The 91,026-nt window shown below is 70.4% G+C and carries 84 protein-coding genes and 4 tRNA genes; 52 read left to right on the top strand and 36 right to left on the bottom strand.

Annotation, left to right across the window (positions count from 1 at the left end; translation table 11 throughout):
• Positions 1-259 precede the first annotated feature (259 nt).
• Positions 260-817, bottom strand: a complete 558-nt coding sequence (locus tag ACWDN5_RS10700) for a GNAT family N-acetyltransferase (protein ID WP_449675984.1) — start codon at positions 815-817, stop codon at positions 260-262.
• Positions 818-847: 30 nt separating this feature from the next.
• On the bottom strand, positions 848-1,678 hold the full coding sequence (locus tag ACWDN5_RS10695; RefSeq protein WP_206790910.1) for an inositol monophosphatase family protein: 831 nt from the start codon (positions 1,676-1,678) through the stop codon (positions 848-850).
• Between the two features lie 177 nt (positions 1,679-1,855).
• On the opposite strand from ACWDN5_RS10695, the gene ACWDN5_RS10690 reads away from it, so the two are divergent.
• The 18 genes from ACWDN5_RS10690 to nuoN all read left to right on the top strand — a co-directional run bounded on the left by ACWDN5_RS10690 (position 1,856) and on the right by nuoN (position 22,284).
• Entirely contained in the window at positions 1,856-2,926 is a 1,071-nt protein-coding gene (locus tag ACWDN5_RS10690; RefSeq protein WP_449675983.1) for a glycosyltransferase family 4 protein, read from the top strand.
• Position 2,927: 1 nt separating this feature from the next.
• On the top strand, positions 2,928-4,031 hold the full coding sequence (locus ACWDN5_RS10685) for a glycosyltransferase (protein ID WP_449675981.1): 1,104 nt from the start codon (positions 2,928-2,930) through the stop codon (positions 4,029-4,031).
• 23 nt (positions 4,032-4,054) lie between these two features.
• A complete protein-coding gene (locus tag ACWDN5_RS10680; protein WP_310967878.1) occupies positions 4,055-4,744 on the top strand; it encodes a class I SAM-dependent methyltransferase in 690 nt (229 codons plus the stop codon).
• A gap of 10 nt (positions 4,745-4,754) precedes the next feature.
• Positions 4,755-6,041, top strand: coding sequence for a geranylgeranyl reductase family protein (locus tag ACWDN5_RS10675; protein WP_449675979.1), 1,287 nt, complete (start codon positions 4,755-4,757; stop codon positions 6,039-6,041).
• 467 nt (positions 6,042-6,508) lie between these two features.
• Positions 6,509-6,928 carry an NADH-quinone oxidoreductase subunit A gene (locus tag ACWDN5_RS10670; protein WP_206790918.1) on the top strand — a complete coding sequence of 140 codons (420 nt, stop codon included), beginning with the start codon at positions 6,509-6,511 and terminating at the stop codon, positions 6,926-6,928.
• Positions 6,929-6,932: 4 nt separating this feature from the next.
• Positions 6,933-7,481: a NuoB/complex I 20 kDa subunit family protein gene (locus ACWDN5_RS10665; protein WP_043783847.1), complete on the top strand. Its 549-nt coding sequence runs from the start codon at positions 6,933-6,935 to the stop codon at positions 7,479-7,481.
• Between the two features lie 4 nt (positions 7,482-7,485).
• Positions 7,486-8,235, top strand: coding sequence for an NADH-quinone oxidoreductase subunit C (locus tag ACWDN5_RS10660; RefSeq protein ID WP_310967876.1), 750 nt, complete (start codon positions 7,486-7,488; stop codon positions 8,233-8,235).
• Positions 8,232-9,611 (top strand): NADH-quinone oxidoreductase subunit D, encoded by a 1,380-nt coding sequence (locus ACWDN5_RS10655; RefSeq protein WP_310967875.1) that lies wholly within the window; start codon positions 8,232-8,234, stop codon positions 9,609-9,611. The genes ACWDN5_RS10660 and ACWDN5_RS10655 overlap by 4 nt, the downstream gene beginning before the upstream one ends.
• Positions 9,608-10,465, top strand: a complete 858-nt coding sequence (gene nuoE, locus ACWDN5_RS10650) for an NADH-quinone oxidoreductase subunit NuoE (protein WP_449675978.1) — start codon at positions 9,608-9,610, stop codon at positions 10,463-10,465. Before ACWDN5_RS10655 ends, nuoE begins: the two co-directional genes overlap by 4 nt.
• Positions 10,465-11,760, top strand: a complete 1,296-nt coding sequence (gene nuoF, locus ACWDN5_RS10645; RefSeq protein WP_310967873.1) for an NADH-quinone oxidoreductase subunit NuoF — start codon at positions 10,465-10,467, stop codon at positions 11,758-11,760. The genes nuoE and nuoF overlap by 1 nt, the downstream gene beginning before the upstream one ends.
• Positions 11,757-14,228, top strand: coding sequence for an NADH-quinone oxidoreductase subunit G (locus ACWDN5_RS10640; RefSeq protein ID WP_449675976.1), 2,472 nt, complete (start codon positions 11,757-11,759; stop codon positions 14,226-14,228). Before nuoF ends, ACWDN5_RS10640 begins: the two co-directional genes overlap by 4 nt.
• Positions 14,225-15,574, top strand: coding sequence for an NADH-quinone oxidoreductase subunit NuoH (gene nuoH / locus ACWDN5_RS10635; protein WP_310967871.1), 1,350 nt, complete (start codon positions 14,225-14,227; stop codon positions 15,572-15,574). The genes ACWDN5_RS10640 and nuoH overlap by 4 nt, the downstream gene beginning before the upstream one ends.
• Positions 15,561-16,085 (top strand): NADH-quinone oxidoreductase subunit NuoI, encoded by a 525-nt coding sequence (gene nuoI, locus ACWDN5_RS10630; protein ID WP_003081846.1) that lies wholly within the window; start codon positions 15,561-15,563, stop codon positions 16,083-16,085. The genes nuoH and nuoI overlap by 14 nt, the downstream gene beginning before the upstream one ends.
• On the top strand, positions 16,082-16,951 hold the full coding sequence (locus ACWDN5_RS10625; protein ID WP_310967870.1) for an NADH-quinone oxidoreductase subunit J: 870 nt from the start codon (positions 16,082-16,084) through the stop codon (positions 16,949-16,951). The genes nuoI and ACWDN5_RS10625 overlap by 4 nt, the downstream gene beginning before the upstream one ends.
• On the top strand, positions 16,948-17,247 hold the full coding sequence (gene nuoK, locus ACWDN5_RS10620; RefSeq protein ID WP_003081840.1) for an NADH-quinone oxidoreductase subunit NuoK: 300 nt from the start codon (positions 16,948-16,950) through the stop codon (positions 17,245-17,247). Before ACWDN5_RS10625 ends, nuoK begins: the two co-directional genes overlap by 4 nt.
• A gap of 11 nt (positions 17,248-17,258) precedes the next feature.
• Positions 17,259-19,163 carry an NADH-quinone oxidoreductase subunit L gene (gene nuoL / locus ACWDN5_RS10615; protein ID WP_310967869.1) on the top strand — a complete coding sequence of 635 codons (1,905 nt, stop codon included), beginning with the start codon at positions 17,259-17,261 and terminating at the stop codon, positions 19,161-19,163.
• Positions 19,163-20,713 (top strand): NADH-quinone oxidoreductase subunit M, encoded by a 1,551-nt coding sequence (locus ACWDN5_RS10610; RefSeq protein ID WP_449675973.1) that lies wholly within the window; start codon positions 19,163-19,165, stop codon positions 20,711-20,713. The genes nuoL and ACWDN5_RS10610 overlap by 1 nt, the downstream gene beginning before the upstream one ends.
• 2 nt (positions 20,714-20,715) lie before the next feature.
• The gene (gene nuoN / locus ACWDN5_RS10605; protein WP_310967867.1) at positions 20,716-22,284 is read left to right on the top strand and encodes an NADH-quinone oxidoreductase subunit NuoN; all 1,569 of its coding nucleotides are present in this window, start codon (positions 20,716-20,718) and stop codon (positions 22,282-22,284) included.
• Positions 22,285-22,313: 29 nt separating this feature from the next.
• On the opposite strand, the gene ACWDN5_RS10600 is transcribed toward nuoN, so the two are convergent.
• From ACWDN5_RS10600 to ACWDN5_RS10580, 5 genes are all read right to left on the bottom strand, one after another.
• Positions 22,314-22,985: an ESX secretion-associated protein EspG gene (locus ACWDN5_RS10600; protein WP_449675971.1), complete on the bottom strand. Its 672-nt coding sequence runs from the start codon at positions 22,983-22,985 to the stop codon at positions 22,314-22,316.
• Positions 22,982-24,256 (bottom strand): PPE domain-containing protein, encoded by a 1,275-nt coding sequence (locus ACWDN5_RS10595; RefSeq protein WP_449675970.1) that lies wholly within the window; start codon positions 24,254-24,256, stop codon positions 22,982-22,984. The genes ACWDN5_RS10600 and ACWDN5_RS10595 overlap by 4 nt, the downstream gene beginning before the upstream one ends.
• Positions 24,256-24,864, bottom strand: a complete 609-nt coding sequence (locus ACWDN5_RS10590; protein ID WP_449675985.1) for a DUF3558 domain-containing protein — start codon at positions 24,862-24,864, stop codon at positions 24,256-24,258. The genes ACWDN5_RS10595 and ACWDN5_RS10590 overlap by 1 nt, the downstream gene beginning before the upstream one ends.
• Positions 24,865-24,881: 17 nt before the next feature.
• Positions 24,882-25,295: a hypothetical protein gene (locus ACWDN5_RS10585; protein ID WP_449675969.1), complete on the bottom strand. Its 414-nt coding sequence runs from the start codon at positions 25,293-25,295 to the stop codon at positions 24,882-24,884.
• Between the two features lie 169 nt (positions 25,296-25,464).
• The gene (locus ACWDN5_RS10580) at positions 25,465-26,079 is read right to left on the bottom strand and encodes a hypothetical protein (RefSeq protein WP_449675968.1); all 615 of its coding nucleotides are present in this window, start codon (positions 26,077-26,079) and stop codon (positions 25,465-25,467) included.
• Positions 26,080-26,324: 245 nt separating this feature from the next.
• Here ACWDN5_RS10580 and ACWDN5_RS10575 point away from each other — a divergent pair, with 245 nt between their 5' ends.
• Positions 26,325-27,377: a polyprenyl synthetase family protein gene (locus tag ACWDN5_RS10575; RefSeq protein WP_310968487.1), complete on the top strand. Its 1,053-nt coding sequence runs from the start codon at positions 26,325-26,327 to the stop codon at positions 27,375-27,377.
• A 23-nt stretch (positions 27,378-27,400) separates the two neighbouring features.
• Positions 27,401-28,627, top strand: coding sequence for a sunset domain-containing protein (locus ACWDN5_RS10570; protein ID WP_449675967.1), 1,227 nt, complete (start codon positions 27,401-27,403; stop codon positions 28,625-28,627).
• Here ACWDN5_RS10570 and ACWDN5_RS10565 read toward each other — a convergent pair.
• The 4 genes from ACWDN5_RS10565 to ACWDN5_RS10550 all read right to left on the bottom strand — a co-directional run bounded on the left by ACWDN5_RS10565 (position 28,620) and on the right by ACWDN5_RS10550 (position 33,055).
• Entirely contained in the window at positions 28,620-28,970 is a 351-nt protein-coding gene (locus ACWDN5_RS10565) for a VOC family protein (protein ID WP_449675965.1), read from the bottom strand. The two genes, ACWDN5_RS10570 and ACWDN5_RS10565, sit on opposite strands and share 8 nt — an antisense overlap.
• 95 nt (positions 28,971-29,065) lie before the next feature.
• A complete protein-coding gene (locus ACWDN5_RS10560; RefSeq protein ID WP_310967859.1) occupies positions 29,066-30,130 on the bottom strand; it encodes a 2-oxoacid:ferredoxin oxidoreductase subunit beta in 1,065 nt (354 codons plus the stop codon).
• Complete coding sequence (locus ACWDN5_RS10555) at positions 30,127-32,052, bottom strand: 2-oxoacid:acceptor oxidoreductase subunit alpha (RefSeq protein ID WP_449675964.1); 1,926 nt, start codon at positions 32,050-32,052, stop codon at positions 30,127-30,129. The genes ACWDN5_RS10560 and ACWDN5_RS10555 overlap by 4 nt, the downstream gene beginning before the upstream one ends.
• Positions 32,053-32,290: 238 nt before the next feature.
• Positions 32,291-33,055 carry an enoyl-CoA hydratase gene (locus ACWDN5_RS10550; RefSeq protein WP_449675962.1) on the bottom strand — a complete coding sequence of 255 codons (765 nt, stop codon included), beginning with the start codon at positions 33,053-33,055 and terminating at the stop codon, positions 32,291-32,293.
• 22 nt (positions 33,056-33,077) lie between these two features.
• Between ACWDN5_RS10550 and ACWDN5_RS10545 the strand changes: the two genes are divergently transcribed.
• Positions 33,078-33,446 carry a hypothetical protein gene (locus tag ACWDN5_RS10545; protein ID WP_449675960.1) on the top strand — a complete coding sequence of 123 codons (369 nt, stop codon included), beginning with the start codon at positions 33,078-33,080 and terminating at the stop codon, positions 33,444-33,446.
• Positions 33,447-33,517: 71 nt separating this feature from the next.
• Here the strand turns inward: ACWDN5_RS10545 and ACWDN5_RS10540 are convergent, their stop codons facing one another.
• On the bottom strand, positions 33,518-33,964 hold the full coding sequence (locus ACWDN5_RS10540; protein ID WP_033261465.1) for an Lrp/AsnC family transcriptional regulator: 447 nt from the start codon (positions 33,962-33,964) through the stop codon (positions 33,518-33,520).
• Between the two features lie 74 nt (positions 33,965-34,038).
• Between ACWDN5_RS10540 and ddaH the strand changes: the two genes are divergently transcribed.
• The 14 genes from ddaH (at position 34,039) to ACWDN5_RS10470 (ending at position 53,699) form a co-directional block, all read left to right on the top strand.
• Positions 34,039-34,875 carry a dimethylargininase gene (gene ddaH, locus ACWDN5_RS10535; RefSeq protein ID WP_449675959.1) on the top strand — a complete coding sequence of 279 codons (837 nt, stop codon included), beginning with the start codon at positions 34,039-34,041 and terminating at the stop codon, positions 34,873-34,875.
• An 81-nt stretch (positions 34,876-34,956) separates the two neighbouring features.
• Entirely contained in the window at positions 34,957-35,616 is a 660-nt protein-coding gene (locus tag ACWDN5_RS10530; protein ID WP_449675958.1) for a polysaccharide deacetylase family protein, read from the top strand.
• Positions 35,617-36,238: 622 nt separating this feature from the next.
• On the top strand, positions 36,239-36,964 hold the full coding sequence (locus ACWDN5_RS10525; RefSeq protein ID WP_449675957.1) for a glycoside hydrolase family 75 protein: 726 nt from the start codon (positions 36,239-36,241) through the stop codon (positions 36,962-36,964).
• 197 nt (positions 36,965-37,161) lie between these two features.
• The gene (locus ACWDN5_RS10520) at positions 37,162-38,472 is read left to right on the top strand and encodes a nucleotide sugar dehydrogenase (protein ID WP_449675956.1); all 1,311 of its coding nucleotides are present in this window, start codon (positions 37,162-37,164) and stop codon (positions 38,470-38,472) included.
• Complete coding sequence (locus tag ACWDN5_RS10515) at positions 38,462-39,643, top strand: glycosyltransferase family 4 protein (RefSeq protein WP_449675955.1); 1,182 nt, start codon at positions 38,462-38,464, stop codon at positions 39,641-39,643. The genes ACWDN5_RS10520 and ACWDN5_RS10515 overlap by 11 nt, the downstream gene beginning before the upstream one ends.
• Before the next feature lie 110 nt (positions 39,644-39,753).
• Positions 39,754-41,112 carry a GumC domain-containing protein gene (locus tag ACWDN5_RS10510; protein WP_310967851.1) on the top strand — a complete coding sequence of 453 codons (1,359 nt, stop codon included), beginning with the start codon at positions 39,754-39,756 and terminating at the stop codon, positions 41,110-41,112.
• The gene (locus ACWDN5_RS10505; protein WP_449675953.1) at positions 41,109-42,932 is read left to right on the top strand and encodes a Wzz/FepE/Etk N-terminal domain-containing protein; all 1,824 of its coding nucleotides are present in this window, start codon (positions 41,109-41,111) and stop codon (positions 42,930-42,932) included. Before ACWDN5_RS10510 ends, ACWDN5_RS10505 begins: the two co-directional genes overlap by 4 nt.
• 40 nt (positions 42,933-42,972) lie before the next feature.
• The gene (asnB, locus tag ACWDN5_RS10500) at positions 42,973-44,883 is read left to right on the top strand and encodes an asparagine synthase (glutamine-hydrolyzing) (RefSeq protein WP_449675952.1); all 1,911 of its coding nucleotides are present in this window, start codon (positions 42,973-42,975) and stop codon (positions 44,881-44,883) included.
• Positions 44,880-47,057 carry a bi-domain-containing oxidoreductase gene (locus tag ACWDN5_RS10495; RefSeq protein WP_310967848.1) on the top strand — a complete coding sequence of 726 codons (2,178 nt, stop codon included), beginning with the start codon at positions 44,880-44,882 and terminating at the stop codon, positions 47,055-47,057. The genes asnB and ACWDN5_RS10495 overlap by 4 nt, the downstream gene beginning before the upstream one ends.
• Positions 47,058-47,085: 28 nt before the next feature.
• On the top strand, positions 47,086-49,083 hold the full coding sequence (locus tag ACWDN5_RS10490; protein WP_449675950.1) for an alginate lyase family protein: 1,998 nt from the start codon (positions 47,086-47,088) through the stop codon (positions 49,081-49,083).
• 9 nt (positions 49,084-49,092) lie between these two features.
• Positions 49,093-50,619, top strand: coding sequence for a right-handed parallel beta-helix repeat-containing protein (locus ACWDN5_RS10485; RefSeq protein WP_449675948.1), 1,527 nt, complete (start codon positions 49,093-49,095; stop codon positions 50,617-50,619).
• Position 50,620: 1 nt separating this feature from the next.
• Positions 50,621-51,889 (top strand): O-antigen ligase domain-containing protein, encoded by a 1,269-nt coding sequence (locus tag ACWDN5_RS10480; protein WP_310967845.1) that lies wholly within the window; start codon positions 50,621-50,623, stop codon positions 51,887-51,889.
• Positions 51,886-53,055 carry a glycosyltransferase family 4 protein gene (locus ACWDN5_RS10475; protein WP_449675946.1) on the top strand — a complete coding sequence of 390 codons (1,170 nt, stop codon included), beginning with the start codon at positions 51,886-51,888 and terminating at the stop codon, positions 53,053-53,055. Before ACWDN5_RS10480 ends, ACWDN5_RS10475 begins: the two co-directional genes overlap by 4 nt.
• Complete coding sequence (locus ACWDN5_RS10470) at positions 53,052-53,699, top strand: phosphatase PAP2 family protein (RefSeq protein WP_310967843.1); 648 nt, start codon at positions 53,052-53,054, stop codon at positions 53,697-53,699. The genes ACWDN5_RS10475 and ACWDN5_RS10470 overlap by 4 nt, the downstream gene beginning before the upstream one ends.
• Before the next feature lie 317 nt (positions 53,700-54,016).
• Here ACWDN5_RS10470 and ACWDN5_RS10465 read toward each other — a convergent pair whose 3' ends face one another.
• The 11 genes from ACWDN5_RS10465 to ACWDN5_RS10415 form a co-directional block, all read right to left on the bottom strand.
• Positions 54,017-55,498, bottom strand: coding sequence for a right-handed parallel beta-helix repeat-containing protein (locus ACWDN5_RS10465; protein ID WP_449675944.1), 1,482 nt, complete (start codon positions 55,496-55,498; stop codon positions 54,017-54,019).
• A 93-nt stretch (positions 55,499-55,591) separates the two neighbouring features.
• On the bottom strand, positions 55,592-56,908 hold the full coding sequence (locus ACWDN5_RS10460; RefSeq protein WP_310967841.1) for a glutamate-1-semialdehyde 2,1-aminomutase: 1,317 nt from the start codon (positions 56,906-56,908) through the stop codon (positions 55,592-55,594).
• 8 nt (positions 56,909-56,916) lie between these two features.
• Positions 56,917-57,465, bottom strand: coding sequence for a dTDP-4-dehydrorhamnose 3,5-epimerase (gene rfbC, locus ACWDN5_RS10455; RefSeq protein WP_310967840.1), 549 nt, complete (start codon positions 57,463-57,465; stop codon positions 56,917-56,919).
• Positions 57,462-58,646 carry a polysaccharide pyruvyl transferase family protein gene (locus ACWDN5_RS10450; protein ID WP_449675943.1) on the bottom strand — a complete coding sequence of 395 codons (1,185 nt, stop codon included), beginning with the start codon at positions 58,644-58,646 and terminating at the stop codon, positions 57,462-57,464. The genes rfbC and ACWDN5_RS10450 overlap by 4 nt, the downstream gene beginning before the upstream one ends.
• On the bottom strand, positions 58,643-59,587 hold the full coding sequence (locus ACWDN5_RS10445) for a glycosyltransferase family 2 protein (protein ID WP_310967838.1): 945 nt from the start codon (positions 59,585-59,587) through the stop codon (positions 58,643-58,645). The genes ACWDN5_RS10450 and ACWDN5_RS10445 overlap by 4 nt, the downstream gene beginning before the upstream one ends.
• A gap of 7 nt (positions 59,588-59,594) precedes the next feature.
• Positions 59,595-60,920, bottom strand: coding sequence for an MATE family efflux transporter (locus ACWDN5_RS10440; protein WP_310967837.1), 1,326 nt, complete (start codon positions 60,918-60,920; stop codon positions 59,595-59,597).
• Between the two features lie 5 nt (positions 60,921-60,925).
• Complete coding sequence (locus ACWDN5_RS10435) at positions 60,926-62,206, bottom strand: DUF4910 domain-containing protein (protein ID WP_449675941.1); 1,281 nt, start codon at positions 62,204-62,206, stop codon at positions 60,926-60,928.
• Positions 62,206-63,225 carry an NAD-dependent epimerase/dehydratase family protein gene (locus ACWDN5_RS10430; RefSeq protein WP_310967835.1) on the bottom strand — a complete coding sequence of 340 codons (1,020 nt, stop codon included), beginning with the start codon at positions 63,223-63,225 and terminating at the stop codon, positions 62,206-62,208. Before ACWDN5_RS10430 ends, ACWDN5_RS10435 begins: the two co-directional genes overlap by 1 nt.
• A gap of 5 nt (positions 63,226-63,230) precedes the next feature.
• Complete coding sequence (locus ACWDN5_RS10425; RefSeq protein ID WP_449675939.1) at positions 63,231-63,878, bottom strand: PIG-L deacetylase family protein; 648 nt, start codon at positions 63,876-63,878, stop codon at positions 63,231-63,233.
• The gene (locus ACWDN5_RS10420) at positions 63,875-64,666 is read right to left on the bottom strand and encodes a sugar phosphate nucleotidyltransferase (RefSeq protein ID WP_310967833.1); all 792 of its coding nucleotides are present in this window, start codon (positions 64,664-64,666) and stop codon (positions 63,875-63,877) included. The genes ACWDN5_RS10425 and ACWDN5_RS10420 overlap by 4 nt, the downstream gene beginning before the upstream one ends.
• Before the next feature lies 1 nt (position 64,667).
• Complete coding sequence (locus ACWDN5_RS10415) at positions 64,668-65,900, bottom strand: class I SAM-dependent methyltransferase (protein ID WP_310967832.1); 1,233 nt, start codon at positions 65,898-65,900, stop codon at positions 64,668-64,670.
• A gap of 198 nt (positions 65,901-66,098) precedes the next feature.
• Between ACWDN5_RS10415 and ACWDN5_RS10410 the strand changes: the two genes are divergently transcribed.
• Entirely contained in the window at positions 66,099-66,467 is a 369-nt protein-coding gene (locus ACWDN5_RS10410; protein WP_449675938.1) for a YrdB family protein, read from the top strand.
• 40 nt (positions 66,468-66,507) lie between these two features.
• Here ACWDN5_RS10410 and ACWDN5_RS10405 read toward each other — a convergent pair whose 3' ends face one another.
• Both ACWDN5_RS10405 and ACWDN5_RS10400 read right to left on the bottom strand, forming a co-directional pair.
• Positions 66,508-67,383 carry an LLM class F420-dependent oxidoreductase gene (locus tag ACWDN5_RS10405; protein ID WP_310967830.1) on the bottom strand — a complete coding sequence of 292 codons (876 nt, stop codon included), beginning with the start codon at positions 67,381-67,383 and terminating at the stop codon, positions 66,508-66,510.
• Positions 67,384-67,423: 40 nt separating this feature from the next.
• A complete protein-coding gene (locus ACWDN5_RS10400; protein WP_310967829.1) occupies positions 67,424-68,392 on the bottom strand; it encodes a YncE family protein in 969 nt (322 codons plus the stop codon).
• A gap of 134 nt (positions 68,393-68,526) precedes the next feature.
• On the opposite strand from ACWDN5_RS10400, the gene htpX reads away from it, so the two are divergent.
• Positions 68,527-69,378 (top strand): zinc metalloprotease HtpX, encoded by an 852-nt coding sequence (htpX, locus tag ACWDN5_RS10395; protein ID WP_449675936.1) that lies wholly within the window; start codon positions 68,527-68,529, stop codon positions 69,376-69,378.
• 23 nt (positions 69,379-69,401) lie between these two features.
• Here the strand turns inward: htpX and rfbA are convergent, their stop codons facing one another.
• Both rfbA and ACWDN5_RS10385 read right to left on the bottom strand, forming a co-directional pair.
• Positions 69,402-70,283, bottom strand: coding sequence for a glucose-1-phosphate thymidylyltransferase RfbA (gene rfbA / locus ACWDN5_RS10390; protein ID WP_310967827.1), 882 nt, complete (start codon positions 70,281-70,283; stop codon positions 69,402-69,404).
• Between the two features lie 51 nt (positions 70,284-70,334).
• Positions 70,335-71,471: a sialidase family protein gene (locus tag ACWDN5_RS10385; RefSeq protein ID WP_449675934.1), complete on the bottom strand. Its 1,137-nt coding sequence runs from the start codon at positions 71,469-71,471 to the stop codon at positions 70,335-70,337.
• Positions 71,472-71,578: 107 nt separating this feature from the next.
• Between ACWDN5_RS10385 and ACWDN5_RS10380 the strand changes: the two genes are divergently transcribed.
• On the top strand, positions 71,579-72,241 hold the full coding sequence (locus tag ACWDN5_RS10380) for a hypothetical protein (protein ID WP_449675933.1): 663 nt from the start codon (positions 71,579-71,581) through the stop codon (positions 72,239-72,241).
• A 34-nt stretch (positions 72,242-72,275) separates the two neighbouring features.
• Here ACWDN5_RS10380 and ACWDN5_RS10375 read toward each other — a convergent pair whose 3' ends face one another.
• A complete protein-coding gene (locus tag ACWDN5_RS10375; RefSeq protein WP_043783765.1) occupies positions 72,276-72,767 on the bottom strand; it encodes a YajQ family cyclic di-GMP-binding protein in 492 nt (163 codons plus the stop codon).
• Positions 72,768-72,896: 129 nt separating this feature from the next.
• Between ACWDN5_RS10375 and ACWDN5_RS10370 the strand changes: the two genes are divergently transcribed.
• A tRNA-Tyr gene (locus ACWDN5_RS10370) sits at positions 72,897-72,978 on the top strand.
• Positions 72,979-73,439: 461 nt separating this feature from the next.
• Here the strand turns inward: ACWDN5_RS10370 and lon are convergent.
• The 3 genes from lon to ACWDN5_RS10355 form a co-directional block, all read right to left on the bottom strand.
• Positions 73,440-75,842 carry an endopeptidase La gene (gene lon / locus ACWDN5_RS10365; protein WP_449675931.1) on the bottom strand — a complete coding sequence of 801 codons (2,403 nt, stop codon included), beginning with the start codon at positions 75,840-75,842 and terminating at the stop codon, positions 73,440-73,442.
• Between the two features lie 100 nt (positions 75,843-75,942).
• Positions 75,943-76,797 carry an SAM-dependent methyltransferase gene (locus tag ACWDN5_RS10360; RefSeq protein ID WP_449675930.1) on the bottom strand — a complete coding sequence of 285 codons (855 nt, stop codon included), beginning with the start codon at positions 76,795-76,797 and terminating at the stop codon, positions 75,943-75,945.
• A gap of 85 nt (positions 76,798-76,882) precedes the next feature.
• The gene (locus ACWDN5_RS10355; protein ID WP_449675928.1) at positions 76,883-77,821 is read right to left on the bottom strand and encodes a GNAT family N-acetyltransferase; all 939 of its coding nucleotides are present in this window, start codon (positions 77,819-77,821) and stop codon (positions 76,883-76,885) included.
• Between the two features lie 299 nt (positions 77,822-78,120).
• Between ACWDN5_RS10355 and ACWDN5_RS10350 the strand changes: the two genes are divergently transcribed.
• From ACWDN5_RS10350 to ACWDN5_RS10325, 6 genes are all read left to right on the top strand, one after another.
• On the top strand, positions 78,121-80,760 hold the full coding sequence (locus ACWDN5_RS10350) for a putative bifunctional diguanylate cyclase/phosphodiesterase (RefSeq protein ID WP_310967820.1): 2,640 nt from the start codon (positions 78,121-78,123) through the stop codon (positions 80,758-80,760).
• An 80-nt stretch (positions 80,761-80,840) separates the two neighbouring features.
• Positions 80,841-80,913 (top strand) — tRNA-Thr (locus tag ACWDN5_RS10345).
• A gap of 50 nt (positions 80,914-80,963) precedes the next feature.
• Positions 80,964-81,036 (top strand) — tRNA-Met (locus ACWDN5_RS10340).
• A gap of 49 nt (positions 81,037-81,085) precedes the next feature.
• Complete coding sequence (rpmG, locus tag ACWDN5_RS10335) at positions 81,086-81,250, top strand: 50S ribosomal protein L33 (protein WP_005152047.1); 165 nt, start codon at positions 81,086-81,088, stop codon at positions 81,248-81,250.
• A 76-nt stretch (positions 81,251-81,326) separates the two neighbouring features.
• Positions 81,327-81,776, top strand: coding sequence for a MaoC family dehydratase N-terminal domain-containing protein (locus ACWDN5_RS10330; protein ID WP_310967819.1), 450 nt, complete (start codon positions 81,327-81,329; stop codon positions 81,774-81,776).
• Positions 81,773-82,231: a MaoC family dehydratase gene (locus tag ACWDN5_RS10325; protein ID WP_449675926.1), complete on the top strand. Its 459-nt coding sequence runs from the start codon at positions 81,773-81,775 to the stop codon at positions 82,229-82,231. Before ACWDN5_RS10330 ends, ACWDN5_RS10325 begins: the two co-directional genes overlap by 4 nt.
• Here ACWDN5_RS10325 and ACWDN5_RS10320 read toward each other — a convergent pair.
• From ACWDN5_RS10320 to ACWDN5_RS10305, 4 genes are read right to left on the bottom strand one after another with little or no spacing between them, the layout of a single operon-like run.
• Positions 82,228-83,133, bottom strand: coding sequence for an SGNH/GDSL hydrolase family protein (locus tag ACWDN5_RS10320; RefSeq protein WP_449675925.1), 906 nt, complete (start codon positions 83,131-83,133; stop codon positions 82,228-82,230). The two genes, ACWDN5_RS10325 and ACWDN5_RS10320, sit on opposite strands and share 4 nt — an antisense overlap.
• A gap of 35 nt (positions 83,134-83,168) precedes the next feature.
• Positions 83,169-84,128 (bottom strand): hypothetical protein, encoded by a 960-nt coding sequence (locus ACWDN5_RS10315; RefSeq protein WP_449675924.1) that lies wholly within the window; start codon positions 84,126-84,128, stop codon positions 83,169-83,171.
• On the bottom strand, positions 84,125-84,475 hold the full coding sequence (locus tag ACWDN5_RS10310; RefSeq protein WP_449675922.1) for a GntR family transcriptional regulator: 351 nt from the start codon (positions 84,473-84,475) through the stop codon (positions 84,125-84,127). The genes ACWDN5_RS10315 and ACWDN5_RS10310 overlap by 4 nt, the downstream gene beginning before the upstream one ends.
• A 60-nt stretch (positions 84,476-84,535) precedes the next feature.
• Entirely contained in the window at positions 84,536-85,456 is a 921-nt protein-coding gene (locus ACWDN5_RS10305; protein WP_449675921.1) for a TIGR03619 family F420-dependent LLM class oxidoreductase, read from the bottom strand.
• Between the two features lie 206 nt (positions 85,457-85,662).
• Here ACWDN5_RS10305 and ACWDN5_RS10300 point away from each other — a divergent pair.
• The 6 genes from ACWDN5_RS10300 (at position 85,663) to ACWDN5_RS10275 (ending at position 89,257) form a co-directional block, all read left to right on the top strand.
• Positions 85,663-85,735, top strand: a tRNA-Trp gene (locus ACWDN5_RS10300).
• Between the two features lie 26 nt (positions 85,736-85,761).
• On the top strand, positions 85,762-86,202 hold the full coding sequence (gene secE / locus ACWDN5_RS10295) for a preprotein translocase subunit SecE (protein ID WP_310967812.1): 441 nt from the start codon (positions 85,762-85,764) through the stop codon (positions 86,200-86,202).
• A gap of 73 nt (positions 86,203-86,275) precedes the next feature.
• The gene (nusG, locus tag ACWDN5_RS10290; RefSeq protein WP_310967810.1) at positions 86,276-87,100 is read left to right on the top strand and encodes a transcription termination/antitermination protein NusG; all 825 of its coding nucleotides are present in this window, start codon (positions 86,276-86,278) and stop codon (positions 87,098-87,100) included.
• A 75-nt stretch (positions 87,101-87,175) separates the two neighbouring features.
• A complete protein-coding gene (gene rplK / locus ACWDN5_RS10285) occupies positions 87,176-87,613 on the top strand; it encodes a 50S ribosomal protein L11 (RefSeq protein ID WP_043781763.1) in 438 nt (145 codons plus the stop codon).
• A gap of 80 nt (positions 87,614-87,693) precedes the next feature.
• Positions 87,694-88,413, top strand: a complete 720-nt coding sequence (gene rplA, locus ACWDN5_RS10280; RefSeq protein ID WP_086842353.1) for a 50S ribosomal protein L1 — start codon at positions 87,694-87,696, stop codon at positions 88,411-88,413.
• 70 nt (positions 88,414-88,483) lie between these two features.
• Positions 88,484-89,257, top strand: a complete 774-nt coding sequence (locus tag ACWDN5_RS10275; protein ID WP_449675920.1) for an alpha/beta fold hydrolase — start codon at positions 88,484-88,486, stop codon at positions 89,255-89,257.
• Here ACWDN5_RS10275 and ACWDN5_RS10270 read toward each other — a convergent pair.
• Positions 89,254-90,189, bottom strand: a complete 936-nt coding sequence (locus ACWDN5_RS10270; protein ID WP_449675918.1) for a hypothetical protein — start codon at positions 90,187-90,189, stop codon at positions 89,254-89,256. The two genes, ACWDN5_RS10275 and ACWDN5_RS10270, sit on opposite strands and share 4 nt — an antisense overlap.
• A 278-nt stretch (positions 90,190-90,467) precedes the next feature.
• Here ACWDN5_RS10270 and rplJ point away from each other — a divergent pair.
• Positions 90,468-91,026, top strand: a 559-nt coding sequence (rplJ, locus tag ACWDN5_RS10265; protein WP_449675917.1) for a 50S ribosomal protein L10, incomplete at its 3' end; no start/stop codon positions are given.

Genomic DNA, 91,026 nt, shown 5'->3' with positions numbered 1-91,026 from the left:
CGACTACCGCCAACGATGGACCGGACAACGTCCCCACGCCAGCAGCAAAGCCGCACTACGCGCACTCAAACGCCACCTCACCAACACCATCTACCCAGCCCTGCTCAACGACCACCACCGACTACAAACCACAACTTGACATAGAAGCTTCATTCGGGACGTCCGAGGTCTCGAATGAGTCATTCGCGACACTCGAAGAGCGCTGGCAGCCGCACCGGGGGCGCGCCGGAGCGTCGGTGCGCCTTGGGTGAAAGCCCGCTCAGCCTGCCGTCTTCAGCCAGGTGCTTCGGGTGATCTCGTACTCCACCTCGCCCTGCTCCGCCCCCTCTACCGGGTCCTCGTACTCCCCGGCCGAGATGAATGCCCGCTTGAACGTCATCCCCGCCGAGGCCATCGTTGCCCGGGATGGCTTGTTCACCGCCATCGTCTGGGCGAAGATCCGGTCGAGCCCCAGGTCCTCGAAGCCGTACCGGAGCACCTCCAGCGACCCCTCGCGGGCATATCCCTTCCGCCACTGGCGGCGCAGCAAGCGGTACCCCAGCTCCGCCTCGCCTTCGGCGTAGGGCTGGTCCGGGCCGTTCGGCGGCCGCAGGAGCCACCAGCCGACGAAGTCCGAAGCCGCGAAGCCCATCCAAAATCCGAACCCGGGCGCCACCGCCATCCGGCGGGCGTGAGCCGCCGAAACCTCCGAGCGGGTCGAGGCGCGGCCGGTCAGGTACCTCATCACCTCCGGATCCGAGTCCAGCTCGTACTCCAGCTCGAGGTGCTCGTCGGCCAGCGGCACGAGCGAGAGACGCGCGGTGCGGAGAAGAGGCATGCTCCGATCCTCACCCCGGCCGCAACCCGATTAGCCCGCCGTCTCCTGCCACCAGCCGAGGACCTCGTCCGCCACTCCGGGGGCCGCCACGAGCAGGCCGTCCGTGGGGAGGGCCGTGTCCTCGCCGTGCTTGTCCAGGACCACCGCGCCCGCCTCGATCGCCATCGCCACCGAGCCCGCCACGTCCCACTCGTGGTAGCTGTGCAGCACCGCCGCCGCCGCGTGGCCCAACGCCACCTGGGCGATCGACAACGCCGCCGAGCCCAGCACGCGCACCCCCGCATGGGCCGCCGCCGCTCGCTCGATGAAGCCGCCCATCCCCGGCCACGGGCCCGTCCGGGCCAGCTCGGTGCAGACCAGGGCTCCCGCCGTCACGCAGCGGTCCGCCAGCTGGATCGGCTTGCCGTTCGCGCGGGCTCCCCGGCCGCGCGCCGCGGCGTAGATCTGGGCCCGGTACGGGTCCGCCACCACGCCCACCACCGGCCCGGCCGCGTCCACCAGGGCCAGGCTGTACGCGCACCACGGCACGCCGGCCACGTAGTTCGCCGTTCCGTCCACCGAGTCGACCACCCAGCGGTACTCCGCGACGTCCGCGCCGTGGTCCGCGCCGAACTCGTGGCCGACCACCGGGATGCCCGGGAACTCCGCCGTCAGGACGCGCCGGGTGTGGCGCTCCAGGATCCGGTCGGTGTCGGTGACCCAGTCGAACGGCGAGTCCAGCGTGGAAGGGTGGGCGCCGCGGCCGGCGGTCGCGGTGATCACGTCGGTGGCGTCGTTGGCCAGCCGCCCGGCCACTTCGAGCGCCCTCGACAGCAGGCCGGGCTCGACGGGCCGCGGCGGCCGTGAGGACAAGAGGGTCATGCCTGCTTAGTCTGGGCCACCCTGGTTTCCGGCACGCGACCTTGAGATGACATGTCGTAGCCGATCTGTTCCGGCAGCGTTGGCCGCCGTGTCACGCGGTCGCCAGGATCGGGTGCGATCGTCCAAGACGTGCGAGTCGCCATAGTCACCGAAAGTTTCCTGCCCCAGGTGAACGGCGTGACCAACTCCGTCCTGCGGGTCGTCGAGCACCTGCGCGAACGCGCCCACGACGTGCTGATCATCGCCCCCGGCCCGGGCCCGGACTCCTACCGCGGCGCCCCGGTGATCCGGATCCCCGCGCTCGACGTCCCCGGCGTGAGCTCCCTGCCGATCGGCCTGCCGACGCGCACCGTGCTCAACGCGCTGGCCGCGTTCGGCCCGGACGTCGTGCACCTGGCGTCGCCGTTCGTCGTCGGCGCACGCGGGCTGGCCGCCGCGAGACGGCTGCGCGTCCCGTCGATCGCCGTCTACCAGACCGACATCGCCGGGTTCGCCGCCGCGTACGGCTTCGGCATCGCCGCCCGCGCCGCGTGGCGGTGGGTGCGGCGGCTGCACTCGCGGGCCGACCGGACCCTCGCGCCGTCCAGCGACTCCGTCGAGCAGCTGCGGCTCCACGGCGTCCCGCGCGTGCACCGCTGGGCGCGCGGCGTCGACATCGAGCGCTTCTCCCCGGACCACGCCGACGCCGCGCTGCGGGCCGAGCTGGCGCCGAACGGCGAGCTGCTCGTCGGGTTCGTCGGCCGGCTGGCGCCCGAGAAGGAGGTCGACCGGCTGGCCGCGCTGGCCGGTGTGCCGGGCATCCGGGTGGTCGTCGTCGGCGACGGGCCCGAACTGCCCGCGCTCAAAGAGCAGCTGCCGGGTGCGGCCTTCCTCGGCGCGAAGTACGGCGACGACCTCTCGAAGGCGTACGCGAGCCTCGACGTCTTCGTCCACACCGGACCGCACGAGACGTTCTGCCAGGCGGTGCAGGAGGCGATGGCCTCCGGGCTGCCCGTCCTCGCCCCGGACGCCGGCGGTCCGAAGGACCTCGTCCTGCCCGGCCGCACCGGCTACCTGCTGCCCGCGGACCGCGAGCAGTTCGGCCCGGCGCTCGTCGAGAAGGTCGACGCCCTCCGCGACGCCGCGTTGCGCGCGAGGCTCGGCGAGAAGGCGCGCAAGGTGGTGCTGGGCCGGACCTGGCCCGCGGTCTGCCACGAGCTGGTCGGGCACTACGAAGCCGTGCGCGGCCGGGCCGCCCGCGCGGCCTGACATGCACATCGTCCAGCTCGCGAACTTCTACGGGCCGCGCTCGGGCGGGCTGCGCACCGCGCTGCACCACCTCGGCGCCGGCTACGTCGCGAGCGGGCACGAGGTGACGCTCGTGGTGCCCGGGCGCCGGTACGCCGACGAGGTCCTGCCGACCGGTGTCCGCCGGTTTTCCCTGCCCGCGCCGCGGATCCCGGGCACCGGCGGCTACCGCGCCGTCGACCCGCACCGGGTCCGCGCGGTCCTGCGCAGACTCGAACCGGACCGCCTGGAGGTGTCCGACCGGCTGACGCTGCGGGGGATGGGCGGCTGGGCGAGCCGCCACGGCGTGCCCAGCACGGTCATCTCCCATGAACGCCTCGACCGCCTGCTGGAGCAGTTCCTGCTGCCCGCGCCGATGGCCCGCCGGGTCGCCGACGCCGCCAACCGGCGGATGGCGGCCGGCTACGACACGGTGGTCTGCACGACGGCGTTCGCGCGCGCGGAGTTCGACCGGATCGCCGCGCCGAACGTCCGCCGCGTCCCGCTCGGCGTCGACCTCACGACGTTCCGGCCTGCCCGGCGCGACGACGGCTGGCGCACCGACCTCGCCGCCGGCGCGGACGCCCTGTTAGTCCACTGTGGACGGCTGTCGCCGGAGAAGCACGTGGAGCGCAGTGTCGACACGGTCGCGGCGCTGACCGAGGCCGGGGCGAAGGTGCGGCTGGTGGTGGCGGGTGACGGGCCGCGGCGGCGGGCCCTGGAACGCCGGGCGCGCGGCCTGCCGGTGACGTTCCTGGGGTTCCTGCCGGGCCGCGGCGACGTCGCCCGGCTGCTGGCCAGCGCGGACGTCTCCCTCGCGCCCGGCCCCCACGAGACGTTCGGCCTCGCCGCGCTGGAGGCACTGGCGTCCGGGACGCCGGTGGTGGTGTCGGCGTCGTCGGCGCTGCGGGAGATCGTGCGGCCCGGGTGCGGCGCGGCGGTGGACGACCACGCGCCCGCGTTCGCGAAAGCGGTGACCGGGCTCCTGGACAGCCCGGAGGACATGCGCAGGGCCGCGGCCCGGGCGAGGGCGGAGGAGTTCACCTGGCCCGCGGCGGTGGCCGGGATGCTGGCGACGTTCCGCTGAAGTACCCGGACTAATCTCGACCCATGTCACGCGCAAGCCTGGACAAGGACCCGCACGAAGTCGCCGCGATGTTCGACGGCGTCGCGTCCGGGTACGACCGGGCGAACTCGTTCATGACCTTCGGCTTCGACCGGCGCTGGCGGACCACCACCGCCCGCGTCCTCGACGCCCGCCGCGGCGAGAGGGTCCTGGACCTCGCCGCCGGCACCGGGGTGTCGACCGTCGAGTACGCCCGCGGGGGCGCGTGGTGCCTGGCCGCGGACTTCTCCTTCGGCATGCTCCGCGCCGGCCTGCACCGCAAGGTCCCGATGGTCGCCGCGGACGCGCTGAACCTGCCGTTCGCCGACGAGAGCTTCGACGCCGTCACGATCTCCCTCGCGCTGCGCAACTTCGTCGACCCGAAGGCCGCGCTCACCGAGATCGCCCGGGTGGTCAAGCCGGGCGGCCGGCTGGTGATCTGCGAGGTCTCGACCCCGCCGTTCGCCCCGATCCGGTTCATCCACCGCCGGTTCGTCCTCAAGCTCCTGACCTGGGTCGGCAGCAGGACGTCGTCCAACCCCGAGGCGTACAAGTACCTGGCCGAATCCATGCTCACCTGGCCCGACCAGCGGACCCTCGGCGAGATCATCGCGAGCGCCGGCTGGACCGACGTCGAGTGGTTGAACCTCACATTCGGGGTCGTGGCGATCCACCGCGCCCGAAAGCCTGCCTAAACTCGCGTTCATGACGCGACGCACCGCAGACCAGGACGCCGAAGTCATCGTCGTCGGCGCCGGACCCGCCGGTTCCACCGTGGCCACCTACCTGGCCCGCGCAGGCGTCGACGTCCTGCTGCTCGAGAAGACCGAGTTCCCCCGCGAGAAGGTCTGCGGCGACGGCCTGACCCCGCGCGGCGTCAAGCAGCTGATCGACCTTGGAATAGATACAGCCACCGACGCGGGCTGGGTGCACAGCCGCGGCCTGCGGATCCTCACCGGCGACCTGACGCTGGAACTCGACTGGCCCGACCTGACGAGCTACCCGCCGTACGGCGTGTCCCGCACCCGTCACGACTTCGACGACCTCCTCGCGAAGCTCGCCGTGAAGGCGGGCGCGCGCCTGTACGAGCGCACCAGCGTCACCAGCGCGATCACGAACGCGAGCGGGCGCGTGGTCGGCGTCGAGGCGAAGGTCGGCCCGGAGAAGACGCCGGTGAAGTACTACGCGCCGCTGGTGCTGGCCTGCGACGGCGTGTCCGCGCGGCTCGCGCTGAGCGTCGGCATCCAGAAGAACGAGAAGCGCCCGATGGGCGTCGCCGTGCGCCAGTACTACAAGAGCCCGCGGCACGACGACCCGTTCATCGAGGGCCACCTCGAACTGTGGGACAAGTCCGACCCGCGGAACCCGAAGCTGCTGCCGGGCTACGGCTGGGCGTTCCCGCTCGGCGACGGCACGGTCAACGTCGGCCTCGGCATGCTTTCGACCTCGGCGTCGTTCCGGAACACCGACTACCGCGCGCTGCTGCGGCAATGGCTCGACGGGACGCCTGAGGAGTGGGGCTACCGCGAGGAGAACGCGATCGGCAAGGTCGGCGGCGCCGGGCTGCCGATGGGCTTCAACCGCACCCCGCACTACCGCGACGGCCTGCTGCTGCTCGGCGACGCCGGCGGCATGGTCAGCCCGTTCAACGGCGAAGGCATCTCGGCCGCGATGGAGTCGGCGCAGATCGCCGCGGAGGTCGTCGTGCAGGCGCTTGCGCGGCGCGAAGGGCCTTCGCGGGAGCGGGCTCTGGAGGCGTACCCGCGGGCGGTCGGTGAGCTGATGGGCGGCTACTACGCGCTGGGCAACGTGTTCGCGAAGATCATCGGCAAGCCGAAGATCATGCACGCGTGCACCAAGTACGGCCTGCGCATCAACAAGCTGCTGCCGCTGGTCTACAAGGGCCTTTCGGGCTGCTACGACGCCAAGGGCGGCGACGGCGTCGACCGCCTGATCGCGGCGCTGGCGAAGGTGACCCCGAGCCCGCGCTGACCGGATTTCCGAGGGCCCGGCACGGCTCCCGTGCCGGGCTTTCTCGCGCGCGGACACACGAGTGGCCTAACAAGTTGGCCGTGCGGTCAGTGGGATAGATCACAGGTCAGCGCCCGTTTTGTCCGCCCGGATCGCGATCTTGAAACCCCTTCGCGCAGGTCGCGCGCGCGGTGTTGCCGACCCGTGACAACGATGGCGAGGGAACTTAGGCGACCCTTATAACACGGGGTACTAGGGACAAGAGTGTGAGTCGCGTCCTAGACTCCCCCCATGCTTTGTGAATCCCTTCACATCCGCGACGAGTGGCTTGTGAACTATTTCACAAGCTGCTCACGGTCCAGCCACGGGCCGTAAGGAGACCCTGACCCTCGGCGGTGTGACCCAGGTCCCTTAGGGTGCCGACGAGGCCCAGCGGTTCCCCACCACAAGCACAACCGCAGCGGCGCGGAAAGGATGGCGAAGACCCCGTGCTGACGTTGCTGACCCGGACCGACACGGTGCAGCTGGCCCAAGAGGCCCCGAGCCTGAAGCCCTACCTGCCCCTGGTCCTGTTGTTCGTGCTGGCCTTGGCGTTCGCCGTGCTGTCGGTCCTGCTCGGGCCGCTCGTCGGACCCAGCCGGTACAACAAGGCCAAGCTCTCCGCCTACGAGTGCGGCATCGAGCCGTCCCCGCAGCCGCTCGTCGGCGCCGGGCGGATGCCGGTCGCGTACTACATCACCGCGATGCTGTTCATCCTGTTCGACATCGAGATGGTCTTCCTCTACCCGTTCGCCGTGCAGGCGGACGCGCTGGGCACGTTCGGCCTGGTGGAGATCCTGCTGTTCATCGCGACGGTCGGCTTCGCGTACGCCTACGTGTGGCGGCGCGGCGGCCTGGATTGGAACTAGACCCATGGGCCTGGAAGAAAAACTCCCCAACGGCGTCCTGCTGGCCAGCCTGGAAGGCCTCGTCAACTGGGCGCGCAAGAACTCGCTGTGGCCCGCCACCTTCGGCCTCGCCTGCTGCGCGATCGAGATGATGACGGTCGGCGGTTCCCGCTACGACATCGCCCGCTTCGGCATGGAGCGCTTCAGCGCGACGCCGCGCCAGGCCGACCTGATGATCGTCGCCGGGCGCGTCACGCAGAAGATGGCCCCGGTCCTGCGCCAGATCTACGACCAGATGGCCGAGCCGCGCTGGGTGCTCGCCATGGGCGTCTGCGCCTCCTCCGGCGGCATGTTCAACAACTACGCCGTGGTCCAGGGCGTCGACCACATCGTGCCGGTCGACATGTACCTGCCCGGCTGCCCGCCGCGGCCGGAGATGCTGCTGGACGCGATCCTCAAGCTGCACGCCAAGATCCAGGACGAGCCGATCAACGCCCGCCGCGCCGCCATCCGCGCCGCGAGCGGGGAGCGCACCGAGCTCGTCGCGTCCTCGATCAAGTACGCGAAGAAGTAGAGCGATGACTGAGAACCCCCAACCCGGCGAAGAGCAGTCCAGCGCCGAGCGAGCCGAAACCGGCCTGACGGCGAAGGGCCCGGGCGCGGCCGAGCCGGTCGTCACCGGGCGCGAACGCCAGGGCATGTTCGGCGTCCACGGCACCGGCGACACCTCCGGCTACGGCGGCGTCCGGCTCCCGGCGTACAGCCCGGCGCCGGCCGAGCGGCCGTACGGCGGCTGGTTCGACCAGTTCGCCGACGAGTTCTACGCCGCGCTGGCCGAACGCAAGATCCCCGCCGAGGCGATCCTGCAGACGACGGTCGACCGCGGCGAGATCACCTTCTACGTCGCCCGCGAGCACCTGCCCGCGATCGCGAAGACCCTGCGCGACGACGGCGGCCTCCGCTTCGAGCTGCTGTCCTCGGTGTCCGGGGTGGACTACGGCGTCGACGTCCCGCAGCGGCTGCACGCGGTCTACCACTTCACGTCGCTGACCTACCGGCGCCGCATCCGCCTCGAGGTCACCCTCGACGTCGAGGACGCGCACGTGCCGTCGCTGGTCGAGACCTACCCGACCGCCGACTGGCAGGAGCGGGAGACCTGGGACATGTTCGGGATCGTCTTCGACGGCCACCCGGCGCTGACCCGGATCCTGATGCCGGACGACTGGGACGGCCACCCCCAGCGCAAGGACTACCCGCTCGGCGGGATCCCGGTCGAATACAAGGGCGCGGAGATCCCGCCGCCGGACCAGCGGAGGTCGTACTCGTGAGCACCGAGAACCTTTCCGACGTCACCACGGGCACGTCGACCACCGCCGAAGGCAGCGACAGCACCGACGACGTCAGCTACGCCGATTCCCGCGACACCACCGAAGGCCGCGTCTACACGGTCTCGGGCGGCGACTGGGACGACGTCATCGCCGACGCCCAGCACGACGAGCGCATGGTCATCAACATGGGCCCGCAGCACCCGTCGACGCACGGCGTGCTCCGGCTCGTGCTGGAGATGGAGGGCGAGACCGTCACGCAGCTGCGGTCGGTCATCGGCTACCTGCACACCGGCATCGAGAAGAACTGCGAGTACCGGACCTGGACCCAGGGCGTCACCTTCGTGACGCGCATGGACTACCTGGCCCCGCTTTCGACGGAGATGGCGTACTGCCTCGGCGTCGAGAAGCTGCTGCAGATCGAAGCCCCGCGCCGCGCGCAGCTGCTACGCGTGATGCTGCTGGAGATCAACCGGATCGGCTCGCACCTGGTCTACATCGCCACCGGCGGCATGGAGCTCGGCGCCACCACCGCGATGACGCTCGGCTTCCGCGAGCGCGAAGAGGTGCTGCACCTGCTGGAGCACCTGACCGGCCTGCGGATGAACCACGCGTTCATCCGCCCCGGCGGCCTCGCGCAGGACATGCCGGCCGACTACGTCGAGGTCGTCAAGGCGTTCATCAAGACGATGAAGGAACGCCTCCCGCTGTACGACAAGCTCTTCACCGGCCAGCCGATCTGGCGCAACCGGCTCAAGGGCGTCGGCTACCTGCCGGTGGACGCGTGCCTCGCGCTCGGCGTCACCGGTCCGGTGCTGCGGTCCGCGGGCCTGCCCTGGGACCTGCGCAAGACCGAGCCGTACTCCTGCTACGACGAGTTCGACTTCGACGTGCCCGTGGACAACGGCGCCGACTGCTGGTCGCGCTACCTGATCCGCGTCCACGAGATGCACGAGAGCCTCAAGATCATCGAGCAGTGCCTCGAGAAGCTCGAGCCGGGCCCGGTCATGGTCGAGGACAAGAAGATCGCCTGGCCCGCGCAGCTGTCCATCGGCAGCGACGGCATGGGCAACTCGCTCGAGCACGTCAAGAAGATCATGGGCCAGTCGATGGAGTCCCTGATCCACCACTTCAAGCTGGTCACCGAGGGCTTCAAGGTCCCGGCCGGGCAGGTCTACGCGGCGGTCGAGTCACCTCGCGGCGAGCTGGGCGCGCACCTGGTCTCCGACGGCGGCACCCGGCCGCTGCGGGTCCACGTGCGCGAACCGAGCTTCGTGAACCTGCAGTCGATGCCCGCCATGGCCGAGGGCGGCCTGGTCGCCGACGTGATCGCCGCCATCGCCTCGATCGACCCCGTCATGGGGGGAGTGGACCGATGACCACAGCAGTTCCCGAGCCGGGCCCCAGCTACTCCGCGACGACCCACGCCGCGGCCGGGCCCGACACCGACGTCGTCGCCATCGCGCCGGACCCGGAAGTGGCTGCCGGCATCATCACCGAGACGCCCCTCGAGGACATCTTCGACGCGGACATCCACGCGAAGGCGCAGGAGCTCATCGCGCGCTACCCGATGTCCCGCTCGGCGCTCCTGCCGATGCTGCACCTCGTGCAGTCGGTGCAGGGGTACGTCAGCCAGGAGGGCATCGCGTTCTGCGCGCGGCAGCTCGACCTGTCCGACGCCGAGGTCAGCGCGGTCGCGACGTTCTACACGATGTACAAGCGCAAGCCGTGCGGCGAGCACCTCGTGAGCGTCTGCACCAACACGCTGTGCGCGGCCATGGGTGGCGACGCGATCTACAAGAAGCTCCAGACGCACCTCGGGTCCGAAGAGGAACCGCTGGGGCACAACGAGACCGCGGGCACGCCGAACGAGCCGGGCTCGATCACCCTCGAGCACGCCGAGTGCCTCGCGGCCTGCGACCTCGCGCCGGTCATCCAGGTCAACTACGAGTACTTCGACAACCAGACCGAGGACAAGGCCGTCGCGCTGGTCGACGCGCTGCAGGCGGGCAAGAAGCCGGCCCCGACGCGCGGCGCGCCGCTGACGAACTTCAAGGGCGCCGAGCTGCAGCTCGCCGGGTTCTTCCCGGAGGACGAAGCGGCCTACCGCCGGGACGTCGACGGCCCGTCGCAGGCCGTCGAGACGCTGCGGGGCGCGAAGCTCGCGCAGGACCGCGGCTGGGTCGCCCCGGTGGCTTCCGATGTGCCGTTGCCAGAAGTGGAGAAGAAGTAATGGCCGATCCCATTACCCCCGTCCTCACGAAGCGCTGGCTGTCGCCGAACTCCTGGCAGATCGGGACGTACGAGGCACTCGAGGGCTACACCGCCGTCCGCAAGGCCCTGGCCGGGACGCCGGAGCAGCTCGTCCAGCTGGTCAAGGACTCCGGCCTGCGCGGCCGCGGCGGCGCGGGCTTCCCGGCCGGCATCAAGTGGTCGTTCATGCCGCCGAACTTCGACAAGCCGCACTACCTGGTGATCAACGCCGACGAGGGCGAACCCGGGACCTGCAAGGACATCCCGCTGATGATGGCGGACCCGCACTCGCTCATCGAGGGCTGCATCATCGCCTCGTACGCGATGCGGTCCAACCACTGCTTCATCTACGTCCGCGGCGAGGCGCTGCACTGCATCCGCCGCCTCAACGCGGCCGTGCGCGAAGCCGAAGCGGCGGGCTACCTGGGCGAGAACATCCTCGGCTCGGGCTTCGACCTCAAGATCACCGTCCACGCGGGCGCGGGCGCGTACATCTGCGGCGAAGAGACGGCGCTGCTCGACTCGCTGGAAGGCCGTCGTGGCCAGCCGCGGCTCAAGCCGCCGTTCCCGGCCGCCGCGGGCCTCTACGCCGCGCCGACCACGGTCAACAACGTCGAGACCATCGCGAGCGCGCCGTTCATCGTCAACGGCGGGTCGAGCTGGTTCCGCGAGATGGGCCGCGAGAAGTCGCCCGGCCCGAAGATCTACTCGATCTCCGGCCACGTCGAGAAGCCCGGCCAGTACGAGTGCCCGCTCGGCACCACGCTGCGCGAGCTCCTCGAAATGGCGGGCGGCATGAAGGACGGCATCCCGCTCAAGTTCTGGACCCCGGGCGGCTCGTCCACCCCGATGTTCACCGCCGAGCACCTCGACGTTCCCCTGGACTTCGAAGGCGCGGCGGAAGCCGGGTCGATGCTGGGCACCACCGCCGTCCAGGTCTTCAACGAGACCGTGTCGGTGCCGTGGGCCGTGATGAAGTGGACCCAGTTCTACGAGCACGAGTCCTGCGGCAAGTGCACGCCGTGCCGCGAAGGCACGTACTGGCTGGCGCAGATCCTCGAGCGGATGGTCGAGGGCCACGGCACCGAGGAGGACATCGACACCCTCCTCGACGTCTGCGACAACATCCTCGGCCGGTCGTTCTGCGCCCTCGGCGACGGCGCGGTGTCGCCGATCCAGAGCGGCATCAAGTACTTCCGCGAGGAATTCCTCGCGCTGTGCGAAGCGAACCGGCACGAACAGACCAAGCCCGAACTCGTGGGAGCGCAGGCATGACGATCGCGCCCGACAAGCCCGAAACCACCGAAACGCCGGTCCCCGAGGGCCACGTCAAGCTGGTCATCGACGGCGAAGAGGTCATCGCCCCCAAGGGCGAGCTGATCATCCGCACGGCCGAACGCCTCGGCACGGTCATCCCGCGGTTCTGCGACCACCCCCTCCTCGACCCGGCCGGCGCCTGCCGCCAGTGCCTGGTCGAGGTCGAGATGGGCGGCCGCCCGATGCCGAAGCCGCAGGCGTCCTGCACGATGACCGTCGCCGACGGCATGGTCGTCAAGACGCAACTGACCTCGCCGGTCGCGGACAAGGCCCAGCAGGGCGTGATGGAGCTGCTGCTCATCAACCACCCCCTGGACTGCCCGATCTGCGACAAGGGCGGCGAGTGCCCGCTGCAGAACCAGGCGCTGGCCCACGGCCGCACGGACTCCCGGTTCGTCGACACCAAGCGGACGTTCCCGAAGCCGCTGCCGATCTCGACGCAGGTGCTGCTGGACCGCGAACGCTGCGTGCTCTGCCAGCGCTGCACCCGGTTCTCCCGCGAGATCGCCGGCGACCCGTTCATCGAGCTCCTCGAACGCGGCGCCCACCAGCAGATCGGCACCGCGGAGACGGCGGACGTCCTGGACCTGGCGTCGCGGACGACCAGCGGCCAGCCGTTCCAGTCCTACTTCTCCGGCAACGTCATCCAGATCTGCCCGGTCGGGGCCCTGACGAGCGCGGCCTACCGGTTCCGCTCCCGCCCGTTCGACCTGGTGTCCGCGCCGAGCGTCTGCGAGCACTGCTCGTCCGGCTGCGCCGAGCGCACCGACTTCCGCCGCGGCAAGGTCCAGCGCAAGCTGGCCGGCGACGACCCGGAAGTCAACGAAGAGTGGATCTGCGACAAGGGCCGGTTCGCCTTCCGCTACACCGGCGCCGAGGACCGCATCCGGCGCCCGCTGGTCCGCAACCGCGAAACCGGTGAGCTGGAAGAGGCGTCCTGGACCGACGCGCTGCGCGCCGCCGCGGAGGGTCTCACCGCGGCCCGGTCGAACGGTGGGGTCGGCGTCCTGCCGGGTGGCCGGCTGACCGTCGAGGACGCCTACGCGTACTCGAAGTTCGCCCGCGTCGCCCTGCAGACCAACGACGTCGACTTCCGCGCCCGCCCGCACTCGGCTGAGGAGCTCGCGTTCCTCACCTCGCACGTCGTGGGCGTGACGCCGGAATCGGGCGTCACCTTCGGCGAGATCGAGCGGGCCCGCACGGTCCTGTGCGTCGCCTTCGAGCCCGAGGACGAAGCCCCGATCGTGTTCCTGCGGCTGCGCAAGGCGGCCCGCAAGAACCGCACCCGGGTCGTCCACTTGGGACAGTGGACGACGTCGTCGGTGCGCAAGACGTTCGGTGAGCTGCTCGCCTGCGTCCCGGGCCAGGAGGCCGCGGCCGTCGAAGGCATCGCCAAGCACGCGCCGGACCTCGACGAGGCTCTGCGCGGCGAAGGCGCGGTCGTCCTGGTCGGTGAGCGCGCGGCCGCGATCCCCGGCCTCTTCGCCGCCCTGCACGACCTGGTCGAGCGCACCGGTGTCCGGCTCGCGTGGATCCCGCGCCGCGCCGGCGACCGGGGTGCCCTGGAGACCGGCTGCGTGCCGTCGCTGCTGCCCGGCGGCCGCCGGGTCGGCGACGACGCCGCCCGCGTCGCCGTCGAAAACGCCTGGGGCGTCCCGCTCCCGGCCACCCCGGGCCGCGACGCGACCGACATCCTGCTGGCCGCTTCGGCCGGCGAGCTCGGCGGCCTGGTCGTCGGCGGGGTCGACCCGTACGACCTGCCGGACCCGGACCTCGCGCTGCGCGCGCTGGACACCGCCGGGTTCGTGGTCAGCCTCGAACTGCGGCACAGCGCGGTGACCGAGCGCGCGGACGTCGTGCTCCCGGTGGCGGCGTCGGACGAGAAGTCCGGCAGCTACCTGAACTGGGAGGGCCGCACCCGCCCGTTCGACACGACGATCGAAGGCACCGGCGCCCTGCCGGACTGCCGGGTGCTCGACACGCTCGCCGTCGAGATGGACGCGGACCTGTTCACGCAGACGCCGGCCGCGGCGCGCGGTGACTTCGAGAAGCTCGGCCCGGCTTCGGCGCTGCGCTGGAGCCACGTCGCCGCCGAGGTCGCGCCGCCCGCCACGCCGGGGGCCGGCCAGGCGGTCCTCTCGACCTGGCGCCAGCTGATCGACAACGGTTCCCTGCAGGACGGCGAGCCGCACCTCAAGGGCACCCAGCGCACGCCGGTCGCGCGGCTGTCCGCGAAGACCGCCGAAGGGCTGGGCGTCACCGTGCGCGTCAGCACCGAACGCGGTGCGATCACGCTGCCGGTGGAGATCGCCGACCTGCCCGACGGTGTCGTGTGGCTGCCGGGCAACTCGGACGGCTCGGCCGTGTTCAAGACGCTCGGTGCCGGGCACGGCGCCGTCGTGAACCTCGCTGGAGGTGGGCAATGACCCCGCTGCTGACCGAAGCCGCTGTGGGCAGCGTGCCCGACGCGGCTACCCGGGCGGCGCTGCTGGCCGACGACCCGTTGTGGCTGATCCTGCTCAAGTGCGTGGTCATCCTGCTGATCGGGCCGATCATGACGATCTTCCTGATCGTCTGGGAGCGCAAGGCGGTCGGCCGGATGCAGAACCGGCCCGGCCCCAACCGGGTCGGCCCGGGCGGCTACCTGCAGTCCCTGGCGGACGCGATCAAGCTGCCGTTCAAGGAACAGATCATCCCGGACACCGCCGACCGCAAGGTGTACTTCCTCGCGCCGGTCATGTGCGTGGTGCCGTCGCTGATCGCGCTGTCGGCCATCCCGTTCGGGCCGGTCGTGTCGATCTTCGGCGAGCGGACCGTGCTGCAGCTGCTCGACCTGCCGGTCAGCGCGCTGGTGATCCTGGCCTGCTCCTCGATCGGCGTCTACGGCATCGTGCTCGCCGGCTGGTCGTCCGGCTCGCCGTACCCGCTGCTCGGCGGCATGCGCTCCGCGGCGCAGGTGATCTCCTACGAGATCGCGATGGGGCTCTCGATCGTCGCGGTGATCCTGCAGGCCGGGTCGCTGAACCTGGCCGACATCGTCGGCGCGCAGCACAAGGTGTGGTTCCTCTACCTGGTCCCGAGCTTCGTGATCTACCTGATCTCGATGGTCGGTGAGACCAACCGCGCCCCGTTCGACCTCCCCGAGGCCGAGTCGGAGCTGGTCGGCGGCTTCCACACCGAGTACAGCTCGATGAAGTTCGCGATGTTCTTCCTCGCCGAGTACGTCAACATGGTGATCGTCTCGGCGTTCGCGACGACGCTGTTCCTCGGCGGCTGGATGGCCCCGTGGCCGCTGTCGCTGATCGGGAACAACGTCCTCAACACCGGCTGGTGGCCGGTGCTGTGGTTCTTCGCGAAGATGTTCGTCCTGCTCTTCGGGTTCATCTGGCTGCGCGGCACGCTGCCCCGCCTGCGCTACGACCAGTTCATGCGCCTGGGCTGGAAGGTCCTGGTCCCGCTGAACCTGGTCTGGATCGTCATGGTGACGTTCGCGAAGGTCATCGCCTGGAACACCGCGACCATCATCATCGCCGCGGTCGCGATCTTCATCGTCGTCGCGCTGTTCTTCTACGTCCGGGCCGCGAGCCGGGAAGAGGAGAGCGAGAGCATCCCGGTCACCGGCGGTGGCTTCCCGGTCCCGCCGCTGGACCTCAAGGTGCCGCAGACCACCCCGCGTCAGAAGGCTTTGGCCAAGGCCGAGGCGAAGGCGGCCCGCCGCAAGCCGGCGGCCGTCGGTACCGCAAAGGAAGGGGCACAAGATGGGGTTTCTTGATCCCGTCAAGGGCTTCGGCGTCACCTTCGGGATGATGTTCAAGAAGGTCGCCACCGAGGAGTACCCGGAGGCCGGCGCGCCCGCCGCCCCGCGTTACCACGGCCGGCACCAGCTGAACCGCCACCCGGACGGCCTCGAGAAGTGCGTCGGCTGCGAGCTGTGCGCGTGGGCGTGCCCGGCGGACGCGATCTTCGTCGAGGGCGGTGACAACACCGAGGAAGCCCGGTACTCGCCGGGCGAGCGGTACGGCGCGGACTACCAGATCAACTACCTGCGCTGCATCGGCTGCGGCCTCTGCATCGAGGCGTGCCCGACCCGGTCGCTGACGATGATCAACTTCTACGAGCTGGCCGACGACGACCGCCAGCGGCTGATCTACACGAAGGAAGACCTGCTCGCCCCGCTGCTGCCCGGCATGGAGCAGCCGCCGCACCCGATGCGGCTCGGCGAGAACGAGCAGGACTACTACGTGAACGGCCCCGAGCTGGCACGCGGGGAGGGCGTCAAGTGATCTCCGCAGTTCTGGCCGCCGCGCCGGACGCCTCCGCGGGTGTCTCGACCGGGGAAGCCATCGCGTTCTGGATCCTCGGCCCGCTGTCGCTGCTCGGCGCGCTCGGCATGATCTTCTCCCGCAACGCCGTCCACTCGGCGCTGTGGCTGGTGCTGACCATGCTGAGCCTGGGCGCGCTGTACATGATCCAGTCGGCGCCGTTCCTGGGCTTCACCCAGATCATCGTCTACACCGGCGCGATCATGATGCTGTTCCTCTTCGTGCTGATGCTGGTCGGCCGGGAGAGCTCGGACTCGGTCGTCGAAGTCCTGCGCGGGCAGCGGCTGGCCGCGACGGTGCTCGGCATCGGGCTGGCCGCGCTGCTGGCCACCGGCATCTACCGGGCGCTGGCGAACGTCACCCCGGCCGTCCCGCTCGACTCCGCCACCCCCGCGGGCGGCGGGCCGAAGGGCCTCGGCCGGCTGATCTTCACCGACTACCTGTTCCCGTTCGAGCTGACGTCGGCGCTGCTCATCACCGCCGCGATCGGCGCGATGGTGCTGGCCTTCACCGACCGGCACGCCAAGGGCGGGAAGCTCACGCAGAAGGAACTGGTGCTCCTGCGGTTCCGCGGCGAGCACGACCGGCCGTCGCCGCTGCCCGGCCCGGGTGTCTTCGCCACCGCCAACTCGGTGGCCACCCCGGCGCTGCTGCCGGACGGCACGGTCGCCCCGGAGTCGCTGTCGGCGATCATCGAGTCCACTTCGGCGATCGAGCTGGCGAAGGAACGCAAGCTCGTCGCGGACGAGGGCCCGCACCCGGACGCCCGCGCCCTGGTCGGTACGGAACCCTCTGCCGGGGGAGCTTCGGAAGGGGAGAAGGAATGACCCCCACGTACTACCTGCTGCTGTCGGCGCTGCTGTTCGCGCTCGGCGCGGTCGGCGTGCTGGTGCGGCGCAACGCGATCGTCGTGTTCATGTGCATCGAGCTGATGCTCAACGCGGTGAACCTGTCGCTGGTCACCTTCGCCCGGATCAACGGCGGGCTCGACGGCCAGATCATGGCGTTCTTCGTCATGGTCGTCGCGGCCGCCGAGGTCGTGGTCGGCCTGGCGATCATCATGGCCATCTTCCGCACCCGGCGCTCGGCCTCGGTCGACGACACCAACCTGCTGAAGTACTAGGAGACCCCCGAGTGACCGCATCATCGTGGCTGCTGGTGGCCCTTCCCGGTCTCGGCGCCTTGATCCTCCTGCTGGCGGGGAAGCGCGCGAAGGCCTGGGGGCATCTGCTCGGCTGTGCCACCGTCACGCTGGCTTTCGTCTACGGCGTCATCCTGTTCTTCAGCGCCGACACGGGCACGACGACCGACACCAAGGTCTACTCGTGGATCCCGGTCGGGGCGCTGCAGATCGACTTCGGGCTGCGGATCGACGCGCTGTCGCTGACGTTCGTGCTGCTCATCACCGGCGTCGGCATGCTGATCCACTACTACTCGATCGGCTACATGGCCGACGACGAGGGCCGGTACCGCTTCTTCGCGTACCTCAACCTCTTCGTCGCCTCGATGCTGGTCCTGGTGCTGGGCAACAGCTTCGTGACGCTCTACCTGGGCTGGGAGGGCGTGGGTCTCGCGTCCTACCTGCTCATCGGCTGGTACCAGGGCCGCCCGTCCGCCGCCACCGCGGCGAAGAAGGCGTTCCTGATGAACCGCGTCGGGGACGTCGGGCTCGCGCTGGCGATCTTCATCATGTTCAAGTACGCGGGCTCGACCGGCTACGCCGAGGTCTTCAAGGCGGTCGGCGACGGCAAGTTCTCGACGGGCGCGATCACCGCGATGGCGATCCTGCTCCTGCTGGGCGCCTGCGGTAAGTCCGGCCAGTTCCCGCTCCAGGCGTGGCTCCCGGACGCGATGGAGGGCCCGACCCCCGTGTCGGCCCTGATCCACGCGGCGACGATGGTGACCGCGGGTGTCTACCTGGTGGCCCGCTCCAACCCGATCTTCAACGCGACCCCGGACGGCCGCTTGGTCGTCACCCTGGTCGGCGCGGTGACCCTGCTCCTGGGGTGCGTCATCGGCTGCGCCTACGACGACATCAAGAAGGTCTTGGCGTACTCGACGGTCAGCCAGATCGGCTACATGATGCTGGCCGTCGGCCTCGGCCCGGGCGTGTACGCACTGGGCATCATGCACCTGGTCGCGCACGGTTTCTTCAAGGCCGGGCTGTTCCTCGGGGCCGGTTCGGTCATGCACGCGATGAACGACGAAGTCGATATGCGCAAGTTCGGCGGCCTCTGGCGCAAGATGCCGATCACCTTCGTCACCTTCGGCCTCGGCTACCTCGCGCTGATCGGCTTCCCGCTCCTGTCGGGCTTCTACACGAAGGACGCCATCATCGAGGCGGCCTTCGGCCAGGAGGCCTGGCGGGGCTGGGTGTTCGGTCTCGCCACGCTCATCGGCGCCGGCCTCACCGCGTTCTACATGACCCGGCTGATGATGATGACCTTCTTCGGCAAGGCTCGGTGGGAGAACCTCAAGTCCGCCGACGGGCACGACTTCCACCCGCACGAGGCGAAGCCGATCATGTGGATCCCGATGGCGATCCTGGCGGTCGGCTCGGTCGGCGCCGGTGCCTTCTTCGCGATCGGCAACCGGTTCGCGACCTGGCTCACCCCCACCGTCGGCGAGTTGGCGGAGCACCACGAACACGGTGCCCTTCCGGCGGCCCTGATCCCGTGGCTCACCGTCGCGCTGTCCGCGGTCGGCGCCCTGATCGCCTGGCTGATCTTCCGTCGTGACGTCCCGGTCGAGCAGCCCCAGCGGGTCTCGTTCGTCACCCGGGCCGCGCGCAAGGACCTGTACGGCAACACGCTCAACGAGACGCTGGTGGCCCGCCCGGGCACCTGGCTCTCGCGGGCGCTGGTGTTCGTCGACAACCGCGGCGTCGACGGCGCGGTCAACGGCCTGGCCGCCGGTCTCGGCGGCGGGTCCGGCCGGCTCAGGCGGCTCCAGACCGGGTTCGTCCGGTCCTACGCGCTGTCGATGCTGGGCGGCACGTTCCTGCTTCTGGCGGCTCTCCTGCTGGTGAGGTTCTCCTGATGACCTGGTTGCTCATCCTCATCCTGGTGCCGCTCGCCGGCTCCCTGGTGCTGGCGTTCCTCAAGGGGAACGACCGCGCCGCGGTGCTGACGGCGTTCGGGTTCTCACTGCTCGAGCTGGTGCTGATCATCCCGTTCTGGCTCAGCTACTCGCCTTCGGGCGCGCGGCTGCAGATGACGTCCAGCTTCGACTGGATCCCCAGCTTCGGCGTGCACATCGCGTTCGGCACCGACGGCATCTCGCTGATCATGATCGCGGTGATCGCGCTGCTGGTGCCGATCGTCGTCGGCGGGCTCGGCACGCTGGACAAGCTCCCGGAGGGGCGCAGCGCGGGCGGGTTCCTGTCGCTGATCCTGCTGCAGGAGGCGCTCACGATCGGCGTGTTCGCCGCGACCGACGTCTTCCTGTTCTACGTGCTGTTCGAGATCATGCTGATCCCGATGTACTTCCTCATCGGCGGCTACGGCGGCGCGAACCGGCAGTACGCGGCGGTGAAGTTCTTCCTGTACTCGTTCCTCGGCGGCCTGATCATGCTGGCGTCGGCGATCGGGGCGTACTCGCTGGCCTCGGACAAGCTCGGCAAGGGCACGTTCGACTGGGCCACGCTGGTGACGGTGGTGCGCGACGCGCCGCTGTCCACGCAGATCTGGCTGTTCCTCGGGTTCTTCCTGGCCTTCGCGATCAAGGCGCCGCTGGTGCCGTTCCACACCTGGCTGCCGGACGCGGCGGGGGAGGCGCCGATCGGCGTCGCCGTCCTGCTGGTCGGCGTGCTGGACAAGGTCGGCACGTTCGGGTTCCTGCGCTACTGCCTGCCGATGTTCCCGGAGGCGAGCAAGACCCTGGCGCCGCTGGTGCTGGTGCTCTCGGTGGTCGGTGTCCTCTACGGCTCGATCCTCGCCGCGGGGCAGCGGGACATGAAGCGGTTCATCGCCTACGTCTCCATCGCGCACTTCGGCTTCATCTCGCTGGGCATCTTCGCGTTCAACGAGCAGGCGATGGTCGGCTCGGCGACGTACATGCTCAACCACAGCCTGGCGACCGGCATGCTGATCGTGGTGATCGGCCTGGTCATCGCGCGCGGCGGGTCGTCGCGCATCTCCGACTACGGCGGCATGGCCAAGGTGACCCCGTTGCTGGCCGGGCTGTTCCTGCTCGCCGGTCTGTCCACGTTGTCCCTGCCGGGCACCAACTCGTTCGTCTCGGAGTTCCTGGTGCTCATCGGGTCCTTCGTGGACCAGCCGGTGTACACGATCCTCGCCACGGTCGGCATGGTCCTGGCCGCGGCGTACGTCCTGTGGCTCTACCAGCGGGTCTTCCAGGGCCCGGTCCGCGGTGACGCCCTGGTGGGCGTCGGCGGGGGCCCGGGCACGGCGATCGCGCCGGAGCTGGGCGCGAAGAAGGCCATCACGGACCTGAACGGCCGGGAGATCGCGATCCTCGCGCCGCTGGTCGTGCTGATCATCGTTCTCGGCTTCTACCCGAAGCCGGTGCTCGACACAGTCACCCCGACGGTGCAGCAGACGCTGTCCGCGGTCCAGGGAGGCAAGTAAAAGTGCTCGACATCCTCCTGACCCAGGCGCCGACGCCGATCACGACGCCGTCGATCGACTACCCGGCGGTGCTGCCGGTGCTGATCGTCCTCGGCGCGGCGTGCGTCAGCGTGCTGGTCGAGGCGTTCGCGGCGAAGCGCTCGCGGTTCGGCATCCAGGTGGGCCTGAGCCTGGCGTCGATCGTCGCGGCCGGCGTCAGCCTGATCATCTACGCGACGGGCAGCGCCCCGGCGGGCGGCGTCACGACGTTCAGCGGCGCGATCTCGATCGACCGGCCGGCGCTGTTCCTCTGGGGCACGCTGCTGGCGCTGGCGGTCGGCGCGGTGCTGCTGATCTCGGACCGCGTGGTCGAGCCGGGCGGCGCACTGGTCGCCCAGGCCGGCATCCGCCCGGGCACGGTCCAGGACCGCGCCCAGACGGCGACGGTGATGCAGACCGAGGTGTTCCCGCTGACGCTGTTCGCCCTCGGCGGCATGATGGCGTTCACGGCGGCGAACGACCTGCTGACGATGTTCATCGCGCTGGAGGTGCTGTCGCTCCCGCTGTACCTGATGTGCGGCCTCGCGCGGCGCCGCCGGTTGCTCTCGCAGGAAGCGGCGGTGAAGTACTTCCTTCTGGGCGCGTTCTCGTCGGCGTTCTTCCTGTACGGCCTGGCGCTGCTGTACGGCTACGCGAACTCGGTGAAGCTGGGCGACATCGCGGCCGCGGCGGCGGGTTCGGACCGGTCGGACACGCTGCTGTTCGCGGGCCTGGGTCTGCTGGTGGTGGGCCTGCTGTTCAAGGGCTCGGTCGGCCCGTTCCACACGTGGACCCCGGACGTGTACCAGGGAGCCCCGACGCCGGTGACGGCGTTCATGGCGGCGTGCACGAAGGTGGCGGCGTTCGGCGGCATCCTGCGGGTGCTGTCGGTGGCGTTCTCGTCGACGTCGTGGGAGTGGCGCGGCGTCCTGTGGGGCGTGGCGATCATTTCGATGGTGATCGGTGCGGTGCTGGGCCTGACCCAGACGGACGTCAAGCGCATGGTGGCGTACTCGTCGATCGCCCACGCGGGCTTCCTGCTGGTCGGGGCGATCGCGATGACGCGCGATGGGCTCTCGAGCACGCTGTTCTACCTGCTGGCGTACGGCTTCACGACGCTGGCGGCGTTCGGCGTGATCAGCCTGGTCCGCGATTCGTCGGGCGAGGCAACGCACCTGTCGGCGTGGGCCGGGCTGGCGAAGCGCTCGCCGTTGCTGGCCGGCGTGTTCACGTTCCTGTTGCTGGCGCTGGCGGGTATCCCGTTGACGTCCGGTTTCATCGGCAAGTTCGTCGTGTTCTCGGCGGCGTTGTCGGACGGAATGGCCCCGCTGGTGGTGGTGGCCCTGGTGTTCAGCGCGGTGGCGGCGTTCTTCTACCTGCGAGTGATCGTCCTGATGTACTTCTCCGAGCCGGCGGCGGACGGCCCCTCGGTCTCGGTCCCGGGCTTCGGCACGGGGACGGCGATCTTCCTGGGCACGGCGGTGACGCTGGTGCTGGGCCTGGTCCCGGCGTTCGCCCTGGGCTGGGCGGGTTCCGGCGGTTTCGCTTTCTGAGTTCTGCTTTTCCTGGGCCGCCGCTCTCGTTATTCGAGGGCGGCGGCCTTCAGCATTTGGCTGAGATTTTCTTGTTCCCCGGGTGCGACGTTGATGTAGCCGTTTTCGAGGGCAATCCCGACGCGTCCGGCTTTCAGGTCGAGATAGCTGACGGTCCGGTCAGCGGCGTGGAGTTGCCCGACGCCGAAGTGGGGCTGCTGAAAGAGGGCGTCGAGCTCCTGCGCGGCCCGGCTGCGCTCTTCGTCGAAGATGTCGCTGTCCGGTGGCGTCCGGAAGTCGTCTTGGGGGAGCGAGAAGGGCTTGAGATCGGCGGGCCGGCAGTGCGGCAGGCGCGCGACGAGGGCGTCGGCGGGGTGGACGTCGACCTCGGTGAGTTCGACCTGATCGCCGCGGCAGACCACGCAGACGGCGGTTTCGTCATCGGCCGTGGCCAGGATGCTGGTTTGCCCGGTGGCGTCCCGGGTGTAGGCGAAGTACTCCTGGGCGGGTTGGCCGATGAGGTGCAGGAGGTCTTCGAATTCGGGCGTGAAGCCGTCGCCTTGGGTGACGCCGTATGGGCTGAGTTCGTCGAAGGCTTCGCTGGTGATTTGTTGCTTGAGGGAGGGCGGAATGTAGCGGAGGCCGCTCGCGAAAACGGGGTGCGGATCACCGCAGCCGACGCCGCGCAGGGCGGTGAGCAAGGTGCCGAGCGAGAAGATCATCGTTTCTTGTGCTCACCGATGACGGGCGGCATGGGCTTTTCGGTGAAGCCGCCGAAGGTCTCGTCGGGATCGGGGTTCTGGAGGTAGCGGGCTTTCTTCTTTTCGCGGTCTTCTTCTTTGCCGGCACGCCCGGCGAGCGGAGTGCCCATGGGGAGGCCGTTGGCACCCCGCGGGCCGGCGGAGCCACGGAGGGGGTTGGCGCCGGGGAGCCGTTCTTCGGGGAGGCGGGCGTCGGTGCTGCTGCCGGGGGCGCGGGGGCCGGGCTGGTTGGCTTTGCTTCCGGCGCCTGGTCCCGTTCCAGTGCTGGTGCCCGGCATCCCGGGGCTCGGCTGATACCCACCGCCGCTGTACGGCCCGCTTCCTGGCCCGAACCCGCCGGGCCAGTTCGTCCCGGTCAGGTTGCTGACGGGCTGCCCGGTAGGCCCGAACTCATACCCACCCTGAGCGGCGGGCAGGACGGGCTTGGGGACGTAGCTGTTGGCGTGGGTGGCGTCGCTGGGCGTGTTCCCGCTGTGCTTGGTTCCGCTGATCGTGGTTCCGGTGTTCGTGTTCCCGGCCTGAACCTGGTTCGGCCTGGGCTGTCGATCCTGCTGAGTTTGCCGTTGGTTTCCGTCGGTCACCCGGTTCTGCCCGGGCCGAACGGTCTGCCGATCCTGACTCGGAACCTGCGTATCCCGGGGGTTTCGAGCCCACTCTCCGGTATCAGTAGGACCGGTTTTGTTTCCGGAGGTCCGCATGGAGATGGAAGCCCCGGAGTCGGCAAGCTGCGCGTATTGGGCGGGCATCTGCCCACCATTGGAGGTGCTGGCGGAGTGATAGGCACTGAAGGCATCGATGTTGGCTTGGCTGTCAGCCTGCCACCGCGCAATTTTGGCGTGGTAGGAACCCCAGCCGTGGTCCGAAATGGCACGAACAACATCCTCAGCCCCTAGTTCAGGCGGCTGAGAAGAAACAGGCTTGACGGAATACTTGGCGGTCCCGAAGGCATCCATCTGAGCCCCAACAGCACTTTGGGCATTCTGAAGATGAACAGCATCATCAGCGGCGGCTTGAACAAGAGGAAGAGTCGCATCCGCAGCGGCTTCCCCAGCGTTCCCACTCCAACCGGACATGGTCTTTGCCCGGAGAGCACTGATCCGCTGGGCCCGTTCAACCATCCGAGTGGTCAACTGCCGGGCACCATCCTGAGCATCGGCCAGCGAGCCGACACCCTCGCCCCCGGTGATCTGCTCATAAATCTGCGCTGCCGTCAGCGGTCCTTCGGTCGCCATCAGTTCCCCCCGCGGAGATTGCCCAGTACCTGTGCAGCGATGTCATGAGCCGCCGCGCAAGGATCCTTCTTACCGATGTTATTTTCGGATTGTGCGACGTGGATGTCGACGGCCTGGGTGTCGCTCACGCCGAGCGCGACCGCGCACCGGCCACGGGATGCTCGCTCGTCGCTCACGCCATAGGCAACGATCGGGAAGCCATCGAGCGATTCCATCGGCTGGAAGAATTTATACTGTTTGTCCTTGGCTTCGTAGACGCTCGTCAGCCCGAGCTGGTCGGCGTTCATGAAGATTACTCCGATCCCTGCCTGGGAAACGTCGGCTGCGTCCCATGAGCAAGTCGGCCCAGCGGGTGCCTGCAGGTCTGGCTTGCCTGACACGCCAGAGCCGAGAAGCTCGGCTACTTGAGAGTCGGTCAGTGCGCCGCACGGCTGCCGTTTGAAGTGCGTCACGTCGACTGGATGCAGGACTTTGGGAACTCCAGGTCCCGGCAGTGCACTGTGGCTTTCAGGTGAGGAGTTCGTTCCCGGGGCAGCGCTGGAAGCCGATGGAATTCCCGGGTTGGTGGTCGAACACGCCGCCGCTGCGAGCAGCAATGCGCTGAACATGAGAACGGCGCGGCGCATCAGAGACTGCCTCCGGTCTGCTTGATCTCCGTGGTGTGGTCGTCCTCGGCGCGCGCGTACTTACCCAAGGCGGTCTGGAACTTGGCAGCCATGTTGCGGCAATACTCTTCCCGAGCCGCCAGCGTCGACAGCAGTGCCTCCCCGGATTGATGAATCTTCTCCGCGTTGCCGCCACTCGCATACTCGAGGCCTGGACCTTTGACGCGAGTGAGGGTGGTCGCCTGCTCTTGGTCGTGCTTGAACTCGTCGGCCAGGTCGTTCCACTCCCGCATCAACTCGCGAAGCGTCTCCTCGTCATAAGCGAACCCCGCCCCACCAGAAGCACCACCCGCCGGCCCATAAGACCCAGCGCGCGGCACCCCATTCGGCCCCGGCAGCTCCCAATCCCCACTCGGGTCGTAGACCTCAGGCACAGCACACCGTCGTCATCAGCTCTCCCCTAGCTTGCAGTGTGCTCCACCCCGAGCACCCTGCGTATCCGACGCACCGCACCCTACCAGGGTTCCCGCGACCCAAAAGCCAAGGTCACGAGGGCCGCGGCGGTCCTCTCGGCGCTCTCCCAAGCCGCGGCCCTCGTGACGTCTACGGGGTTGGCGCGCAGCTCGTGCGCCCCAGCGTCACCACTCCGCTCAGGCCCGATGGCGGGAGGAAATCGATCCGCAGCATCGTCAAGCCGACGCTTCCGTCGCCCGAGAGTTCCTGGATGTTGAACACCGCGTTCGCCAGGACCGTTCCGTCCGATTTCCGGAGCGGGGACACGTATCCCGCCGGCACCGGGCTCGGCGGGTTCGCGATCCCCGACAGCCCGCCGTACGTCCAGTTCGCGTTCGTCTGCGTCTGCGTCCCCACGCACGTCACCGTGTAGCTCGACAGCTTCACCCGGGGCCCGCCCGCGGCCACCAGCGCCGACAGCTCGAAGTTCTTGCCCGTAGCGGTGGAGGTCGTCGAGTCCCCGGAGGGCGACGTCGTGCACGAGGACGTTCCGCCGCCGAAGGTGATGCCCGGCTTCGAGACCCGCTGGGCCGTTGCGCTCGTCGGGCCGCCGATCGAACAGGGTGCCTGGGGCGCGATCACGACCGATGCGAACGCAGCCGCGCCGATGTCCGCCACGCCTGGCTGCGGGACCGCCGCGAACGCCGAAGCGCTGGAAGCCGCCAGGCCGGTCACCACCAAGGCCGTGACGATCGTGCTGCGCATCCGCTGTCCTCCTCGCCGCCGGAGAGGGGCCTGGGCGGCCGCTCTTCCAGGACTGAATATCCGCCCGCCGGAGACCCGCGTTGCGCCTGGGAACGGCGATCACCCTTTCGAGGATCACCAACCACCCGGGCGGTGTCATGTTCATCACCGTTTCCGCAGGACAGCGGGTAAACGACCGCGCGGCGGAGCCACTACGCTCAAGGGGCAACCGACCGGTGCACGAGTAGAGCGGAGCCGACGTGTCTGTGCCTTCCCCAGCCCCCGGGGCGGGATCCCTCCCCGCTGCGCCGGGCGGCGCCCTCGACGACCTGCGGGCGTCGGTCGGGCTGCAGATCGCCGACGAAACCCTGCTGCGGTCGATCGCCGGCGGGCTGACCGAGGTCGAGAAGCTGCTGCGCGAGGTCGTCCGCAGTGACGTCCAGGCCGTCAACGACGCCGCGTTGCACCTGGTCGAGGCCGGGGGCAAACGCTTCCGTCCGCTGTTCACGCTGCTCGCCGCGCAGTTCGGCCCCAAGCAGGACGACCACGTGGTGATCGCCGCCGCCGCGGTGGAGCTGGTGCACCTGGCCACGCTCTACCACGACGACGTCATGGACGAGGCCACCATGCGGCGCGGCGCCGAGAGCGTCAACGCCCGCTGGGACAACACCATCGCCATCCTCACCGGCGATTTCCTCTTCGCGCACGCCTCGCGCCTGGTCGCCGACCTCGGCACGGACGCCGCGCGGATCATCGCCGAGACCTTCGGCGAGCTGGTCACCGGCCAGATGCGGGAGACCGTCGGCCCCGGCCCGGGTGACGACGCCGTCGCGCACTACCTCACCGTCATCGCGCAGAAGACCGGCTCGCTGATCGCCACCTCCGGCCGGTTCGGCGGCATGATGTCCGGCGCCGCCGAGGGGCACATCGAGGCGCTGCGCCGGTTCGGCGACATCATCGGCACCGCCTTCCAGATCTCCGACGACATCATCGACATCGCGTCGCCGTCCGACGAGCTCGGCAAGGCGCAGGGCACCGACCTGCGCGAAGGCGTCCGGACGTTGCCGATGCTGTACGCGCTGGCCGACCCGGAGACCGACCCGCGGCTGGTCGAGCTGCTGTCCGGCCCGATCGCCGACGACGCGCTCGTGCAGGAGGCGCTGGAGCTCCTCCGGGTCAGTAGCGGACTCGATCGAGCACGCGTCACCCTTTCCGACTACGCTCAGCGCGCGCGAGCCGAGCTCACCGCGCTGCCCGCGTCACCCGCCCGGGACGCGTGCGAGTCGGTCGCCGACTACCTGGTCGCGCGTACGCGCTGAGCACTTAACAGGGGCAGGAAAAGATGTCCATATTCGGACAGGTCTGGCTGTGGAGCCTCGCCGCGTTCTTCGTCGGGGTCCTCCTCACCTGGCTGGTGCTGGTGCTGCCGCTCCGCAAGAGCGTCCGCCGGCTGGAGAGCTCGCTGGCGCAGGCCCACGCCGACGCCGCGCGCACCCCCGCGAACGCCGCGACGGTCGGCAGCGGCACCGACGCCTTCCGGCGGCGCGAACCGGAGCCGTCCCGCCAGGAGACCTCCTACCCCGGCACGCTGGTCGCCGCGCCGCCGATCCACCGCGACGACGTCCACGACGACATCGACGAGGACTTCGCCGAGCTGGACGCGCAGGTGCCGTCCCGGATCCCGCCGGAGCCGGAGCCCGTCCGCGCGCCCGAGCCGGAGCTCGAGGAGGACGACCCGTACCGAAGCGCGGCCACCCAGTTCCTGACGTCGGACGAGGAGCCGGAGCAGGCCTCCGCGACCCAGTACCTGGCCCCGGTCGGCGATTCGTTCGACGACGAGCCGGAGCCCGAGTCGCCGGCGTTGTCGCGGCTCGAGCAGCTCGACACCGACTCCGCGGGCTCGCTGTTCCAGCCCCCGGCCGGCGAGGCGGCGGACACGCCGGACTGGTTCGACGACGAGGCCCCGTCCCAGCGGTCGGCGTTCGAAGAACCGGTGGAGCGCACCCGCTTCATCACCGAACACCCCGGCTCGGTGCGCCAGGACGAGCCGGAAGACGCCGAGCCGCCGCAGTACGCGTTCGGCGGTGACATCGCCGAAAGCGAGCTGGACGTGCCGCCGGAGACCCCTGCCGAAGCGACGCAGGTGCTGCCGAAGCGACAGCCGCGGGAGGCGGTGCGCGGGGGGTTCGACGCGCCGCAGCCGATCCAGCCGTCGATGCGCACGGTCGAGCGCCGCGAACCGGACCTGTCCGGTGCACACAGCGGCTCGCTGTTCGAGCCGTCGGTCCAGCCGAACCAGGCGGCGGCCGCCGCGAGTGTCGCGGCCCCGGAGCCGCCCCCGGCCCGGCAGGCCGCGGGCGACTCGGTCCCGCCGGGCCCGTTCGGCCCCGGTTCGGCGATGCCGCGCCCGGGTGGCGGTGCCCCCAGCGACAGCTTCGCCGTGAAGGCCAGCGTCACGGCTTTGCGGTACTGCACCGAGGAATCGGCGCAGTTCCCGAAGATGGTCGCCGAGGTTTGGTTCCGGACGGCCGAAGACGCCGAGCGCGTCGGGTTCCGCCCGCTCAGCTGACGCCCGGCGCGGCCTGGAACAGCACGAGCGCCGCGCCGCCGGGATCGGTGACCACCACCAGGGAGCCGAACGGCAGGTCGGTGCGCTCGCGCACCAGGGTTCCGCCCAGCGCCAGTGCTTTCGCCGCGGCAGCGTCCACATCGGACACCGGCGCGTAGGGCAGCCACTGCGGTGCCCGGTCGTCGCCGGGCGCCAGCTCGGTGAGGCCGCCCCAGGGCGCGCCGCCGGTCTTCAGCAGCGTGTCGTCGGCCTCCCAGCCCAGCAACTCGGCGAAGAACCGCTTGCTGCCCGCCGCGTCGGCGGTGCGGACGTCGAAGAACGCGAAAGGTGAGTTGGGTCGCATGACCTAGAACTTAGGACACGTGTCCCAACCGGGGCAACCCCGAATACGACGAAGGCCGCCATGCACCGGGCATGGCGGCCTCCGGGAAGCAGTGGTTACGCGACCGTCCAGGTGTCCTTGCCGCGCAGCAGCCCCTGCAGGTCCGGCTTGCGGGCCGCGCGGGCCTCCTCGACCTGGGCACGGGCGCCGTCGTCGTACGTCGGGCGCTCGACCTGGCGGAGGATGCCCGTCGGGACGTGGTTGAGGTTCTGGTCGCCCAGGCGCGACAGCGCGAACGCGTACGACGTGTCCGCGATCGACGGGTCGTGCACGACGAGGTTGTCCTCGCCGATGTCCGCGACCTTGGCGACGTCCAGGCCGCCCCAGTCGCCGCGCTTGACGCCGAACTCCTGGTTCGGGCCGAACCGGATCGGCTCGCCGGCGCGCAGCGGGATCAGGCGGGTGGCGGCCTCGTCGGCGTCCTTGAGGACGTCGAACGCGCCGTCGTTGAAGATCGGGCAGTTCTGGTAGATCTCGACCAGCGCCGAGCCGCGGTGCTGCGCCGCCGCCTGGAGGACCTCGGTCAGGCCCTTGCGGTCGGAGTCCAGCGCGCGGCCCACGAACGACGCCTCCGCGCCGATCGCCAGCGAGAGCGGGTTGAACGGCGTGTCCACCGAACCCATCGGCGTCGACTTCGTGACCATGCCCTGCCCGGACGTCGGGGAGTACTGGCCCTTGGTCAGCCCGTAGATCCGGTTGTTGAACAGCAGGATCTTGATGTTCACGTTGCGCCGCAACGCGTGGATCAGGTGGTTGCCGCCGATGGACAGCGCGTCGCCGTCACCGGTGACGACCCACACCGACAGGTCCGGGCGGGTGGTCGCCAGGCCGGTCGCGATCGACGGCGCGCGCCCGTGGATCGAGTGCATGCCGTAGGTGTTGAGGTAGTACGGGAACCGCGACGAGCACCCGATGCCCGAGATGAAGACGATGTTCTCGCGCTTGAGGCCCAGCGTCGGCAGGAACGATTGGACGGCGTTGAGGACGACGTAGTCGCCGCAGCCCGGGCACCAGCGGACTTCCTGGTCGGACTTGTAGTCCTTGGCCTTCTGCGGCTCGTCGGTGGTGGGCACGAGGTCCAGGCCACCGATGGTGGGAAGCCCGATGTCGATTGCGGTCATTTCGCCGCCTCCGTAGTAACGCCGGTGATGATCTCCGAGAACAGGTTCTGCAGCTCTTCGGCCTTGAACGGCAGCCCGGCGACCTTGGTGTGCCAGTGGACGTCGACCAGGTACTTCGCCCGCAGCAGCAGCGCGAGCTGGCCCAGGTTCATCTCCGGCACCACGACCTTGTCGTAGCTGCGCAGGATGTCGCCGAGGTTGGCGGGCAGCGGGTTGAGGTGACGCAGGTGCGCCTGCGCGATCGGCAGGCCGAGCTTGCGCACGCGCCGGCAGGCCGCGCCGATCGGGCCGAACGAGCTGCCCCAGCCGAGCGCGAGCACGCGGGCCTTGCCGCCGCTGGGGTCGTCGACGACGAGGTCGGGGACGTCGATGCCGTCCACCTTCGCCTGCCGCAGCCGGACCATCTTGTCGTGGTTGTCGGGGTCGTAGGAGATGTGGCCGGTCTTGTCGGCCTTCTCCAGCCCGCCGATGCGGTGCTGCAGCCCCGGGGTGCCCGGGACCGCCCAGGCGCGGGCGAGGGTCTCGGGGTCGCGGACGTACGGCCAGAACTCGCCGGAGTCGTTGTCCGCGTTGGGTTCGCTGGCGAACTCGACCCGCAGGTCGGGCAGCTCGTCGACGTCCGGGATCAGCCACGGCTCGGAGCCGTTCGCGATCGCGCCGTCCGAGAGCAGCAGCACCGGCGTGCGGTACTTCAGCGCGATCCGGGTCGCCTCGACCGCCGCGTCGAAGCAGTCCGCAGGCGACAGCGGGGCGATGATCGGGACCGGCGACTCCCCGTTGCGGCCGTACATCGCCTGCAGCAGGTCGGCCTGCTCGGTCTTGGTCGGCAGGCCGGTGGACGGGCCGCCGCGCTGGACGTCGATGACGACCAGCGGCAGCTCCACCATCACGCCGAGGCCGACGGCTTCGGACTTCAGCGCGACACCGGGCCCGGACGTCGAGGTGACGCCGAGCGCGCCGCCGTAGGACGCGCCGAGCGCGGCGCCGATGCCGGCGATCTCGTCCTCGGCCTGGAAGGTGATGATGCCGAAGTTCTTGTGCTTGGACAGCTCGTGGAGGATGTCCGAGGCCGGCGTGATCGGGTACGTGCCAAGCAAGATCTGCAGGCCCGAGCGCTGCCCGGCGGCCACGATCCCGTAGGCGAGCGCGGTGTTGCCGGTGATCTGCCGGTAGGTGCCCTGGGTCAGCTTCGCCGGGGCGACCTGGAAGGTCGTCGCGAACGACTCGGTGGTCTCGCCGTAGTTCCAGCCCGCGCGGAAGGCGAGGATGTTCGCCTCGGCGATGTCCGGCTTCTTCGCGAACTTCTCGCGCAGGAACCGCTCGGTGCCCTCGGTCGGCCGGTGGTACATCCACGACAGCAGGCCGAGCGCGAACATGTTCTTGCAGCGCTCGGCGTCCTTCTTGCCGAGGCCGGTTTCGGCGAGCGCGCCCTGGGTCAGGGTCGACATGGCGACCCGGTGCACCTGGTAGGGCGTGAGCGTGTCGTCGTCCAGCGGGTCCGTCGCGTAGCCGACCTTGGTCAGGTTGCGCTTGATGAACTCGTCGGTGTTGAGGATGATCGTGCCGCCGTGCGGGACGTCGCCGAGGTTCGCCTTGAGCGCGGCCGGGTTCATCGCCACCAGCACGTCCGGCCGGTCGCCGGGGGTGAGGATGTCGTAGTCGGCGAAGTGCACCTGGAAGCTGGAGACGCCGGGGATGGTGCCCTGTGGCGCGCGGATCTCGGCGGGGAAGTTCGGCATCGTCGACAGGTCGTTGCCGAACGCGGCGGCTTCGGAGGTGAAGCGGTCGCCGGTCAGCTGCATGCCGTCACCGGAGTCGCCCGCGAACCGGATGACCACCCGGTCCAGCTTGCTGACCTCGGTCGGCCTGGTTGCGGCGAGCGAGCCGTGACCAGCGCCGTTGCCGTTCGCACTCGTGCTCATGGGTCAGGGATTCCCTCTCTCCCGACGGTACGGCTTCCGTTCGCCTGCCGGTGCCGCGGCTGCGTTCACCAGGTCTACTCCCGAGGTTAGCTCGCCCTCAACACCGATGTTGGTAGTGTCCCGGGTGTTGGACGACCTCTTCGGTGCTCTTCAATGTCCCCTTCGCAGGTCCGCCAGATACCTGTAACTCATGGTAACGGGTAGTCGCCGCGACGCGTTGTGATGCGCGTCTCCCGCGTCACGGCCGGGACCGGATCCGTTCCCGCATCAGGGAAAGCCGTTCGGCGAACTCCGGTGACGCCAGGGAGGCGAGCTGCGGCCGGATCTCGACGTCGACGGCGGCGCTGTGCTCGGCCAGGCCCGCGGTGGCGCGCAGGCTGCGCTTGGTGGCGAGCAGCGCTTCGCGCGGCGCGGCGACGGCGGGGTGAGCGAGCTCACGCGCGGCGGTCAGCAGTTCGTCATGGCCCCCGTCGACGACGCGCAGAGCCAGCCCGGCCCGCACGGCGGCTTCGGCGTCGAGCGGCTGCCCGAACAGGGTCATGGCGGCGGCCTGCTGGGGGCCGGCGATCCGCTGCGTCATCCAGGTCATCCCGCCCCCGGGGTGCAGCCCGAGTTCGAGGAACCGGGCGACGAACTTCGCCCGCGGCCCGGCCAGCCGGACATCGGCGGCGAGCGCGAGGTTCAGCCCGGCCCCGACGGCGGCACCCCCGACGGCGGCAATGGTCGGCAGGGTGCACTGCGCGACGGCGAGGAAGCCCGCGTAGATGGCCCGCAGGCCGGTTTCGTCGGCTTCGGCCAAGGCGGACAGATCGGCGCCGGCGCAGAAGGCGGGCGGAGTACCGGTGACGACGACGGCGTGCACGGCCTCATCCCGTTCGGCGGCGGCCACGGCGTCGGCGAGCTGCCCGGAGAGGTCGAGCGTCAGCGCGTTCCGGCTCCCGGGAGCGTCGACGGTGAGGAGGGCGACGCCGCCGGCGTGCTCGCTGACGATGCTGTCGGTCATCGGATCAGGGTATTGGTGGTGTGTGGCGGAACTGCTGGTGGTGCTGGTCGGCAACCTGCTGACGATGATCGACATGTCGGAGCTGTTCGGCGGACGGCGCCGCCGCTCCCGCGCCGCGGCCTCCGCGCGCGGCGAGCGGGTGGAGTACCCGTGTGTGCTGCGGTCCGAAGAGGTGACCGACGGCCGCGAACGGCGGGGCTGGATCGCGGTGGGCGAGGGGACGGCGACGTGGCGGACGCCGGGCGCGGAGCCGGTGCCGTTCGAGCCGGGCGAGCTGACGATGCAGGCGGTGGACCGCCAGGCGGTGACGTTCCAGTCACCGGGCGGCCGGACGGAGCTGCGCCTGCACCCGGACGAGGCACCACCGGTGCTGCGCGCGCTGGGCGGCTGAGCGCTTTCGGCCCTGCCCGGGTCGCGGCCGGGATAAGTCACCCTTCCGGTCTGAACCGGGGGCCGGAGGCCTCACTGCTCCGGAGTGGGCGGCCGCTCCAGCAGCCGCGAGAGCACCACCGTCGACACCGTCCGGTCCACGATCTCCAGCCCCCGCAGCCGCTCGAGCGCCGTCTCCAGGTGGTGGATGTCCGCCGCCCTCAGGTGGACGATCGCGTCCGCCGCGCCCGACACCGTGTACGCCGCCACCACCTCCGGCAACGGCTCCAAGCGGGCGCGGATGCGGGCCGGCGTGATGTTGCCCTGGCAGGTGACCTCGACGAACGCCTCCGTTCCCCAGCCCAGCGCCTCCGGGTCGACCACCGCCGTGAAGCCGCGCAGGATGCCCGTTTCGAGGAGCCGGTCCACCCGCCTCTTCACCGCCGGCGCCGACAGGCCGACCACCTTGCCGATCTCCGCGTAGCTTGATCGCGCGTTCGCCACGAGACACGAAACGATTCGCTGGTCGATGGTGTTCACACGCAACATCTAGCACAGATACGCGCAGCGAACAGCGATTGATTGCGAGTTTAGGCGCGCCTTACCCTGCAACCATGCAGGCGATGCGCGTACCGACCACCCGTCGATACCTGATGTGTCCCCCGCGTCACTTCGCGGTGGACTACGTGATCAACCCCTGGATGGACCCGACCCAGCCGGTCAGCGCGGACGTCGCCGTCGCGCAGTGGACCGAGCTGCGCGACACCTATCGCCGCCTCGGCCACACCGTCGAGGAGATCGAGCCCCAGCCCGGCCTGCCCGACATGGTCTTCGCCGCCAACTCCGGCACCGTCGTCGACGGCCGCGTGCTCGGCTCGCGGTTCCGCGCCCCGCAGCGCGCCGCGGAAGCCGAGCACTTCCGCCGCTGGTTCGTCGAGCACGGCTACCGCGACATCACCATGCCGGAGAAGATCAACGAGGCCGAAGGCGACTTCGCCTGGACCGGCTCCCTGCTGCTCGCCGGCACCGGCTTCCGCACCGACCCGGCCGCGCACGCCGAGGCCCAGGAAGTCCTCGGCGTCCCGGTCGTCTCGCTGCAGCTGGTCGACCCGCGCTACTACCACCTCGACACCGCCCTGTTCGTGCTCGCCGAAGCGACCGACACGACCCGCGCGCAGATCGTCTACTACCCGGACGCCTTCTCGGCCGGCTCGCGCCGGGTGCTGGAGCGGCTGTTCCCGGACGCGGTCCTCGCGACCAGGGAAGACGCCGAGTGTTTCGGCCTCAACGGCGTGTCCGACGGCCGCAACGTCGTCCTGCCCGTCGAGGCCACCCGATTGGGTGAACTTCTCGCTGCTCGGGGGTACGAGTCTGTCTACGTCGACATCTCTGAGCTGCGGAAAGCCGGCGGCGGCCCGAAGTGCTGCACGCTGGAAATCCGCAAAGGCTAAATAACGGCAAAAATGTGTAACTCACCCGTTTGCCAGTGCGATTAATCGAAGTAACAAATCGACTACTCGCGGTGGCAGGCGGTGGGAGTGGTGACGGTGATCCTCGCCGTGCACGGGGTGGGCCGGCCGGCGCGCCAGCTCGACCCCGGTGAAGACGAGCGCTGGCTGACCGTCGAGCAGTTCGAGCGCGTCCTCGACGCCGCCGCGGACCGCGAAGACGTCCGGCTCACCTTCGACGACGGCAACGACTCCGACGTCGAGATCGTGCTGCCGCGGCTGGCCGACCGCGGGCTGACGGCGGAGTTCTTCCCGCTCGCCGGCCGGCTCGGGCAGCGCGGCTACCTCGATCGCGACGGCCTGCGCGAGCTCGTGCACGCCGGCATGGAGATCGGCTCGCACGGCTGGGAACCGCGCGACTGGCGGCGCCTCGACGACCGCCACGCCGACCGCGAGCTGAAGGACGCGCCGAAGCTGCTCGGCGACCTGTGCGGCCGGCCGGTCCGGCGGTACTCGCTGCCGTTCGGCGCCTACGACCGGCGCGTGCTCGCGCGGCTCCGCCAGGCGGGCGCGACCCGCGTGTATTCGAGCGACGGCGGCGCGGTCCACCCCGACGGCTGGCTCCAGCCCCGCACGGAGCTCCCGCACGACCTCGACGGAGATTGGCTCGACGGAGTCCTCGCCGGCTCCCGCCGACACGCGACCCGCTGGGCGAACCGCCTGTTCCGCCGCACTGCCCGGTAGGCGCGGGCCGCTCGCGCGCTGGGGCCGGTCGCTTGTTGCCGGGTGGGTGCGGGTCGCTCGCGGGCTGGGGGCTGCCTGTGCCGCGTCGCCCGGTGGGCGCGGGCCGCTCGCGCGCTGGGGTCGGTCGCTTGTTGCCACGTCGCATGGGTGGGCGCGGGCCCCTCTTGGGCCGGGTGTGGCTGCCAGTGCCGCGTCGCCCGGTGGGCGCGGGGCACACCAGGTGGGTTGCGTGCGGGCGCCGGCCGCTTGCGCCGGGTGGTGGTCTGCCCTGTTGCCGCGCCGCCCGCGTGGGCGCGGACCGCTCCCGCGCCGGGTAGCGAGCTGCCCGCTACCGCGTCGGCCGAGCGAGCGGCAGCCGGGCCGCGCCAACCGGCGAGGCCCAACCGCCCTGCCCGTTAGGCGAACTTCGCCGGATCCCGGCGGACCCGCCGCGTCCCGGCGAACGGGACACCCGCCGAACCGGTCGCCGCCCGGCCAGACCGGTGAGCAGCCTTTTCGTCAACTCCCGCCACCCTGATGGGAAATTCCCGCACCCGAAGGCCTTGAACGCGCGCGCCTCCGCGGTGCATCCTGGTGCCCCGCCGCCGTAAGGAAAGTTTCCTAACTAAAGGGAGCGCCAGGAATGCGGAAACTGATCCTGCTCGCGACGCTCGCGCTGGCGTCGGCCGTGGTGCCGTCGGCCGTCGCGTCCGCGTCGCCCGCCCCGGCCGCGGCACCGGCCACCGCGGCACCGGCCACCGCGGCACCGGCCACCGTGGCCGCCGCCCCCACCGCCGCGCAGCTGCTCGCCAAGACCAACAGCTGCAAGCAGATCTCGAACGGCAAGTACAAGACCGACGAAGACGTCTCGAGCAAAACCGTCGCCGTCTGCGATGCCAACGGGGCCGTCTTCTGGAAAGCCGACATGGACATCGACTGCGACGGGCAGCGCACCTCGCAGTGCAACGAGGACACCGACTGCTGCTTCCAGGACGACACCGCGTTCCACCAGTCCGACGGCAAGCCGCTCAACGCCGCGAAGCTGCCCTACATCGTCGTGCCGAGCTCCAGCAGCATCTGGAAGTACTCCTCCTCCGGCCTCAAGGGCGGCGGCTCCTGCGCGGTGATCTACAACGGCAAGGTCGAGTACACCGTCATCGGCGACACCGGCCCGTCGCAGATCATCGGCGAGGCCTCCTACGCCACGGCGAAGGACCTCGGCATCAACCCCGACCCGTCCAACGGCGGCACCGACTCCGGCGTCACCTACATCTGCTTCAAGAACTCGACCGTCTCGCCGATCGAGAACCACGCCAACGCGGTGAGCAAGGGACAAAGCCTCGCCACCACGTTCGTGAACAACAACTGACGCGACCGATTCACGATCCGGCGGCGAACCGTGGGCGTAGTCCACCGTTCGCCGCCGGATCGAGACGCAATTCTCACCCGGATCCCTTGCGTCTCACCGCCAACTCACGCCGTCCCCCGTTCGCCGCGTCCGCGGTAACGATCCAGGGGCGCCCGCCGACCAACTTGAGGGTCGCGCGGAATAGCGGAGGTTTTGGCGTGAAGATCAGTGTCTTCGGGCTCGGTTACGTCGGCTGTGTCTCCGCCGCGTGCCTGGCGGGGCAGGGACACCGGGTGGTCGGCGTGGACGTCAACCCGGTGAAGATCGACCTGATCACCCAGGGCAACGCCCCGGTGGTCGAGGAGCGGATCGGCGAGCTGACCGCCGAGGTGGTCGCGAGCGGTGCGCTGAGAGCCACCACCGACGTCGCGGAAGCGGTCGCCGACAGTGAGATCTCGCTGGTCTGCGTCGGGACGCCGTCGGCGCCGAACGGCAGCCTCTCCACCGTCTACCTCGAGCGCGTCGCCGAGGAAATCGGGGAAGCCCTCGCCCGGAAGGACACGCGGCACACCGTCGTCTTCCGCAGCACCATGCTGCCGGGCACCTGCCTCGATTTGCTGGTCCCGATCCTGGAGAAGGCCTCGGGCCGCACCGCCGGGGTCGATTTCGGCGTCGCGGTGAACCCGGAGTTCCTGCGCGAAGGCACCAGCGTCCGCGACTTCTTCGACCCGCCGAAGACGGTCATCGGCGAGATCGACGAAGCCAGCGGCGACGCCGTCGCGGCGTTGTACGAGGGCCTGCCCGGCCCGGTTTTCCGGGTGCCGATCCCGGTCGCGGAAATGACGAAGTACGCCGACAACTCCTTCCACGGCCTGAAGATCGGGTTCGCGAACGAGCTCGGCGCGATCTGCCGGGCGCTGGGCCTCGACTCGCACCAGGTGATCGACGTCTTCCTCGCCGACACCAAGCTCAACATCAGCCCCGCCTACCTCAAGCCCGGGTTCGCCTTCGGCGGCTCGTGCCTGCCGAAGGACCTGCGCGGGCTCGTCTACGCCGCGCACCGGGCCGACGTCAGCGTGCCGATCCTGTCGCACGTGCTCGCGTCGAACGACGAACACCTGCAGCGGGCCTTCGACCTGGTCGCGCGCACCGGCAAGCGCAAGGTCGGGCTGTTCGGCCTGTCGTTCAAGCCGGGCACCGACGACCTGCGCGAGTCGCCGCTGGTCGAGCTGGCCGAGAAGCTGCTCGGCAAGGGCTACGACCTGAAGATCTACGACGCCAACGTCAGCCTCTCCCGGCTGATGGGGGCCAACCGCGAGTACATCGAGAGCCGGCTGCCGCACCTCGGCCAGCTGCTCGCCGGGACCGTCGACGAAGTCGTGAACCACGCCGACGTCCTGCTCGTGGGCACCAAGGACCCCGACGTGCTGGCGGCCCTGCCGCACGGCCGGGAGATCGTCGACCTCGTCCGCCTGCCCGACGCCGCCGAGCGTCGCCTTGAAGAGGGATACGCCGGCCTTGCCTGGTAAAGCGCTCATCCTCGTCGAAAACCTCTCCGTCCCCTTCGACCGGCGGGTCTGGCAGGAGTCCACGACCCTGCGCGACGCCGGGTGGGAAGTCCACGTGATCTGCCCGCAGGGCACGAAACGCGACACCGAGGCCGAAGCCGTCGTCGACGGCGTCCACATCCACCGCTACCCGCTCAAGGCGGCGACCGGCGGCCCCGCCGGCTACCTGCAGGAGTACGGCACCGCGCTGTGGCACACGCTGCGGCTGGCCCGCAAGGTCGGACCGGTCGACGTCGTGCACGCCTGCAACCCGCCGGACCTGCTCTACCTGGTCGCGAAGGTGCTGAAGCGGCAGGGCGCGAGGTTCATCTTCGACCAGCACGACCTGTGCCCCGAGCTGTACCTGTCGCGGTTCGACCGCGGGCAGGACCTGCTCTACCGCGGGGTCTGCGCGCTCGAACGCGCCACCTACCGCGCCGCCGACGTCGTCATCTCGACGAACGAGAGCTACAAGCAGGTCGCCCGGATCCGCGGCGGCAAGAAGCCCGAGGACGTCTTCGTGGTGCGCAGTGCCCCGGTCGTCGAGCGGTTCCACGAGGTGCCGGCCGAGCCCGAGCTGAAGAAGGGCAAGCCGCACCTGCTCGCCTACCTCGGCGTGATGGGCCCGCAGGACGGCGTCGACTACGCCCTGCGCGCGCTCGCGAAGCTGCGTGACGAGGTCGGCCGCACCGACTGGCACGCCGTGTTCGTCGGCTCCGGCGACGCGTTCGACGACATGGTCGCGCTGTCGGCGAAGCTCGGTCTGGCCAACCAGGTCGAGTTCACCGGCCGGATCTCCGACGAGGACCTGGTCCGCTACCTGTCCACCGCCGACGTCTGCCTGTCGCCGGACCCGCTGAACCCGCTCAACGACGTCTCCACGATGAACAAGGTCATGGAGTACATGGCGATGAGCAAGCCGATCGTCTCGTTCGAGCTGCGGGAAGCCCGGGTGTCCGCCGGCGACGCGGCCGTCTACGCCCCGGCGAACGACGAGTCGGCCTTCGCGAAGCTCGTCGCCCAGCTGCTCGACGACCCCGAGGAGCGGGCCCGGATGGGTAAGCTCGGCCAGGCCAGGGTGGCGGGTCCGCTCTCCTGGGAGAACTCCGCGAAGGCTCTGCTTGCCGCGTATGAGCACGCTGTGAAGTCCTGATCGCCATTCGGTCAAGAAGTCACCCGCACGTGTAACCAATGCTCCCGGTCTTACGACGGTTCGGGTAACCGGCCGATCAACTGAATCCGTTCGGCGTACCCGGCTCAGGAATGGAGACCCCGCCGTTGACTGACGACACGGTGCGCCTGGCCCTGGTCGGGCAGGTCCTGCGACGGCGATGGCGGCTGCTGGCCGTCCTCGCCGTCTTGGGCGCGCTGGTCGGCGCGGGAGCGTCGATCCTCTTCTCGCCCGGCTACAAGACCACCTCCGGCGTGCTGCTCCAGGGCCCGCGCCAAGCGGACGAGCTGCTGACCCAGGCCGACATCGCGAAGGCTTCGGTCGTGCTCGACCGCACAGCGGCCATGCTGCCGTGGCACCCCAGCGGCGCCGACCTGAAGGACCAGGTCAGCACGTCGGTGGCGCAGAGCAACGTCGTGACGATCACCGTCTCCGCCGACACCGCCGAGCACGCCCAGCAGCTCGCCGACCAGGTCGCCCAGCAGTACGTCAAGTTCTCCACGCAGCTGGCGACCAACTCCGCCGACGCCTCGGTTCAGCTCGCCCAGGAGCAACGCGAGTCGCTGCGCCAGCAGGTGAAGCTGACGACCGAGCGGATCAGCGACCTCGCCAAGAACGTCGGCGGCGACCTGACCGTGGAGAGCGTGCAGGTCCGCACGCAGCTCGAGGGCCTGAAGACGTCGCTGGAGCAGGCGATCAACGATCTCAACCAGGCCGACCTGGCCACCGGCGTCGGCAACACCGTGGTGCTCGGGCCGTCCCAGCGCCCGACGTCGCCGGCGGCCCCCACGATGACGCAGCTCGTCGCCGGGGGCGCGGTGCTGTTCTTCCTCTTCGGGGTGTTCGGCCACCTGTTCACCGCCCGCACCGACCGGCGGCTGCGGGGCGAGCCGCAGATCGCGTCCGCGCTCGGCGCGCCGATCCTGGCCGGCGTCGACGTCACCACCCCGGAGGGCGACCGCGCTCCGGCCACCGGCTTCCTCGGCAAGGTGCGGCACCTGCTCGGCGGGGACCGGCCGTGGGTGCTGCCCCCGGTCGCGACCTCGGCCGACGAGGTCAACCGCGACATCCGCTACCGCCGGGTGCTGGCCCGGCTGGCCACCGGCCCCGCCGACATCCTGCTGCTGGTGGCCGACGACGACGAGACCGGCCGCCTGGCCGCCGCCCAGCTCGCCGAGCTGGCCGACCGGCAGTCCCTGCCGCTGCGGGTCTTCGAGTTCTCGCCCGACCGGCCCACCGTGCCGGACGCCACGGCGAGTTCCGGGGTCCTGGTCGTGCTCGGCGCCGGCACGCGCACCGCGTGGCAGCTCGTCCGGCTCGCCGAGGCCTGCGCCGACGGGGGCCAGGAGATCGTCGGGGCCGTCCTCACCCACCCCGTCCGGCCGAGCGCGCCGGAGAAACCCGGACCCGCGGCGGAAGCCCCCGAGAAAGCCCTGGCAGGTTCGGCGTGACGACTCCTCCCGAAACCCCCGCCGCGCCGTTGGTCGACCTCCAGCGGCTGTTCATCGCGATCCGCCGCCGCAAGCGGATCTGGCTGGCCACGGCGCTGCTCGGGCTCATCGCCGGGGCGGCGCTCGCGGTCGTGCTGCCCGCGCCGCCGACCGCGGTCGCCAAGGTGATCGTGGTCCACCAGGACGACTCGCCGACCGACAGCGGCACGCTGATGCGCACCGACGTCGCCGTGCTGCAGACGGCCCCGATCGCCACGGGCGCGCTGAAGAAGGTCGGCAGCACCGACTCGCCCGAAGACTTCATGAAGAACTACGCGGGTCTCGGCCTGACGAACAACATCCTGCAGATCACCGTCAAGGCCAAGAGCGACGAAGAGGCCGTCGCGAAGGCCCAGGCGCTGGCCGAGACGTTCATCGCCGACCACGTCAAGCGCAGCCAGGCGGCCGCTGCCGCCCAGTCGCAGGCCATCCTCGACCAGCGGAAGAACGCCCAGGACGAGCTGGGCAAGGTCGAGCAGCAGATCGTCGAGGAGGAGGGCAAGGGCCGCCAGGCCAGCCAGCCCACCCTCGAGAACCTCTACAGCCGCCGCGCCGCGCTGACCGCGCAGATCTCGGACTTCACCTCGCGCGCCCAGCAGGCCGGCATCGGCAGCCCGCAGGTCGCCGCGGGCACCCAGGTCGTCGACGCGGCCCGCGCGCTGCCCAAGGCGTTCCTCAAGACCACCGCGACCAACGCCGGCATCGGGTTCGCGCTCGGCCTGGCCCTCGGGCTCGCGCTGGTCGCCATCGGTGCCGTCTCGCGCGACAAGCCGGTGCTGCGCCGCGAAATCTCGACGCACCTGGGTGCGTCCGTGATCGCGCAGCTGCCGTCGAAGCTGCGCGGGCCGGCCCGGCTGTGGCGGCGCTCGCGCGCGGTTTCCGAACGCCGACGCGTCGCGACCACGCTGGCCAGGCTCATCAAGAAGGACCCGCGCGCGGTGTCGCTGTTGGAGCTCGGCGCGCCGAAGGTCGCGGCCGCGCTCAGCCTGGACGTCGCTGCCGAGCTCGCCGAGGACGGTGCCGCGAGCGTCGTCGACGACCTCCCGCGCGAGGACGTCCGCAAGCTCGCGCAGGAGACCAAGAGCGACATCTCGGTGGTCGGGGCCGGCGACCCGCCCGGGCAGCCGGAGGAGCGCCGCGTCGGCGTCGGCACGGTGTCGCCGGGCACGGCGTGGACCGATCTGGAGCACCTCGGCAAGGAGACCGTGCTGGTCGTGAAGGCCGGGCACGCGAACACGCTGTGGCTGCACACGGTGGCGCGGCAGCTGGCCGACCAGGAGATCCCGATCCTCGGCGTCGTGCTGGTCGACCCGGACCCGCGCGACAAGTCCGACGGCACGCTGTGGGACGGCCTGCACACGGCCCTGCGCGGCCGCGGCCGCCCGGTAGCGGCCCCCGCCGCGGCTCCGGCCACGGCTTCGGCCGAGCACGAGGACCGCCTCGACGAGCTGGTCGCCCGCGTCGCCGAGCGCGTCGCCACTGAGCAGCCGACGCGCCGGTTCACCCCGGTCCGGCCGGTGCTCCAGCCGCCGCACACCCCCTCGCGGCCACCGGCGTCGCCGCTGCCGCCGCCGGGCGGGGTGAGCGTCCCGGACCACTTGAACGCGCCGACGAAGAAGTTCGCCCCGGTCAAGCCCCCGAAGCGGCCGACGCCGTTCAAGCGCGATCACGGCGAACCGAGCCACAAGGGCGATCTCGAACCCGAAAAGAACACTGTGACAACCGGGGCCTCGCCCCAGGCCGGGGGCTCCGCCACCCAGACCCCCGAAAAGAGTGCGTGAGTCTCCCGACCCGCGCCGCGACCGAAGGGGAACGCACCCGATGTGCGGCATCGCAGGCACCTACCTCTGGCCGGACGGCGGGCCGCTCACCGACCGGCTGACCAAGACGCTGGCCCACCGCGGCCCGGACGGCTCCGGCCGCTACGAGCACCGGGCCGGACCCGGCCAAGTCCACTTGGGACACCGGCGGCTCTCGATCATCGACCTGTCCGAGACCGGCGCGCAGCCGATGGTCCTCGACGGGCTCGCGCTGAGCTACAACGGCGAGCTGTACAACGCGCCCGAGCTGCGGGCCGAGCTGGCCGCGGCCGGTGTGCGCTTCCGCGGGACGTCGGACACCGAGGTGCTGCTGCAGGCGTGGCGGCGCTGGGGCACCGACTGCCTGCCGAAGCTGCGCGGCATGTTCGCCTTCGCGCTGTTCGAGGAGGGCACCGGCGAGCTGTTCCTGGTCCGCGACCAGCTCGGCATCAAGCCGCTGTTCTTCGTCCAGCGCAACGGCGGGGTCGCCTTCGCCTCGGAGCTCAAAGCGCTCGCGGGTGAGCTCGGCGGGTCGCTGCAGGTCGACAACGCGGCCCTGATCGCGTCGCTGCTCTACTACTGGGTGCCGGACAGCCGGTGCGCGTACCAGGGCGCGGAGAAGCTGCAGCCGGGCACGTGGCTGCGCTGCCGCCCGGACGGCCAGGTCGACCGCGGCCGGTTCTGGTCACTGCGGGAGGTCGCCGAGGAGGGCGCGGCCTTCGACGGCGAAGTCGACCTGCACGAGGTGATCGCCGAGTCGACGGCCAAGCACCTGCTCTCGGACGTCCCGGTGGCGACCTTCCTGTCGGGCGGGCTGGACTCCAGTTACCTGACGGCGCTGGCCGCGCGGTCGCAGCCCGGGATATCGGCCTACACCATCGGGTTCCGGGCCGAGGACGCCAAGTTCGAGGCCATGCCCGACGACCTGAAGTACGCCCGGATCGTGGCGGAGCAGTTCGGCGTCGACCTGCACGAGATCGAGATCGCGCCGCAAGTGCTCGACCTGCTGCCGAAGATGACCTACCACCTCGACGAGCCGATCGGCGACCCGGCGGCGATCAACTCGTTCCTGATCTGCTCGGCCGCGCGCGAGGCCGGCGTCAAGGTGATGCTGTCCGGGATGGGCGCCGACGAGCTGTTCGCCGGCTACCGCAAGCACCTCGCGAACCTGATCGCGCTGCGCTACCACAAGGTGCCGAGCGCGGTCCGGCGCCCGGTCGAGTCCATTGTGGACCGGCTGCCGGTGGCGTCGGCCAAGCGCGGCTACCGGTCGGTGCGGTTCGCCAAGCGGTTCCTGTCCTTCGCAGGCTTGCCCGAGGAGACGGCGTTCCGGCGCAGCTACACGATGTACGACCGCGCCGAGCTGCTCGGGCTGGTCAACCCGGACCTCGCGGCTTCTGTCGACGACGTCCTGACCGAGCACGCGGACACGTACAACGACCAGGCTTTGGACGACTTCGTCAACCGGATGTGCCTGGCCGACTCGCGGATGTTCCTCCCCGGCCTGAACCTGACCTACACCGACCGATCGACGATGGCGGCGTCCACCGAGGTGCGGACCCCGTTCGTCGACGTCGAGGTCGTGCGGGCGGCGTTCAAGATCCCGGGGAACCGGAAGATCGTCGGCCGCGCCGGGAAGATGGCGCTGAAGAAGGCCGCCGAGAACATCCTGCCCGGCGAGATCGTGCACCGGCCGAAGGGCCTGTTCAGCGCGCCGCTGCGGGCCTGGATGAGCCGCGACCTGGCGCCGCTGGTGCGCGAAGTCGTCAACGAAGGCGTCCTCGTTTCGTCGGGCTTCCTGCAGCGCGAGGCGTTGCAGCGCATGGTGGCCGAGGACGCCGCCGGTCAGGAAGACCGCGGCAAGCACCTCTGGCACGTCTTGACCCTCGAGTATTGGTACCGGAACGCGATGTCTGGAGCGGGAGCGAAGTGAAGCAGGTAGTCCAGAACTACAAGAGCGGGGAACTGGCGCTCCTCGACGTGCCCGAGCCGGCCTGCAAGCCGGGCGGCGTGCTGGTGCGGACGGTGTACTCGCTGATCTCGACCGGCACCGAGATGATGAAGGTGTCCGAGGCCAGCATGTCCTTGGTGGGCAAGGCGAAGGCCCGCCCCGACCAGGTCGCGAAGGTCATGCAGAGCGTGGCCACCAACGGCCTCTCGGCGACCTACCGCAAGGTGACGTCCAAACTGGACTCCTACACCCCGCTCGGCTACTCGCTGTGCGGTGTCGTCGAGCAGGTCGGCGACGGCATCACCGACGTGAAGGTCGGCGACCTGGTGGCCTGCGCGGGCAACGAGCACGCCCTGCACGCCGAGCTGAACTGGGTGCCCAAGAACCTCTACTCGCCGGTGCCCGCCGGCGTCGACCCGCGCCACGCGGCGTTCGGCACCGTCGGGTCGATCGCCATGCAGGGCGTCCGCCGCGGCGAGCCGCAGATCGGTGACGTCGCCCTGGTCATCGGCCTCGGCCTGATCGGCCAGCTCGTGGTGCAGCTGCTGGCGTCGTCCGGCGTGCGCGTGGTCGGCGTGGACCCGGACCCGGAGCGCTGCAAGCTCGCCGAGAGCCTCGGCGCGCTGACCTGCGCGCACCCGGCGTCCGGCATCGTGGACACGGCGGTGGACGAGCTGACGCACGGCGCGGGCGTCGACCAGACGTACCTCGCGGCGGGCGGCAACACGAACGACCCGGTGGAGCTGGCCGCGAAGCTGTCGCGCGACCGCGGCCGCGTGATCGACATCGGCAAGTGCAAGCTCGACCTGCCGTGGAACGCCTACTACGAGAAGGAACTCGACGTCCGGTTCTCGCGGTCGTACGGACCGGGCCGCTACGACCCGTCGTACGAGCTGGAGGGGCGGGACTACCCGATCGGCCAGGTCCGCTGGACCGAGCGCCGCAACCTCGAGTGCGTCCTCGACCTGATCGCGCGCGACCGCCTGGACGTCGAGCCGCTGATCACGCACGTCGCGGACTTCTCTGACGCCGTCTCGACGTACCAGTCGCTGAACGAGGGCGCGCTGAAGGCGGTGGCGGTGCTGTTCCGCTACCCGGACGGGGTCGCCCGGACGGAGCCCGTCGTGACGTCGGCGCGCGTCGGCGTGGCAGCGGCTCCGGCGGCCGCCCTGCCGGCCGGTCAGCCGGTGCGCCTGGGCTTCATCGGGGCGGGCAACTACGCGTCGTCGATGCTGCTGCCGCACCTGGTCGAGCGCCCGGACGTGCAGCTCAAGCACGTCGCGACGACGTCCGCGCTGTCGGGCGCCAACGCCCGCCGCAAGTTCGGCTTTGCGGCGGCGTCGACGAACATCGACGACGTCCTCGGCGACTCGTCGATCGACGCGGTGTTCGTCGTGACCCGGCACAGCTCGCACGCGGAGCTGACCCGCCAGGCGCTGCTGGCGGGCAAGACGGTGTTCGTCGAGAAGCCGCTGGCGCTGTCTTCCGAAGAGTTGCAGAAGGTCCTCGACGCGATCGAGGAGTCCGGCAACGACCGCCTCCAGGTGGGCTTCAATCGCCGGTTCGCCCCGCTGCTGCACGAGGCCCGCGACCAGTTCGGCCCGCGCGTCGGCCCGGCGAGCGTCCGTTACCTGGTGAACGCGGGCCGACTCGACCACGGCAGCTGGTACAACCAGACGGATTCGGAAGGGTCCCGCTTCGCCGGCGAAGGCGGCCACTTCATCGACACGGTGAGCTGGCTCCTCGACGCCGACCCGGTCTCGGTGTACGCGACGGGAGACCTCCAGGTGACCCTCGGCTACGCGGACGGCTCGACGGCGGTGATCACGTACGCCGAGACGGGCTCATCGGGCTTCCCGAAGGAGACCCTGGATCTGGTCGCGGACGGCAAGGTCCTGAAGTTCGACGACTTCGTGCGAGCGTCGGTGTACTCGCGCAAGAAGTGGGCCAGTTCCCGCATCCCGAAGGGCCGCGACAAGGGCCAGGCCGCGGAGGTCGAGGCGTTCCTGACGGCGGTCCGGACGGGCGCGCCGATGCCGATCTCGATCGCCTCCCTGGCGGCAACGACCCTGGCGACGCTGGCCGCCCAGACGAGCGCGGCGAACGCGGCGCCGGTGCGGATCGAGCTGCCGCAGAAGACGGGCGCCCCGGCATGACGAGCGGGCTGGAGCCGGGGGGCCCGAAATGATGGGTCCCGGCTGGTACCTGCGCCGGCTCTCGCGGATGGGGCCGGCGGAGGTGGTCGGCCGCGCGCGGCATGCCGTCGTTCAGCGGCAGTGGCGGTCCGCGCTGCCCACTCCGCCGGACTGGCCGCCGCACCCGCGTTTCACCGCGACGCTGCCCGCCGGGGTGCTCGGCAAGGTGTCCGGCGAAGCCGTCGCGCGGCTGGTGGCCACCGCCGACGAGCTGATGGCGGGCCGCGCGGAGTACTTCGGCGTCGAACGGACGGATTTCGCGGCGCCCGACTGGTTCCTCGACCCCAAGACCGGGCGTCGCGCGCCCTCGGACGTGTACGCGTTCGACGTGCCGTACCGGTCGGAAGACACGGTCGGCGACATCAAGCAGATCTGGGAACCGTCGCGGCACCAGCACCTCACCGTGCTGGCCACGGCGTACGCCCTGACCGGGTCCTCCGCCTACGCCGAGCGCGCGGCGGAGCACCTGCGTTCGTGGTGGGCCGCCAATCCGCCGTTGCGGGGGCCGCACTGGGTGAGCGGCATCGAGCTGGGCATCCGGCTGCTGTCGTGGGTCTGGACGCGCCGGCTGCTCGACGGCTGGCCGGGCGCGGCGGAGCTGTTCGAGCAGAACCCGGACTTCCAGCTCCAGCTGTGGCACCACCAGAACTGGCTCGCCAGCCTGCGCAGCCACGGTTCGTCGGCGAACAACCACGTCATCGCCGAGGACGCCGGGCTGCTGGCCGCCGCCTGTGCGTTCGGCTGGTTCCCGGAGTCGGCGAGCTGGCGAACCGCGGCGATGCGCTCGCTGGACGTCCAGCTGGGGCGCAACACCTTCGCGTCCGGGCTCAACGCGGAACTGGCCTCCGAGTACCACGGCCTGGTGCTGGAACTCGGCCTGGCGGCGGCGGTCGAGGCCGACGCCGCCGGCACCCCGGTGCCGGATTCGACCTGGGACGTCCTGCTCCGGATGACCGACGCCTTGGCGTCCATTGTGGACAACAAGCTGCGCCCGCCCCGCCAGGGTGACGCCGACGACGGCTTCGGCCTGATCGTCGACGGCACGGCGACCGACCGCTGGGCGTCGCTGCTGGCTTCGGGAGAGGCGTTGTTCGGCCGTCTCGACTGGTGGCCGGCGGTCCCCGGCGACGACGTCCGCACGGCGCTGCTCGCGTCTCTCGCTTCGCGCACTCCGCGTGCTTCGGGTGTCCGCCCGGGCAAGCGTCCGGCGCACCTGCGGGACGCGGGGATGACGATCCTGCGCTCGGGCCCGGTGTGGGTCCGCTGCGACGGAGGCCCCCACGGGTTCCTGTCGATCGCGGCGCACGCCCACGCCGACGCGCTTTCGCTGGAGGTCCGCCACGACGGTGTCGACGTGCTCGCCGACCCGGGCACGTTCTGCTACCACGGCGAGCCGCAGTGGCGGTCGTACTTCCGGTCGACGCTCGGCCACAACACGCTCGAGCTGGCCGGCCGCGATCAGTCGGTGTCGGGCGGGCCGTTCCTGTGGACCCGCCACGCGGTGACGAAGGTCCTGGACGTCCAGACCCCGGACGACGGGCCCTCCCGCTGGTCGGCCGCCCACGACGGCTACGCCCCGGCACTCCACCGCCGCACGGTCGAGCTGGCCGGCGACGTGCTCAAGATCGACGACGAGGTGCTGGGCGAGGGCGCCCCCGGACCCGCGCGGCTGGCGTTCCACTTCGGCCCGTCGGTGACGGTCATGCTCGACGGCACCACCGCCCGCCTCCGCTGGACGGCGGAGGAAGCGAGGGCGTCCGATTCCGCCGCCGATCCGCTCGTCGGGCGGGTCTCCGGTTCGCTCGGCGGTGCCGTGCGCACCGCCGTGATGGAGTTGCCGTCCGAACTTGCGTGGACCGTGCACCGGGGTGATGCTGAGCCGCCGCTGGGGTGGTACTCCGCGGGGTTCGGACGCAAGGAACCCGCCACCACCCTCGTCGGCTCCGGGTCGCCCGGACACCTCACCACCCTGCTCCGCTTCAGTTAGGACCGGCCCGTGACAGCCCGCCGCTTCCGACTCCGCCGTGCCGCTCCGCTGCTCGGTGTCCTGCTCACGGTCGCGGCGTGCTCGGGCGGGCCGGACACCGACGGCGGCCCGGCCCAGGCCACCGCGGCTCCCAGCGGGTCGGTCGCCGCGGTGTGCGACAAGCAGCCGGCCGGCCCCGCGGCCGCGCCGGCCGGGGCCGTCGTCGTCGACCCCGCCGTGCCGGGGGACCTGGCGGCGAAGACCCGCTCGGCCGGCTCCGGCACGACGTTCTGGCTCAAGCCCGGCAAGCACATCCTCGGCGACGACAAGTACGACCAGGTGTCGCCCAAGGACGGGGACGTCTACCTCGGCGCCCCCGGCGCGGTGCTCGACGGCCGGAAGATCAACCAGTACGCCTTCACCGGGCACGCCACCAACGTCAAGATCAACTACCTGACCGTGCAGGGCTTCGTCGCTCCGCACGACGAAGGCGTCGTCAATCACGACTCCGGCGACGGCTGGGTGATCGAGCACTCGACCATCCAGGACAACGACGGCGCCGGCCTCATGGCGGGCGCGCGCCAGCAGGTGCGCGGCAACTGCCTGCGCCGCAACGGCCAGTACGGCATGAACGCCTACTCCGGCGGCACGCCGCTCACCGCGCTGGTCGTCGAGGGCAACGAGATCGCCGGCAACAACACCGGCGACTGGGAAGCGAAGATCGAAGGCTGCGGCTGCAGCGGCGGGGTCAAGTTCTGGGACGTGAACGGCGCCGACGTGCGCGGCAACTGGGTGCACGACAACCACGGCACCGGGCTGTGGGCCGACACGAACAACAACGACTTCCTCATCGAGGGCAACCTCATCGAGAACAACGACAGCGCCGCGCTGATCTACGAGATCAGCTACAACGCCGTCATCCGGGACAACACGATCCGCAAGAACAACTGGGCCGACGGCCGCCGGTACGCCGACAAGAGCGACAACTTCCCGACGTCGGCGATCTACATCTCCGAGTCCGGCGGCGAGCCGCGGATCAAGGCGCGCACCGCGAAGATCGAGATCTCCCGCAACTACCTGGAGAACAACTGGTCCGGGATCACGCTGTGGGAGAACGCCGACCGGTTCTGCAACAGCCCGGCCAACACCTCCTCGGGTGACTGCACCAAGCTGGTGCCGGCGGTCAAGCAGTGCGCGGCCCCGGCGATCACCAGCGGTGCGCTGCTGGCCGACTGCCGCTGGAAGACCCAGCACGTCGACATCCACGACAACAAGTTCGTCCTCGACCAGGCGGTCGTGGGCTGCCAGGCCTCGTGCGGCCGGATGGGCCTGCTGTCGAACTTCGGCAGCTACCCGGACTGGTCGCCGTACCGCGGCGACGACGTCCAGGAAGCGATCACGTTCAAGCAGGACAACCGCTGGCACGACAACAGCTACGCCGGTCCGTGGACGTTCATCGCCTACTCGGCCGACCGTGTCCTGGAAATCGGCGAGTGGGAGGGTGCGCCGTACTCGCAGGACAGCGGGAGCACCTTCACCGCGCAGGGCGGAGGCTGACATGACCGCGCACCCCGGACTGTCCGGCCTCCGCGGCGACGCCGCGCCCGAGCCCGCGTCCTCGACGCCGAAGTGGGCGGGCCTGGCGTGGGCGCTGCTGATCCTCAACACGCTCGGCTCGACCGGCGCGAAGACGGTCCTTCCGCTGCCGCGGTCGGTCAGCCAGCTGGTCACCATGGGCTCGCTGATGACGGCCTTCGTGATCGCGCTGGCCCTGAACAAGCACCTGCGGATCCGCCCGAGCGCGTACCTGACGCTGCTGACGGCCCTCCTGGGCGCCAGCATCCTCTCCAGCGCCGACCTGCAGGAAGGCTTCGGCGCGCTGTTCCGGTGCTTCCGGCTCACCGTGTTCGTCTCCACGCTGTGGTTGCTGACCCGCTGGTGGGACGGCGGGTTCAGCTTCGTCCGGTACCACATCCGCACGTACGCGGTCGTGCTCGCGTCGGTGGCGATCGGCCTGGTGATCTCGCCCGGCAACGCGATGCCGGAGGAGTACGGCGGCCGGCTTTCGGGCGCGGTCTGGCCGCTGACCCCGCCGCAGATCGGCCAGTACGCGGCGGTCATTTCCGGGCTCACGCTCCTCCTCTGGTTCGGGCGCCGCACAACTTGGCGCAGCGCGCTGATGATCGTGGTGCCGGTGCTGGGATTGCTGCTGCTCACCCACACCCGCACGGCGACGCTCGGTCTCGTCGCCGGTCTGGCGGTGGCCTTCCTGTCGATGGTGCTGACCAGTGCCCGCGCGAGGAAGGTGTTCGCGTGGACGGTCGGCGTCGGCGGGGTGGCCGGCGTGGTGCTCGCGGGCGCGCTGCAGACGTGGTTCCTCCGTGGACAGAGCGCGGACAACTTCTCCAGCCTGACCGGCCGCGCGAAGGTGTGGGACGCGCTGCTGGAGGCCCCGCGGACGACGGCCGAGTACATCTTCGGGGTCGGCCTGACCGACAAGTCCTACGACGGCCTCCCGATCGACAACAGCTGGCTCGCGATCTACCACGAGCAGGGTTTCGTCGGGATCGCCCTGGTGGCGGGCTTCCTCCTCACCTTGGTCGTGGTGGCCGTGCTGCGGCCACCGTCACTGGCTCGCGCGTGCGCGATCTTCCTGATCACCTATTGCATTTCGGCCTCCTACACCGAAGCGGGACTCGGCGACGCGTCGCCGTACCTGCTGCACTTGGCGGTCGCCGCGTCACTGCTGGTCCGCGGGGTGCCGCAGTCCGACGAACAAGCATTCATCCCGGCGAAGGGGGCAGACGTGCGAGGTGCAGGCGCGTGAAGGTGCTCGTGGTGCACAACCGGTACCGCTCCGAGCAGCCGAGCGGGGAGAACAACGTCGTCGACGCCGAGGTGACGCTGCTCGCCGAGGGCGGGCACCAGGTGTCGCTGTTCGAACGCCGCAGCGACGACATCGCGGCGATGCCGTTGCCCCGCAAGGCCGCGGTGCCGCTGATGGTGCCGTGGAACCCGGCCGTGCGGAAGGAGCTCGCCGCCCGGCTGCGGGCCTCGCGCCCGGACGTCGTGCACATCCACAACACGTTCCCGCTGCTGTCGCCGTCGGTGGTCGCCGCGTGCGCGGACGCGGGGGTGCCCGCGGTCGCGACGCTGCACAACTACACGATGGTCTGCCCACCCGGCACGCTCCACCGCGACGGCCGCATCTGCACCGAGTGCGTCGGCGGCTCACCCCTGCCGGCGGTCAAGCACGGCTGCTACCGCGGTTCGACCGCGGCCACGCTCCCGATGGCGGCGAGCATGGTCGCGAACCGGCGCCGGTGGTGGACGGGCATTTCCCGGTTCTTCTGCATTTCGGCGGCGCAACGTGACCTCCTGGTGTCGGCCGGCATGCCCGGCGAGCGGATGGCGGTGAAGCACAACTTCGTCACCGACCCCGGCGTCCGCCGCACCGGCGCCGGCAAGCACGTGCTGTTCCTCGGCCGCGTCACCGAGGAAAAGGGGGTCGGCTTGCTGATGCGAGCCTGGGAGCGCCTCGACGGCGCCTTCGGCGTCCCGCTGGTCATCGCGGGCACCGGCCCGATGCAGGACGAGGTCGCGGCCTGGGCGGCCGGCCGCCCTGACGTCTCCTACGTCGGCCTCCGGAACAAGGCGGAATGCCGTGCCCTGACCGCCGACGCGGTCGCGGTGGTCGCGCCCTCGACGTGGCTGGAGGCCTTCGGCCTGGTCGTGGTCGAGGCGATGGCCGCCGGCGTGCCGACGGTCGCCGCCGCGCACGGGGCGTTCCCCGAGCTGGTCGACGACGGCGTGACCGGCCTCCTGCACGTCCCGGACGACGCAGCCTCCCTCGCGGACCGCCTGCGCGCCGTCGCCGGCGACCGCAACGCAGACATGGGCGACGCGGCCCGCGTCCGGTACGAGAAGGACTTCACACCCGCGGTCGGGCTCGACCGCTTGATCGCCGGGTACGAGGCGGCGATCGAGGCGTGAGGCAGCTGGTCCGGACGGCGCCCGCAGCCCTGCCGGCCGTGCTGCGCACCCCGCTGGCGATGACGGCTGCCCTGGCGACGGCGGTGCTCGTCGCGCTCGGCATCCTGCACTTCCACGACTCCGGCCTGACCGGCATCGACGCAGCCATCCTGCCTTCGCTCTACCCGGTCCAGCCGCCGTGGCGGTACGTCGCCCTGGCCGTCGACTTCGGGGGCGAGCCGGTGGGGTCGGTGATCCTGATCGGTCTCCTTTCGGTGGTGTGCTGGCTGGTCCGCCGGGTCCGGACGGCCGTGCTGACGGTGGTGGGTGTCGTGGTCACGGTGGCGGTGACGACGGTGCTGAAGCCGGTGGTCGGCCGCACCATCCACGGCGAGTTCCTGTCGTACCCGAGCGGGCACACGGCCTTGGCGACCGCGCTCGCGCTCGTCGTAGCGCTGTTGCTCACCGAGCGACTGGGGCTGGGGCGCGCGGCCGGGCTCGCGCTTGCGCTGGGCCTGGCGTTGGTGGCCGGGCTGGTGATGGGGTGGGCCGAGGTCGCGTTGGGCGCGCACTACCCCACGGACGCCCTCGGGGGATTTTGTGCCGCGCTGGCCGCGGTCCCCGCGACCGCTTGGGTCCTCGACCGTGTGGCCGACCGGCTCTGAGAACAAGGCCGGTTGCCCCGTTGATCCGCGCTGAGGACGCGCGCTCGCGGGGCGGCTGATCCGGGGAACATCGAGTGGTGTTCCTCGTTCTGGTACGGGTGGGCTGAGAAATTCGTCCACTGTGGACGCGGTGGTCGGTCGAGGCGGTCATGTCTCCGACGGTACCGAACAGGCGTGCGAACGCCAGTCGCTGAAACGGGTGAACCGACGCGTCCGAAATTCTCCGTTCGCGACTTTTCCGTTGTGGTGCAAGGGAAAACTCGGCTCACGGCGCGAAGCGTTGTGGAAATTGTCGGACCCGGTCGGCAAGCTCGTGATCAGCAGCCGGCGGGCCCACCGCCGAACGAAGAGCATTCGTCCTGCGAGTAGGGCTTTGCCTGCCAGCCCGCAGCGTCGACCGTCCTGGAGGTGTCATGCGCCACGAACGTCCACGGCCCGGAGTACACATTGTCGTGCCACCGGTTGGCCTGCCGGAACGTGATGGCCTCTTCGATCACCGTTCCCTTGTAGGGCGACCAGTCCGGGAACGTCCCGTAGTTCGACAGCAGGGCCATCCGCCCGCAGAGGCTCGTGCAGCCGACGCGGCCGGCGTCGAACTTGAAGGTGTTGCCGTGGATCTCCACCCGCTGCGTCTTCCAGCGGCAGTCGTCGTAGGCCGGGGCCTTCTCGATCGTGCCCGCGGCGCACGAAGACTTTGCCGCCGGCTTGGTGCAGTAGCCCGTGGACGTGTTCGCCGGGCTGTTGCAGAAGCGGTCGGCGTTCTCCCACAACGTGATCCCGGCCCAGTTGTCCTCGAACGTGTTGCCGCTGATGTCGACGGCGGACGTCCGGGCCTGCACGCGCGGGTCGCCGCCCGATTCCGACAGGTACACCGTCGCCACCGGGAAGTTGTCGCCGCGCGCCGCGAACGCGCGGCCCTGCACCAGGGTGTTGCCGCGGAAGGTGTTGCCGCGCAGCACCAGGTTGTAGCTGGTCTCGTAGAACAGCGCCTCGGCGTCGTTGGCCTCGAACAGGTTGTCCTCGACGAGGAAGTCGTTGTTGTTTGTGTCCGCCCACAGCCCGGCACCGTGGTTCCCGTGGACCCAGTTGCCGCGGATGTCGGCGCCGTTCACGGCCCAGAACTTGGCGCCGCCGCTGCAGCCGCAGCCCGGCACCTTGGCCTCCCAGTCGCCGGTGTTGTTGCCGGTGATCTCGTTGCCCTCCAGCACGAGCCCGGTGATGCCGTCGCCCGCTTGGTAGGCGTTGAGCCCGTACTGGCCGTTGTTGCGCAGGCAGCTGTGCCGCACGACCTGGCCGGCGCCGGCCATCAGCCCCGCGCCCGCGTTGGCCTCGATGGTGGTGTTCTCGATGAGCCAGCCGTCGCCGGAGTCGTGGTTGACCACGCCCTGGTCCTGCAGCGCGGCGAACCCGCGGACGGTGAGGCCCCGGAGCTGGACGTCGCGGGCCCGCTGGGTGAAGGCCGCCCGGTTGACGCCGCGGCCGTCCACGACCGCGCCCGGCGCCCCGAGGTAGACGTCGCCGTCCTTGGGGGCGACCTGCCCGAACTCGTCCTTGCCGAGCGTGTGGGTGCCGGGCCGGAGCCAGAACGTCGTGCCCGCCGGGTGCGCCGCCGTCTTGGCCGCGAGGTCACCGTCGACGGCGGGGTCGACGGTGACGGCTCCGGAGGGTGGCCGGCCGTACTCGGCGGGTTGGTGGTCGCACACTGGCTGCGGTCCGTCGGCGGCTCCCGCGATCGCCGGGCACGCCACGGCGATCAGGAGCGAGCAAGCAGCGACGAGAACCGCACGAGATCTGCCCATGGCAGGAAGTTACGCACGAACGGGCCGGAAAACAGTCACCCTCAAGTGTCCTCATCGGACCCAACGGGTGAATCCGGCCCGTCCGTGCGGGGATCAGGCGAACTTGCGGAACACGGGCTGCACCGGACGCCCGCCCATCCACGGCGCCGGGTCGTTCGCGTCGAGGGCCTTCCGGTACACCGTGCAGGCCTGGGCGACGACGTCGATGGTCTTGTCGATGTCGGCTTCGGTGAGCGCGGCGCTGACCACGAAGGACGGTCCGAGCACCCCGCCGCCGATCAGCTCGCGCAGGAACAGCGTCCGGTACGGCTGGGACGGCTTCCCCTGCTCGTCGAGCGTGCCGAAGACCAGGTTGCTGGCCCGGCCGCGGACGACCACGTGGTCCTCGACGCCGATGCCGGCCGCCACCTCGCGGACGCCGGCGGCGAGCCGGTCGCCGAGGGCGTGCAGGCGCCCGATGACGTCTTCGTCGCGGTAGACGTCCATGACCGCCATCGCGGCGGCCAGCGAGTGGGTCTCCGCGCCGTGCGTGGTGGAGAGGAGGAACACCCGCTCCCGCTCGGTGCGCAGGCCGCCGATCTCCATCAGCTCCCGCTTGCCCGCCAGCGCCGACACCGCGAAGCCGTTGCCGAGCGCCTTGCCGAACGTCGAGAGGTCGGGCGTGACGCCGTAGAGGCCCTGCGCGCCCTGGGCGGACCACCGGAAGCCGGTGATCATCTCGTCGAAGACCAGGACGACGCCGTGCCGGGTGGTGAGTTCGCGCAGGCCCTGCAAGTACCCCGGCGGCGGTTCGACCGCCGCGGCCGCCTCCAGGATCATGCACGCGATCTCGCCCTCGTGGCGCTGCAGCAGCTCCTCCGCGGCCTGCAGGTCGCCGTACGGGAAGGACACCACCGCTTCCGTCGTCTCGTCCGGGATGCCCGCGTTCATCGGCGTGGTGCCGATGAACCAGTCGTCGGTGGAGAAGAAGGCGTGGTCGGCGCACTTGGCGACCAGCCGGCGGCCGGTGGCCGCGCGGGCCAGCCGGACCGCGGCCGTCGTCGCGTCCGAGCCGTTCTTGGTGAACTTCACCATGTCGGCCGTCGGCACGTTCTCGAGGAACCGCTCGGCGGCCTCGGCCTCGATGATCGACGGCCGGATGAAGTTGCTGCCCTTCTCCAGCTCGCCGCGCACCGCTTCGATCACCCGCGGGTGGGCGTGGCCCAGGCTGACCGCTCTCAGCCCGGCGCCGTACTCGATGTACTCGTTCCCGTCGACGTCCCAGACGTGGCCGCCGCGGCCGTGCGAGATGACCGGGGCCATCCCTTCGGGATACTGGTCCGAGCCCTTGGCGTAGGTGTGCGCACCGCCCGGGATGACCCGGTGCAGCCGCTCGTTCGCCGTCGTGGAGCGGGGCAGGTTCGTTCCCATGTCGTGGTTCACCTCGTTGGTTTCAACGCCTCTCCGAGAGAGGGCGCCCGTTCGTCCCGGTCACTGACCATTGTGACCGACAGTGGCCACGAAATGTCCAATTCAGGGTCTTTGTACGAAATCGTAATGTCCTCTTCAGGATCGTGCGCCCGATCGATACGGTACGAAACGTCAGAGGGATCGGTGAGTGACTGGAATCCGTGTGCGCAGCCCGCGGGGATGTACAAAGAAACCTGGGTATCACCGGAAAGTTCGAAGGTTTTCACATTCCGGAACGTCGGCGAATCCGGTCGGAGATCCACGACGACGTCGAAGATGGCGCCGTGGGAACACCGCACCAGCTTCGCCTCGCCGGCCCCGCCACGCAGGTGCATCCCGCGGACCACGCCTTTGCGCGAACGGGAAAGACTGTCCTGGACGAAGCCGTCCGGGTCGATTCCCACCGAGGCGACGACGTCGCGGTCGAACGTCCGGCTGAAGAAGCCGCGCTGGTCCGCGTGCGGGGTGGGTTCGAACAGATACGCACCGTCGATCTCGGGCACCGGAATCGCCTTCATCGCGCACCCCCGAAGAGGGCCGCCGAAAGGGCGGCGAACTGGTCCTTGAGCCGCTGGGCGTTCATCTCGTTCCGTTCCTGGAGCGTCTGGCGCAGTTCGGCGGAGCGGTTCTCGAGTTCGGTGAACTGCTCGACGAGCCGGTCGAAGGCGACGGTCTTCGCCCGCTGGGTGAAGCCGTCGAGGCCCATCTCCGCCATGAGGACGTCGTTCTTCGGCGCGTAGCCGATCGCCACGGTCGGTTTCGCGACCTTCAGGGCGCAGAGCACGTTGTGGTAGCGCGTGGCCACCACGCTGTCCACCGCGGCCATCTCGTGCATCAGCTCGTCCAGGGTCTCCGCCGGAGCCGCCGTCACCAGCGGGGAAGCGGTCTTCTCGATGATCTCGTCGACGACCTGCCGGTCGATCTGATCACCGATGAACAGCCGGACGGGTCTGCCCTGGTCAACGAGCCAGGCGACGAAACGGTTCATCGTGTCCACGTAGTGGCGGTAGATGCGGTCGGCCTCGGCGCGGTCGTCGTTGCCGCCGTAGTAGGCCATCACGCCGACGCCGACGGTGCCCGGCTTACCGCCGGCGGCCGGGGTGGGGAGGGAGAACGCGAGGTCGGGGTAGACCTGGTCGGCACTCGTGTCGACGCCCATGGCGCGCATGGCGTCGCGGGAGATGTCGTCGCGGTAGGAGCGGTACGCGGCCAGCCGGCCGGACCAGCGGACCAGCGTCCGGGTCGCCCGCGCGCTGATGTGGTTCGCACCCACGCAGACGAGGGCCACCTTGGTGCCGAAGAGGCGCCCGGTGGCGGAGAGGAGGAAGAGCGAATACGGGAAACCCCACGGACGCAGCGGAAGCGTCGCTTCGAGGACACCCATGCCGGGCACGATGACGACGTCCTGCTTGCGGACCCAGGCGGCCGTTCGGCCGATGTCGACCAGCTTGCCGAGTCCCTTGATGACGATCGACCGGAGGCCGGACGCCGTCTCGTACTCGGCCTGGTTCCAGTGCAGCGGCGTGGTGTCGACGCCGTACCGCGCGCGGACGATGTCCGGGCCGCCCACCAGGCCGGTCAGGACCGCGTCCGGGTACTCGGCGCGCAGGTAGCCGAGTACGGCTTCGAGGGAACCGTCGTTGCCGAGGTTCCCCGAGCCGAGCAGGCCGAACACGCCGACGCGGGGCCGACGCTTCACGCGAGCCTGCCTTCCCGGCCGGCCACGATCTCGTTGACCGTGGCGACGTCCGAGGCGGTCGGCGCGCGGTCCTCGACGCGCTCGCCGTGGCCGGAGCGGGCCCGGTTGGTCAGCCAGGCGCCGAGGTGGCCGAAGCACTCGCGCTTGTCGGCCGCCGAGATCGGCGCGCGGCGGATCAGGTCCGCGAACCCGTACACGTACTCGCCGAGCAGGCGGACGGTGGGATTCCGGAGCCGGTTCGCGCGCCGCGGGTCCAGATTCGCGCACCGGCTCCGGATGGTCGGGTTGGCCCGTTCCGCGCGGCCGGGGTGGTCGCGGCGGAAGTAGAGCAGCTCGGGCACCTGGTGGAACGGGCCGTGCAGGGCCATCTCGGCCGAGTACGTCCGGTCGGCGTGGTGGTAGCTGTCGAGCGGCTTGACGCGGCGGAGGACGTCGGCGCGGATGACGCCGTAGAAGTCGTCGCCGCCCGGCTCGAACAGGATGCTGCGGAAGCGGTCCGGCGCGTGCGGGGACGCCGTGTCCAGCGTGTACTGCAGCGGCTGGACGATGCGGCCGTCGCCGTCGATGATCGCCTGGTCGCAGTGGGCCAGGATGATGTCCGGGCGCTCGTCGAGGGCTTCGATGCACCGCTTGAGCAGGTCGCGGGCATACAGGTCGTCGTGGGAGACCCACTTGAAGAGCTCGGTGCGGGAGACGTCGAACACGAAGTTGTGGTTCGGCGTCGCGCCGATGTTCTTCGGCTGGCGGACGTAGCGGATCCGCGAGTCCTTCTCGGCGTAGCGGCGGCAGATCTCGTCGGTGCCGTCGGTGGAGGCGTTGTCCGAGATGATCAGCTCGAAGTCTTCGTAGGTCTGGCCGAGCAGGGCGTCCAGCGACTCGGCGAGGTACTCCTCGCCGTTGTACACCGGGAGGCCGAGGCTCAGCCGCGGGACGGTGGTCATGGAGTCCTCATTCCTTGATCGGCTCTTTGATCGGCTCGAACACCACGGTGGGCTCGTCGGCCCCCGGCGGCACGTACTCGCGCAGCCCGGCCCGCAGCTGGAACCACCAGACGACGGATCCGCTGAGGGTGGCCGTCGCGACGCCCCACGCGGACCCGGACGCGCCGCCGAGGAACGCGCCGGCGATGCCGAAGGTGACGTAGAACAGGGACGCGACCAGCTGCGAGCGCAGGCTCCGCTTGGCCGCGCCGAGGGCGCGCAGGCCGGCGGCCGCGCCCGTGGCGAAGCTCGCGCCGACGACGGCGAGGGTCACCGGGAGGATCAGCGGGGACGACGAGTCCCAGACCGAACCCATCACCCAGCGGCCGGCGCTGTCGGGCACGAGGAGGAGCAGGCCGAGGCCCCAGCACAGGGCGGCGCCCGCTTGGCCGCCGCCGAGGATCATGCAGAAGTGCTTCAGCCGGTGCGGCGCCCGCTGAAGCACCCGTGCGCCCTCGGCGACGGTGACCAGGGACAGCCCCATGAGCAGGGCCAGGAACGGGCCGAGGAGCTGCTCGGCGCCGCGGACCGCGCCGACGGCCGTGATCCCGGCGATGGCGCCGAGGCCGTACGCGCGCAGCTGCGAGGCGCCGCTGTTGCTGACGTTCTCGACGAGGTACCGGACGCTGAGGTCGCGCTGCGTCCGGAGCCAGCCGAGCATCTCGCGCGGGTGCGGGAGGATCCTCGTCTGGAACCCGCCGTACAGGGCCGCGACCGCGCCGGACAGGCCCCAGGCCAGCACGAACGCGACCACCGTGTGGATCTGGGCGGCGACGTAGAGCGCCGGGATCAGGGCCACGCCCCACACGCAGTCGTTGACGAACGCCTTCTTGCCCGCGCCGCGCGCGAAGAACGCGAAGCGCCAGGCGTCCTGGAGGAGCAGGCCCGGCAGCACCACGGCGAGGGCGACGAACGCGTTGCCGAGCGGGCCGCCCGCGGCCAGGCCGGCCACGAGACTGACCAGGCCGGTCGCGCAGCCGACGCCGATCGCGGTGCCCGACGCGCTCGCCACCCCGACCCGCCACCGGTCCTCCGGGACGGCGCTGAAGCGCACCATCAGGGGGTCGGTGGCCAGGCCGCGGGAGACGTTGAGCACCACGCCGTAGGTGACCCAGGCGAGGCTGAAGATGCCGAACGCGAACGTGCCGAGCGAGCGGGCCACGTACAGCCCGACGGCGAAGTTGGTCAGGCTGGACACGGCCTGGTCGCCGAGGCCCCAGCTCAACCGTCCGGCCATCGCGCGAACCGCGCCCGACCGGAAGATCGAGCGCGGGGTACGGCGATGGTTGGCCACGTCGCTCACTCCTTGACCAGGCCGGCGTCGTGGAGCGCCCGGGCCGCGACGTCGACGATGTCGAAGGGCAGGCCGGCGCGCTCGGCGATGTCGAGCAGGCTGTGCGAACCGTCGGAGAGGTTGAGCACCCACAGCATCGCCATCTGGGCCTGCTTGGCGTCGCTGCGGCCGCCGAGCGAGTCGTACAGCCCGCGCTTGCCGAGCTGGGGCTCGCCGTACGGGCTTAGATTCACGTACCGGCGGTTGCGGTCCAGGACGCCGAAGGCGTCGAGAAGCGCGCTGAGGGTGTCCTCCATGGCCGCGGGCGACACGAAACTCGGGTTGTCCGCCGAGGTGTGGTACTCCGGGTAGCCCGCGTACGGCGTGCGCGTCAGGGAGCCGACGCCGAGGTTGAAGCCCGGCGAGCAGAACTGGCGCTCGTCGTAGCCGTACGGCGAGAAGTCGACGACCCGGTGCTCCCGCGATCGCAGGACGTGCTGCACGACGCGGTCGATCTCGGCGTCGTCGCGGCGGGACTTCTTGTACGTCAGCGACCCCGGGTCGCCCGCGCACGCCAGCACGAGGCCGTGCCGGACCTTGTCGATCCGGGAAGCGTTGCGCGCCAGCCAGGTGATCGAGCCGATCGTGCCCGGCATGAACAGGAACCGGTAGGTGTAGTGGGGCTGGGAGAGAGCCAGCTGCTGGGCCAGCGAGATGGCCACCGCGATGCCGGCGAGGTTGTCGTTCGCCAGCGACGGGTGGCACACGTGGCAGGACACGATGACCTCGTCGGTGACGCGGCCGGGCACGACGTGCTCGGCGTAGGTCAGCGAGCCGTCGGCCAGCGTCGAGTCGATGACGACGTCGTATTCGCCGTCGGGGAGCGCGTCGAGCTTCTCCTGCGCGAGGCAGAATCCCCAGGCCGGGGCGTAATAGCTGGTCCGGTAGGGCACCCACGACGGCTGGTCCGGCAGCGTGTGCAGGTGCTCCCGCAGCTCGCTCAGCGGCATCCGCTGCCGCACCGGGACGCTGTACCCGACGACGTGCAGGTTCAGCTCCTGGAAGTCGATCACGCGCTCGCCCGAAGGCGCGGCGACGTAGGCGTCCCGGATGTTCCACTCCTGCGGGATCGTCCAGTCCAGCACCGCGGTGCCGGTCGGGACCTCGTGCCGCTCCAGCGCGATGTGCTCGCCGATGATGTCCAAGGTCTGCCGCACGCCGTCGCCGGTGATGCTGCGGCAGATCGGGTACAGCCGCTCGACCAGGGCGTGCAGCTCCGCCCCGGTCCGCAGCTGCGGGCCCGCCACTACTTCCGCCGCAGGGTGGTGTCGACGCGGCCGGCTTCGCCCTCGCTCTTCAGCCAGGCGAGCCGGGTGAACAGCTGCTGGAACGACTCGCGGGTCAGCCCGAACTTGCGGTAGGCCTCGATGAGCTCGACGGCGCCGTCCTTGACCGACCAGTCGCAGGCGAAGCCGGGGACCGCCGCGCGGAAGCGCGAGAAGTCGACCCGGTAGGAGCGCGGGTCGGCGCCCGCCTCGCCGGTGATGTTCAGCGTCGAACCCGGCACGGCCTCGACGACCTCCTGGGCGATCTCGGCGACCGTGACGTTGTTCTCCTCGGTGCCGATGTTGAAGGCCTTGTTGTGCACGGCCTCCTTCGGCGCGGACAACGCAGCCGCGAACGCGCGCGCGATGTCCTGGGCGTGCACCAGCGGGCGCCACGGCGTGCCGTCCGAGAGCACCAGCACCTCGCCGGACAGGTGGGCGTGCGCGGTCAGGTTGTTCAGCACGATGTCGCCGCGCAGGCGGGGCGAGTAGCCGAACGCGGTCGCGTTGCGCATGTACACCGGCGTGAAGTCGTCGTCGGCGAGCTCGTGGACGTCGGCCTCGACACGCACCTTCGACTCCGCGTACGGCGTCACCGGGCGCAGCGGGGCGTCCTCGTCGACGAGGTTGTCGCCGCCCGCGCCGTACACCGAGCAGGTCGACGCGTAGATGTACCGCTTGACGCCCGCGTCCTTCGCCAGCTTCGCGAGCTTCACCGACGCGTGGTGGTTGATGTCGTAGGTCAGCTCCGGCGCGAGCGAGCCCAGCGGGTCGTTCGACAGCGCGGCCAGGTGGATCACGGCGTCGAAGCCTTCGACGTGCGAAGCCGTGACGTCCCGCAGGTCGACGACGTGCCCGGCCGGGTCGGCGGGGGCGGGCCCGAGCAGGCAGTCCTCGAACAGCCCGGAGTCCAGGCCGGTGACTTCGTGGCCGGCGGCGGCGAGCACCGGGGCCATCACCGTCCCCAGGTAGCCCTTGTGCCCCGTCAGCAACACCCGCATCGGATTCAGCCCTTCAGATCGAGAGTGAGTTTCTTGACGAAAAACGCTTCGGCGTACTTCGCGGCGGCTTCGATCCCGCGGATCCGGGCCAGCCCCAGAAACGCCTCGCGGTCGTACCAGGGCCGGTGCCGCTGCGAGGCGTAGTGCGCCTGCAGCAGCCGGACCTTCTCCTCCGCGAGCTCGTCGGACAGCGGCTGGTACACCGACGGGCGGCCGAGGTCGCCGTCCCACTTGACGATCTCGTAGCCGAGCGTCAGGTGGTCGCGGAACGCCGTCGGCACCAGCTTCGCCAGCCCGCGGTGGTCCTGGTGCGCGTCGTCGGTGCGCGGCGCCAGGATGACGTCCGGGTCGGTCCGCCGCCGCAGGTCTTCGAGGGCGTTCTTGGCCTCTTCCCAGTGGGCCGGGAAGCGCCCGTCCCGCAGCTTCAGCACCGTGACGTCGACGTCCGCGCCGGGGCAGAACGCCGCCAGCGCGGCCCGCTCCTCGTCCTCGCGGTCGGTGCCGCCGCCGGAGAGGACCAGGGCGTCGACCCGCAGGCCGGGCCGGGAGGAACACAGCGTCAGCAGCGTGCCGCCGGCGCCGATCGCGATGTCGTCGCAGTGCGCACCGAGTGCGACGACGCTGCCGAGCCGATCCGGTCGGAGCCCGATCACGCGGTGCTCGCGGCCGGGCGCTCCCACAGCGCCCAGGGGCGGTCGCCGTGGCTGTAGGCGTAGTCCAGCGCCGCCCGCTCCTTGACCGTGTCGGTCGGCTTCCAGAACCCGCGGTACGGGTAGGCCAGCAGACGGCCCTGCTTGGCCAGCTCGGCGCAGCCGTCGGCGACCAGGTCGCCGTTCTCGGGAATGTGGTCGAACACGTCCTGCCGCAGCACGAAGTAGCCGCCGTTCTCCCACAGCGGCATTTCGCTCACCGCGGTGATCGAGCCGACCATGCCGCCTTCGTCCATTTCGACGCAGTGGAACGACGACTGCGGCGGGACGACCATCATCGACGCGCCCGCGTCCGACTTCTCGAAGCGCTCGATCATCTCGGGCAGCGGCACGTCGGACAGGACGTCGGCGTAGTTCGCGAGGAACATCTCGTCGCCGTCGAGGTGGTCACGCACCCGCCGCAGCCGCTCGCCGATCGGCGACTCGATCCCGGTCTGCACGAAGGTGATCGTCCAGTCCGCGATGTCGGTCGAAAGCAGCTCGGCCTTGCCGCCCCGGAGGATGAAATCGTTCGAAATCGTTTCCTCGTAGGACAGGAAGAAGTTCTTGATGTGCGCCGCGCCGTAGCCGAGGCACAGGATGAATTCGGTGTGGCCGAAATGCGCGTAGTACCGCATGACGTGCCAGATGAGCGGTCTCGGACCGACCATCGCCATCGGCTTCGGGACGTCGTCGGCCGCGCCGTTGCGCATCCGCATCCCGTAGCCACCGCAGAAGAGGACGACCTTCACTTCACTGCACCTCGACGATTTCCAGGTGGGGGATCGGGAACACGAGCTTGCCGCCCCAGGACCCGATGTGGGAGAGCTGTTCGGTCAGTTCCTCCCGGAGGTTCCACGGGAGGACGAGCACGTAGTCCGGCCGGTCCGCGTCGATCCGTTCCGGGGGCAGCACCGGGATGCGCGTGCCCGGGGTGAAGCGCCCGTGCTTGTACGGGTTGCGGTCGACCGTGTACTGCAGCAGGTCCGTCCGGATGCCGCAGTGGTTCAGCAGGGTGTTGCCCTTGCCCGGGGCGCCGTAGCCGACGACGGTCTTCCCGTCGTTGCGCGCCTCGATGAGGAACTTCAGCAGGTCCAGCCGCACGCGGGTGACGCGCTCGGCGAACTCGGTGTACCCGGACAGCTCGTGCAGCCCGGCGGCCTTTTCGCGCTCCAGCACGTCGGTCATCCGCTCGCTGGGCTCGCCCGCGACACCGTCGGGGCGCGCCCAAAGCCGGATCGACCCGCCGTGCGTCGGCAGCAGCTCGACGTCGACCACGGTCAGCCCGCCGGTCGCGAGGGCGCGGCGCGCGGATTCGACCGTGTAGTACTGGAAGTGCTCGTGGTAGATCGTGTCGTACTGGTTCTTTTCGATCAGCGTGAGCAGGTGCTGGACCTCGATGGAGACCCAGCCGTCGTCGGCGACGAGCGCCCGCAGGCCCTTCGTGAAGCCGAGGACGTCGGGGATGTGCGCGTAGACGTTGTTCGCGGCGACGAGGTCCGCCGGCCCGTGCTCCTCGCGCACCTTCAGGCCGGTTTCCTCGGAGAGGAAGGCCGTCAGGGTGGGCACGCCGGCGTCGCGCGCCGCCTGCCCGACGTTCACCGAAGGTTCCACGCCCAGACACCGGATCCCGTGCCCGACGACGTGCTGGAGCAGGTACCCGTCGTTGCTCGCCACCTCGACGACGAACGACTTCTCGCCGAGCCCGAGCCGCTCGACCGCGCCGTCGACGAACCGCTTCGCGTGCTCGACCCACGACGTCGAGAAGGACGAGAAGTACGCGTACTCGGTGAAGGTGTCGTCGGGGTCGATCAGCGGCGGGATCTGGGCGAGCCAGCAGTCGGTGCAGACCTTCAGGTGCAGCGGGAAGGTGGCTTCCGGTTCGTCGAGCTGCTCCGCCGGCAAAAATCGCTCACACGGGGGAGTCGCGCCGAGGTCGACGACACTGGCCGTGTTTGTCGAACCGCAGAGTCGACATGTGGTCATCTACCAGGCTCCTTGGCTCGCGGTCGCGATGTGCACCCAACACGTCGACCGGCGCCGGGAGGTCGTTACAGCGACGCGGGAGCCGCTGGTGGACCGATTCGGAACCGCAACCTGAACGGCCGGACTGTGGCCGGAATCACGAACCGTACCCGGCCGGACCCGTAACGTCCACAGTGGACGTGCTCCTAGGCTGGCCGGATGACATCGGAGTCCACCCCCCGCCTGAGCGGGTTCTCGGGCGTGGTGCTGACGGCCCGCTTCCTCACCGAGCTGATGCTGCTGGGCGGGCTGGCCCTGGCGGGCACCCAGCTCGGCAGCGGGGTCGCGCTGGCGATCGTCGACGCGGTCCTGCTGCCGGTGGCGGCCGCCGCGCTCTGGGGTCTCTTCCTGGCGCCGCGGGCGCGCCGCCGCCTGCCGGAACCGGCCCGCTTCCTGCTGGAACTCGCCCTCTTCGGGGTCACCGGCGTGGTGCTCGCGCTGGTGGGCTGGCTGATCACCGGGATCGTGGTGGCGGTGACCGGGATCGGCGTCGCGGCCCTCACCCGGGTCGTCGCCAAGGACGGCTGAGCCCTCCCCGCCGGGTGGCGGAGAGGGCTCAGGACGACGGTCAGGAGATCTTCGCCGCCGCCGGGATGACGTCGGTGGCGAACTTCTCCAGGATCTCCGGCCGGTGGACGTGCGGGACCATGCCCAGCGCCACGTGGATGCCCAGGCCGTTCAGCCGCTCCAGCTCGGCCAGCAGCTCGCCGGATTTCTCACCGTTCTCGCCGATGTCGAGGATGTGGTAGACGGTCTTGGTGATCGAGTCGTAGTCGCGGCCCTCGTTCTCGCAGTGCTGCCGCAGCACGTCGAGCTTGCGCTCCAGCTCCGGCCCGTTGAACAGGTTGCACTGGTCGGCGTACTTCGCGACCAGCCGCAGCGTCTTCTTCTCCCCGCCGCCGCCGATCATGATCGGCGGCCGCGGCTCCGACAGCGCCTGGGGAACGTTCAGCAGCCGTTCGGCGTCGAAGTGCTTGCTCTTGAACGGCGCGTCACCGTCGGCCCACATCTGCAGCACGTACTGGAGGTTCTCCTCCAGCAGCTCGAAGCGCTCGGCCACGGACGGGAACGGGAAGCCGAGCCCGCGGGACTCCTCCTCGTTCCAGCCCGCGCCGATGCCAAGGATCGCGCGGCCGCCGGAGAGCACGTCCAGCGTCGTGATCGCCTTGGCCAGCAGGCCGGGGTGCCGGTAGAGGACCCCGGTGACGACGGTGAGCAGCTTGGCGCGCTCGGTGTGCGCCGCGATGAAGCCGAGGGTCGTGTACGCCTCGAGCATGTCGTTTTCGGTCGGGCCGACGCCGCCGATCTGGAAGAAGTGGTCCATCACGGCGATGGAGCCGAAGCCGGCCCGGTCGGCGGCGCGGACGACGGCGGCCAGGTCGGCGCCCAGCGCGGACGCCCCGTTCGGCCAGGTGAAGTCGGGGATCTGCAGTCCGAGTTCCATGTCCGCCGACCGTATACCTGGAGTTGCCCCAGCTGGGCGGTCAGAAGTCGCGGACCAGGAAGAGGCGCCCGTGCAGGGGGTCGGTGACCCACACGGTGCGTGACCGCTGGTCGACCGCGACGTCGCCGGGGTTGACGCCCAGTGACAGCTCGCCGCTCAGCGTGCCCGCCGTGCCGTCGACGCGGGTGAGCCCGTTCTGGCCGCCGTTCGTGTACACCGTGTTCGTGCCCTGGTGCACGGCCAGCGCGGAGGATTCGCTGCGCAGCAGCACGGTCTTGCGCTCGGTGCGGGTCGCGGCGTCCACAATGGACATGTGGTGGATGCCGGAGTTCGCGACGTAGACCGTGCCGCTCGCCTGGTGCACGGCGACGCCGGTCGGGTTGCGCCCGACCTGCACCGAGGCGACGAACCGCCCGCTGTCGATCGAGAAGACCTCGACCGAATCGGAGGCGGTGCTCGCGCAGTAGGCCAGCTTGCGGCCGGAGTCGACGCCGATCCCGGCGAAGCCCGGCTTCGGGCCCGGCACGAGCGCGGCGAGCGTGCAGCTGACGCCGTCGAGCACGGCGAGCGTGCCGGTGGTGCCGCTGGCCGCGTAGACGCGGTTGGCCTCCTCGTCGACCGCCAGCGCCGACGCGCCGGCGCCCGCGCCGATCACGCTCACCAGGTCGTGCGTCCGGCTGTCCAGCACCACGACCGTGCCCGCCGGCGGGTTCGCGACGTAGATCCGGCCGGCCGCCGGGTCGGCCGCGACGTCGCCGGGCTCGCCGCCGACGTGGATCACGTCGACGACCGACACCCGGCGCGGATCCACCACGGAGACCGTCCCGGCCTGGGCGTCGGTGACGTACCCGAGGCCGGTGACCGGGTTCACCGCGACCCTGGCCGGCGCCCCGCCGAGGTCGAGGGACCGGACGTCCTCCGCGCGGGCCGTCCCGGGCAGGACGAGGGCGCCGGCACCCGCCGTGACCAGGGCGAACAGTGCTCGCCGGGGTAGCCGCGCACCGCCCATCGGCGCCTCCGCTCCTGATCATCTCGCCGTGCGAGCGTAACCCGCGGGATCGCCATGTGAAGGAACTTCGCGTCCCCCGATCGCGTTGTTTCCACTGGGTAACCCACTTCCAGAGCGGACGGAGGCGAGCGGACGTGCACGGGCACCAGAACGGACTCAAGACGGCATTGCTGCTCGGCCTGCTGTCGGCGATCATCGTCGCGCTCAGCGGGTTCTTCGGCCGGGGCGCGCTGGTCATCGGGCTGGTCGTGGCCCTGGGGATGAACGCGTTCGCCTACTTCAGCTCCGACAAGCTGGCGCTGCGCGCGATGCGGGCGCGGCCGGTGTCCGAGGTCGAGCAGCCCGCGATGTACCGGATCGTGCGCGAGCTCGCGCAGGTCGCCCGGCAGCCGATGCCGCAGCTCTACATCAGCCCGACGGTCGCGCCGAACGCGTTCGCGACCGGCCGCAACCCGCGGCACGCGGCGGTGTGCTGCACCACCGGCATCCTCGAGCTGCTCGACGAGCGCGAGCTGCGGGCGGTGCTCGGCCACGAGCTGTCGCACGTCTACAACCGCGACATCCTGATCTCGTGCGTGGCCGGCGCGCTGGCCAGCGTGATCAGCGTGCTCGCAAACATCGCGCTGTTCTTCGGCGGCAACAACCGCGACGGGAACCCCCTGCTCAGCCTCCTGCTGATCTTCGTCGGCCCGATCGCGGCGGCCGTCATACGGATGGGTGTCAGCCGGTCGAGGGAGTACCAGGCCGACGCGTCGGGTGCCCGGCTGACCGGCGACCCGCTGGGGCTGGCCTCGGCGCTGCGGAAGCTGGACGCCGGCACCCGGGCGAAGCCGCTGGTGGCCGAGCCGCAGCTGGTGTCGCAGTCGCACCTGATGATCGCGAACCCGTTCCGCCCGGGCGAGGGGCTGAGCAAGCTGTTCTCGACGCACCCGCCGATCGCCGACCGGATCGCGCGGCTGGAGGAGATGGCGCGCCGGCCGTTCTGAGCCTTCCGTCCTCTGTGGACCGGCTAGACCGACGCTCCCGCCGCTACGGCGACTGCCTTGACGTAGTCGCCGTAGCCGGACTTCGCCAGCTTCGCACCCAGCGCGTAGCACTCGTCGGCGTCGATGAAGCCCATGCGCAGCGCGATCTCCTCGAGGCAGGCGATGCGCACGCCCGTCCGGTGCTCCAGGACCTGCACGAACTGGCCGGCTTCGAGCAGCGAGTCGTGCGTGCCGGTGTCGAGCCAGGCGAAGCCGCGGCTGAGCTCGACGAGCGTGGCGCGGTCCTTCCGCAGGTAGGTCAGGTTGACGTCGGTGATTTCCAGCTCACCGCGCGCCGACGGCTTCAGCGCGCCGGCGATGTCGACGACCTCGTTGTCGTAGAAGTACAGGCCGGTGATCGCCTGGTTGGAGCGCGGCTTCAGCGGCTTCTCCTCGATGGTGATCAGCTTGCCCGCGTCGTCGACCTCGCCGACGCCGTAGCGCTCGGGGTCCTTGACCGGGTAGCCGAACAGGACGCAGCCGTCGAGCTCGCGCACGGCCTGCTGGAGGCGGCTCGAGAAGCCCTGGCCGTAGAAGATGTTGTCGCCGAGGACCAGCGCCACGTCGTCGTCGCCGATGAAGTCCGCGCCGATCACGAAGGCCTCGGCCAGGCCGTTCGGGCTCGGCTGCTCGGCGTAGGAGAAGGAGACGCCGAACTGGTCGCCGTTGCCCAGCAGCCTGCGGAACATCGGCAGGTCGGTGGGGGTGGAGATGACGAGGATCTCGCGGATCCCGGCCAGCATCAGCACCGAGATGGGGTAGTAGACCATCGGCTTGTCGTAGACCGGCAGCAGCTGCTTGGACACCGCCTGGGTGATCGGGTGCAGACGTGTCCCGCTGCCTCCGGCCAGCACGATCCCCTTCATGGACTGCCTCCCTTTCCCGTGGCCGCGACCCGACCACCCTACGGGCCGTCGCTAGAAGGCGGATCCTTTACCGAAGTAGGCCTTGCAGCCGGCGTTGTCCTCGGTGGCGATTTCCAGCACGTTCCGGTCGTCGTCGACCGGCAGCAGCGTCGAGGAGTAGTTGGGGCAGAAGTTGTTCCAGATCCTGCTGATGTGCACGGGAGCGGGCAGTTCGTACCAGTGACCAGCGCCGAAGTCGTCGTTGGCCAGCAGGACCTGGCCGTTCTGCGGCTGCGGCACGCCCTTGGCGTTCGTGTAGATCTGCCCGACCATGACGATCCTCACGCCGTTCGGGCCGCCGGGGAACAGCGTGATGGTTTGCGCATGCTGGAAGTAATTGCCGGTGGCCGTGTCGACGCGGGTGCCCGGATCGGCGGGGTCGCCCCAGTTGGCGCCGTCGACGGAAATCTTGAAGTACGGGTCGCAGTAGCGGTCGCGGAAGTTGCAGATCTCGTAGGCGAAGTAGTAGCGGCTGTCGGGCAGCCGCCGGATGATCGGCATCCCCGGGCGCACGCGGTCGGGCGGGATCGCCATGGTGAGCTGCTTGGTGCCCCAGTTCACGCCGTCGGTCGAAGCGACCCGGTTGAGCACCTGGGCGTACTTCGGCGCCTGCGTCTCGTCGGCGAAGTGGAGCCAGAGCGTGCCACCCGCGTCGACGGTGAACTCGGGCTCCCAGATGCCGTCGATGTTGTGCGACCGCGCGGCCTCGGACAGGAAGCTCCACGAGCGGCCGCCGTCCTTGCTGGCCCAGACGCGGATCCCGATGCGGCGCCGCGGCCCGGCGTCCTGCCGGTAGGAGGCGGCCCACAGCAGCGTGCCCGCGCGGAGCCGGCCGACGCGCTCGGGCAGTTCGTAGACGGTGCCGCAGCACATGCCGGACCGGCCTTCGGGGTCGTGGATCGCGCCGATCTCGTGGAACGACTCGCCTTCGTCGGTGCTCTCCAGCACGGGCGTGTACTTGCCGTCGGCGTCTTCGCTGGTCAGAGTGGCGATGATGCGCCCGTTCCCCAGCCGGATCAGCCGCGGATAGGCGCCGAAGCCGGGGACGAGCTGCTGGCGTTCGGCGGCGCTCGCGGGCGTCAGCAGCGAGGCGACGGCGGCGAGCGTCAGCAGGAAGACCAGCGAACGGCGCAACTCGACCCCCTCCACGCGGTGACCGCGCGATTACAACACGGGTGGGCGACGGTCACCCGGCGCATTCACGCGTTCGGGTAACGCTCCCGTCCCCGGGGCCGAAAGATCACCGAGGGGGAAACATGAAGATCCGGCTGGGTGTGCTGCTGCTCTTGGTGCTGACGTCGGCGTGCGCGCCGGCGACCGGCTACGGCGAGATCGTCGATCCGGTTGCTTCCCCGTCGTCTCCCGCGCCGTTGTCCACTGCGCCCGCGGAGCCGCGTGACGTGCCTCCGGAGACGCACACGGGCACGGAGAGCGGCGAGTTCCAGACGACGTGGCCGGCGGACCAGGTGGGCTTCTTCACGTTCGAGTGCCCGAAGTGCACGTCCAACGTGATCGTCGACACGGACGGCGGCGACCACGGCCTGGTCAACGCGATCGGCGCGTACAAGGGCACGACGTGGATGAACACGGACCCGCGCACCCCGGTGAAGCGCGTGACGGTCCACGCGAACGCCCCCTGGACGGCGACGATCGCGGACCACCGGAGCGTGCCGACGGCGGAGGCGGGCAAGGAGACGCCGGGTAAGGGCGACGCGGTGGTCCGCCTGCCGGCGGGCGTGGCTCACGTGCGGTTCACGGCGAAGACGCGCGGCGCCATCGGGCTGTGGGTGATGTCGCCGGAGGACCGCGACCTGATCCTCAACCAGATCGGCGACCTGCAGGTGGAGCGGGACGTCCGCGGGCCGGTGTACCTGCAGGTGGGGGGCTACGAGGCGAGCTGGACGCTGACGCCGTCGTGAGCGGGCACCCGGCGACCGGGTGCCCGCGGCGGCGTCACCGGTAGTTGGTGAACTGCAGCGCGATCTCGAAGTCCTTGCCCTTGAGCAAGGCGATCACGTCCTGCAGCTGGTCCTTCTTCTTGCCCGACACTCGCAGCTGGTCGCCCTGGATCTGGGCCTGGACGCCCTTGGGGCCCTCGTCGCGGATGAACTTGGCGATCTGCTTCGCCTTGTCCGAGGCGATGCCCTGGAGGATCTTGCCGGAGATCTTGTAGATCTTGCCCGACAGCGCCGGCTCGCCGGCTTCGAAGGCCTTCAGGGAGATGTTGCGCTTGATCAGCTTCTCCTTGAACACCTCGACCGCGGCCAGGGCGCGCTCCTCGGTCTCGGACTCGATCGTGAGCGCCTCCTCGCCGGCCCAGTTGATCGTCGTGCCGGTGCCGCGGAAGTCGAACCGGGTGCCCAGCTCCTTGCTCGCCTGGTTGAGCGCGTTGTCCACCTCCTGGCGGTCGACCTTGCTCACGACGTCGAAAGAGGGATCCGCCACGTGTCCTCACACCTCGTACTCGCTTGTCAGGGGGCACCCAGCCTAGCCCCTGTCACCCGACGGGTATCCCGGTTGACCCCTGCTCCGGAGCGTTGGGTAAGCTTTCCCCCGGCCGGTGCGACCGGCCTTGGCGGGTTACCCGAGTGGCCAAAGGGGACTGGCTGTAAACCAGTTGGCATTGCCTACGGGGGTTCGAATCCCTCACCCGCCACCCTCAGCGAGCGGCCCCATGGCGAAAGTCATGGGGCCGCTTCGCGTAGGTGGGTGCCACGCGGACGGGCTAAACCCTTCCCCGATTCGACGTGGTCGATATTTTCGGTGAGCGAGAGTTGATTGGCCTTTGGCACCGTTTCCCGAATCGCGCGTAACGCCTTTCTTGAGCGGCTCGACACTGCCTCGGGCGCAGTACGCCGAACCCGCGCTCGTGGCCGGCTGTGCGAAACGACCACGCCGGATGATGGTGCGGCACCTGCTCGACACGCGGCCCGGCGGGCTCGTCGTGACGACCATGCTCAACCCGCGCAGCCGCGTTCCGCCGTCGAGACGGCACGGCGGCCGCCGGGACCGGTCGTGGCTGCCTCGTCGCCGCGCGGAAGGCCGCCGCGTAGGAGAACGGCCGGTTTCCCTTGGGGGAGAGGGAAACCGGCCGTCCGGGGGTGGCGGCGCTCGGGGTTACGCCGCCTGGGAAACCGGCGTCGAAGCCGGGGTCAGGGCGAGGTCGAGGACCTCGCGGACGTTCGCCACCGCGTGCACGTCGAGCTGCGAGAGCACCTCGGCCGGGACGTCGTCCAGGTCCGGCTCGTTGCGCTGGGGGATGATCACCGTCTTCATCCCCGCCCGGTGTGCGGCCAGCAGCTTCTGCTTCACGCCGCCGATCGGCAGGACGCGCCCGGTCAGGGACACCTCGCCGGTCATCGCCACGTCCGCGCGGACCACGCGACCCGAGAGCAGCGAGGCCAGGGCCGTCGTCATCGTGATGCCCGCCGACGGGCCGTCCTTCGGCACCGCGCCCGCCGGGACGTGGACGTGGATGCCGCGGTTGCGGAGGTCGCCCACCGGCAGCTCCAGCTCCGCGCCGTGCGAGCGGAGGTAGGACAGCGCGATCTGCACCGACTCCTTCATCACGTCGCCGAGCTGGCCGGTCAGCTGCAGCCCGGACGCGCCGGACTCCTGGTCCGCCAGCGACGCCTCGATGTACAGGACGTCACCGCCGGCGCCGGTCACCGCCAGGCCCGTCGCCACGCCCGGGGTCGCCGTGCGCTGGGTCGACGCCGGGAGCGACGACTCCGGGATGTGCCGCGGGCGGCCCAGGTAGGCCTCCAGATCGGACGCGTCCAGGGAAACCGGCAGCGCAACCTCGTCCAGGGCGACCTTGGTCGCGATCTTCCGCAGCACCTTGGCGATCGTCCGGTTCGCGTCGCGCACGCCCGCCTCGCGGGTGTACTCGGCGGCGATCCGGCTGAACGCGGCGTCCGTCAGCGTGACGTCCGCGGTGGTCAGGCCGGCCCGCTCCAGCTCGCGCGGGAGCAGGTGGTCGCGGGCGATGGTGACCTTCTCGTGCTCGGTGTAGCCGTCCAGCGTGACGAGCTCCATGCGGTCCAGCAGCGGGCCGGGGATGGTCTCCAGGGCGTTGGCCGTGGCCAGGAACACGACGTCGGACAGGTCCAGCTCGACCTCGAGGTAGTGGTCGCGGAACGTGTGGTTCTGCTCCGGGTCCAGCACTTCGAGCAGGGCCGCGGTCGGGTCGCCGCGGTAGTCGGCGCCGACCTTGTCGATCTCGTCGAGCAGCACGACCGGGTTCATCGAGCCGGCTTCCTTGATGGCGCGGACGATCCGGCCGGGCAGCGCGCCGACGTAGGTGCGGCGGTGGCCGCGGATCTCCGCCTCGTCACGGATGCCGCCGAGCGCCACGCGGACGAACTTGCGGCCCATGGCCTTCGCGACGGACTCGCCCAGCGACGTCTTGCCGACCCCGGGAGGGCCCGCGAGGGCGAGCACCGCGCCGGACCGGCGACCACCGACCGGGCCGAGACCCGATTCGGCACGCCGCTTGCGGACGGCCAAGTACTCGATGATGCGTTCCTTGACGTCGTCGAGGCCCGCGTGGTCGGCGTCGAGCACCGCACGCGCGGCCGCGATGTCGTAACTGTCCTCGGTGCGCTCGTTCCAGGGCAGCTCCAGGACGGTGTCCAGCCAGGTGCGGATCCAGCCGCCCTCCGGGGACTGCTCGGACGTGCGGTCCAGCTTGTCCACTTCGGCCAGCGCGGCCTTCTTGACGGCGTCGGGCAGCTCGGCACCCTCGACGCGGGCGCGGTAGTCCGTCTCGTCGGCGGTGCCGTCGAGTTCGCCGAGTTCCTTGCGGATCGCTTCGAGCTGGCGGCGCAGCAGGAATTCCTTCTGCTGCTTCTCCATGCCCTCGGCGACGTCCTTGCGGATCGTGTCGGTCACCTCGAGCTCGGCCAGGTGCTCCTTGCTCCACTCGAGGGCCTTCTCCAGGCGCGCGGTGACGTCCAAAGTGGACAGCAGCTCGAGCTTCTGCTCGGTGGACAGGTACGGCGCGTTCCCGGACAGGTCGGCGACCGCGGAGGCGTCCTCGACCTGCTGGACGGCGTCGATCAGCTGCCAGCCGCCGCGCTGCTGGAGGATTGAGATGACGACGGCCTTGTACTCGGCCGCGAGCTTGGCGGTCTGGTCGTTCGTGGTCTCGGGGGCGTCCTCGGCGTGCACCCAGCGGGCGGCGCCGGGACCGTCGGCGATCCGGCCGACGACCGCGCGGGCCGTGCCGCGCAGCAGGACGGCGGCCTTGCCGCCGGGCACGCGGCCGATGCGCTCGACCGTCGCGACGGTGCCGAATTCGGCGTATTCGCCGTGGACGCGCGGGACGATGAGGACTTCGGCCTTGGCGGGCGCGGCCGAGCGGATGCCGGGGAAGGACGCCTGGCTCGGCGTCTTGGCCTGGGCGGACTCCACCGCGGCCCGCGTCTCGGTGTCGGTCAGGTCGAGCGGGACGACCATGCCCGGCAGCACGACGTCGTCATCGAGCGGGAGCACGGGCAGGAGGCGGGTGTCGGACATGTGCACTCCTCGGATAGTTGAGTCTGCCTAGCTCAACTCTCCGATGGGTGTGTTTGTTTCCGATGGTGCGTTCGCCCACAGCGATCGCGGAAACCGCAGGTCAGCGCCCTGGCTTCGCCGCGACGGCGCACCAAGCGAAGGGCCGGGCCTCCGCCTCCAGGGCGTTGATCTTCCGGTCCGGCCGCCAGTCCGGCAGGTGCACGATGCCCGGCTCCAGGAGCGGCCAGCCGCCGAAGAGGGGCTCGATCTCCTCGCGGTCGCGCAGCCAGACCGGGTTGCTCGTCTTGCGGTACTGCTCGACGAACCAGCGCAGCCCCTCGAGGTACGGGCCCGACCCGTCGCCCTCGCTCATCTGGGAGATCGCCAGCCAGCTGCCCGGCGCGAGCGCGTCGCGGTACGCCGCCAGGAGCCCCTCCGGGTCGTCGTCCGGGCCGACGAAGTGCAGGACCGCCGCCATGATCAGGCAGACCGGCTGCGAGAAGTCGATCAGCCGGCGCGTCTCTTCGGAACGCAGGACGGACTTCGCGTCCCGCATGTCGGCCTGGACGATGCCGGCCCAGTCGGTCGCCATGCCCTCTTCGAGGATCAGCGTCGCGTGGGCGACGGCGACCGGCTCGTAGTCGACGTACACGACCTTCGCGTCGTGGTCCTCGGGCAGCTCCGCCTCGACGACCTCGTGCACGTTGCCCGCCGTCGGCACGCCCGAGCCGAGGTCGATGAACTGCCGGATGCCGGCCCGCAGCGCCGCCCGGACCGCGCGGTTCATGAACTCGCGGTTCTGCTTCGACCCCGGGCGCACCAGCGGCCACTGCTGCTCCATGCGCCGGCCGAACTCGCGGTCCACGGCCCAGTTCTGGGTACCGCCCAGGTACCAGTCGTAGATCCGGGCCGCGGACGGCTTCTCGGTGTCGACACCCTCGGGCGCTCTCGGCGCGGAATCCCGCTGGTCGGTCACTTCAGGCTCCCCTCGCTGGCGGCGAGGTCAGCCTATAAGCCCGGGGCAGCCGCGGTAATCCTCCAGTAGTTCACCGAACAGCAGTTCACCGAACAGCCGGTCGACGCTGCCAGTACGTCCACAGCGGGCGGTAGCCCTGCGCGTACCAGAACGGCGTCGACAGCGGGTTCGCCGCGGCGTGGTGCAGCAGGACGACGTCGGCGCCTTCCTCGTCCAGGACGTGGTGGGCGTGCGTCGCCAGCGCCGTGCCGACGCCGGAGGACCGCGCGGCCTCCGCCACGGCCAGCGACGACAGGTAGCCCACCCGGGAAGCCGCGACCCGGCCGCTGATCCAGCCGGTCTCGCCCGGGTGCTGGACGCTCACCATGCCGAGCGGACGGCCGTACAGCTCGGCGATCCACAACGGCGGCTCCGGCCGCTTCAGCTGCTCGGCGAGGTCCTTGGCCAGGATCTCCTCGACCCCCGTGCGCCAGTTCACCGTGCCGTACTGGGCGTCGTAGGAGTGCAGCTCCATGCCGAGCGCCACCGCGGTCTCGAGGTCGTCGGGCTCGGCACGGCGGATCTTGACCCCCGGTGTCCCCAGCGGGGTGGCCGGGACCAGCCGCTCCGAGGGGCGGACGGCGATCACCCGCAACGGGGCGAAGCCGTGGTGCAGCATCTCCCGCCCGCCGGCGGCGTCGCGGCTCGCGCGCGGGACGATCGCCGCCGTCTCGGTGTCGCCGCGCTCGGCGACCGCGCGCAGATGTTCATCCCATCGGGTGAGCAGAGCGTCGAGGACGGCCGCCGGCTGCGGGCCGGCCAGCTGCAGGTCGAGGCGGTGTTCGGTCAGCGCGCGCCAGGGAGCGTTCGGGGCGTCGCGGTCGACCTGGACGCGGGACGCCAGCCCGGACGCGGCGGAGTCGCCCGTCGCGACCTCCAGGACCACCGCGTTTTCCGCTGCTTCGAAGGGGGTCGAGCCGGGGAGGAGGGGATCCACCGCCGCGAGCCGCGCCGCGTGCTCGGTGGCAATCACATCGCTGTGCATGGAGACATTGAAGCGCTCCCCGGCTTTCGGTGCGTAGGGGAACTGGGCAGAGTTCGGACAACCCCTGCTTCAGGGGGTTCCGGGTGGCGAAGCCCCCGGCCCGGGGCGAAGCCCCGGTTGTCACGGCGTTTCACCCTCTGGTCCACGCAGGTCAGCGCGTTCGAGGCATTGTTAACCCTGGGGTGATCTCTTACTGTCTCGAAAGGGACACGGGTACGCCCTACGGGGTACGGTATGGCCCTTGTCCACACCCGAAGTCACGGATCAGCACCGGTGGACAAGCCGGGAGGGAAGGTCGGATGCCGGACACCAACGCCCACGGCGACGCCGTCGCGCAGGCGCAGCCCGGGCCGGGAGCCGCTTCCGGGACACCACCCGTCTCCGCCGAAGCCCGCACCGACGAACGCCGGTTCCGCGTCTACACCTTCGCCGTCCTGAGCCTCGGGCTCGTCGCCGCGTTCGCGGTCGGCTCGTGGCTGCCGTTCGAGTGGAACGACCGGCTGCTGTGGATTGCGCCGGTGCTCGCGGTCGCCTTCCTGCTCGCCGAACAGCTCGGCATCAACGTCGACGTCCGCAGCGGCATCTCCTGGACGATCTCGTTCACCGAGATCCCGCTCGTCATCGGGTTCTTCATCGCGCCCTTCGAAGTCGTGCTGGCCGCGCACCTCGTCGCCGGCATCGGCACGCTGCTCGCGCGCAAGGTCGCCGGCCGCGTCCTCTACAACGCGGGCGCCTTCCTGCTCGAGATCACCGGCGCCTTCGCGGTTGCCGGGCTGGTCAAGCACGCCGTCGGCGCCGGCGACAAGATCCCGTGGGTCGCCGCGCTGGCGGGCACGCTGACCGCGCCGCTGGTGAGCACGCTGCTCGCCCTGGCCGCGGTCCGCGTGCTGCGGCGCCGCATGCGGGTCAGCACCGCCGTCCGGCTCACCGGGCGGATCCTGGTCGTCGGCTTCGTCAACGCGTCCGTCGGCCTCTCCGGCTACCTCGTGATCTCCAGCACGCCCGAGGCGTGGCCGCTGGTGCTCGCCGTCTTCCTCGGCCTCACCGCGCTGTACTGGGCGTACTCCGACCTGCTGCGCGAGCAGCGGGACATGGAGGCGCTCTCCGACGTCAGCCTGATGGTGGCCCGCTCGGGCCAGCAGGCCGCCGCGCGCCCGGCCAGCCGCGCCGACGAGCTCGTCGGCGGCGTCGACGTCCGCGAGTGGGCGACCATCGCCGAGCGCATCAAGGACCAGCTCGCCGCCGGCCGCGTCGTGCTGCGGCTCCGGCTGGAACCGAAGGACACGATGCGGGTCGTGGTCGCGGGCGACGACCTGCCGGTCGCCGACCCCGCCGCCGACGACCCGCTGCTGCGCCTGCCCGGCGCGCACGTCCGGCACTTCCGGATCACCGAGGCCAACCCCGACGTCCGCGCGGCGCTGCTCGACCGCGGCGCGCAGGAGGCACTGGTCGTCCCGCTGCGCAGCGCGAACCGGCTGCTCGGCGTCGTCGAGGCGCACGACCGGCTGTCCCGCTGGCGCGGCTTCGGCAAGTACGACGTCCAGCTGCTCGGCACCATGGCCAGCCACCTCGCGACGTCGCTGGACAATCGGCGCCTGCTGGCGACGCTGCGCCACGACGCCTACCACGACCCGCTCACCGGGCACCTCAACCGGCCGGGCTTCCGGCAGGTGGCCAAGGAACCGTTGCGGGACTTCGCCAACGCCGTGGTGCTGCGGATCGACCTCGACGTCTTCTCGACGGTCAGCGACGCGCTCGGCTACGCCTGGGCGGACCGGATGGTCGTCGCCGCGGGCCGCCGCATCCGCGACGCGCTCGGCCCCGACGTCCCGCTCGCCCGGCTCGAAGGCGCGTCCTTCGCGGCGCTGCTCGTCGGCTGCCCGCCGGAAGACGCCCACCACGCGGCGGAACGGCTGCGCGAAGAGCTGTCGGCGCCGTATCCGGTCGACCGGCTCTCGGTCGAGGCGAACGCGATGATCGGCTACGCGACGACGTCCGCGGAGGAACCGGGCGACGTCGTCGACATCGAAGGCCTGCTGCAGCGGGCGGACGTGGCGGTGCGCGCGACGAAGGGCGGCGAAGAGGTCCGCGGCTACGTGCCGAGCATGGGCCAGATCTTCCTGCGCCGCTTCCAGATGGTGACGCAGTTCCGGCAGTCCCTCGAAGACGGCCAGGTCAGCGTCCACTACCAGCCGAAGATCACCCTGCCGAACCGGCAGGTGCAGGGTGTCGAGGCGCTGGTCCGCTGGGTGCACCCGGAGTTCGGCAGGCTCGGCCCGGACGAGTTCGTCCCGGCCATCGAGGCGGCCGGCCTGATCGGCGTCCTGACCGGTTTCGTGCTCGGCGAGGCGCTCAAGCGCTGCCGCAAGTGGCTCGACGAGGGCCTGCGGATCTCGGTGGCGGTCAACCTGTCGGTGCGCAACCTGGCCGACGAGGACTTCCCGAACAAGGTCGCCCGCGAGCTGGAGCACCACGGCATCCCGCCCGAGCTGCTGACGTTCGAGCTCACCGAGTCCGGCGTGATGTCCGACCCGCAGAAGGCGCTGCCGATCCTGCGCGAGCTGCACTCGCTGGGCATCACGCTCGCCGTGGACGACTTCGGGACCGGGTACTCGTCGCTGGCGTACCTGCGGCAGCTGCCGGTCGACCAGGTGAAGATCGACAAGAGCTTCGTCCTCGGGATGGGGACCGACCTGGGCGACCTCGCGGTGGTCCGGTCGATCGTCGAGCTGGGGCACTCGCTCGGGCTGACGGTGGTGGCCGAGGGCGTCGAGGAGGACGTGGCGCGCGACCAGCTCGAGGCGATGGGCTGTGACGTCGCCCAGGGCTACCTGATCTCACGGCCGCTGCCGGAGGACCGGCTGGAGGCGTGGCTGCAGGCCCGCACCGCGCGCTCGCCGGGGCGGCACTCGGAGACCGTGCTGACCCTGCTGACCTGAGGTTTTGCGGTTTGGGGACCCCGGTTGCACGGGCGGGTGAAGCCCCTTGCTAATCTTTCCAAGTCCTCGCGAGAGGCCAGGCCCCTTTAGCTCAGTCGGCAGAGCGTCTCCATGGTAAGGAGAAGGTCTACGGTTCGATTCCGTAAAGGGGCTCTCGACCTCAGCCGCGTCACGCCTGCGTGTCGCGGCTTGGGTCATGTAAGGGCGGTGTAGCTCAGTTGGCAGAGCAAGCGGCTCATAATCGCTGTGTCGCCGGTTCAAGTCCGGCCACCGCTACGCGGTAACGACGGGGCTGGCCCCCGGACCTGAGAGAGAAGGAAACGCTGTGGCTGCCACCGACGTGCGACCCAAGATCACGCTGGCGTGCGAAGAGTGCAAGCACCGCAACTACATCACCAAGAAGAACCGGCGCAACAACCCGGATCGCCTGGAGATGAAGAAGTTCTGCCCGAACTGCGGTACGCACCGGACGCACAAGGAAACCCGCTGACGCGTACGCGTTCACCAGCTTCGAAGAGCCGCCCTGGATCCCCGGGGCGGCTCTTTGCTGTTGGTAGCCTCTCCGGGTGCCCTTGGACCAGTCGTTCACCGGGCGGAGCTATCCGCCGCAGACCAGTTACGAAGTGAGCCGGGAGAAGATCCGGGAGTTCGCCGACGCGATCGGCGACGCGAACCCGGTCTACCGCGACCCGGAGGCGGCCCGCGAGGCCGGTCACCCCGACGTGATCGCCCCGCCGACGTTCCTCACGATCATCAACCTCGCCTCGATCAACGCGATCGTCACCGACCCCGAGCTCGGCCTCGACTACTCGCGGATGGTGCACGGCGACCAGGGCTTCACCTACACGCGCCCGGTGTTCGCCGGCGACGTGCTCGAGGTGACCACCCACATCGACGCCATCATGGCCCGCGCCGGCAACGACTTCATCAACCTGCGTGCCGAGATCCACGACGCCGCCGGCCAGAAGGTCTGCACCACCCGCGCGCAGCTGGTGGTCCGAGGGGAGAACGCGTGAACACACCTTCTTACGGGGGTCCGGGTGGCGGAGCCCCCGGCCGGGGCGAAGCCCCGCATGTCACCGGCGACGAGCTGCCCGCCCTCGAGGTCCGGATCACCCGCGAGCAGCTGGTGCGCTACGCCGGGGCGGCGCTGGACTTCAACCCGATCCACTGGAACGAGGCGTTCGCGAAGGACGTCGGCCTGCCGGACGTGATCGCGCACGGGATGCTGACGATGGCGGTCGCGGGCCGCGTGGTCACGGACTGGCTCGGCGACCCGGCCCGGCTGATCGACTTCAGCGCCCGCTTCACGCGGCCGGTCGTGGTGCCGAACACCCCCGAGGGGGCGGTGGTCGAGGTGACCGGGAAGGTCGCGGACGTCAAGGACGACGGGATCGCGCGGATCGACCTCGTGGTGAAGTTCGACGGGAAGACCGTGCTCGGGAAGCCGCAGGCCCTGGTCCGCCGCTAAGGCAGCTTCAGGACCGCCAGGACCGCGTCGGCCATGCCCTGCTCACCCCGCGCGTTGGGGTGCAGCGGGGCGGCCGGCGAGGCGGGCAGCAGCCCCTCGATCCAGCGCTTGTCCGACGCCGCGCACACGTCGTGGCCCTTGCCCGGGGTCGCCGTGTCCGCGTAGCCCGCGCGGTGGGCGTCCGCCTGGTCCTCGAGCATCTTGTTCAGCTTGCCGAGCGCGCCGCGGAAGTACTCGATGTCGCCCGCGCCGAACGGCAGGGACGGCCAGCAGCCGTCGCCGTCCGGCAGCACCGTCGGGTAGCCGACCACCACGACCTTGGCCTTCGGGGCCTTCTGGTGGATGCGGTCGAGCACCGCGGCGACCTTCGGGGTGGTGGCGTCGATGCGCTCGGCCAGCTCGTCACGGCCGCCGGCGGTCAGGCGGTCGCGGCACGGGGACGCGTTCTGGTCCGTCGTCGCGCAGCCCGACGCGTACGAGAAGAACCCGACGTCGTTGCCGCCGATGCCGACCGTCACCAGGGTCGTCTCCGCCGTCACCGCGTCCAGCTGCGGCGGGTTCGTGCCGTTGCCGGTCTTCTGCGCCGCACTCAGGTTCGCCGTCGTCGCGCCGCTGCAGCTGGTGTCGACGAACTGGGCCGGCTTCAGCTTCGCCGAGACCAGGTGCGGGTAGTTGTCGTCCGAACGGTCGCAGCCCGCCGGGGTGCCCGCCTGGCGCCCGGTCCGCGGCGCGGACGTGTACGAATCCCCGAGGGCGACGTAACGGCCGGAGCCGCCGCCGGTGTCCACGCCTTCCGGTGGCGCCGACGACGAACCGTGCTGCCACTTGTAGTACCCGAAGGCCAGCAGCCCGACCACGAGCACGACCACCAGGCAGCCCCCGCCGCCGCTCTTCTTCGCCACTTCTTCGTTTCTACCGAAGCCGCCGCGGCGGCGGCCTAGTCAATCCGGGTGATCCGCTGCGCGAGCAGGTCGTTGACCAGCCCGGCCCCGGTTTCCGGGTCGTCCACGCTCACCAGCACCGTCCGGCCGTTCTCCAGGGCGAGCGCCAGCGCCGGACCGCCGCGGACCTTGTACGCCGTCGTGCCGGTGACCGGGTTGAAGCGCAGGCCCAGCCCGCCGTCGCCGAACGTCGACAGCTCGCGCGCGGTCGCTTCGCGGATGCTCGCCAGCGGCAGGTGCCGCCACGGGACGCCGAGGAGGCCGAAGCGGATCGTCACGCCCTTCGCGTCCACGGACGCCGAGAGCCGGTACGTCAGCGCCGTCACCACCAGGCCGACCAGGGCGATCCAGGCGGCCGTCGCCCACGGCAGCCCGGTGGGCACGAGGGCGATCGCCACCGGGATCAGCGCCAGCGCCCAGAGCATCCCCGGGTTCGCCGCCCGGCCCGACCAGAACGCGCGCTGCCCGGGCCGCAGGCCGACGCTCGGCAGGTTCGCGGTCTCCTCGTGGACCGGCGCCGACGGCAGCCCGCCGACCAGCGCCGCCACGACGCCGATGGCCGCCGCGCCCAGCATGAAGAGCACGATGCCGGCGCCGCCACGGGCCGCCTGCCAGTCCGGGACGTCGAGGTTCGCCACGAGCACCGAGAGCAGGACGGCGGCCGGCAGCGCGGCGAAGCCGGCGCCCACCCCGACGGTCGGGCGTGGCAGCGGACGCCCGCGGCGCAGCGCGGTGACCGCCGAAGTGGCCAGGAGCAGGACGGCGACGGTGCCGAGCCCCAGCGTCACGCCGGTGAACGTGCCGAGCGGCGTGTGCCCGTTCGGTGCGCTGCTCCAGTGCGTCGCGACCGGGTCGGGCAGGCGGCCCGCCCACGCATTCTCCAGCGCACCCGCGACGGCGAGCGCGGCGCCCGGCAGCACGGCCGTGGCGACCAGGACCCGGATCAGCTTGGTCATGAGTACTTCTCCTTCAACACCCCGGTGAGCTCGTCGAGGCCGACGCCCGCGCGCTTCGCCTCGCGGACCAGGTCCTCGGCCAGCTCGGCCAGCCGCGCCCGGGAGGACGCGCCGCCGATGACGACGGCCCCCCGGCGTCGCCGCAGGTCGATGAGGCCTTCGTCGCGAAGCAGCGCGTACGCCCGCAGCACGGTGTGGACGTTGATCTCCAGCGCCGCGGCCAGTTCCCGGGCGGGCGGCAGCTGCTGCCCGGGCGGCGGGTGACCGTCGGCCAGTGACCGGCGCAGCGACGCGGCCACCTGCTCGAAGAGCGGGTCCGTGGAGCTCGGATCGATTTGAACGAGCATAGTTCTAACTATAATAGAACAATGACACCCTGCGCGAGACGTGCGTCACACGGGGCTGGATCAGCCGGCGATCAGTTCGCCGGCCAGTTCCAGGGCGTGGTCGACGTCCTTGGCCACGTAGTGCAGGTCGACGAGCACCTCGGAAATGCCCAGCTCGCGGGCCACGTCGAGGCACGGGCGGACGTCCGCGGCCGTCTCCACGGCGGTGCCCTGGCGCGGGTTGATCCGCAGCACGCGGCGCAGGCTGTCCGGGTCGCGCCCGGCCTTCTCGGCCGCTTCCCGGGCCACCGACCAGAGTCCGGTCAAGTACTGCTCCGGCATCCAGCCGGCGAGCCAGCCGTCCGCGCGGCGGCCGATCCGGGCCAGCGCCGGCGGCGAGAACCCGCCGAGCAGGACCGGCGGGCGCGGCTCCTGCGCCGGGCGCAGGCCCACCGTCGACGGCGCGATCCGCCACTGCGGGCCCGCGTGCTCGGCCGGTTCGCCGGTCCACAGCGCGTCGAGGGCGTCGAGGACGGCTTCGAGCCGCTTGCCCCGGCCTTCCCACGGCACGCCGGTGGCGAAGTACTCCTCGCGCAGCCAGCCGAGCCCGAAGCCGACGTCGAGACGGCCCTGGCTGGCCAGGTCGAGCGAGGTCAGCGCCCGGGCCAGCAGGACCGGGGAATAGACCGGGCCGGTCAATGCGCTCATCCCGAGGCGGGCCGTGCGGGTCACCGCCGCCGCGGCCGCCAGCGTCGTGAACGGGTCGGCGAAGGTCTCGAACTCCTTGGGGTACGGGTGTTCCGGCGTCCCGCCGCCCGGGTAGAGGTCCGAAGGCGCCAGCGGCGTGAGGATCCGGTCGCCGACCCAGAGCGAGGTGAAGCCGAGGTCCTCTGCGGCCGTCGCGAAGCGCGGCACGGCGGCGGGGTCGGCGAGGGCGCCGTACTGGGGGAGCGCGAGGCCGAGCCGCATCGGAGCCCCCGCCGGACGGGGGGTGGTCGTCATGGCGGACATCCTGGCATGATCAGGAGGTCTGCGGGGAGTTTTCCGCAGGCCGGCCGGGGTGCGGCGGTCGATCGGGGGGCGCGGTTGCGGGCTCCCGCGAGGCTTGCCGTAGACTTCGGGACTTGGAACGCACTACGGTCATCCCCGCCTGGATGGTGGGGACGATGGAATGCGTCCACCGGGGCTCCGAGCGATCGGGGCTCCACAGGGGTGTAGCTCAATTGGCAGAGCAGCGGTCTCCAAAACCGCAGGTTGCAGGTTCAAGTCCTGTCACCCCTGCGTAACGGAACTGGTGGAGCGGAGGAGTGGTCGTGAGCGACAGCGACGCCAGCGGCGGCGAGCAGGAGCAGGACGGCACCGGGCAGAAGCCCGAGAGCCCGTCCCGTCCCGTCACAGCCGCTGCCCGGCGTGAGCGCCGTGCGACCGCTCGTCCGGCGGGGAAGTCCGCGGCACGTGCGGACGACAAGACCCGCCCGGCCGGGAAGTCGGGGGAGAAGACCGCCCCCGACGCGAAGGGCGCTCCGACTCCGAAGCGCGACCAGAAGCCGAAGAAGGCTTCCGTCTTCGCGCGGCTGATGCGCTTCATCCGCGAGGTCTGGGCGGAACTGCGCAAGGTCATCTGGCCCAACCGCAAGCAGATGGTCACCTACACCATCGTCGTGCTGGCGTTCGTGGTGTTCATGGTGGGCCTCGTGAGCGTGCTCGACCTGGCATTCAAGTGGGGCATCGGCAAGATCTTCGGCTGACGCGCCCCCGGCGCGCGCCGATGGGGCCCAGGTCCCGGCCTAGGCCCGCAATGATCAACTGAGAGGACGGAACGTGACCTCCGACAACGGCACAGCAGCCGGTCACGACCTGACCGAGCTTTCCGACGAGCAGGTGCACGCGGCACTCGGTGACGAGGAGTCCGCGCACCTCGAGCCCGTCGACGTGTCGGACTCCGAGGTCGACGACGACGACGCTTCTGACGCCGCTCCCGCCGACGACGTGATCGACGAGACCGGCGCCGAGCCCGCCGCGGACGACGAGGACCCGGTCGCCAAGCTGCGTTCCGAGCTGCTCGCCGCGCCCGGCGAGTGGTACGTCGTGCACTCCTACGCCGGGTACGAGAACAAGGTCAAGACCAACCTCGAGACCCGCACCCAGACCCTGGACGTCGAGGACTACATCTTCCAGATCGAGGTCCCGACCGAAGAGGTCACCGAGATCAAGAACGGCCAGCGCAAGCAGGTGCAGCGCAAGGTGCTGCCCGGCTACATCCTGGTCCGGATGGACCTGAACGACGCCTCGTGGAGCGCGGTGCGCAACACGCCGGGTGTCACCGGGTTCGTCGGCGCCACTTCGCGGCCGTCGCCGCTGACCGTGGACGAGGTGCTGAAGTTCCTCGCCCCGCAGGTCGAGAAGGAAGCCCCGGCCAAGGCCAGCAAGGGCGAGACCGCCGCGGCGGCGCCGCTCGGCGGCCCGGCCGTCGAGGTCGACTTCGAGGTCGGCGAATCGGTCACCGTCATGGACGGCCCGTTCGCGACGCTGCCGGCGACGATCTCCGAGGTCAACGTCGACGGGCAGAAGCTGAAGGTCCTGGTGTCGATCTTCGGCCGGGAGACCCCGGTCGAGCTGTCGTTCAACCAGGTCTCCAAGATCTGACGGCCGGCCTTTTCGGCCGCAGTCCCCGCGTCCACGGCAGGTACGCGGGGAACGTAGTACAGGACAGGAAAAGAAATGCCACCCAAGAAGAAGAAGCTTGCGGCGATCATCAAGCTGCAGATCAAGGCGGGTGCGGCCAACCCCGCGCCGCCGGTCGGCCCCGCGCTGGGTCAGCACGGCGTCAACATCATGGAGTTCTGCAAGGCCTACAACGCCGCGACCGAGTCGCAGCGCGGGGACGTCGTCCCGGTCGAGATCTCCGTGTACGAGGACCGGTCGTTCGACTTCAAGCTGAAGACGCCGCCGGCCGCGAAGCTGCTGCTGAAGGCCGCGGGCGTGGAGAAGGGCTCCGGCGAGCCGCACAAGACCAAGGTCGCCAAGGTCACCTGGGACCAGGTCCGCGAGATCGCCAAGACCAAGGAGACCGACCTCAACGCGCACGACATCGACCAGGCCGCGAAGATCATCGCCGGCACTGCTCGTTCGATGGGCATCACGGTCGTCGACGCCTGACGTTTGCCGCTTTACCCGTGGGAGAGCCAAGTGCTGGCTCGTCACCACACTGATCCATTCTCGAAGTTAGGGACAGAAGCATGACCAAGCACAGCAAGGCTTACCGCCAGGCTGCGGAGCTCATCGACAAGGCGCGCCTGTACGCGCCGCTCGAGGCCGCGAAGCTGGCGAAGGAGACCTCCAAGACCAAGATGGACGCGACCGTCGAGGTCGCGATGCGTCTCGGTGTGGACCCCCGCAAGGCCGACCAGATGGTCCGCGGCACCGTGAACCTGCCGCACGGCACCGGTAAGACCGCCCGCGTCATCGTCTTCGCCGTCGGCGACAAGGCCGCCGAGGCCGAAGCCGCCGGCGCGGACGCGGTCGGCACCGACGAACTGATCGAGCGCATCCAGGGTGGCTGGCTCGACTTCGACGCCGCGATCGCGACGCCGGACCAGATGGCCAAGGTGGGCCGCATCGCCCGCATCCTCGGCCCGCGTGGCCTGATGCCGAACCCGAAGACCGGCACGGTGACCCCCGCGGTCGAGAAGGCCGTGAAGGACATCAAGGGCGGTAAGATCAACTTCCGCGTCGACAAGCAGGCCAACCTGCACCTGGTGATCGGCAAGGCTTCCTTCGACACCGAGAAGCTGGTCGAGAACTACGCGGCGGCGCTGGACGAAATCCTCCGCGCCAAGCCGTCGTCGGCGAAGGGCCGCTACCTGAAGAAGGTCACCTTCACCACCACGATGGGCCCGGGCATCCCGGTCGACCCGCTGCGGACCCGCAACCTCCTCTCCGAGGAAGCGGCCGTCTGAGGCTGAGATCACCAGAAAGGGCGTCCTCGCTTGCTGCGGGGGCGCCCTTTCTTCGTGTCTGATGGACGGCATGCCGACTTTCGCGTCGTTCGACGGGCTCCGGTTGAACTACACGGTGTGGGAGGGCGACGGCGCCCACCGCCCGGTGCTGCTGCAGCACGGATTCGCCGCGGACACGAACGCGAACTGGATCTCCACGGGCGTCGTCGCGGCTCTGCGCTCGGCGGGTTTCACGGTGATTTCCCTGGACGCCCGCGGCCACGGCCGATCCGAAAAGCCGCACGACGAGTCCTGTTACGCCGACGACGCGATGGCCCGGGACGTCTCGGCGTTGCTCGATGAGCTCGGCCTCGACGAAGTCTCGATGGTGGGCTACTCGATGGGCGCGATCATCGCGTTGACGGTGACGGCGGCGGACAAGCGGATCCGCTGCTTGGCCACGGGCGGCGTGGGCTCGGGCATCGTCGACTTCGGCGGGGTCGACCTGCGGGTGGTGAAGCCGGTCGAGATCGCTTCGGCGTTGCTGGCCGAGGACCCCGCCTTGGTCCCGCGGTCGGGCGTCCCGTTCCGCCTGCTGGCCGACGCGGTGGGCGGCGATCGCCGGGCGCTGGCGGCGGTGGCTTTGGCATCGCGGGAGGGGCGCCTGGATCTGTCGGGGATCGGGGTGCCGACGTTGGTGCTGGCGGGCGAACAGGACCAGCTGGCGGCGGAGCCGGAGCGACTGGCGGCGGCGATCGCGGGGGCCCGGCTGGTGCGTATCCCGGGCGACCACATGACGGCGGTGATGTCACCGGCGTTCGCGGAGGCCCTGGTGTCGTTCTTGTCGGCGCCGCACCCGCGCTAGCGGCTCGTCGGCGTCGGTGGCGGGCAGGGCGTGGGTTCGTTGGTGTGGCCTGTGATGAGCCACTGGCCCTTCTCGACCTTCTGCACGGTGAAGGCGCCGAGCGCGGGACCCCCGCGGATGCCGAACTGGCACGAGCTGATCGTGAAGCTGTCGCCCGGGATCGGCTCCGAGACGTACGACGGCATCGATTCGGCGTAGTCGTTCTTGTTCTGGACCTGCCGGTTCAGCTCGCGGACCGCGACCTGGCAGTCCGCGTACCCGAGGTCCTGCGCGAACTTCTGCTGCACGTCTTCGCGCATCCGCCCGCACGCCTGCGGGACGAGGTTCTGCGCGACGGCGTCGTAAACCTGCCGGACCGCCTCGTACGGACTGGTCGAGAGGATGTGGTTGGCGTGGTAGGTCCCGCCGCCCTCCTGGGCGAGCTGGGCGGAGGTCTTGCCGGAGTCGTTGGGGAAGAAGTGGTTGTACAGCCACGTGCCCGCTACGCCGAGGATGATCAGGGCCAGTACCCAGGCGAGGACCTTCTTGCCCAGCCACGTCGCCCACTTGGGCACTCGGCGACGCTCGACCGGCACCAGCTGGTAGCCCTCGGGGATCATCGGGGGCTGGCCGCCCTGCTGCGGCGCCGGCTGGGACGGGGGTGCCTGGACGACGCCCGCGTCCGGGGTGGGGGCCGGCTGGTTGCCCTGCTGGGACTGGGTGAAGCGCAGGTAGTCCTGGAACTGCTGGAACTGGCGGAACTGCTCCAGCTCGGCCGGGTCGGTCGGCGGCTGCGCGGACGTGCCGGACGGCTGGGGGAGCGCCGGGGCGCCCTGGACCGGGACGGGAGCGTTGCTGGGCGGCGGGAGGGCCGGTGGCACCGCGGCGGGCGCGTTCGGGCCCGCCGGTTCGATTTCCGAGCCCGGCTTTCCGTCATCGCGCTGCTCCGCCACGTGACCATGATGCCTCACGCCGCCGCGAAGGTGGGGGTCGGAGAAGGCCTGTCGGCTTGACAAGGTATTCTCGATGACGGTTCTACCGAAGACCGCTGGTTTTCCCCGCCAACACGGGGAACGAAGGTCCCGCACTCGCCGGGCGGCCCGCGCAGGAGGAACGAGGCCGGGCACCCAGGTGCCCGATGACGCCCCGCGCCTGTCTGCGCGAGGGCGTTTCGTCGTTTGAGGGCTCCTCGAAAGCCAGTGGAAACACTAGCCAAGAGAGGAGGCGACCCATGGCGAAGCCCGACAAGGTGGCGGCCGTCGCCGAGATCGCGGAGAGCTTCCGCACCAGCTCGGCCACCGTCGTTACCCAGTACACCGGCCTCTCCGTGTCACAGCTGTCCCAGCTGCGCCGCGCTCTCGGCACCAGTGCCAAGTACCGGGTCGCGAAGAACACCCTGGTCAAGCGGGCGGCCGAGGACGCCGGCATCCAGGGTCTCGAGGACCTGTTCGTCGGCGCGACCGCCATCGCCTTCGTCGAGGGTGAAGCTGTCGACGCCGCCAAGGCGCTTCGCGACTTCGCGAAGGACAACAACGCGCTTGTGATCAAGGGCGGCTACATGGACGGCAAAGCGCTGTCCGTGGACGAGATCAACCGGATCGCCGATCTCGACAGCCGTGAGGTCCTGCTCGCCAAGGCGGCGGGCGCGTTCAAGGCGAAGCTGTCCCAGGCCGCCGCGCTGTTCCAGGCGCCGGCGTCCCAGGTCGCCCGCCTGGCTGCCGCGCTGGAGGACTTCGCCGCCTTGAAGTCCTTCTTGCCGCGGCGCTTCGACTCGCCGGCCGCCTTCGCGG

It is taken from the genome of Amycolatopsis sp. NPDC003731 (assembly GCF_053586895.1).
Note: the sequence above shows the minus strand (reverse complement) of the source record. Positions and strands in the feature narration are given on the sequence as shown.

Coding starts and splice junctions, on each gene's coding strand:
- ACWDN5_RS10680 (WP_310967878.1), top strand. CDS start 4,055: ATGTCACGCGCAAGCCTGGACAAGGACCCGCACGAAGTCGCCGCGATG.
- ACWDN5_RS10460 (WP_310967841.1), bottom strand. CDS start 56,908: ATGGGAACGAACCTGCCCCGCTCCACGACGGCGAACGAGCGGCTGCAC.
- ACWDN5_RS10445 (WP_310967838.1), bottom strand. CDS start 59,587: ATGACCACCGTCCCGCGGCTGAGCCTCGGCCTCCCGGTGTACAACGGC.
- ACWDN5_RS10590 (WP_449675985.1), bottom strand. CDS start 24,864: ATGTTCAGCGCATTGCTGCTCGCAGCGGCGGCGTGTTCGACCACCAAC.
- ACWDN5_RS10560 (WP_310967859.1), bottom strand. CDS start 30,130: ATGACCGCAATCGACATCGGGCTTCCCACCATCGGTGGCCTGGACCTC.
- ACWDN5_RS10415 (WP_310967832.1), bottom strand. CDS start 65,900: ATGACCACATGTCGACTCTGCGGTTCGACAAACACGGCCAGTGTCGTC.
- ACWDN5_RS10570 (WP_449675967.1), top strand. CDS start 27,401: ATGTCCATATTCGGACAGGTCTGGCTGTGGAGCCTCGCCGCGTTCTTC.
- ACWDN5_RS10315 (WP_449675924.1), bottom strand. CDS start 84,128: ATGACCAAGCTGATCCGGGTCCTGGTCGCCACGGCCGTGCTGCCGGGC.
- nuoH (WP_310967871.1), top strand. CDS start 14,225: ATGACCCCGCTGCTGACCGAAGCCGCTGTGGGCAGCGTGCCCGACGCG.
- ACWDN5_RS10465 (WP_449675944.1), bottom strand. CDS start 55,498: ATGGGCAGATCTCGTGCGGTTCTCGTCGCTGCTTGCTCGCTCCTGATC.
- nuoI (WP_003081846.1), top strand. CDS start 15,561: ATGGGGTTTCTTGATCCCGTCAAGGGCTTCGGCGTCACCTTCGGGATG.
- ACWDN5_RS10310 (WP_449675922.1), bottom strand. CDS start 84,475: ATGCTCGTTCAAATCGATCCGAGCTCCACGGACCCGCTCTTCGAGCAG.
- ACWDN5_RS10410 (WP_449675938.1), top strand. CDS start 66,099: ATGACATCGGAGTCCACCCCCCGCCTGAGCGGGTTCTCGGGCGTGGTG.
- ACWDN5_RS10665 (WP_043783847.1), top strand. CDS start 6,933: ATGGGCCTGGAAGAAAAACTCCCCAACGGCGTCCTGCTGGCCAGCCTG.
- ddaH (WP_449675959.1), top strand. CDS start 34,039: ATGCAGGCGATGCGCGTACCGACCACCCGTCGATACCTGATGTGTCCC.
- ACWDN5_RS10490 (WP_449675950.1), top strand. CDS start 47,086: ATGATGGGTCCCGGCTGGTACCTGCGCCGGCTCTCGCGGATGGGGCCG.
- ACWDN5_RS10555 (WP_449675964.1), bottom strand. CDS start 32,052: ATGAGCACGAGTGCGAACGGCAACGGCGCTGGTCACGGCTCGCTCGCC.
- ACWDN5_RS10675 (WP_449675979.1), top strand. CDS start 4,755: ATGACGCGACGCACCGCAGACCAGGACGCCGAAGTCATCGTCGTCGGC.
- ACWDN5_RS10350 (WP_310967820.1), top strand. CDS start 78,121: ATGCCGGACACCAACGCCCACGGCGACGCCGTCGCGCAGGCGCAGCCC.
- ACWDN5_RS10685 (WP_449675981.1), top strand. CDS start 2,928: ATGCACATCGTCCAGCTCGCGAACTTCTACGGGCCGCGCTCGGGCGGG.
- ACWDN5_RS10660 (WP_310967876.1), top strand. CDS start 7,486: ATGACTGAGAACCCCCAACCCGGCGAAGAGCAGTCCAGCGCCGAGCGA.
- rfbA (WP_310967827.1), bottom strand. CDS start 70,283: ATGAAGGGGATCGTGCTGGCCGGAGGCAGCGGGACACGTCTGCACCCG.
- ACWDN5_RS10430 (WP_310967835.1), bottom strand. CDS start 63,225: ATGCGGGTGTTGCTGACGGGGCACAAGGGCTACCTGGGGACGGTGATG.
- ACWDN5_RS10380 (WP_449675933.1), top strand. CDS start 71,579: ATGAAGATCCGGCTGGGTGTGCTGCTGCTCTTGGTGCTGACGTCGGCG.
- asnB (WP_449675952.1), top strand. CDS start 42,973: ATGTGCGGCATCGCAGGCACCTACCTCTGGCCGGACGGCGGGCCGCTC.
- ACWDN5_RS10595 (WP_449675970.1), bottom strand. CDS start 24,256: ATGGCGACCGAAGGACCGCTGACGGCAGCGCAGATTTATGAGCAGATC.
- nuoK (WP_003081840.1), top strand. CDS start 16,948: ATGACCCCCACGTACTACCTGCTGCTGTCGGCGCTGCTGTTCGCGCTC.
- ACWDN5_RS10565 (WP_449675965.1), bottom strand. CDS start 28,970: ATGCGACCCAACTCACCTTTCGCGTTCTTCGACGTCCGCACCGCCGAC.
- rfbC (WP_310967840.1), bottom strand. CDS start 57,465: ATGAAGGCGATTCCGGTGCCCGAGATCGACGGTGCGTATCTGTTCGAA.
- ACWDN5_RS10405 (WP_310967830.1), bottom strand. CDS start 67,383: ATGGAACTCGGACTGCAGATCCCCGACTTCACCTGGCCGAACGGGGCG.
- ACWDN5_RS10355 (WP_449675928.1), bottom strand. CDS start 77,821: ATGCACAGCGATGTGATTGCCACCGAGCACGCGGCGCGGCTCGCGGCG.
- lon (WP_449675931.1), bottom strand. CDS start 75,842: ATGTCCGACACCCGCCTCCTGCCCGTGCTCCCGCTCGATGACGACGTC.
- ACWDN5_RS10525 (WP_449675957.1), top strand. CDS start 36,239: ATGCGGAAACTGATCCTGCTCGCGACGCTCGCGCTGGCGTCGGCCGTG.
- rplA (WP_086842353.1), top strand. CDS start 87,694: ATGACCAAGCACAGCAAGGCTTACCGCCAGGCTGCGGAGCTCATCGAC.
- ACWDN5_RS10305 (WP_449675921.1), bottom strand. CDS start 85,456: ATGACGACCACCCCCCGTCCGGCGGGGGCTCCGATGCGGCTCGGCCTC.
- nuoF (WP_310967873.1), top strand. CDS start 10,465: ATGGCCGATCCCATTACCCCCGTCCTCACGAAGCGCTGGCTGTCGCCG.
- ACWDN5_RS10640 (WP_449675976.1), top strand. CDS start 11,757: ATGACGATCGCGCCCGACAAGCCCGAAACCACCGAAACGCCGGTCCCC.
- ACWDN5_RS10510 (WP_310967851.1), top strand. CDS start 39,754: ATGGAGACCCCGCCGTTGACTGACGACACGGTGCGCCTGGCCCTGGTC.
- ACWDN5_RS10700 (WP_449675984.1), bottom strand. CDS start 817: ATGCCTCTTCTCCGCACCGCGCGTCTCTCGCTCGTGCCGCTGGCCGAC.
- ACWDN5_RS10275 (WP_449675920.1), top strand. CDS start 88,484: ATGCCGACTTTCGCGTCGTTCGACGGGCTCCGGTTGAACTACACGGTG.
- ACWDN5_RS10695 (WP_206790910.1), bottom strand. CDS start 1,678: ATGACCCTCTTGTCCTCACGGCCGCCGCGGCCCGTCGAGCCCGGCCTG.
- ACWDN5_RS10480 (WP_310967845.1), top strand. CDS start 50,621: ATGACCGCGCACCCCGGACTGTCCGGCCTCCGCGGCGACGCCGCGCCC.
- ACWDN5_RS10600 (WP_449675971.1), bottom strand. CDS start 22,985: ATGATCTTCTCGCTCGGCACCTTGCTCACCGCCCTGCGCGGCGTCGGC.
- ACWDN5_RS10580 (WP_449675968.1), bottom strand. CDS start 26,079: ATGCGCAGCACGATCGTCACGGCCTTGGTGGTGACCGGCCTGGCGGCT.
- ACWDN5_RS10400 (WP_310967829.1), bottom strand. CDS start 68,392: ATGGGCGGTGCGCGGCTACCCCGGCGAGCACTGTTCGCCCTGGTCACG.
- nuoE (WP_449675978.1), top strand. CDS start 9,608: ATGACCACAGCAGTTCCCGAGCCGGGCCCCAGCTACTCCGCGACGACC.
- ACWDN5_RS10610 (WP_449675973.1), top strand. CDS start 19,163: ATGACCTGGTTGCTCATCCTCATCCTGGTGCCGCTCGCCGGCTCCCTG.
- ACWDN5_RS10550 (WP_449675962.1), bottom strand. CDS start 33,055: ATGACCGACAGCATCGTCAGCGAGCACGCCGGCGGCGTCGCCCTCCTC.
- rplK (WP_043781763.1), top strand. CDS start 87,176: ATGCCACCCAAGAAGAAGAAGCTTGCGGCGATCATCAAGCTGCAGATC.